General features: G+C 64.4%; 105 protein-coding genes, 1 tRNA gene and 1 pseudogene (1 of these 107 only partly in view). 60 read left to right on the forward strand and 47 right to left on the reverse strand.

Annotated features, from left to right (window positions below):
- Positions 1-47 precede the first annotated feature (47 nt).
- From BRSPCE3_RS18105 to BRSPCE3_RS18120, 4 genes are all read left to right on the forward strand, one after another.
- Positions 48-1,610: a 2-isopropylmalate synthase gene (locus BRSPCE3_RS18105; RefSeq protein ID WP_229195760.1), complete on the forward strand. Its 1,563-nt coding sequence runs from the start codon at positions 48-50 to the stop codon at positions 1,608-1,610.
- A gap of 393 nt (positions 1,611-2,003) precedes the next feature.
- Positions 2,004-2,981, forward strand: coding sequence for a LysR family transcriptional regulator (locus BRSPCE3_RS18110; RefSeq protein WP_244067345.1), 978 nt, complete (start codon positions 2,004-2,006; stop codon positions 2,979-2,981).
- Positions 2,982-3,104: 123 nt separating this feature from the next.
- The gene (locus tag BRSPCE3_RS18115) at positions 3,105-4,730 is read left to right on the forward strand and encodes a hypothetical protein (RefSeq protein ID WP_244067346.1); all 1,626 of its coding nucleotides are present in this window, start codon (positions 3,105-3,107) and stop codon (positions 4,728-4,730) included.
- On the forward strand, positions 4,727-5,038 hold the full coding sequence (locus BRSPCE3_RS18120) for a hypothetical protein (RefSeq protein WP_244067347.1): 312 nt from the start codon (positions 4,727-4,729) through the stop codon (positions 5,036-5,038). The genes BRSPCE3_RS18115 and BRSPCE3_RS18120 overlap by 4 nt, the downstream gene beginning before the upstream one ends.
- A gap of 65 nt (positions 5,039-5,103) precedes the next feature.
- On the opposite strand, the gene BRSPCE3_RS18125 is transcribed toward BRSPCE3_RS18120, so the two are convergent.
- The gene (locus BRSPCE3_RS18125; RefSeq protein ID WP_244067348.1) at positions 5,104-6,096 is read right to left on the reverse strand and encodes a hypothetical protein; all 993 of its coding nucleotides are present in this window, start codon (positions 6,094-6,096) and stop codon (positions 5,104-5,106) included.
- Positions 6,097-6,312: 216 nt separating this feature from the next.
- On the opposite strand from BRSPCE3_RS18125, the gene BRSPCE3_RS18130 reads away from it, so the two are divergent.
- Together BRSPCE3_RS18130 and BRSPCE3_RS18135 are read left to right on the forward strand one after the other, a co-directional pair.
- The gene (locus tag BRSPCE3_RS18130) at positions 6,313-6,609 is read left to right on the forward strand and encodes a hypothetical protein (protein ID WP_244067349.1); all 297 of its coding nucleotides are present in this window, start codon (positions 6,313-6,315) and stop codon (positions 6,607-6,609) included.
- Positions 6,610-6,839: 230 nt separating this feature from the next.
- Entirely contained in the window at positions 6,840-7,478 is a 639-nt protein-coding gene (locus BRSPCE3_RS18135) for an HD domain-containing protein (RefSeq protein WP_244067350.1), read from the forward strand.
- A 118-nt stretch (positions 7,479-7,596) separates the two neighbouring features.
- On the opposite strand, the gene mobA is transcribed toward BRSPCE3_RS18135, so the two are convergent.
- Entirely contained in the window at positions 7,597-8,214 is a 618-nt protein-coding gene (gene mobA / locus BRSPCE3_RS18140) for a molybdenum cofactor guanylyltransferase MobA (RefSeq protein WP_244067351.1), read from the reverse strand.
- Complete coding sequence (locus BRSPCE3_RS18145) at positions 8,207-9,091, reverse strand: formate dehydrogenase accessory sulfurtransferase FdhD (RefSeq protein WP_244067352.1); 885 nt, start codon at positions 9,089-9,091, stop codon at positions 8,207-8,209. The genes mobA and BRSPCE3_RS18145 overlap by 8 nt, the downstream gene beginning before the upstream one ends.
- A gap of 183 nt (positions 9,092-9,274) precedes the next feature.
- Between BRSPCE3_RS18145 and glp the strand changes: the two genes are divergently transcribed.
- From glp to fdhF, 3 genes are all read left to right on the forward strand, one after another.
- The gene (gene glp / locus BRSPCE3_RS18150; RefSeq protein WP_244067353.1) at positions 9,275-10,528 is read left to right on the forward strand and encodes a gephyrin-like molybdotransferase Glp; all 1,254 of its coding nucleotides are present in this window, start codon (positions 9,275-9,277) and stop codon (positions 10,526-10,528) included.
- Between the two features lie 193 nt (positions 10,529-10,721).
- Positions 10,722-12,434: an NAD(P)H-dependent oxidoreductase subunit E gene (locus tag BRSPCE3_RS18155; RefSeq protein ID WP_244067357.1), complete on the forward strand. Its 1,713-nt coding sequence runs from the start codon at positions 10,722-10,724 to the stop codon at positions 12,432-12,434.
- A gap of 37 nt (positions 12,435-12,471) precedes the next feature.
- Positions 12,472-15,258 carry a formate dehydrogenase subunit alpha gene (gene fdhF, locus BRSPCE3_RS18160; protein ID WP_244067359.1) on the forward strand — a complete coding sequence of 929 codons (2,787 nt, stop codon included), beginning with the start codon at positions 12,472-12,474 and terminating at the stop codon, positions 15,256-15,258.
- Positions 15,259-15,370: 112 nt separating this feature from the next.
- On the opposite strand, the gene BRSPCE3_RS18165 is transcribed toward fdhF, so the two are convergent.
- Positions 15,371-15,766: a DUF1127 domain-containing protein gene (locus BRSPCE3_RS18165; protein ID WP_244067360.1), complete on the reverse strand. Its 396-nt coding sequence runs from the start codon at positions 15,764-15,766 to the stop codon at positions 15,371-15,373.
- A gap of 387 nt (positions 15,767-16,153) precedes the next feature.
- Between BRSPCE3_RS18165 and BRSPCE3_RS18170 the strand changes: the two genes are divergently transcribed.
- The gene (locus BRSPCE3_RS18170) at positions 16,154-16,918 is read left to right on the forward strand and encodes a substrate-binding domain-containing protein (RefSeq protein WP_244067361.1); all 765 of its coding nucleotides are present in this window, start codon (positions 16,154-16,156) and stop codon (positions 16,916-16,918) included.
- A gap of 36 nt (positions 16,919-16,954) precedes the next feature.
- Here the strand turns inward: BRSPCE3_RS18170 and BRSPCE3_RS18175 are convergent, their stop codons facing one another.
- Positions 16,955-17,476, reverse strand: coding sequence for a hypothetical protein (locus BRSPCE3_RS18175; protein WP_244067362.1), 522 nt, complete (start codon positions 17,474-17,476; stop codon positions 16,955-16,957).
- 89 nt (positions 17,477-17,565) lie between these two features.
- Between BRSPCE3_RS18175 and BRSPCE3_RS18180 the strand changes: the two genes are divergently transcribed.
- From BRSPCE3_RS18180 to BRSPCE3_RS18235, 12 genes and pseudogenes are all read left to right on the forward strand, one after another.
- Positions 17,566-18,153, forward strand: coding sequence for an exopolysaccharide biosynthesis protein (locus BRSPCE3_RS18180; RefSeq protein ID WP_244067363.1), 588 nt, complete (start codon positions 17,566-17,568; stop codon positions 18,151-18,153).
- A 92-nt stretch (positions 18,154-18,245) separates the two neighbouring features.
- Complete coding sequence (locus BRSPCE3_RS18185; protein ID WP_244067364.1) at positions 18,246-19,457, forward strand: ABC transporter substrate-binding protein; 1,212 nt, start codon at positions 18,246-18,248, stop codon at positions 19,455-19,457.
- Positions 19,458-20,888: 1,431 nt separating this feature from the next.
- Positions 20,889-21,893: a TRAP transporter substrate-binding protein gene (locus tag BRSPCE3_RS18190; protein ID WP_244067365.1), complete on the forward strand. Its 1,005-nt coding sequence runs from the start codon at positions 20,889-20,891 to the stop codon at positions 21,891-21,893.
- 151 nt (positions 21,894-22,044) lie between these two features.
- Positions 22,045-22,617, forward strand: coding sequence for a TRAP transporter small permease (locus BRSPCE3_RS18195; protein ID WP_244067366.1), 573 nt, complete (start codon positions 22,045-22,047; stop codon positions 22,615-22,617).
- Positions 22,617-23,900, forward strand: coding sequence for a TRAP transporter large permease (locus tag BRSPCE3_RS18200; protein ID WP_244067367.1), 1,284 nt, complete (start codon positions 22,617-22,619; stop codon positions 23,898-23,900). The genes BRSPCE3_RS18195 and BRSPCE3_RS18200 overlap by 1 nt, the downstream gene beginning before the upstream one ends.
- A gap of 159 nt (positions 23,901-24,059) precedes the next feature.
- Positions 24,060-24,641, forward strand: coding sequence for a Spy/CpxP family protein refolding chaperone (locus tag BRSPCE3_RS18205; RefSeq protein WP_244067369.1), 582 nt, complete (start codon positions 24,060-24,062; stop codon positions 24,639-24,641).
- Between the two features lie 164 nt (positions 24,642-24,805).
- Positions 24,806-24,881: transfer RNA gene (locus BRSPCE3_RS18210), tRNA-Lys, on the forward strand.
- A 649-nt stretch (positions 24,882-25,530) separates the two neighbouring features.
- Positions 25,531-25,794, forward strand: a pseudogene (locus BRSPCE3_RS18215) (helix-turn-helix domain-containing protein); the annotation flags it as partial.
- A 257-nt stretch (positions 25,795-26,051) separates the two neighbouring features.
- Positions 26,052-27,302, forward strand: a complete 1,251-nt coding sequence (locus BRSPCE3_RS18220; protein WP_244067371.1) for an acetyl-CoA C-acetyltransferase — start codon at positions 26,052-26,054, stop codon at positions 27,300-27,302.
- 18 nt (positions 27,303-27,320) lie between these two features.
- On the forward strand, positions 27,321-28,103 hold the full coding sequence (locus BRSPCE3_RS18225; RefSeq protein WP_028340063.1) for an SDR family NAD(P)-dependent oxidoreductase: 783 nt from the start codon (positions 27,321-27,323) through the stop codon (positions 28,101-28,103).
- A gap of 26 nt (positions 28,104-28,129) precedes the next feature.
- Positions 28,130-28,897: a crotonase/enoyl-CoA hydratase family protein gene (locus BRSPCE3_RS18230; RefSeq protein WP_244067372.1), complete on the forward strand. Its 768-nt coding sequence runs from the start codon at positions 28,130-28,132 to the stop codon at positions 28,895-28,897.
- 124 nt (positions 28,898-29,021) lie between these two features.
- Positions 29,022-30,182, forward strand: a complete 1,161-nt coding sequence (locus tag BRSPCE3_RS18235) for an acyl-CoA dehydrogenase family protein (RefSeq protein ID WP_244067373.1) — start codon at positions 29,022-29,024, stop codon at positions 30,180-30,182.
- Between the two features lie 17 nt (positions 30,183-30,199).
- Here the strand turns inward: BRSPCE3_RS18235 and BRSPCE3_RS18240 are convergent, their stop codons facing one another.
- Positions 30,200-30,877, reverse strand: coding sequence for a GntR family transcriptional regulator (locus BRSPCE3_RS18240; RefSeq protein ID WP_244067374.1), 678 nt, complete (start codon positions 30,875-30,877; stop codon positions 30,200-30,202).
- 143 nt (positions 30,878-31,020) lie between these two features.
- Here BRSPCE3_RS18240 and BRSPCE3_RS18245 point away from each other — a divergent pair, with 143 nt between their 5' ends.
- The 3 genes from BRSPCE3_RS18245 (at position 31,021) to BRSPCE3_RS18260 (ending at position 37,530) form a co-directional block, all read left to right on the forward strand.
- Positions 31,021-34,422 carry a molybdopterin-dependent oxidoreductase gene (locus BRSPCE3_RS18245; RefSeq protein WP_244067375.1) on the forward strand — a complete coding sequence of 1,134 codons (3,402 nt, stop codon included), beginning with the start codon at positions 31,021-31,023 and terminating at the stop codon, positions 34,420-34,422.
- A gap of 50 nt (positions 34,423-34,472) precedes the next feature.
- Entirely contained in the window at positions 34,473-35,927 is a 1,455-nt protein-coding gene (locus BRSPCE3_RS18250) for a short-chain fatty acid transporter (RefSeq protein WP_375709924.1), read from the forward strand.
- A 649-nt stretch (positions 35,928-36,576) separates the two neighbouring features.
- Complete coding sequence (locus BRSPCE3_RS18260; RefSeq protein WP_244067378.1) at positions 36,577-37,530, forward strand: aliphatic sulfonate ABC transporter substrate-binding protein; 954 nt, start codon at positions 36,577-36,579, stop codon at positions 37,528-37,530.
- A gap of 18 nt (positions 37,531-37,548) precedes the next feature.
- On the opposite strand, the gene BRSPCE3_RS18265 is transcribed toward BRSPCE3_RS18260, so the two are convergent.
- From BRSPCE3_RS18265 to BRSPCE3_RS18275, 3 genes are all read right to left on the reverse strand, one after another.
- Positions 37,549-38,274 (reverse strand): formyltransferase family protein, encoded by a 726-nt coding sequence (locus BRSPCE3_RS18265; protein WP_244067930.1) that lies wholly within the window; start codon positions 38,272-38,274, stop codon positions 37,549-37,551.
- A 38-nt stretch (positions 38,275-38,312) separates the two neighbouring features.
- Positions 38,313-39,638, reverse strand: coding sequence for a hypothetical protein (locus BRSPCE3_RS18270; protein WP_309296313.1), 1,326 nt, complete (start codon positions 39,636-39,638; stop codon positions 38,313-38,315).
- Positions 39,639-39,729: 91 nt separating this feature from the next.
- Positions 39,730-42,075 (reverse strand): hypothetical protein, encoded by a 2,346-nt coding sequence (locus tag BRSPCE3_RS18275; RefSeq protein ID WP_309296314.1) that lies wholly within the window; start codon positions 42,073-42,075, stop codon positions 39,730-39,732.
- A gap of 667 nt (positions 42,076-42,742) precedes the next feature.
- On the opposite strand from BRSPCE3_RS18275, the gene BRSPCE3_RS18280 reads away from it, so the two are divergent.
- From BRSPCE3_RS18280 to BRSPCE3_RS18330, 11 genes are all read left to right on the forward strand, one after another.
- Positions 42,743-43,444 (forward strand): RNA polymerase sigma factor, encoded by a 702-nt coding sequence (locus BRSPCE3_RS18280; protein WP_244067382.1) that lies wholly within the window; start codon positions 42,743-42,745, stop codon positions 43,442-43,444.
- A gap of 140 nt (positions 43,445-43,584) precedes the next feature.
- Positions 43,585-44,409, forward strand: coding sequence for a flagellin (locus tag BRSPCE3_RS18285; RefSeq protein ID WP_076859051.1), 825 nt, complete (start codon positions 43,585-43,587; stop codon positions 44,407-44,409).
- A gap of 63 nt (positions 44,410-44,472) precedes the next feature.
- Positions 44,473-46,179 carry a flagellar filament capping protein FliD gene (gene fliD, locus BRSPCE3_RS18290; RefSeq protein ID WP_244067386.1) on the forward strand — a complete coding sequence of 569 codons (1,707 nt, stop codon included), beginning with the start codon at positions 44,473-44,475 and terminating at the stop codon, positions 46,177-46,179.
- Complete coding sequence (gene fliS / locus BRSPCE3_RS18295; RefSeq protein ID WP_244067387.1) at positions 46,179-46,634, forward strand: flagellar export chaperone FliS; 456 nt, start codon at positions 46,179-46,181, stop codon at positions 46,632-46,634. The genes fliD and fliS overlap by 1 nt, the downstream gene beginning before the upstream one ends.
- Before the next feature lie 94 nt (positions 46,635-46,728).
- Positions 46,729-47,235, forward strand: a complete 507-nt coding sequence (locus BRSPCE3_RS36115) for a hypothetical protein (protein ID WP_309296315.1) — start codon at positions 46,729-46,731, stop codon at positions 47,233-47,235.
- Positions 47,236-47,473: 238 nt separating this feature from the next.
- Positions 47,474-48,145 (forward strand): flagellar hook assembly protein FlgD, encoded by a 672-nt coding sequence (locus BRSPCE3_RS18305; RefSeq protein ID WP_244067389.1) that lies wholly within the window; start codon positions 47,474-47,476, stop codon positions 48,143-48,145.
- 19 nt (positions 48,146-48,164) lie between these two features.
- The gene (gene flgE, locus BRSPCE3_RS18310; protein ID WP_244067391.1) at positions 48,165-49,454 is read left to right on the forward strand and encodes a flagellar hook protein FlgE; all 1,290 of its coding nucleotides are present in this window, start codon (positions 48,165-48,167) and stop codon (positions 49,452-49,454) included.
- Positions 49,454-49,705, forward strand: coding sequence for a hypothetical protein (locus BRSPCE3_RS18315; RefSeq protein WP_309296316.1), 252 nt, complete (start codon positions 49,454-49,456; stop codon positions 49,703-49,705). Before flgE ends, BRSPCE3_RS18315 begins: the two co-directional genes overlap by 1 nt.
- A gap of 19 nt (positions 49,706-49,724) precedes the next feature.
- Positions 49,725-50,180, forward strand: coding sequence for a flagellar protein FlgN (locus BRSPCE3_RS18320; RefSeq protein ID WP_244067394.1), 456 nt, complete (start codon positions 49,725-49,727; stop codon positions 50,178-50,180).
- Positions 50,181-50,207: 27 nt separating this feature from the next.
- Entirely contained in the window at positions 50,208-51,989 is a 1,782-nt protein-coding gene (gene flgK / locus BRSPCE3_RS18325) for a flagellar hook-associated protein FlgK (RefSeq protein WP_244067395.1), read from the forward strand.
- 16 nt (positions 51,990-52,005) lie between these two features.
- Entirely contained in the window at positions 52,006-52,914 is a 909-nt protein-coding gene (locus BRSPCE3_RS18330; RefSeq protein ID WP_244067397.1) for a flagellin, read from the forward strand.
- 16 nt (positions 52,915-52,930) lie between these two features.
- On the opposite strand, the gene BRSPCE3_RS18335 is transcribed toward BRSPCE3_RS18330, so the two are convergent.
- The 4 genes from BRSPCE3_RS18335 to BRSPCE3_RS18350 form a co-directional block, all read right to left on the reverse strand.
- On the reverse strand, positions 52,931-53,863 hold the full coding sequence (locus BRSPCE3_RS18335) for an ABC transporter substrate-binding protein (protein WP_244067398.1): 933 nt from the start codon (positions 53,861-53,863) through the stop codon (positions 52,931-52,933).
- Positions 53,860-54,189: a c-type cytochrome gene (locus tag BRSPCE3_RS18340; protein WP_375709925.1), complete on the reverse strand. Its 330-nt coding sequence runs from the start codon at positions 54,187-54,189 to the stop codon at positions 53,860-53,862. Before BRSPCE3_RS18340 ends, BRSPCE3_RS18335 begins: the two co-directional genes overlap by 4 nt.
- 34 nt (positions 54,190-54,223) lie before the next feature.
- The gene (locus tag BRSPCE3_RS18345) at positions 54,224-55,888 is read right to left on the reverse strand and encodes a methanol/ethanol family PQQ-dependent dehydrogenase (protein ID WP_244067400.1); all 1,665 of its coding nucleotides are present in this window, start codon (positions 55,886-55,888) and stop codon (positions 54,224-54,226) included.
- Between the two features lie 230 nt (positions 55,889-56,118).
- Complete coding sequence (locus BRSPCE3_RS18350) at positions 56,119-56,364, reverse strand: hypothetical protein (protein WP_244067401.1); 246 nt, start codon at positions 56,362-56,364, stop codon at positions 56,119-56,121.
- Between the two features lie 199 nt (positions 56,365-56,563).
- On the opposite strand from BRSPCE3_RS18350, the gene BRSPCE3_RS18355 reads away from it, so the two are divergent.
- Positions 56,564-56,962: an EF-hand domain-containing protein gene (locus BRSPCE3_RS18355; protein WP_244067402.1), complete on the forward strand. Its 399-nt coding sequence runs from the start codon at positions 56,564-56,566 to the stop codon at positions 56,960-56,962.
- A 341-nt stretch (positions 56,963-57,303) separates the two neighbouring features.
- Positions 57,304-57,384 (forward strand): pyrroloquinoline quinone precursor peptide PqqA, encoded by an 81-nt coding sequence (pqqA, locus tag BRSPCE3_RS18360; RefSeq protein ID WP_009031067.1) that lies wholly within the window; start codon positions 57,304-57,306, stop codon positions 57,382-57,384.
- Between the two features lie 256 nt (positions 57,385-57,640).
- Here the strand turns inward: pqqA and BRSPCE3_RS18365 are convergent, their stop codons facing one another.
- Entirely contained in the window at positions 57,641-60,769 is a 3,129-nt protein-coding gene (locus BRSPCE3_RS18365) for an efflux RND transporter permease subunit (RefSeq protein WP_244067403.1), read from the reverse strand.
- On the reverse strand, positions 60,762-61,781 hold the full coding sequence (locus BRSPCE3_RS18370; RefSeq protein ID WP_244067404.1) for an efflux RND transporter periplasmic adaptor subunit: 1,020 nt from the start codon (positions 61,779-61,781) through the stop codon (positions 60,762-60,764). The genes BRSPCE3_RS18365 and BRSPCE3_RS18370 overlap by 8 nt, the downstream gene beginning before the upstream one ends.
- A gap of 259 nt (positions 61,782-62,040) precedes the next feature.
- Between BRSPCE3_RS18370 and BRSPCE3_RS18375 the strand changes: the two genes are divergently transcribed.
- A complete protein-coding gene (locus BRSPCE3_RS18375; RefSeq protein ID WP_244067406.1) occupies positions 62,041-62,277 on the forward strand; it encodes a hypothetical protein in 237 nt (78 codons plus the stop codon).
- Positions 62,278-62,280: 3 nt separating this feature from the next.
- Here BRSPCE3_RS18375 and BRSPCE3_RS18380 read toward each other — a convergent pair whose 3' ends face one another.
- Genes BRSPCE3_RS18380 through BRSPCE3_RS18395 form a run of 4 tightly spaced genes read right to left on the reverse strand, consistent with a single transcriptional unit; the run spans position 62,281 to position 65,047 of the window.
- On the reverse strand, positions 62,281-62,634 hold the full coding sequence (locus BRSPCE3_RS18380; RefSeq protein WP_244067408.1) for a hypothetical protein: 354 nt from the start codon (positions 62,632-62,634) through the stop codon (positions 62,281-62,283).
- A 40-nt stretch (positions 62,635-62,674) separates the two neighbouring features.
- Positions 62,675-63,385: an ABC transporter ATP-binding protein gene (locus BRSPCE3_RS18385; protein WP_244067409.1), complete on the reverse strand. Its 711-nt coding sequence runs from the start codon at positions 63,383-63,385 to the stop codon at positions 62,675-62,677.
- Entirely contained in the window at positions 63,375-64,112 is a 738-nt protein-coding gene (locus tag BRSPCE3_RS18390) for an ABC transporter permease (protein ID WP_244067410.1), read from the reverse strand. The genes BRSPCE3_RS18385 and BRSPCE3_RS18390 overlap by 11 nt, the downstream gene beginning before the upstream one ends.
- Before the next feature lie 2 nt (positions 64,113-64,114).
- The gene (locus tag BRSPCE3_RS18395; RefSeq protein WP_244067932.1) at positions 64,115-65,047 is read right to left on the reverse strand and encodes an ABC transporter substrate-binding protein; all 933 of its coding nucleotides are present in this window, start codon (positions 65,045-65,047) and stop codon (positions 64,115-64,117) included.
- A 149-nt stretch (positions 65,048-65,196) separates the two neighbouring features.
- On the opposite strand from BRSPCE3_RS18395, the gene BRSPCE3_RS18400 reads away from it, so the two are divergent.
- Entirely contained in the window at positions 65,197-65,538 is a 342-nt protein-coding gene (locus tag BRSPCE3_RS18400; RefSeq protein ID WP_375709926.1) for a hypothetical protein, read from the forward strand.
- Positions 65,539-65,574: 36 nt separating this feature from the next.
- On the opposite strand, the gene BRSPCE3_RS18405 is transcribed toward BRSPCE3_RS18400, so the two are convergent.
- Both BRSPCE3_RS18405 and BRSPCE3_RS18410 read right to left on the reverse strand, forming a co-directional pair.
- Complete coding sequence (locus BRSPCE3_RS18405; RefSeq protein WP_244067413.1) at positions 65,575-66,399, reverse strand: quinoprotein dehydrogenase-associated SoxYZ-like carrier; 825 nt, start codon at positions 66,397-66,399, stop codon at positions 65,575-65,577.
- A 43-nt stretch (positions 66,400-66,442) separates the two neighbouring features.
- Positions 66,443-67,369, reverse strand: coding sequence for a quinoprotein relay system zinc metallohydrolase 2 (locus BRSPCE3_RS18410; RefSeq protein WP_244067414.1), 927 nt, complete (start codon positions 67,367-67,369; stop codon positions 66,443-66,445).
- Between the two features lie 167 nt (positions 67,370-67,536).
- On the opposite strand from BRSPCE3_RS18410, the gene BRSPCE3_RS18415 reads away from it, so the two are divergent.
- Complete coding sequence (locus BRSPCE3_RS18415) at positions 67,537-68,418, forward strand: substrate-binding domain-containing protein (RefSeq protein ID WP_244067415.1); 882 nt, start codon at positions 67,537-67,539, stop codon at positions 68,416-68,418.
- Positions 68,415-68,969: a PQQ-dependent catabolism-associated CXXCW motif protein gene (locus BRSPCE3_RS18420; protein ID WP_244067416.1), complete on the forward strand. Its 555-nt coding sequence runs from the start codon at positions 68,415-68,417 to the stop codon at positions 68,967-68,969. The genes BRSPCE3_RS18415 and BRSPCE3_RS18420 overlap by 4 nt, the downstream gene beginning before the upstream one ends.
- A gap of 24 nt (positions 68,970-68,993) precedes the next feature.
- Here the strand turns inward: BRSPCE3_RS18420 and BRSPCE3_RS18425 are convergent, their stop codons facing one another.
- The 6 genes from BRSPCE3_RS18425 to BRSPCE3_RS18450 all read right to left on the reverse strand — a co-directional run bounded on the left by BRSPCE3_RS18425 (position 68,994) and on the right by BRSPCE3_RS18450 (position 73,860).
- Positions 68,994-69,290 carry a copper-binding protein gene (locus tag BRSPCE3_RS18425; RefSeq protein WP_244067417.1) on the reverse strand — a complete coding sequence of 99 codons (297 nt, stop codon included), beginning with the start codon at positions 69,288-69,290 and terminating at the stop codon, positions 68,994-68,996.
- A gap of 128 nt (positions 69,291-69,418) precedes the next feature.
- On the reverse strand, positions 69,419-70,033 hold the full coding sequence (locus BRSPCE3_RS18430; protein WP_244067933.1) for a hypothetical protein: 615 nt from the start codon (positions 70,031-70,033) through the stop codon (positions 69,419-69,421).
- Positions 70,033-70,881: an ABC transporter permease gene (locus tag BRSPCE3_RS18435; protein WP_244067418.1), complete on the reverse strand. Its 849-nt coding sequence runs from the start codon at positions 70,879-70,881 to the stop codon at positions 70,033-70,035. Before BRSPCE3_RS18435 ends, BRSPCE3_RS18430 begins: the two co-directional genes overlap by 1 nt.
- Complete coding sequence (locus BRSPCE3_RS18440; protein WP_244067419.1) at positions 70,878-71,699, reverse strand: ABC transporter ATP-binding protein; 822 nt, start codon at positions 71,697-71,699, stop codon at positions 70,878-70,880. Before BRSPCE3_RS18440 ends, BRSPCE3_RS18435 begins: the two co-directional genes overlap by 4 nt.
- Positions 71,696-72,673 (reverse strand): YVTN family beta-propeller repeat protein, encoded by a 978-nt coding sequence (locus BRSPCE3_RS18445; RefSeq protein ID WP_244067422.1) that lies wholly within the window; start codon positions 72,671-72,673, stop codon positions 71,696-71,698. The genes BRSPCE3_RS18440 and BRSPCE3_RS18445 overlap by 4 nt, the downstream gene beginning before the upstream one ends.
- A 5-nt stretch (positions 72,674-72,678) precedes the next feature.
- Positions 72,679-73,860, reverse strand: coding sequence for an ABC transporter substrate-binding protein (locus BRSPCE3_RS18450; protein WP_244067423.1), 1,182 nt, complete (start codon positions 73,858-73,860; stop codon positions 72,679-72,681).
- Positions 73,861-74,053: 193 nt separating this feature from the next.
- On the opposite strand from BRSPCE3_RS18450, the gene BRSPCE3_RS18455 reads away from it, so the two are divergent.
- On the forward strand, positions 74,054-74,533 hold the full coding sequence (locus BRSPCE3_RS18455) for a DUF3280 domain-containing protein (protein ID WP_244067934.1): 480 nt from the start codon (positions 74,054-74,056) through the stop codon (positions 74,531-74,533).
- 150 nt (positions 74,534-74,683) lie between these two features.
- On the opposite strand, the gene fghA is transcribed toward BRSPCE3_RS18455, so the two are convergent.
- Together fghA and BRSPCE3_RS18465 are read right to left on the reverse strand one after the other, a co-directional pair.
- On the reverse strand, positions 74,684-75,529 hold the full coding sequence (gene fghA, locus BRSPCE3_RS18460; RefSeq protein ID WP_244067424.1) for an S-formylglutathione hydrolase: 846 nt from the start codon (positions 75,527-75,529) through the stop codon (positions 74,684-74,686).
- A 24-nt stretch (positions 75,530-75,553) separates the two neighbouring features.
- Positions 75,554-76,174, reverse strand: coding sequence for a response regulator transcription factor (locus BRSPCE3_RS18465; protein WP_244067425.1), 621 nt, complete (start codon positions 76,172-76,174; stop codon positions 75,554-75,556).
- 181 nt (positions 76,175-76,355) lie between these two features.
- Here BRSPCE3_RS18465 and BRSPCE3_RS18470 point away from each other — a divergent pair, with 181 nt between their 5' ends.
- Positions 76,356-77,720 (forward strand): histidine kinase, encoded by a 1,365-nt coding sequence (locus BRSPCE3_RS18470; protein WP_244067427.1) that lies wholly within the window; start codon positions 76,356-76,358, stop codon positions 77,718-77,720.
- Here BRSPCE3_RS18470 and BRSPCE3_RS18475 read toward each other — a convergent pair.
- Positions 77,717-78,121 carry a YkvA family protein gene (locus BRSPCE3_RS18475; protein ID WP_244067432.1) on the reverse strand — a complete coding sequence of 135 codons (405 nt, stop codon included), beginning with the start codon at positions 78,119-78,121 and terminating at the stop codon, positions 77,717-77,719. The two genes, BRSPCE3_RS18470 and BRSPCE3_RS18475, sit on opposite strands and share 4 nt — an antisense overlap.
- A 30-nt stretch (positions 78,122-78,151) precedes the next feature.
- Positions 78,152-79,126, reverse strand: a complete 975-nt coding sequence (locus tag BRSPCE3_RS18480; RefSeq protein ID WP_244067433.1) for a helix-turn-helix domain-containing protein — start codon at positions 79,124-79,126, stop codon at positions 78,152-78,154.
- Positions 79,127-79,548: 422 nt separating this feature from the next.
- On the opposite strand from BRSPCE3_RS18480, the gene xoxF5 reads away from it, so the two are divergent.
- From xoxF5 to BRSPCE3_RS18505, 5 genes are all read left to right on the forward strand, one after another.
- A complete protein-coding gene (xoxF5, locus tag BRSPCE3_RS18485) occupies positions 79,549-81,354 on the forward strand; it encodes a lanthanide-dependent methanol dehydrogenase XoxF5 (RefSeq protein ID WP_244067434.1) in 1,806 nt (601 codons plus the stop codon).
- Positions 81,355-81,477: 123 nt separating this feature from the next.
- Complete coding sequence (locus BRSPCE3_RS18490) at positions 81,478-81,954, forward strand: c-type cytochrome, methanol metabolism-related (protein ID WP_223969294.1); 477 nt, start codon at positions 81,478-81,480, stop codon at positions 81,952-81,954.
- 50 nt (positions 81,955-82,004) lie between these two features.
- The gene (locus BRSPCE3_RS18495) at positions 82,005-83,114 is read left to right on the forward strand and encodes an S-(hydroxymethyl)glutathione dehydrogenase/class III alcohol dehydrogenase (RefSeq protein WP_026193090.1); all 1,110 of its coding nucleotides are present in this window, start codon (positions 82,005-82,007) and stop codon (positions 83,112-83,114) included.
- Positions 83,115-83,147: 33 nt separating this feature from the next.
- Positions 83,148-83,711: an S-(hydroxymethyl)glutathione synthase gene (gfa, locus tag BRSPCE3_RS18500; protein ID WP_244067436.1), complete on the forward strand. Its 564-nt coding sequence runs from the start codon at positions 83,148-83,150 to the stop codon at positions 83,709-83,711.
- 176 nt (positions 83,712-83,887) lie between these two features.
- Positions 83,888-84,841 carry a hypothetical protein gene (locus tag BRSPCE3_RS18505; RefSeq protein ID WP_244067437.1) on the forward strand — a complete coding sequence of 318 codons (954 nt, stop codon included), beginning with the start codon at positions 83,888-83,890 and terminating at the stop codon, positions 84,839-84,841.
- A gap of 9 nt (positions 84,842-84,850) precedes the next feature.
- On the opposite strand, the gene BRSPCE3_RS18510 is transcribed toward BRSPCE3_RS18505, so the two are convergent.
- Entirely contained in the window at positions 84,851-85,519 is a 669-nt protein-coding gene (locus BRSPCE3_RS18510) for a hypothetical protein (RefSeq protein WP_244067438.1), read from the reverse strand.
- Here BRSPCE3_RS18510 and BRSPCE3_RS18515 point away from each other — a divergent pair.
- Both BRSPCE3_RS18515 and BRSPCE3_RS18520 read left to right on the forward strand, forming a co-directional pair.
- Positions 85,506-86,648: an epoxide hydrolase family protein gene (locus BRSPCE3_RS18515; RefSeq protein WP_244067439.1), complete on the forward strand. Its 1,143-nt coding sequence runs from the start codon at positions 85,506-85,508 to the stop codon at positions 86,646-86,648. The genes BRSPCE3_RS18510 and BRSPCE3_RS18515 overlap by 14 nt on opposite strands.
- A 49-nt stretch (positions 86,649-86,697) precedes the next feature.
- A complete protein-coding gene (locus BRSPCE3_RS18520) occupies positions 86,698-88,419 on the forward strand; it encodes a metallophosphoesterase (protein ID WP_244067441.1) in 1,722 nt (573 codons plus the stop codon).
- Here BRSPCE3_RS18520 and BRSPCE3_RS18525 read toward each other — a convergent pair.
- From BRSPCE3_RS18525 to BRSPCE3_RS36060, 3 genes are all read right to left on the reverse strand, one after another.
- On the reverse strand, positions 88,416-89,450 hold the full coding sequence (locus BRSPCE3_RS18525; RefSeq protein WP_244067442.1) for an AI-2E family transporter: 1,035 nt from the start codon (positions 89,448-89,450) through the stop codon (positions 88,416-88,418). The genes BRSPCE3_RS18520 and BRSPCE3_RS18525 overlap by 4 nt on opposite strands.
- A gap of 37 nt (positions 89,451-89,487) precedes the next feature.
- Positions 89,488-89,952, reverse strand: a complete 465-nt coding sequence (locus BRSPCE3_RS18530) for a GNAT family N-acetyltransferase (protein WP_244067443.1) — start codon at positions 89,950-89,952, stop codon at positions 89,488-89,490.
- Positions 89,953-90,118: 166 nt separating this feature from the next.
- Positions 90,119-90,241, reverse strand: a complete 123-nt coding sequence (locus BRSPCE3_RS36060) for a hypothetical protein (protein ID WP_283843139.1) — start codon at positions 90,239-90,241, stop codon at positions 90,119-90,121.
- Positions 90,242-90,339: 98 nt separating this feature from the next.
- Here BRSPCE3_RS36060 and BRSPCE3_RS18535 point away from each other — a divergent pair, with 98 nt between their 5' ends.
- Positions 90,340-91,014 (forward strand): invasion associated locus B family protein, encoded by a 675-nt coding sequence (locus BRSPCE3_RS18535; protein ID WP_244067444.1) that lies wholly within the window; start codon positions 90,340-90,342, stop codon positions 91,012-91,014.
- On the opposite strand, the gene BRSPCE3_RS18540 is transcribed toward BRSPCE3_RS18535, so the two are convergent.
- The 7 genes from BRSPCE3_RS18540 to BRSPCE3_RS18570 form a co-directional block, all read right to left on the reverse strand.
- On the reverse strand, positions 90,937-91,950 hold the full coding sequence (locus BRSPCE3_RS18540) for an ABC transporter ATP-binding protein (RefSeq protein WP_244067447.1): 1,014 nt from the start codon (positions 91,948-91,950) through the stop codon (positions 90,937-90,939). The two genes, BRSPCE3_RS18535 and BRSPCE3_RS18540, sit on opposite strands and share 78 nt — an antisense overlap.
- Positions 91,943-92,923 (reverse strand): ABC transporter ATP-binding protein, encoded by a 981-nt coding sequence (locus tag BRSPCE3_RS18545; protein WP_244067448.1) that lies wholly within the window; start codon positions 92,921-92,923, stop codon positions 91,943-91,945. The genes BRSPCE3_RS18540 and BRSPCE3_RS18545 overlap by 8 nt, the downstream gene beginning before the upstream one ends.
- Positions 92,920-93,741: an ABC transporter permease gene (locus tag BRSPCE3_RS18550; RefSeq protein ID WP_244067449.1), complete on the reverse strand. Its 822-nt coding sequence runs from the start codon at positions 93,739-93,741 to the stop codon at positions 92,920-92,922. Before BRSPCE3_RS18550 ends, BRSPCE3_RS18545 begins: the two co-directional genes overlap by 4 nt.
- Positions 93,742-93,808: 67 nt before the next feature.
- On the reverse strand, positions 93,809-94,744 hold the full coding sequence (locus BRSPCE3_RS18555) for an ABC transporter permease (RefSeq protein ID WP_244067451.1): 936 nt from the start codon (positions 94,742-94,744) through the stop codon (positions 93,809-93,811).
- Between the two features lie 60 nt (positions 94,745-94,804).
- A complete protein-coding gene (locus BRSPCE3_RS18560; protein WP_375709927.1) occupies positions 94,805-96,394 on the reverse strand; it encodes an ABC transporter substrate-binding protein in 1,590 nt (529 codons plus the stop codon).
- A 395-nt stretch (positions 96,395-96,789) separates the two neighbouring features.
- On the reverse strand, positions 96,790-97,728 hold the full coding sequence (locus tag BRSPCE3_RS18565) for a GAF domain-containing protein (RefSeq protein WP_244067454.1): 939 nt from the start codon (positions 97,726-97,728) through the stop codon (positions 96,790-96,792).
- Positions 97,729-97,840: 112 nt separating this feature from the next.
- Positions 97,841-98,635 carry a class II aldolase/adducin family protein gene (locus BRSPCE3_RS18570; protein WP_244067456.1) on the reverse strand — a complete coding sequence of 265 codons (795 nt, stop codon included), beginning with the start codon at positions 98,633-98,635 and terminating at the stop codon, positions 97,841-97,843.
- A 185-nt stretch (positions 98,636-98,820) separates the two neighbouring features.
- Here BRSPCE3_RS18570 and BRSPCE3_RS18575 point away from each other — a divergent pair, with 185 nt between their 5' ends.
- Together BRSPCE3_RS18575 and BRSPCE3_RS18580 are read left to right on the forward strand one after the other, a co-directional pair.
- Positions 98,821-100,317: a M81 family metallopeptidase gene (locus BRSPCE3_RS18575; protein ID WP_244067457.1), complete on the forward strand. Its 1,497-nt coding sequence runs from the start codon at positions 98,821-98,823 to the stop codon at positions 100,315-100,317.
- The gene (locus BRSPCE3_RS18580) at positions 100,314-101,324 is read left to right on the forward strand and encodes a glutathione S-transferase N-terminal domain-containing protein (RefSeq protein ID WP_244067459.1); all 1,011 of its coding nucleotides are present in this window, start codon (positions 100,314-100,316) and stop codon (positions 101,322-101,324) included. The genes BRSPCE3_RS18575 and BRSPCE3_RS18580 overlap by 4 nt, the downstream gene beginning before the upstream one ends.
- Positions 101,325-101,358: 34 nt before the next feature.
- Here BRSPCE3_RS18580 and BRSPCE3_RS18585 read toward each other — a convergent pair whose 3' ends face one another.
- From BRSPCE3_RS18585 to BRSPCE3_RS18605, 5 genes are all read right to left on the reverse strand, one after another.
- Entirely contained in the window at positions 101,359-101,991 is a 633-nt protein-coding gene (locus BRSPCE3_RS18585; protein WP_244067464.1) for a 2-hydroxychromene-2-carboxylate isomerase, read from the reverse strand.
- Positions 101,992-102,493: 502 nt separating this feature from the next.
- Complete coding sequence (locus BRSPCE3_RS18590; protein WP_244067465.1) at positions 102,494-104,416, reverse strand: NAD(P)/FAD-dependent oxidoreductase; 1,923 nt, start codon at positions 104,414-104,416, stop codon at positions 102,494-102,496.
- A gap of 9 nt (positions 104,417-104,425) precedes the next feature.
- Positions 104,426-105,199, reverse strand: coding sequence for an SDR family NAD(P)-dependent oxidoreductase (locus BRSPCE3_RS18595; protein ID WP_244067466.1), 774 nt, complete (start codon positions 105,197-105,199; stop codon positions 104,426-104,428).
- A complete protein-coding gene (locus tag BRSPCE3_RS18600; RefSeq protein ID WP_244067467.1) occupies positions 105,196-105,837 on the reverse strand; it encodes a TetR/AcrR family transcriptional regulator in 642 nt (213 codons plus the stop codon). The genes BRSPCE3_RS18595 and BRSPCE3_RS18600 overlap by 4 nt, the downstream gene beginning before the upstream one ends.
- Positions 105,834-107,330 carry an AMP-binding protein gene (locus BRSPCE3_RS18605; RefSeq protein ID WP_244067469.1) on the reverse strand — a complete coding sequence of 499 codons (1,497 nt, stop codon included), beginning with the start codon at positions 107,328-107,330 and terminating at the stop codon, positions 105,834-105,836. Before BRSPCE3_RS18605 ends, BRSPCE3_RS18600 begins: the two co-directional genes overlap by 4 nt.
- Positions 107,331-107,500: 170 nt before the next feature.
- On the opposite strand from BRSPCE3_RS18605, the gene BRSPCE3_RS18610 reads away from it, so the two are divergent.
- From BRSPCE3_RS18610 to BRSPCE3_RS18635, 6 genes are all read left to right on the forward strand, one after another.
- Positions 107,501-108,760: an ABC transporter substrate-binding protein gene (locus BRSPCE3_RS18610; RefSeq protein ID WP_244067471.1), complete on the forward strand. Its 1,260-nt coding sequence runs from the start codon at positions 107,501-107,503 to the stop codon at positions 108,758-108,760.
- A gap of 94 nt (positions 108,761-108,854) precedes the next feature.
- The gene (locus BRSPCE3_RS18615) at positions 108,855-109,757 is read left to right on the forward strand and encodes a branched-chain amino acid ABC transporter permease (RefSeq protein ID WP_309296317.1); all 903 of its coding nucleotides are present in this window, start codon (positions 108,855-108,857) and stop codon (positions 109,755-109,757) included.
- Positions 109,754-110,773: a branched-chain amino acid ABC transporter permease gene (locus BRSPCE3_RS18620; protein ID WP_244067474.1), complete on the forward strand. Its 1,020-nt coding sequence runs from the start codon at positions 109,754-109,756 to the stop codon at positions 110,771-110,773. The genes BRSPCE3_RS18615 and BRSPCE3_RS18620 overlap by 4 nt, the downstream gene beginning before the upstream one ends.
- Positions 110,774-110,775: 2 nt before the next feature.
- Complete coding sequence (locus tag BRSPCE3_RS18625; protein ID WP_244067475.1) at positions 110,776-111,534, forward strand: ABC transporter ATP-binding protein; 759 nt, start codon at positions 110,776-110,778, stop codon at positions 111,532-111,534.
- The gene (locus BRSPCE3_RS18630; RefSeq protein WP_244067476.1) at positions 111,531-112,247 is read left to right on the forward strand and encodes an ABC transporter ATP-binding protein; all 717 of its coding nucleotides are present in this window, start codon (positions 111,531-111,533) and stop codon (positions 112,245-112,247) included. The genes BRSPCE3_RS18625 and BRSPCE3_RS18630 overlap by 4 nt, the downstream gene beginning before the upstream one ends.
- Positions 112,248-112,332: 85 nt before the next feature.
- Positions 112,333-113,438 carry the 5' portion of a CaiB/BaiF CoA-transferase family protein gene (locus BRSPCE3_RS18635; protein WP_244067478.1) on the forward strand. Its footprint extends 115 nt past the window's final position, so only the first 1,106 of its 1,221 coding nucleotides appear in the window; it begins with the start codon at positions 112,333-112,335; its stop codon lies off the right edge, out of view.

Consider the following 113,438-nt stretch of genomic DNA (forward strand, 5'->3'; position numbering starts at 1 on the left):
ATCGCCCAGCAACATGACGGGCGCAAAAGCTCAAAGGAATTTCTGACATGGCCACCGCTGATAAGTCCGAGAAGGACCGCGTCATCATTTTCGACACCACCTTGCGCGACGGCGAGCAATGCCCCGGCGCCACCATGACCTTCGAGGAGAAGCTCGAGGTCGCCGAGCTGCTGGATGATATGGGCGTCGACGTCATCGAGGCCGGCTTCCCGATCACCTCGGAAGGCGACTTCCAGGCGGTCAGCGAGATCGCCCGCCGCTCCAAGAACTCGGTCATCGCCGGCCTGTCCCGCGCCCACCCGGCCGACATCGACCGCTGCGCCGAAGCCGTGAAGTTCGCCCGCCGCGGCCGCGTCCACACCGTGATCGCGACCTCGCCGCTGCATATGCGGGTGAAGTTGAACAAGACCCCCGAGGAGGTCATCGAGACCTCGGTCGCGATGGTCGCCCGCGCCCGCAACCAGATCGACGACGTCGAATGGTCGGCCGAGGACGGCACCCGCAGCGAGATGGACTATCTGTGCCGGATCGTGGAAGCCGTGATCAAGGCCGGCGCCACCACGGTGAACATCCCCGACACCGTCGGCTACACCGTGCCGGAGGAATACACCCACTTCATGCGGACCTTGATCGAGCGGGTGCCGAACTCCGACAAGGCGATCTTCTCGGTGCATTGCCACAACGACCTCGGCATGGCGGTCGCGAACTCGCTGGCCGGCATCGTCGGCGGCGCGCGGCAGGTCGAGTGCACCGTCAACGGCATCGGCGAGCGCGCCGGCAATGCCGCGCTGGAAGAGATCGTGATGGCGATCAATGTGCGGAACGACAAGTTTCCGTACTGGAACAAGATCGACACCACGCAGCTGACCCGCGCCTCGAAGGTGGTGTCTGCGGCGACCTCGTTCCCGGTGCAGTACAACAAGGCGATCGTCGGCCGTAACGCGTTCGCCCATGAGAGCGGCATCCATCAGGACGGCGTGCTGAAGGACGCCTCGACCTACGAGATCATGCGGCCCGAGATGGTCGGCCTGAAGCAGTCGTCGCTGGTGCTCGGCAAGCATTCCGGCCGCCACGCCTTCGTCCACAAGCTGGAGGAGATGGGCTACAAGCTCGGCGCCAACCAGCTGGAGGATGCCTTTACGCGAATGAAGGCGCTGGCCGATCGCAAGAAGGACATCTACGACGAGGACATCGAGGCGCTGGTCGACCAGGAGATGGCGGCCGCGCACGACCGCATCAAGCTGACCTCGCTGACCGTGATCGCCGGCACCCATGGCCCGCAGCGCGCGACCATGAAGCTCGACGTCGACGGCCAGATCAAGATCGAGGAGGCCGAGGGCAACGGCCCGGTCGACGCCGTCTTCAACTGCATCAAGCGCCTGGTGCCGCACGAGGCCAAGCTGGAGCTCTACCAGGTCCACGCGGTCACCGAAGGCACCGACGCGCAGGCCGAAGTCTCGGTGCGTCTGGCCCATGAGGGCCGCTCGATGACCGCGCGCGCGGCCGATCCGGACACGCTGGTCGCGTCGGCCAAGGCCTATCTCGGCGCGCTGAACAAGATCGTGATGAAGCGCCAGCGCGACGTCCCGGCCACCAAGGTCGCGGGCTGACGGTTCGCTCGATCAAGCATTTTGCAAACGCGGCGCCCCGGCGCCGCGTTTTTGTTTTGAACGCACGGATCCAAACCCGTCATCCTGAGGTGCGAGCTCTTGCGAGCCTCGAAGGATGAATCGGCCCCGCTGCTTCAGCACTTAACAATCGCCTCGCGGAAAGACCCGGGCCGTCGCCCTTCGAGGCTCGCTCCGCTCGCACCTCAGGGTGACGGGGAACAGACTTCGTCGCTGCGCTTCTCGCAATGCTGCGGGTGATCAGCTTGGGATGGAATATGCCCATTTCGATCGTTGTTGGAATCTTATTCCAATAATCCGTTCTATGTCGCGGTGCTTTGGAATCTTCCGCGTCCGTCCCAGCGTTACCCTGCGGCCTTTCCCGGGGACGCCGCCATGTCGCTTGCCTCCATCGTGTCAGATGTTCCGCGTGCCGCCACGCCGGCCGAGACCGCGCTGACGCGCCGCGTCGATCTCACCACGCTCCGCCTGTTCGTCGCCGTCTGCGACGAGCAGAATCTCACCCGCGCGGCGCAGCGCGAGGGGATCGCGGCCTCCGCCGTGTCGAAGCGCATGAACGATTTCGAGTTGGCGTTCGGCGTCACGTTGTTCAAGCGGCTCGCCAAGGGCATGGCACTGACGCCGGCGGGCGAGGCACTGCTGCATCACGCCCGGGTCACGCTGCTCAATGTGGAGAAGATCGCGGTCGAGCTGTCTGAGTACTCGCAAGGCGTGCGCGGCCATGTCCGCATGCTCGCCAACCTGTCGGCGATCGTCCAGCATCTGCCCGAGGATCTCTCGGCGTTTTTCGCAGCGCATGAGTTGCTCCGCGTCGATCTGCAGGAGCGGCCGAGCGGGCAGGTGGTGCGCGGCATTGAGGAGGGCGCGGCCGACATCGGCATCTGCTCGGCCGAGGCGGACAGCCGTGCGCTCGAGGTCTTTCATTACCGCTACGACAATCTGGTGGTGGTGATGCGGGGCGACCATCCGCTGGCGGACCGCGAGAAACTGCTGTTCACCGAGACGCTCGATTACGACCATGTCGGCCTGCACACCGCGAGCTCGATTTACCTGCGCTCGCAATATGCCGCCGCGCAAGCCGGCAAGACGATGCGGCTGCGCATCAACGTGCCCGGCTTCGACGCGGTCTGCCGCATGGTGCAGGCGAATATGGGGCTCGGCCTGATTCCCGATCGCGCCTTCGAGGTGGTCGGCGCCGGCATGGGCCTTCGCGCGATCCCGCTGCGCGACGGCTGGGGACGGCGCGAGCTCAAGATCGTGGTCCGCGATGCCGCGCATCTGTCCGCAACCAGCCGTCTGATGCTCGACTATCTGCGCGCGATCGAAGCGAACCGGGTCAGACAGGCCGGCTGACCTGCAACTGCAGACGCGCCGCGAGATGTCCACAATGTGACCCCGACTGCGGCGATCTGTCACATGGGTGTTGCGATCGCCCCCGTATGTGGAGCCCATTCCAATTTTTAAAAATGGGGGCTCATGTTCAATTCAATCGCCAATTCGCAGGCAACTCCGCAAACCATTCGCCGCGCCATCGTCAGCCGTCTGATCGCGGGCACAGCGCTGTCTTCGGCGCTGTTTGCAGTCCATCCGGCGCTCTCGCAGACCGTTGGCAATCCGCATGAATTGCTCGTCAGCACCGCGGTCTATGCCGGCAAGGCATCGACCGTCACGGTGGGCCAGACGCTGCCGACCGGCGCGAAGGCGGTGGCCGACGGCACCTATCCGGCTGTCTTCAACAACGTCACCGTTGATTCGAACTTCGGTGTGACCGCGCCGGTCGTGATCAAGAAGTATCATCTGGAAGGGCATCGCCTTCGCGAGATCGGCGCGCTGACCGTCCCGGCGGACGTGGCGGTAACGAGCTTCAGCTCGAAGTCGGAATTGTCGCTGCATCTGTCGCCCGACGGCAAGGCCGTGACGTTCATGGGCTACGATGCTGCGGTGAATGAACTGGACGTCTCCAACTCCAATTCTCCCAACCATGTCGATCCCACCAATCCGGATACCGGCGTGCATGCGCGCGTGGTGGCGGAGCTGGATTTCGACGGCTCGCTGCACCGGACCAAGGTCAATGTCTACAGCGGCGATAACGGCCGCGGCGCGATCCGCGCCAACAAGGTCAACGGCACCCAGGCCGACCAGTATTTCACGGTCGGCAATGCCGGCAACGGCAGCGGCATCCAGCCGGTGCTCGTCGTCAACGACACCGGCGTGCAACTCGCAACGCCGGGTGTCGATGGTTCCGACACCGTGGTTGGCGTGCAGCAGGGAACGCCCGGCAGCAAGAACGGCTTCCAGTTCGGTTTCTCGGTCGCCCAGCTCGGCTTTGCCGTCGACAAGTCCGGCAAGGACGACAATTTCCGCGGCATCGCGATCTCCGGCAACACGCTCTACGTGACCAAGGGCAGCGGCAGCAACGGCATCAACACGGTCTATCAGGTCGGCCAGTCCGGCGTTCTGCCGACCCGGACCGCCACCGCGTCGACGACGTTCAGCATCCTTCCGGGCTTCCCGAACAATCCCTCGGCGAATTCGGGCGCGAACGGCTTCTATCCCTTCGGCATCTGGTTCGCCAATGCAACGACGCTCTATGTCGCCCAGGAAGGCGACGGCAATCTGGCCGCCGCCGCCACGTCGCCGACATCAGGCCTGCAGAAATGGATCTATGCCAATGGCAGCTGGAGCCTTGCCTACACCTTGCAGAAGGGCCTGAACCTCGGCACGTCCTATCATGTGAACGGATATCCGACCGATCCGGCAACCGGCGGCCTGCGCAACATCACCGGCCGCGTCAATCGCGACGGCACCGTGACGATTTTCGCGGTGACGTCGACCGTGAGCACTTCGGTCGAGCCCGGCGCCGATCCGAATCGGATCGTTGCGATCACCGACAGGATCGCCGCGACGCAGCTGCCGGCATATGAAGCTTTTGAGGTCGTCGTGCCGCCCGCGTTCGGTTCGGTCTATCGCGGCGTGTCGTTCGCTCCGGTCAACTGCGATGGCGATCACGGCCGGATGAAGGACGATGGTCGCGGCCACGACAACGACCACGACGCGCAGGACGACGTCTGCGGTCCGACCCGGATCGCCGCGGGGCATTGATTGACGATAACGGGCGGAGCCGTGGCCGGTTGCTTGCGGCAAGACTTCGCCCGGATCAAAGCAGGAGCGCGCGCGATCGGCTGATCCCCGATCGCGCCTTCGAGGTGGTCGGCGCGGGCTTGGGCCTTCGCGCAATCCCGCTGCGCGACGGCTGGGGGCGGCGCGAGTTCACGATCGTGGTGCGCGATGCCGCGCATCTGTCCGCAACCAGCCGTCCGATGCTCGATTATCTGCGGGCGGCGGAAGCCGATGGCGCTAAGCCGCTATCAGCAATGCCAGTAAAATCACGAACAGCATGCCCGTCTTGACGACGGCCGTTGCCGCTCCAGCCGTAACGGGGCCGGCTTCGGGCGCGAACATCGACGTTGGCGATTCAGTAAAGCCGCATGGGGAGGGGGACGCCGGCCGGGCCGGCCAGCAGGCCCCAGGTCTCGTCGGCCGCGACCTCGAACTCCCGGCTCTCCGCCGCGCCGCTCGCGACCTTGAGGGTAACCTTGACCTTGCCCGGCAGCAGATCGATCTCCGGGCTATCAGGCGATCTGCCTCCGGTTTGGCCGGCGTGCTCCAAATCGCGTCCCGCGCGAGCCGCCAATTTGATGGTCTGCCCATTGATGCTGATGACGGCGTCTTCGTCCGCGGCGTTGCCAAGCTTCAATTTCACCTGGCCTGGTCGTGGCGGCAGGCCGGCATGAGTGACGAGATTTTCGGCGGCAGGCTTGCGCAGCGACAGGTCGGCGATGGTCCTGTCGTCCTGATGGATAAGCCGCAGCAGCGCCGGTCCATCTGATGTTGCAAACGTCATCACAGCCCGGTCCGGCTCGACAACTGCGTCGCCACTCTCGGTCCAGCCGCGTTTGCTCAGCGCGGCGCGATAGAAGCCGAGCGTATCAGCGAGACCGAGCGGCGTCTCGACGTGAACCGATTCGATGAACGGCGAATTCTTCGCGGTCCTGAGCACCCAGGGTTTGGGCAGCGGCAAGCCCGCGGCGAGATCGCCGCGCTCAGCCGGCGCCAGCGCCGCGGCCCGGGGGACGGCGCAGAGCAGGCGCCTGGCGATGGTATTCCGGGGACAGTGCGCAACGGCCCACATCGTCATGTCGGTGGAGATCGGCCGAGATGTGTCGTGCGAGCCGGGTGGGGGCGTGCTCGTCGTGCTCGACGGCGCGCCGAATATCGGGGTCCCTTGGCTGGTGGTTGTCGTCGACAAGTGGAGGGTACAATTGATCAAGGTTGAAAAACCGGTGTCACAATAGTGACCGCGATCCAGGCTCCGCGCGAGCGCCCCGGTCAGCGCGACGATCGTCGCGACGACAGTCGCGGCGGCCAGGCTGCCGGCAACCAAAACACCTTTCGTTCGACGCTGCATCGCCGGCTCCGATCTCGATGAGGAGCCCTGGCAGCAGATGCTCGTCATGAGCTTAGTGGCTTTGGCCGCCCAAATGTTCATGCCGGTTTGCTGTTTTCTGGAGACAGGGATTGATCCAGATCAAGCCTGAGACGGCCTGCTTGGAATTCTCGCTGGCATTACGCGACCACCTGGTTTGGCGTCATATTTTATCAATGGAGGGGAGAATGCCTGCAGTTGTGCAGTTCGTTTCGCATCCAAAACCCGGTAGTCATCTTGCGGCCGTCTTGCAGCTTGAAGGACGGTGCGGTGCTTTGGCGGAAGCACGGGGCCGACGTTAGCTACTGGTCGGTGATCGGTGGCGAAGTGGGCAACTACGCTTTCGTCGCGCGCTTCGATAGGATCGAGGCTTATGGGCGGAGCCTCGCCTCGCTTGGTGCCGACCCGGCTTTCGCAGAATTTCAAGCCAAGCGGCTGAAGGCCGGGCAATCGGAATGGGTACGATCCAACCTTTCCGTTCAGGTCGATGTCTGACGGAGCGCCTTCTCTCTAGCGTGCGAGACCGCCTTCGGGCGGTCTCTTGCTGTCCGTCGCGATGGACACGCGACACCAGGCGGCCGCGCCGGGTGGGCGCGGCCTGAGCGGCATACTGCATCAGGCTCACTATCCCAATGTCAAATCTTCATGCGGCGCGGGCCTTACGGTTCGCCATTTGCGCGCTAGGTAAGAACCGAGGAATCACCGCAGCGGGCAGGAGCGCGATCATGGCCGAGATCATTTCCGGTATTCGAATCCCCGACAGCAGGATCGCGCGCGAAGCCGCTGAGCTGGTGCGGCAATACGAGACCGAGATGCTGTTCAATCACTCGGTGCGGGTGTTTGTGTTCGGGGCCCTCAAGGGCGTCAGGCAGAATCTGACGTTCGACTCCGAGCTGCTCTATGTCGCCGCGCTGTTTCACGATCTCGGCCTTGTCGATCATTTCCATACCGAGACCAGACGGTTTGAAGTCGACGGTGCCGATGCGGCGCGCAAGTTTCTCAGCGGCCACGGCATCCCTGAGCCGAAGGCGGACCTGGTGTGGGAAGCGGTCGCCCTGCACACCACGCCCGGCATCCCGCAATTCATGCGGCCGGAAATCGCGCTCACCAATGCGGGTGTCCTGGTCGATGCCGTCGGTGTCGGATACGACGACTATACCGCCGAACAGCGCGACGGCGTCCTTGCCGCGTTTCCGCGCGGTGACTTCAAGAACGCGTTCATCGAGGTTCAGACCTGCTCGGCCCTGAAGAAGCCGCAGACCACGTTCGGCACCGTCAATTTCGATTTTGTCGCGGAGCGCGATCCGACATTTCAGCGGCCGAACGCCTGCACCAGGATCCGCAACACGCCGTGGCCGAGCTAAGCGGGGCGGCGGACGTTAGAGCGTTTTCGAGCGAAGTGGACACCGGTTCGCGTGAAGAAAACGCGTCAGAACAAGAATCTAGAGCTTCGGTTCTGATTCAATCAGAACCGAAAATGCTCTAGCCGCCGTCGAGCGCAGCAAGGCGATCGGCTTCCGCGATGTCTTCAACGGTGTTGGCATTGAAGAACGGATCGAGCGGTTCGATCGGCCATTCGACCGTTGCCAGCGGATAGCGCGCGGTCCAGCGGTCGATCCTGCGCACATCTTCCTTGACCAGTGCGTGGCGCAATTCGCTGCGCAAGCGCACGCTCCAGAGGCCGATCACCGGATGCACCTGCCCGCCGGATGACGCGACCGCGAGCTCGGCATTCTCCGCGGCGCGCGCGTGCTCGAGGCGGGCAGCGAGATCGCGCGGCAGAAACGGGCAGTCGCCTGCGGCGCTCAGCACCCATTTCACATCGGGTCGGTTGGCAGCGGTCCAGTCGAGCGCGGCCAGGATGCCGGCGAGGGGGCCGGGGTGGTCGGCGACGTCATCGGCGATGATCGGAAGGCCGAACGCGGCGAAGCGCGCGGGATCGCCATTGGCGTTGATGATCAGCCCGCTGCATTGCGGGGCGAGACGGTCGATCACCCGTTGCAGGATGGTGCGGCCGGCGATCTTGCGCATCGGCTTGTCGCCGCCGCCCATCCGCCGCGCGAGGCCGCCGGCCAGCAATACGCCGGGGATATCAGTCATTGTCGGCCTCGCCCTTGCGCTTGTGCCGCATCGATTCCTCTTCGACGTAATCGAGGTTCTGGTCGTAGACGATCCGCTCCTGACCCGACAGCGCGATGAAGCGCTTGCCGCGGGCGCGCCCGACCAAGGTCAGCCCGACCTGCCGCGCCAGGTCGACGCCCCATGCGGTGAATCCGGAACGCGAGACCAGGATCGGGATGCCCATCCGCACCGTCTTGATCACCATCTCGGAGGTGAGCCGCCCGGTGGTGTAGAGGATCTTGTCGGCGGGATCGACATTGTGGCGATAGATCCAGCCCGCGATCTTGTCGACGGCGTTGTGCCGGCCGACATCCTCGGTGTAGCAGACCGGCGTCGCCTCCTTGCACAGCACGCAGCCGTGGATGGCGCCGGCTTCCAGGTACAGCGATGGCATCGTGTTGATGGTGTGCGTCATCCGGTAGAGCCAGGAGGTCCGCAGCTCGGCCTTCGGCAGCGCGACCTTCTCGACCGCTTCGAGCAGGTCGCCGAACGCGGTGCCCTGGGCGCAGCCCGAGGTCTGCGTGCGCTTCTTCAGCTTGGCCTCGAAATTGGTGTGATGCGCCGTGCGCACCACGACGACTTCGAGATCGTCGTCATATTCGACCTCGGTGACGACGTCGTCGTATTTGAGCATGTTCTGGTTCAGGAGGTAGCCGAGCGCGAGGTATTCGGGATGGTCGTTGATCGTCATCATCGTGACGATCTCCTGTGCGTTGAGATACAGCGTCAGCGGACGCTCCACCGGTACCTTGATCTCGGTCTGCGCGCCGGTCTGATCGATGCCGACCACGCGTTCGGTCAGGCGCGGATCGTCCGGATCAGGAACAATGATGGGTGCGGTGGTTCTCTCGGGCACTGCTAGACGTCCGGATGGGTTCACATGGCAACGCAGCTGGGGATATAAGCACGGTCGGAGACCGACTGGCCACTCTCCGCCGTCTTGCCGGAACCGGTATGGCCGGTCCGGCTTTAGGATAACGCCGCAGTTCGCGATTTGGGTCGAACAAATCTTGTCGATGGCCGAGGACTGAGAGACATCATGGCGCAGCTTTCGGACGATTGCTTCGCATTCGGCGGACCGATGATGTCGGTCGATGAAGCCGTCGCGATCATCGCCGCGCGCGTCAAACCGGTCGGCGAGACGGAAGCCGTCGCGCTGGTCGACGCCGACGGCCGCATCCTGGCCGGCGATGTTGTTGCACCCCTGCCGCTGCCGCCGTTCATGAATTCCGCTGTCGACGGCTACGCGGTGGCAGGCGCGGACCTGCCGGCGAGCGGCGAGCGCGCGTTTCCCGTCGCCGGGCGGGTGCAGGCGGGGGCGCCGGCCGAGCCCGCGCGGCGCGGTCAGGCGGTGCGGATCTTCACCGGCGCGCCGATGCCCGCCGGGACCGACACCGTGTTCATGCAGGAGGATGTGCGGATCGACGATGCGGGCCACGTCATTCTGCCGACCGGTCTGAAGCCTGGCGCCAATGTCCGTCCGGCCGGCGAGGACATTGCGCGCGGGCATGTCGCGCTGGCGTCGGGCCGGCGCCTGCGCCCGCAGGACATCGCGCTCGCGGCGGCGTTCGGGCTCACCACGCTCGATGTGGTGCGGCGGCTGCGTGTCGGCGTGTTCTCCACCGGCGACGAACTGGCGGCGCCGGGGAGCGCGCGTGCCGAGGCGCAATTGTTCGATTCCAACCGCTTCATGCTGATGGCGATGCTGCGCCGGCTCGGTTGCGAGGTCGGCGATCTCGGTATCTTGCGCGACGAGCAGGCCGAGCTCACTGCCGCGCTCAAGCAGGTTGCGCGCGACCACGACCTGATCCTGACCACCGGCGGCGTCTCCACCGGCGAAGAGGATCACGTCAAGGCCGGGATCGAGCAGGCGGGCTCGCTGGTGCTGTGGCGGATGGCGATCAAGCCGGGCCGTCCGGTGGCGATGGGAATCATTGACGGTACGCCGTTGATCGGCTTGCCCGGCAATCCGGTGGCGAGCTTCGTCACTTTTGTCCATGTCGTGCGCCCGACCGTGCTGGCGCTCGCGGGCGCGGTGCCGTCGCCCTTGCTGCCGATGCCGGTTCGGGCCGCCTTTAGCTACAAGAAGAAGAGCGGCCGCCGCGAATATGTCCGCGCCTCGCTGCGCCGGGCGGCGGACGGTTCGCTGGAGGCGACCAAGTTTCCCCGCGAAGGCGCCGGGCTGCTGTCGTCGCTGGTCGAGACCGACGGGCTGATCGAACTCGGCGAATCCATCGTGAGGGTCGAACCGGGCGATGCCGTCGGCTTTCTCGGCTACGCCGATCTGCTGTGACAGCAGCACCGCGGCCGAGATCGGTCCGCACGATAGCAAAACCAGATCGCCCGATAGGCAAACGCTAACAACGGGCGCGGCAACCCGACGCTCCTAGAGGCGTTCTAAATCTGCTTGCCTGTGGCATGCCAGGGAATAGAGTTGTCTGAACAAGCGCAAATCGCGCCAAGAGGAATTTCCAAGGCGAGGTTTCATGAGCGGAGACGACGTTCACAAGGTCCGCGCGTTCGAGCATCCCGGACAAGGCAGGAAGCGGGCGAAAGCCACGCCAAAGGGACGGCAGGTCGACCCCGTGGCCGCGCATGAGATCGAGGCGCTGCTCGCCGATCGGCCGCGGCAGCGCGACCTCTTGATCGAGTACCTGCACCTGATCCAGGACAAGCACCATCAGATCTCGGCGGCGCATCTGGCCGCGCTGGCCGACGAGATGAAGCTGTCGTTCGCCGAAGTGTTCGAGACCGCGACCTTCTATGCGCATTTCGACATCGTGAAGGAGGGCGAGCCCGACATCGCGCCGCTCACCGTGCGGGTCTGCGATTCGCTGACCTGTGCGATGCTCGGCGGCGAGCAGCTGCTGGAGGATCTCCAGAGCCGCGCCGGCCCCGGCATCCGCGTGGTGCGGGCGCCATGCGTCGGCCGCTGCGACACCGCACCGGCTGCCGAGGTCGGCCACAACTTCGTCGACCATGCGACCGTCAGCAATGTGCTCGGCGCTGTGAAGAACGGCGACACCCATGTGCATCTGCCGCCTTACGTCGGCTACGACGCCTATGTCGCCGGCGGCGGATACCAGCTGCTGGCGCGGCTGCGCTCGGGCGCGCTGCCGCGCGAAGACCTGCTGAAGGCGCTCGACGACGCCTCGCTGCGCGGTCTCGGCGGCGCCGGTTTCCCCACGGGACGCAAGTGGCGCGCCGTGCTCGGCGAGCCCGGTCCGCGGCTGATGGCCGTCAACGGCGACGAAGGCGAGCCCGGCACGTTCAAGGATCGCTACTATCTCGAGACCGATCCGCATCGCTTCCTCGAGGGCATGCTGATCGGCGCCCACGTGGTCGAGGCGCCCGAGGTCTACATCTATATCCGCGACGAATATCCGGCCTGCCGCGAAATCCTCGCGCGCGAGATCGCGAAGCTCCCGCCGGGTGGTCCTGTGCTGCATCTGCGGCGCGGCGCCGGCGCCTATATCTGCGGCGAGGAATCCTCGCTGCTGGAATCGATCGAAGGCAAGCGCGGTCTGCCGCGGCACAAGCCGCCCTATCCGTTCCAGGTCGGGCTGTTCGGCCTGCCGACGCTGATCAACAACATCGAGACCTTGTGGTGGGTGCGCGACATCGTCGAGAAGGGCGCCGACTGGTGGAAGAGCCACGGCCGCAACGAACGTCACGGCCTGCGCAGCTTCTCGGTGTCTGGCCGCGTCAAGAGTCCTGGCGTCAAGCTCGCGCCGGCCGGCATCACGCTGCGCCAGCTGATCGACGAGTTCTGCGGCGGCATGGCCGACGGCCATACGCTCCAGGCTTATCTGCCGGGCGGCGCGTCCGGCGGAATCCTGCCGGCCGCGATGGACGACATCCCGCTCGATTTCGGCACGCTGGAGAAATACGGCTGCTTCATCGGCTCCGCCGCCGTCGTCGTGCTTTCGCAGGCCGATGACGTCAGGGATGCGGCGCTCAACCTGATGAAGTTCTTCGAGGACGAGAGCTGCGGGCAATGCACGCCCTGCCGCGCCGGAACCGAGAAGGCGGCGCTGTTGATGCAGCAGCCGGTCTGGAACAAGGACCTGCTCGACCAATTGAGCCAGGCGATGCGCGACGCGTCGATCTGCGGCCTCGGTCAGGCGGCGTCCAATCCGCTGACCTCAGTGATCAAATATTTTCCGGACGGGTTTCGTCCGCAGCAAGCCGCCGAATGAGCGGGCCGGGCAGGGCGAATTTCGACGAGGATTTTGAATGAGCAACACTCAGAACTCCGGCCAGACCATTCAGTTCGAGCTCGACGGCCAGCAGGTCGAGGCGCGGGCCGGCGAAACCATCTGGCAGGTCGCCAAGCGCCAGGGCACCGAGATCCCGCATCTCTGCTATTCGCCGGAGCCGGACTACCGGCCGGACGGCAATTGCCGCGCCTGCATGGTCGAGATCGAAGGCGAGCGCGTGCTGGCGGCGTCCTGCAAGCGGACGCCTTCGGTCGGCATGAAGGTGAAGTCGGCCAGCCAGCGCGCCGTCGCGGCGCAAAAGATGGTGATGGAGTTGCTGGTCGCCGACCAGCCGGCGCGCGAGACCTCGCACGATCCGGATTCGAAATTCTGGCACTGGGCCGAGAAGACCGGCGTCACCGAAAGCCGCTTCCCCGCGACTGAGCGCTGGCACGCCGACACCAGCCATCCGGCGATGCGCGTCAATCTCGACGCCTGCATCCAGTGCGGCCTGTGCGTGCGGGCGTGCCGCGAGGTGCAGGTCAACGACGTGATCGGCATGGCTTATCGCAACCATGACGCCAAGATCGTATTCGACTTCGACGATCCGATGGGCGAATCGACCTGCGTGGCGTGCGGCGAATGCGTGCAGGCGTGCCCGACCGGCGCGCTGATGCCGGCCGTGATGCTCGACGACAAGCAGACCCGCGTCACCTATCCCGACAAGAAGGTGGACTCGCTCTGCCCGTATTGCGGCGTCGGCTGTCAGGTCACCTACCAGGTCAAGGACGAGAAGGTGATCTACGCGGAAGGCCGTGATGGTCCCGCCAATCACAACCGGCTCTGCGTCAAGGGCCGCTTCGGCTTCGACTACATCCATCACCCGAACCGGCTGACCAAGCCGCTGGTGCGGCTGCCGGGTGTCAAGAAGGATGCCAACGACCAGGTCGATCCGGCCAATCCCTACACTCATTTCCGCGAAGCATCGTGGGAAGAGGCGCTCGATCTTGCCGCCGCGGGCCTGAAGAAAATCCGCGACGAGAAGGGCGCCAAGGCACTCGCAGGCTTCGGCTCGGCCAAGGGCTCGAACGAGGAAGCCTATCTGTTCCAGAAGCTGGTCCGCACCGGCTTCGGCTCCAACAATGTCGACCACTGCACGCGGCTGTGTCACGCCTCGTCGGTTGCGGCGCTGTTCGAGGGATTGAGCTCCGGCGCGGTGTCGGCGCCGTTCGCGGCCGCGGCTGACGCCGAGGTGATCTGGGTGATCGGCGCCAATCCGACCGTGAATCATCCGGTCGCGGCGACCTATATCAAGAACGCCGCCAAGCGCGGTGCCAAGCTCTACGTGATGGACCCGCGCCGGCAGACGCTGTCGCGCCATGCCACCCAGCACCTCGCCTTCAAGCCGGGCAGCGACGTCGCGATGCTGAACGCGATGATCCACACCATCATCACCGAAGGCCTGACCGACGAGCAGTATATCGCCGGCTATACCGAAGGCTATGACGACCTCAAGGCGAAGATCCAGGAGTTCACGCCGGAGCGGATGTCGCAGATCTGCGGCATTCCCGCCGAGACACTGCGCGAGGTGGCGCGCGCCTATGCCCGTGCCGAGTCGTCGATCATCTTCTGGGGCATGGGCATCAGCCAGCATGTCCACGGCACCGACAATGCGCGCTGCCTGATCGCGCTCGCGCTGATCACCGGCCAAGTCGGCCGTCCCGGCACCGGGCTGCATCCGCTGCGCGGGCAGAACAACGTGCAGGGCGCGTCCGACGCCGGCCTGATCCCGATGTTCCTGCCGGACTATCAGCCGGTCGGCCGCGACGACATGCGCGGCGCGTTCGAGAAGCTGTGGGGGCAGGAGCTCGACCCGGTGCGCGGACTGACCGTGGTCGAGATCATGAACGCGATCCATGCCGGCGAAATCCACGGCATGTATGTCGAGGGCGAGAACCCCGCGATGTCCGATCCGGACCTGCAGCACGCCCGCCAGGCGCTGGCCAAGCTCGATCATCTCGTGGTGCAGGACCTGTTCGTCACCGAGACCGCGTTCCACGCCGACGTCATCCTGCCGGCCTCGGCGTTCGCCGAAAAATCCGGCTCCTTCACCAACACCGACCGCCGCGTGCAATTGGCGCGCGAGGTGATCAAGCCGCCGGGCGATGCGCGGCAGGATCTCTGGATCATTCAGGAGATCGGCAAGCGGATGGGATTGCCCTGGAATTATGGCGGACCGGGCGAGGTCTTCACCGAGATGGCCCAGCTGATGCCGTCGCTGAAGAACATCACCTGGGACCGCCTGGTCCGCGAGGGCGCGGTGACCTATCCGGTCGACGATCCCGACAAGCCGGGCAACGAGATCATCTTCACCACCGGTTTCCCGACCGAAAGCGGCCGCGGCAAGATCGTGCCGGCCAAGGTGATCCCGCCGGACGAATTGCCCGACGACGAGTACCCGATGGTGCTGTCCACGGGGCGCGTGCTCGAACATTGGCACACCGGTTCGATGACGCGGCGCGCGCAGGTGCTCGACCAGATCGAGCCCGAAGCGGTCGCGTTCATGACGCCGAAGGACATGCGCAAGAAGGGGCTCGCGCCCGGTGACTTCATCCGTCTCGAGACGCGCCGCGGTGCGGTCGAGGTCAAGGTGCGCGCCGACCGCGACGTGCCGGAGAATATGGTGTTCATGCCGTTCTGCTACGCGGAAGCGGCAGCGAACCTCTTGACCAATCCGGCGCTCGATCCGTTCGGCAAGATTCCGGAGTTCAAGTTCTGCGCGGTGCGCGCCGAGAAGATCGACATCCGGACGGCGGCGGAATAGCCGTCGAGATCCCGAGCGGACCATGACGATTGCAGAAGAGGGACGGATCACGCGTTGCTGATCCGCCCGACTTGCCATCAAACGCGCAGAATTGGCGGCGACCGACCATCAATCACATCAGCCCGCGAGACAGCCAGAGATACGCCGTATCATCTCTGAGCCTTTCAATGGCCCGGCCGGCGACGATGCGGTCGATGTCTCCCTGTGTCAGGCCGATATCCATCAGCTCTCGTTCGCTGAGGTCGCGCAAGCTGACGCGCAACCTCGCGCGTTGGCGCCGCTTCTGAAATGCACGCCAACATCGACCGAGCAAGCCCAGGACGCTCCGCGTCGACGCGAGCGGTGGTCCAGCCGCTTGCTTTTCCGAGAAAGCGTCTCTCCGCGCCGCGATCGAGGCATCGGGGCATGCTTCGGTCAAGGGATCGCCGGCGGCGTCCTTGACCAAGACGAGACGGAGCCGAGCGGCGTCGCGCCCGGTCTCGGGTGTGAGGTTCTGTTGAGGTGGCATCGGATGCTCCTGCTGTTGTGCCGGCAGGGAGCTTGGCCAAACAAAAGGCCCCGTCCGATGCCGGCGGGGCCTGGTGAAAGATCACGTCGTCGAACTCCTAGCGCGCGACTCCTTCCACGGCCCAGCGAGAGCGGGTCATGTTTTTGCGGTTCGCGATGCGCACGACGTTGATCATGGCGCGTGGTTACCACGGAGATCGCGCAAAATCAAGCGTGTGCCGGCGCCGTCCGCATCCTGGAGGCGAGCTCTCTGGAGCTGATGCGGCGTCCGCCTCGGCGATGAGATTGTCGACTGGTCCGATGCTTGTCGCATGCAGGACGTTGGTTACGCACTATATCGCGCGCGCTGGCGTGCTAGCTTCACCGCGGTTGAGCAAAGGAATGCGCAATGACCGAGCAAGCCAGCACTGCCGCGGCGTCGACGCCGGCCATCGCCGAGACCGGCACGACGGTGAAGGTCATCATCTCGGGCGGCTTCGCGGCGGTCTACCGCGAGGTGCTGCCGGCATTCGAGCGAAGCACCGGCATCAAGGTCGAAACCGGATCCGGAGCGTCGGAGGGCACCGGTCCGAAAACGATCAGGCACCAGCTTGCGCACGGCATCAAGGCGGATGTGGTGATCCTGTCGCGCGAGGGACTGCGCACGCTGAACGAAGACGGACGGATTCGTGCCGGATCCGACACCGGACTGGCGACGGCGCCGCTGGCCGCCGCGGTTCGGACAGGCGCTCCGAAGCCGGATATCGGCAGCGACGCCGCGCTGAGGCAAGCCTTGATCGACGCAGGCCAGGTGGTGGCGCCGAGCAGCACCAGCGGTCAATTCGTCCGCGACAAGGTCTTCCCGAAGCTGAACCTGCCGGACACGGTGACGCTCACCCTCGAGGCACGTGGAACCGAGGCGGCCGAAGCGCTGCGCGCGGGCGGGGCAAATCTCTCGATCGGGCCGACCAGCGAACTGGTGCAGGAGACCGGCATCGAGGTCGTTGGTCTGCTGCCTCCGGATCTCCAGCTCGTGCAAACCTTCACGGCGGCGGTCGTCAGCGACGCCAGCGCGCCTGAAGCAGCCAGCCGCCTGATCGATTTTCTTTCCTCGGATACCGATCTCATGCGCGCGGCGATCAAGCGGGCGGGCATGGAGCGGCCGCGCGGATGAGCTGCCGCCCGCCAATCGCGCGCGTCGCGGTGAGCCTTACCGCTGCGGGGCTACGTTGAGCGGCGCGCCACCGGTCGAAATCGGACCCGATGGTTTTGGCGTCCGTACCGGCGGCTTTCTGGGCCGCGGGGCGGCCTGCGCGACCGGTGCTTGCGGTTGATCGGCCGCGACCGGTGGCGGCACGGCGGCCGCAGCGGGGCGCTGCAGCGCGTCGACCTTCGACGTCAGGTTCGCCAATTGGTCGACGACGGCCTTCAGCTGCTCCTGCTGGTCTGCCATCGACTTGTTGAGCGCGCCGATGTCATCCTCGAGCTTCTGCTGGGTCGCGAGGAGATCCGGCAACGCCTCCTTGTCGTCTGTGGCCACCTTTTCGGCAGAATTCACGTTGCCGAGGGACGGCACCAGAGGCGCGATCTGGGGCCAGGCGTAGACACCCCCGGCGCCCGCAAGGGCAAGGATGACGAGGATCAACAGGAACCACGGCCAGCGGCGGCGCGCGGCAGGATGCGGGCTTGACGGTACATGGCGCTGCCATGCCTGGTCGGAATCGTGGGTCACCCATGCTTCCTAGTCTGCTTCGGCAACTGTTGCAATCGATGCCGAGTTTGCCCACTTTGACGGCTATGTCCCTTTCGTCCGGAGCCCCATTGGCGCCCACGCATACGTCCCAGCTTCTTGAGGAACTTGTCGCTCAAGCACCGGACGGTCCCGTCGATCTCGAATGGCTCCTCAGCAACCTGGATAAGCGGTCGTTCGGTCTGCTCCTGCTGCTGCTGGGACTGTTGGTGATCATTCCCGGCGTCGCGACGATCGCGACGCTGGCGCTGCTGTTTCCGGCGGTCGAGATGATGCTTGGCCGCAGCGCGCCGTCGTTTCCGCGTTTCGTGTCGAAGCGGCAGTTCGACTTCAAGCGCTTCAAGCGATTCACCGTGCTTGTCCGTCCGATGCTGCAGGCGATCGAGCGCCTCAGCCGGCCGCGCTGGGACGCGCGGCGCGACGTGATCGACCGCCTCGTCGGGTTGGTGGTCTTTCTCCTGGCGTTCTCGGCAGGCTGGCCGCTGCCCCTGGTGAACGTCATTCCGGGCATGGTGGTCGTGCTGATCGCGGTCGCCTACCTGCAGGAGGACGGTCTGCTGCTGGCTATCGCAATGGCGGCTGCGCTGATTTCCCTGCTCGGTCTCGCATGGACGCTCTGGGTCTCGTTCGCCGCCGTGATGAACTGGGCCGGGCTGTGACGTCCCGCCCCGGGGGTCGACATCTCGCGCGGGCATGATCATTATCTCACCCGGACGTCGCGGCAAACAGCGACGCGAATGGGGAGAACACGATGCGAAGCATCACGCTTGCGGCGACCGCCGCGCTCAGTCTGGTTTCTATCTCGGCGGTTGTCGCGGCCGACAAGAAGTACGATCCGGGCGCCAGCGATACCGAAATCAAGATCGGGCAGACCATGCCTTACAGCGGTCCGGCTTCGGCGTATGGCACGCAGGGCAGGGCCGAGGCCGCCTATTGGAAGATGATCAACAGCCAGGGCGGAATCAACGGCCGCAAGATCACGCTGCTGAGCATGGACGACGGCTACAGCCCGCCGAAGACGGTAGAGCAGACGCGCAAGCTTGTGGAGCAGGACGAGATCCTCGCCGATATCGGCTCACTGGGCACGCCGACCAACTCGTCAATTCAAAAATATCTCAACGGCAAGAAGATCCCGCATCTGTTGATCTCCACCGGTGCCTCGAAGTGGAATGACCCGAAGGAGTTTCCCTGGACCACGCCGTTCTATCCGCCCTATGCGCAGGAAGCGAAGATTTATGGAAAGTACATCCTCAAGGAGCTGCCCAACGCGAAGATCGGCGTGATCTATCAGAACGACGACTTCGGCAAGGACTATCTGAGGGGCTTCAAGGAGGCGCTGGGAGACAAGGCCGGTCTCGTCGTCAAGGAGCTCAGCTACGAGGTGACCGATCCGACGATCGATTCCCAGATCGTCAATCTGAAGGCTGCGGGCGCCGACGTGCTGATGACGATCACGACGCCGAAGTTCGGTGCGCAGGCGATCCGCAAGGTTGCCGATCTCGGCTGGAAGCCGACGCACTTCATCGTGTCGGTCGCCAGCTCGATCGGCGGCGTGCTGGAGCCCGCCGGCCTCGAGGCGTCGACCGGCCTGATGACGGCGCTGGCCACCAAGGTGGTGGGCGACCCCGCATGGGACACCGACAAGGGCGTGCAGGACTATCTCGCCTTCATGAAGCAGTGGTATCCCGAGGGCAATCCGATCGATGGCAGCAACCAGATCGGTTATTTGTCGGCGCAGTTCACCGCCATCATCCTGAAGAACTGCGGCGACGTGCTGACGCGCGAGAACCTGCTGAAGCAGGCCACCAACCTGAGCAAGGTCTCGCTGCCGCTGCTGCTGCCCGGCATAACAGTGTCGGTGTCGCCGACGGACTATTCGACCTTCGACACGTTCAAGCTGGCGAAGTTCGACGGCAAGACGTGGAAGTTCTTTGGCGAGAACATCAGCACCGCGTCGCGCTGAGGACGAGCGAGCGGCGGACACGAACATCGTAGAGCTCCATTCCGATTCAATCGGAACGGAGCTCCAGATCTAGCCGGCATCCACTTGGCTGCAAACCGCGCTAGTGCTGACGCTTTGACCGCTTGAGCTCGGCGACTTGAAACTTCCCGGCGGCCTGCAGGCTGCTGCAAAGCCAGTAAGCTCTGTTCCGGTACTCGCCCAGGAACCATTTGGTCTCGACGCAATCCACGTAGGATTTGTAGGTGAGGTTGTCTCGGCACGTCGACGAGAAAGGTCCATGGGTTTGTCCGCCCGCCGACTCGCTACACCCGACCCAAGGGTCCTTGCCGTGCGGGAGGCTGGATTCGCAACCGCCGTTGCAATTGCTGGCGACCTTCTCCAGCTTGGCGATCCTCCCCAACACTGAATCTGGCGTAGGCGACGGCGCTCGCGCGCTCGACGATGACGTTGCAGCGGATGGCGTCCGGCCGGTCGAGGCCCGGTGAGACGCCACTCTGCTTTCCACCTGCGCTGGCCGATTTGGCCTTGCCGCCTGCTTCGGCGCCTCGACCGTGATGGCGGGAAGCGGGGCGGAGGCGCCTGCTGCGGTTTGCGACGCTGCGGGGCCGCACAGCGAGAGCGTTGACACGAAAGCGACGGCGGTGGGCGCGACAAACCTTGACGACAATCTCATGACCTTGTCCTCCCGAGGACGGACATGCCGTCCCAATTGCATTGCCACGCACATTCAACTAGCGGAAATTCCAGAACTTGACCACCAAGGGTCAAGCGAATTTCTGCCGATGACTGCCCTTGACATGGATTGCGCTGGATCGTGCGGACGCGCAAAGCCGCGGCCATGTGGCAAAACATGTCGCGAGAACGTGAAGCTACATCCCCACCACAACTGTCATCGCCCGGCCTGTGCGCAATTGCGCACATGGACCGGGCGATCCAGTGCGCCGCGGCTTCTCGATCATTCACTACTGCCTCTGGAATACTGGATCGCCCGGTCGAGCCGGGCGATGACACCGAGATGAATTATGCAATGACGATGCGTCGTATCGCGCGAGAGCCATCCCCATCGTCGTCCTGGCGAAAGCCAGGACCCATTACCCCAAATGCCGATTGTTGCGCGACGCACCGCGTACTTGGTGCTCGTCGTTGCTGTCCTCGCCACGCTGCCTGTCAGGCACCAGCGTTCGCGCCCGGCGAACTCGCCATTGCCAAACCTCGCATTGACCGCGCCGCCATGGCCGGGCACAGCGTGGAGTGCTGTCATGAGCGGTCGCAAGAGCCGCAGGGAATACCGCCGCATCGGATTTTGCAGTGCAGCAATGGTGCAATTAGCCCCTGCTAAAGGGGCAATGGCAATCGTCGTTGCTTGTCTGTAATGGTGCGACCGGATGTCTCGGGGCCGGTCTTCGTGCTCCGCAATACGCGGGAGGAAACATGCGTAAACTCATTTTGGCTGCGGCGTCGATCGCGGCCTTGACCTTTGTCGGGCAGGCCTCGGCGCAGTCGCCGATCGTCATCAAGTTCAGCCACGTGGTGGCCGCGGATACGCCGAAGGGCAAGGCGGCCGACAAGTTCAAGGAACTCGCCGAGAAGTACAGCGGCGGCAAGGTGAAGGTCGAGGTCTACCCGAACTCGACGCTCTACAAGGACAAGGAAGAGCTCGAGGCGTTGCAACTCGGCGCGGTGCAGATGCTGGCGCCGTCGAACTCGAAGTTCGGCCCGATCGGCATCAAGGAATTCGAAGTCTTCGATCTGCCCTACATCCTCCCCGACCTGAAATCGCTGCGCAAGGTGACCGACGGTCCACTCGGCGCCCAGCTGCTCAAGAAGCTGGATTCCAAGGGCATGACCGGTCTCGCCTACTGGGACAACGGCTTCAAGCAGATGAGCGCGAACAAGAAGCTGGTCGCGCCGGCCGACTACAAGGGACTGAAATTCCGCATCCAGTCGTCGAAGGTGCTGGAGGCCCAGTTCCGCGCGCTCGGTTCGATCCCGCAGGTGATGGCGTTCTCCGACGTCTACCAGGCGCTGCAGACCGGCGTGGTCGACGGCCAGGAGAACACCTGGTCGAACATCTACACCCAGAAAATGCATGAGGTGCAGAAGTACGCCACCGTCACCAATCACGGCTACATCGGCTACGTCGTGGTCGTGAACAAGAAGTTCTGGGACGGCCTGCCGGCCGACATCCGCGACGAGCTCAACAAGGCGATGAAGGAAGCCACCGAGTTCGGCAACAACCAGTCGGCCAAGGAGAACGAGGACGCGCTCGCCGAGATCAAGAAGGCCGGCAAGACCGAGATCATCTCGCTGACGCCGGAGCAGGACGAGGCGATGCGCAAGGCGATGATGCCGGTCTACAAGGACGTGGCGTCGCGGGTCGGCCAGCCGCTGATCGACGAATTCCTGAAGGAAACGGGCCGCAGCCCGATGAATTGAGGCGCGATCCGGAAAAGCGGACTCCGGTTTTCCGATCATGCTCGACAAATCGCGGATCTGAACCGCAAACATAACGAACGCCGCGGCCGCGTGAGGCCGCGGCCTGGGTGCCGTGGCCGGTTGCCGCATCAGGCCATGACAGGGGAGATCAATGCTGCTGAAAATTCTGGACCGGCTCGAGGAAATCATCATCGCGAGCCTGATGGGCGCTGCGACGCTTTTGACCTTCATCACGGTCGTGCACCGCTTCCTGGTCGACGTTCCGGTGCTGTATCCATACCTGTTCGGCATCAACCTCGCCTGGTCGCAGGAACTGTGCATCTACATGTTCATCTGGATGGCGAAGTTCGGCGCCGCCTATGGCGTGCGCACCGGCATCCATGTCGGCGTCGACGTGCTGATCAACCGCCTCAATGACGCCTGGCGCAAGCGCACCATCACCTTCGGCTTGCTCGGCGGCGCGCTGTTCACCGCGATCGTCGGCACCATGGGCGCCAAGTTCGTGTTCGAACTGATGCACACCGACCAGGTCTCGCCGGATCTCGAGATTCCGAGCTGGATCGTCTACGCCTGCATCCCGCTCGGCTCCTATCTGATGTGCTTCCGCTTCCTGCAGGTGTGCTGGAACTACTGGTGGACCGACGAGCTGCCGCACCATGACGCCTCGCATGTCGACGGCGTCGAGACCAGCAAGACCGCGCCCGTCGCGCTCGGAGAAGCGTGATGAGCGCCGCACTTATTTTCGGATTGCTGTTTGCCCTGATGCTGACGGGCATGCCGATCTCGATCTCGCTCGGCCTGACCGTGCTGACCTTCCTGTTCACCATGACCGAGGTGCCGATCGAGAGCGTCGGCCTGAAGCTGTTTTCGGGTCTCGACAATTTCGGCATCATGGCGATCCCGTTCTTCATCCTGGCCGGCACCTTCCTGACCCGCGGCGGCGTCGCGCGGCGGATGATCGCGTTCACGACTTCGCTGGTCGGGCATCTGCCCGGCGGCCTTGGCCTCGCCGGTGTCGCGGCCTGCGCGATGTTCGCGGCGATCTCAGGCTCGAGCGTCGCCACCGTGGTTGCGATCGGCTCGATCATGATGCCGGCGATGGTCGATCACGGCTATCCGAAGCGTTTCGGCGTCGGCGTGATCTCGACCTCGGGCGCGCTCGGCATCCTGGTGCCGCCCTCGATCATCCTGGTGCTGTACGGCGTCTCCACCAACACCTCGATCGGCGCGCTGTTCATGGCCGGCATCGTGCCGGGCATCCTGCTCGCGCTGATGCTGGCCGCGGTGACCTTCTTCGTGGCGCAGCGCAACGGCTATCCGAAGATGCCGCGCGCGACCATCGGCGAACAGTTCAAGGCGTTTCGCGAAAGCATCTGGGGCCTCTCGCTGATCGCGATCGTGCTCGGCGGCATCTATGGCGGCATCTTCACGCCGACCGAAGCCGCCGCGGTCGCCGCGACCTACGCCTTCTTCATCACCGTGTTCGTCTACAAGGAGCTGAAACTCTCCGAGGTGCCGAAGGTGCTGCTGCAGGCGGCGAGCATGAGCTCGATGCTGCTCTACATCATCACCAACGCGGTGCTGTTCTCGTTCCTGATGACGCATGAGCAGATCCCGCAGGAGATGGCGGCCTGGATCATCGACAAGAACTTCTCGGTCTGGATGTTCCTGCTCGTCGTCAACGTCATCCTGCTGCTCGCCGGCAACGTGATGGATCCGTCGTCGATCCTCCTGATCATGGCACCGATCCTGTTTCCGCTGGCGACCAAGCTCGGCGTGCATCCGGTGCATCTCGGCATCCTGATGATCGTCAACACCGAGGTCGGGCTGTGCCATCCGCCTGTCGGCCTCAACCTCTACATCGCGAGCAGTATCGCCAAGATGGGCATCAGCGAGATCACGATCTCGGTCTTGCCCTGGCTGTGCGCGATGCTGGTGTTCCTCGGGTTGATCACCTACGTGCCGGAGATCTCGCTGTGGCTGCCGCGGCTGTTGGGAATGATTTAGCGCATGCAAGAAACGAAAGCGCAGAGCAACGGATCAGAATATTTCTGATCGGCAAAAGAGGGGATTACATCTTGGCAAGAATGGCCTCTCTGTCCAATCCGTAAGTTGAAGGCGTGGGCGGGCGGCATCATCTTCGAGCAACCTTCAAAGGAGGTTTGGATGAAGAAAGTTCTGCTCGCCGGTATCGCGGCGCTCACGATAGCCGGTTCGACCGCGGTCTATGCCCAGCATCGCCCCTGGTTCCATGGCCATATGCGGATGAGCCCCGAGGATCGGGCCGCCTTCCTCGACGCGCGGATTGCGGCGGTGCACGCCGGGCTGAAGCTGACCGCCGACCAGGAAAAGCTGTGGCCGCCGGTCGAAGCCGCAGTGCGCGACTTCGCCAAGATACGCCTCGACCGCGCCAACGCGCGGATGGCCGCGGAGAAGACCGATGCGGACAAGGCCGAGAGGCCGGATGATCCGGTCGCGCGCCTGCGCGAGCGCGCCGACAACATGGCGGCGACCGCGACCTCGCTGAAGAAGATCGCCGATGCCGCCGACCCGCTTTACAAGACGCTCGACGACAACCAGAAGCGTCGGTTGACCATGCTCACCCATATGGAAGGCCGCGGCTTCGGTGCCGAGGGCTGGCGCCGCCACCGCCTCGAGCGCGGCATGGATCGCTGGGAGCGCGGCGGCCGCGACCATCATTTCGACCGCGACGACGGTCCGGATCAGGAGCGCTCCGGCCGGCTCTGAGCGCCGGCCGCCGACGCCCTCGCCAAGCCCATGAAAGGCCGCTGGAATCCGGCGGCCTTTCGGCTGTCAGAAAGTCGGGAAAACTTGCGCCTGCTTGCTGGACATCGGGGAATCGCTTTGCTAAACGACCGCTCTCTTGCGAGGGTCACTTCCGGACAAGTTCCGGGCGCATAGCTCAGTTGGTAGAGCAGCTGACTCTTAATCAGCGGGTCCCAGGTTCGAGCCCTGGTGCGCCCACCAAGCTTTCAAAGCTTAGGTTTAGCCCTCGTAACGGCCATCCGGCCAGCGGTCGCGTCTGTTCGACAACCGCATCGTTTGCTCCGCGCGGCCTTTCCCGATTTCGCTCACATCCTTCCTGCGTGTTCGTCTCGCGCGTGGCGCACTGTCCGCGCGTCCGGTGCCTGGCTCCTGGCGCGCAATTCCGCGACCGCTTTTCTGTCATGCGTCGGAGCCTGCGTGCTCTCATGTCGGATATTTCGTTCGATCGTGGTCCAGCCCGGCTGAAGTTCGTCGCGACAGGTCGATAGCCGCGTTGGCTCGGAGCGGTCTGAGCGGCGCGCGAGGTGCCGCCGGGGCGCGGGGCGCCCTGCGGCAACGGCGGTTGACAGGGGGAGGCGCCCACTTTAATCACCTGACTAATTAATCAATTAATTAAGGTCTGAAACCCTAGGGAAAGAATCCGCCTGATGCTGGCCGGCCATCGATATCCGACGCTGCTTGCCCCGCGGGCGCGGCTTCACCGGGCTGGAAGGCCAGGCGCCTGTCGTCAGATCCTGCATGCAGTCCGCTCGCGCGCGCCGCACTTTGCGCGTCGCGGATCGGCGCGTCCTGCCCGAACCGGGGCGGGCTTCATTCACCCGTACGAAAAATGAGGAGCGAGGCGTAAACGATGGGACGTCGATCTGAGGTACTGATGGCGCAAGCCACCGCCGGCACCGACAACCGGCGCGTGATACAGGTGGTATCGCGCGCATTCGACATCGTGCGTTGCTTCGAAGGTCGAAGCATACGCCTCGGCAATCGCGAAATCGCCGATCGCTGCGGTCTTCCGCGATCGACGGTCTCCCGTCTTACCCTGACCCTCACCCAGATCGGCCAATTGATCTACCTGCCGCAAGAGCAGAAGTATGCGCTCGGCCCTCACGCCGCCGCGCCGGGCGCCCCGTTGTTCGCGCAGAATTCTGACAAGCCGGACTGCGCCGACGAGCGGGAGCGCGAGACGACGCAATCGCCCATGCTGATCAACTCGCGGTACTTCGAAGATCAGCGCGGCCCAATTGCCGTGCCGCTCGCGGTGACGCCACACCGCTGACGCCTCGCCCTGTTCCGGGGTAGAACACGCAGCGGAAGTGCTCGGGACCAATCGGCACGAGCCCACAGTCAAGAAACATCCAAAGCAGAGGGAAACGCATGTCTGAAGCATACATCATCGACGCGGTGCGCACGCCGCGCGGCATCGGCAAGCCGGGCAAGGGCGCGCTGTCGCACCTGCACCCGCAGCAACTGGCAGCAACCGTGCTCGGCGCGCTCAAGGAGCGCAACAAGCTCGATACGTCGACCGTCGACGACATCATCTGGTCGACCTCGACCCAGGAAGGCAAGCAGGGCGGCGATCTCGGACGCATGTCGGCGCTCGCCGCCGGCTATGACATCAACGCCAGCGGCACCACGCTGGATCGCTTCTGCGGCGGCGGCATCACCTCGGTGAACCTCGCGGCAGCTTCGGTGATGTCGGGAATGGAAGACTGCGTCATCGCCGGCGGCACCGAGATGATGAGCTATCAGCAGACCCTCGCAGCCGAGCGCTCCAGGGCAGGACAGCCGGCGCGGATGATGGGTTCGGGCAATCCGGCGCTCGACGAGATTCACCCGCAGTCGCACCAGGGCGTGTGCGGCGACGCCATCGCCACGCGCGAGGGCATCAGCCGCGAAGCCTGCGACGCGCTGGCGCTGACGAGCCAGCAGCGCGCCAAGCGGGCGATCGATGAAGGTCGCTTCGCCAAGTCGGTGATCCCCGTGCTCAACGACGACGGCAGCGTCGCTCTCGGTCGTGAGGAATTCCCGCGCCCCGAGACCACGGCCGAAGGGCTGGCTTCGCTGAAGCCGAGCTTCGAGCAGCTTGCCGATTTCGATTTCGGCAACGGCACGACGTTCAAGAAGCAGATCCAGCGCCGCTATCCGGACCTCGAGTGGAAGGGCGTGCATCATGCCGGCAACAGCTCGGGCGTGGTGGACGGCGCCGCCGCGGTGCTGATCACGTCGAAGGAATATGCCGAGAAGCACGGCCTCAAGCCGCGCGGCCGCATCGTCGCCTATGCCAACCAGGGTGACGATCCGACCCTGATGCTCAACGCGCCGGTTCCGGCGGCCAAGAAGGTTCTCGCCAAGGCAGGCCTGACCAAGGACGATATCGACGTCTGGGAGATCAACGAGGCCTTCGCCGTGGTTGCCGAGAAATTCATCCGCGACCTCGACCTGAACCGCGAGAAGGTCAACATCAATGGCGGCTCGATCGCGCTCGGCCACCCGATCGGCGCGACCGGATCGATCCTGATCGGCACCGCGCTCGACGAGCTCGAGCGCAGCGGCGGACGTTATGGCCTGGTCACCATGTGCGCCGCCGGCGGCATGGCGCCGGCCATCATCATCGAACGCATCTGATCGCGAAAGGAATTTGCCATGAAACTCGATTCATCGGTCGCCGCGGTCGTCACCGGCGGCGCATCCGGCCTCGGCGCGGCCACCTCGCGGGCGCTCGCCGCACAAGGCGTGAAGGTCGCGATCTTCGACTTCAACGAAGAGAAGGGCGAAGCCATCGCCAAGGAAATCGGCGGTGTGTTCTGCAAGGTCGACGTCACCTCCGACGAGCAGGTCGATGCGGGCTTCGCCAAGGCGCGCGCGGCGCACGGCCAGGAGCGCATCCTGGTGAACTGCGCCGGCACCGGCAACGCGGTGAAGACCGCCGGCCGGGACAAGAAGACCGGCGAGCCCACGCATTTCCCGATCGATGCCTTCAACCGCATCATCCAGATCAACCTCGTCGGCACCTTCCGCTGCATCGCCAAGTCGGCGCAGGGCATGCTGTCGCTGTCCCCGCTGGAGCACGGCGAGCGCGGCGCCGTCGTCAACACGGCGTCGGTCGCGGCCGAGGACGGCCAGATGGGCCAGGCGGCTTACTCGGCTTCGAAGGCCGGCGTCGTCGGCATGACCCTGCCGATCGCGCGCGACCTGATGGCCGAGGGCATCCGCGTCAACACCATCCTGCCGGGCATCTTCAACACGCCGCTGCTGCAGGGGGCGCCGGAGAACGTCAAGGCCGCGCTGAGCGCCTCGGTGCCGTTCCCGAAGCGTCTCGGCATGCCGGAGGAATACGCGCAGCTGGCGCTGACCATGATCACCAACGGCTACTTCAACGGTGAAGACGTCCGTCTCGACGGCGCCATCCGCATGGCGCCCCGATAAGCGCCCGGCAACTGGAGACGAAAGCGATGTCCGAAGAAACTCCGGTCCTCACTGAAGTCCGCGGACCGATCCTGATCATCACCCTGAACCGGCCGGAAGCCAAGAACGCGGCCAACCTTGCACTCTCCAAGGGCGTGGCCGCGGCGATCGACCGGCTCGACGCCGATGATGCGCTGAGCGTCGGCATCATCACCGGCGCCGGCGGCACGTTCTGCTCGGGCATGGACCTCAAGGGGTTTTTGAAGGGCGAGCGGCCGTCGATCCCCGGCCGCGGCTTCGCCGGCCTCACCGAGGCGCCGCCGAAGAAGCCGCTGATCGCGGCCGTTGACGGCTATGCGCTGGCCGGCGGGATGGAGATCGCGCTGTCGTGCGACATGATCGTCGCCAACCGCAACGCCAAGTTCGGCATCCCCGAGGTGAAGCGCGGGCTGGCGGCTGCGGCCGGCGGCCTGATCCGCATGCCGCGGCAAATGCCGATCCGTGTGGCGATGGAGTTCGCCCTGACGGGCGAGTTCTTCGGCGCCGAGCGTGCGCACCAGCTCGGTATCATCAACCGCGTGACCGACGGCCCGGCGCTCGACGCCGCGCTCGAACTGGCGGCCGCGATCGGCGCCAACGGCCCGCTCGCGGTCAGGGCATCCAAGCAGGTGGTCGTCGAGTCCCGGCTCTGGTCGGAAGACCAGATGTGGAAGAAGCAGCAGGAGATCGTCGGCCCTGTCTTCGTCTCCGAGGATGCCCGCGAGGGTGCGGCTGCCTTTGCAGAAAAGCGCGCGCCGAACTGGAAGGGCAAGTAGCGCATCGCCTGTTTCGATGACGGAGCGCCGGTTTTGATTGCAGCAGAACCGGCGCTCCATTTTTTTGTACCGGTGCCGCGCCGCACGCCGGCGGGGTTTCCATCAGAGCGCTATTGGGTGATTGATGCGCAGCTTTACCGAAGACCAGGTCATCTTCCGCGACTCCTACCGCAAGTTCCTCGCCAGCGAGATCACGCCGCATATGGAGGAGTGGCGAGAGGCCGGCATCGTCGATCGCAGCGCGTTCAAGAAGGCCGGCGACCTCGGCTTCCTGATGATCTGGCCCGAGGAAAAGTATGGCGGCATGGGCGACGAGGACTTCCGCTATGAGCAGATCATCATCGAGGAGACCGCGCGCTCCGGCTGCAAGGGCTGGTTCAACACGCTGCACAGCCGCCTGGTCGGCTCCTATTTCAAGCGCTTCGGCACCGAGGAGCAGCGCGACCGCTTCCTGCCCAAATGCGTCAGCGGCGAGACCATCCTGGCGATCGCGATGACCGAGCCCGGGGCGGGCTCAGACCTCGCGGGCATGCGGACCACGGCTGAAGACAAGGGCGATCACTTCCTGCTCAACGGCTCGAAGACCTACATCTCCAACGGCATCAACTCCGACGTGGTGATCGTGGCCGCCAAACTCGCCGGTGCCGAGAAGAAGCACGCCATGGTGCTCCTGATCGTCGAGCGCGGCATGGAAGGTTTCGAGCGCGGCCGCAATCTGAAGAAGATGGGCATGCCGGCGCAGGACACCGCCGAGCTGTTCTTCCAGAATGTGAAGGTGCCCAAGGCCAACGTACTGGGAGAACCGGGCAGGGGCTTCTACTATCTGATGGAGGGACTTGCCGAGGAGCGGCTGATCTCCGCGGTCGGATCGATCGCCAACGGCCGCAGGGCGTTCGACATCACGCGCACTTACGTGATGGATCGCAAGCTGTTCGGCAGGCCGCTTGCCGAACAGCAGAACACCCAGTTCCGCATGGCGGAGATGGATGCCGAAATCGACCTGGTGCAGGTCTATGTCGATCACTGCGTGACCGAGCACAATGCCGGACGCCTGACCAGCAACATGGGCGCCAAGGCCAAGATGATGTCGTCGGAAGTCGAGTGGAAGATGCTCGACCTCGGCGTCCAGCTGCATGGCGGCGCAGGCTATATGGATGAATATCCGATCAGCCGGATGTTCACCGACGCGCGCGTCAATCGGATCCTGGCCGGAAGCTCCGAGGTGATGCGGCTGATCATCGGCCGCGATGTCTTCTCGGAAAACTACAAGAGCATTCTGGACTAGAGCGGGATCAACGTGCGTCAGCCGCGCGCCTGCCGCAGCGGCTCGCGCGCATGCTCCTTCGAGCGCATCAGCGCGTCGACGAAGATCGGCTCCCAGGAGCGGATGTGGCTGCGCAGCAGGGTCGGCAGCGCCTCGGTCTCGCCGGCGAGCGCGAGCTCGATCAGCCGGTAATGCTCGGGCACCGAGGCCTGCTGCCGCTCGTGGCCGGCGCGCGAGCTGATGCCGTAGAGCCGCATCTTGTCGCGCAGGCCCATCACCGTTTCGGTCAGGAGCTCGTTGCCGGCGGCGGCGATGAACGCGCGATGATAGTTGCGATCGGCCTCGAGATAGAGCTGGACGTCGTCGGTCTCGACGGCCCTGGCGATCTCATCGGCCCAGCCGCGCACGGCGGGTAGATCCTTCGGCGGATTGGCGGCGACCAGCACGGCGGCGTGCAGCTCCAGCACCTCGCGCATGTCGAACAGATTGCGCAGCTCGGTCAGCGACGGCTCGACCACCTTGAAGCCGCGGTTGCGCATCGGCTCGACCAGGCCGCCGCGGGCGAGCTCGAGCAGCGCTTCACGCACCGGCGTCGAGGAGACGCCGAGGCTCGCCGCCAGGCTCGGCACCGAGTACATCGTGCCCGGAAGGCTCTGGCCGGAAATGATCTCGGCGCGCACCCGCTGCAGCACCTGTTCGCGCAAATTCTGGTCCATGGGTGGTCGCAGCCGCCTCTCGTCGGGAACCCCGATTCGTCCCTGATTATTACTTAGCCTTGACTGCAACGGTAGCGTATGACGTAAATGTGTAACGCATTACATAGATGCGTCACAAGGACTGACGTGATGAAGGGACGGCGGTGAAACAGCGGCTACCCGGCTATTGCACGCTTTGTCGCTCGCGCTGCGGTTCTGTCACCGTGGTCGAAGACGGATGCGTTGTCGGTGTGGAGGTATTAAATAACCACCCGACCGGTGGTGCGCTCTGCGCCAAGGGCCGGGCCGCCCCGGAAATCGTCGCCAGCCCGCGCCGACTGACCGTGCCGCTGAAGCGGACCCGGCCGCGTGATGCCGCCGACCCCGGCTGGGTCGAGGTGTCCTGGGACGAGGCGCTGACCGAGATCGCGGACAAGCTCGGCAGGATCCGCGCCGAGAGCGGCGCCGAGGCGGTGGCATTCGGCGTCACCACCCCGAGCGGCACGCCGATGGTCGACAGCTTCGAGTGGGTCGAGCGCTTCATCCGCGGCTTTGGCAGTCCCAATTTGATCTACGCTGTCGAGATCTGCGGCTGGCACAAGGACTATGCGCATGCGCTGACCTTCGGTCGCGGTATCGGCTTTCCCGATTACGACAATGCCGATGCGATCATCCTGTGGGGCCACAATCCTGCGCGCACCTGGCTCGCCCAGGCGACGCGGATCGCCGATGCGCGGCGGCGCGGCGCCAAGGTTGTCGTCGTCGATCCCAAGCCGAACGGCTCGGGCCAGCAGGCCGATCTGTGGCTGCGCATCCGCCCCGGTGCCGACGGCGCGCTTGCGATGGGGGCGATCCGTCATCTCATCGCGACCGGCAACTTCGATGCGGATTTCGTCGACCAATGGACCAATGCATCGCTGCTGGTCGATCGTGCCACCGGGCGCTTCCTGCGCGCCGATGCGTTGTGGCCGGATGGCGCGTCGGATGCTTTCGTTCGTCTCGATGCGTCGGGCTCGCCGGTGCCTTGCGACACGCGCTACGCGCCGGAGAGCTGTGGCCGGATGCGCGGCGCGCTATCGATCCGTGCACGCGACGGCCGGATGATCGCGGCGGCAACCGCGTTCGAACTGCTCGCCGAGCGCGCCGCGCCTTACACGCCGGCGCGCGTGGCGGAGCTGACCTGGCTGCCTGTCGAGGACATCGACGCATTCAACGCGCTGCTCGCCGCCCGGCCGCGGCTGGCCTATCATTCCTGGACCGGCGTCGGCCAGCACACCAATGCTACGGCGATCGAGCGCGCGATCGCGTCGCTGTATGCGCTGACCGGTGCCTGCGATCGGCCCGGCGGCAATCGCTGGCCGGTGCCGCCGCCGACGCGTCCGCTCAACGACTACAACATCCTGCCGCCGGAGCAGCAGGCCAAGGCGCTAGGCATTGCCGAACTGCCGCTCGGTCCGCCGGCGAAGGGCTGGATCACCGCGCGCGATTTCAGCCGGGCCGTGCTCGAGGGCGAGCCTTATAAAGTACGTGCGCTGGTCGCCTTCGGCACCAACTTCGTCGTTTCGCAGGGTCATTCCGAGCGCAACCGCGCGGCGCTGAACGCGCTGGAATTCCAGGTTCATATCGACATGTTCATGAACCCGACGGCGGAGAGCGCCGATTTCGTCTTGCCGGCCAGCACGCCGTGGGAACGCGACGCGCTCAAGATCGGGTTCGAGATCACGCAGCAAGCCGTCGAGACCGTGCAGTTTCGCCCGCGCATGGTCGAGCCGATCGGTGAAGTGAAGGCCGATTACGAGATCGCCGCCGCGCTGGCGCTCAAGCTCGGCATGGGCAATCTGTTCTTCGGCGGCGACATCAAGGCCGGGTGGGATTATCAGCTGGCGCCGCTCGGAATCGGCATTGAGGATTTACGCGACCATCCTGAGGGCCGGCGCTTCCCGCAGACCTTCCGCGACGAAAAATATGCCGTCACCCGCGAGGATGGCACCGTGGCGGGCTTCGCAACGCCGACCCGCCGGGTCGAGATCTACTCAGAGCTGATGCTGGGACATGGGCATGACCCGTTGCCCGATCACGTCGAACCGGCCGGCAGCCCGCTGACGACCGCGGCGGACCAACGCTTTCCGCTGGTGCTTTCGACCGCCAAGAGCGGCTGGTTCGTTCACTCCTCGCATCGGCATATCGCCTCGTTGCGGCGCAAGTCGCCGGATCCGGCGGTCGAAATCAGTCCGCAACTCGCGGCGCGGCGCGGGCTTGTGGAGGGCGACTGGGCTGTGGTGGAGACACAAGGCGGTGCCGTGCGTCTCAAGGTGCGTCTCAACGCGGCGCTTGACGATCGCGTCGTCGTCGCCGAATTCGGCTGGTGGGAGGATTGTCCGCCGCTCGGCCGCGATCGGTCCGCGACGTCAGGCATCTGCACGCGCAACATCAACGCCGTGCTGCACGACGATGCGCGCGATCCCGTCAGCGGCTCGGTCCCGCTGCGCGCGATCGTCTGTGAGATCAGGCGCGACGCCGTGGCAAGCCGCGGCGTCTGGAGCGGCCAGCGCCGCTTCACGGTCGCTGCGCGCCGGGCCGAGGCCGGCAACGTCATCGCCCTCAGTCTGCAGCCGATTGACGGCGGCCCGCTGCCCGACTTCCTGCCGGGCCAGCACGTGATGATCTCGCTGCCGGGCGCTGCGGAGGCGCGCGCGTACTCGCTGACCGGATCGGGCGATCTGCCGGACGCGCTGTCGATCGCGGTGAAGGGACGTTTCTCCAACGAAGCACGGCGCGACGACGCACCGTTCTTCATGCCGGATCGTCTGCATGGTCTTGCCATCGGCGACGAGGTTCTCCTGGAGCCGCCGGGTGGCATCTTCACGCCGCCATTGAAGGGACCGCGGCCGCTGGTCTTCCTCGCGGCCGGCATCGGCATCACGCCGTTCATCAGCCATCTCGAGACGCTGCAACAGGTGGCACAACAGGATCGGGTTGGTGACGTGCTGCTGCTCCACGGCTGCCGCAGCGGCCGCGAGCATCCGTTCGCGCGGCGGCTTGCGGAACTGGAAGCCACGACGCCGGGGTTGACGCGGGTGACGTTCTATTCGGCCCGGCTCGCGCAGGACCCGGTCTACTCTCCGTCACTGCGTGAGGGACGCCTCGATCTCGAACAGGTCAAGCCGCTGCTGGCGCGCCGACCGCTGGTCTACATCTGCGGCTCGCCGGATTTCGTCACAGCGCAGATCGAGGCTGTGAGCGCGCTCGGCGTGCCGCGCTTCGATATCTTCGCCGAAAGCTTCGTGTCGCCGCCCGCGGTGCCGGGCGATCTTGCGCCGCGCACCATCCGGCTTGCGGGCAGCAAGCAGAGCTTTTCGTGGGCACCGGAGCAGGGGACGCTGCTCGACGCGGCGAGCGCTGCCGGCATCGCGCTGCCGAGCGGCTGCCGTGTCGGGCAATGCGAAAGCTGCGCGGTCGAGGTCGTGGATGGGGAGTTTACCCATCTCGGCCCCGTCGATGGCAGCGAGGGACAGTGCCTCGCCTGCCAGGCCGTGCCGCTCACCGATCTGACGCTCGCGCTTTGATGACCAATCGAGATTGAAGACGAACCGCATCACCGGAAGGGGACAGATTAATGACGAACGCCACGCACGATCAAACCATAGACTTGCGAAAACCTGTCGCGGACAACATCATCGCGCGCTTTTCGCAAGCCCTGGTGGCGTTCGCGGAACGTTGGTTTCCGGATGCGTATGTCTTCGTCCTGATCGCCGTGATCGCGGTGGCGGCAGGCGCGATCCTGCATGGCGGCTCGCCGCTTGCCGTCAGCCGCGCGTTTGGCGACGGGTTCTGGAATTTGATTCCGTTCACGATGCAGATGGCGCTGGTCGCGATCGGCGGCTATGTCGTGGCGATGTCGCCGCCGGTTGCGGCCGTGCTGGCGCGGCTCGCGAGCGTGCCGAAGACCGGGCGCGGCGCCGTGGTCTTTGTCGGCGTGCTCAGCATCTTTCTCTCGCTGCTGAACTGGGGCCTGAGCCTGATCTTCTCCGGCCTGCTGGTGCGGGAGATCGCGCGGCGCACGGACATCCGGCTCGACTATCGGGCGGCCGGCGCGGCCGGCTATCTCGGGCTCGGCTGCGGCTTCACCCTCGGCATCACGTCATCAGCCGCGCAGCTCCAGGCCAATGCCGGCAGCATTCCGGCATCGCTGCTGCCGATCACCGGTGTGATCGGCTTCTCGGAGACCATCCTGACCTGGCAGAACATGGTCACCGTCGTGATGGTGACCGTGGTGTCGGCGGCGATCTGCTACTTCACCACGCCGGCGCCCGAGCAGGCGAAGACCGCGGAGGACCTCGGCGTTGCGCTCGGCGATGACCGTATCGAGGCCAGGAAGCCGGCCCGTCCCGGCGACTGGCTCGAGTTCAGCCCGCTGCTGACGATCCTGATCGCGCTGCTTGCCGCCGGCTGGCTGTGGCAGACGTTCCAGTCCGGTAATCCGCTGATTACGCTGTCGGGGCTCAACACCTACAACTTCGTCTTCCTCATTCTCGGCATCGTGCTGCACTGGCGGCCGCGCAGCCTGGTCGAGTCCTTCTCCAAGGCGATGCCGAGCGTCTCCGGCGTGCTGCTGCAGTTTCCGTTCTATGCCGGCGTCGCGCAGATCCTGACCAAGGTGCCGAACAGCAGCGGCACCACGCTGTCGGACACGATCGCGCACTGGTTCGTCGGCGCCTCCAGCAATTCCACCGTGTTCTCGTTCCTGGTCGGAATCTATTCGGCGCTGCTCGGCTTCTTCGTGCCGTCGGCCGGCGGCAAGTGGATCATCGAGGCGCCCTACATCATGAAGGCGGCCAACGACATCGGCGCGCATCTCGGCTGGACCGTGATGGTCTACAACATCGCCGAGACGCTGCCGAACTTCATCAACCCGTTCTGGATGCTGCCGCTGCTTGGCATTCTCGGCCTGAAGTCGAAGGATCTGATCGGCTATACATCGGTGCAGTTCTTCATCCACTTCCCGATCGTGATGCTGCTCGCTGCGATCCTGATGGCGACCTTCACCTATCACCCGCCGATCCTGCCCTGAGCGCGCGCGGTCGGGCACCGGGACGCAGGGTGCCCGGCCAAGGTACGCCAATTCGATCGTCGACACCCGGCATTACCAAAACTGTGCTGTTTTCTCGCCCGTCGCGAATGAGGTATCGCGCCGGGCGGTTATCTTTGGTCAGCCATTTCATTGACCGTGACGCGGTTCGGCCGGATATTGCTGCGCGATATCCCGCGTTGTTCAAGGCCACCGCAATGAGACACGACCACCGCAGCTTGATGTGCGACATGCGAAACTGCATGCAGCATCGCTGTGTCTCGGCGGCGACCGGCGTCTGTTGTTGATCGCTTAGACGATCCGAAGCACCGACAATTCAGACAGGAGCGCCGTCATTCGGCGATCGAACACGCATGTCCCAAGTTCAAACGTCCCAAGCCCAGACAGACATTCCGAGCTTATGTCATCGAAGTATCGGACCGTACCGCAGGCATCGTTGTCAGTGATGCCAGAGGGTTCTGCTTCTTCTCCTCGGATCGCGCCTTTGACGGTCTCGACGGCGGCTATTTCGGCTCGGCGCGGGCGGCAGAGCGCGCGGTGAGGGCGCATTTGCAGCAGCGCCACGAGGCGCGCCGCCAGCCATCATCGACCTCAGGCGATATTTGAAAGGCAACCTTTGAAGGGGAATGTCATGAAGACCAGACGTACCATTCTTGCAGCCGCGCTGGCGCTGTCGGCGCTTGCGGTCGCGCCGGTTCGCGCCGAAGACAAGCCGGCCGAGATCCGCATCGGCACACAGAAGGGCGGCCTGTTTCCCGCCGTCCGCCAGCGTCACACCGTCGAGGACGCGTTCAAGCCGCTCGGCATCGAGGTGAAGTGGATCGACTTCCAGTTCGGGCCGCCGCTGCTCGAGGCGATCAATGTCGGCAGCGTCGATTTCGGTTTCGTCGGCGATACGCCGCCAATCTTCGCCCAGGCCGGCGCGGCCAAGATCGAATACGTGGCAGCGGTGACGTCCGACGGCACCAACCAGGCGATCATCGTGCCGGCGGACTCGCCGATCAGGACGCTGGCCGACCTCAAGGGCAAGCGTGTTGCGTTCGGCAAGGGATCGAGCGCGCACAATCTGCTGGTGGCAGCGCTCGACAAGGCCGGCCTCTCCTGGAGCGACATCACGCCGACGCCGCTGGCGCCGGCGGACGCGACTGTCGCCTTCTCGCGCGGCATCGTCGACGCATGGTCGATCTGGGATCCCTATCTGGCGCTGGCCGAGATCAAGGACAAGGTGCGCGTCATCGCCTTCGACAAGGACGTGCACAAGCCGAACGCGTTCTACATCGCGGGATCGGACTTCGTCGCGAAGTATCCGTCGGTCGTCGCGAAGCTCAACGCCATCTTCGCCGCCGAAGGCAAATGGGCCGCGGACCACCGCGAAGAGGTGGCCCGTGCGCAGGCAGAAGCGACCGGTGTCGACATCGAGGCGGTCAGGCGCTTCGTCGCGCGCTCGAACTATCAGGTGCTGCCGGTCGACGCCGGGATCGTCAGGAGCCAGCAGGCGATTGCTGATCGGTTTAAGGCGATCGGGCTGATTCCAAGGCCGATCAACGTCGCCGATATCGTCTGGAAATGGACGCCCGGCTCGTGAGCCGCTTCGGCGGCCCGGTCAGGAGGCCGCGGCGAGCGGCGGCGAGATCACCTGCGGTGCCTCGGGAGCCTGCGTGGCCGTCGTCGCCAGCTGGAAGCGAATGCCATGCAATGAGTAGGTCAGCGGGATGGCACGAAAATCGTCGTGGAAGGCGCGGATCCGGCGCACCAGCTCACTGGGGCTGATGCCGGCGGGCAGTTCGCACATCTCGCGATACATCTGCCTGGTGCTCTTGATGCCGCACCAGGCGATCTCCAACTCCTGCAGCGGAGAGGGCTCGCAGGCGAGCTCGCGTGACATCCGCCAGAACAGATGGGCAAGTCGCACATAGGCGATCTGCTCGAGTCCGCGCACGCCGATCTTGTCGGGAATGATGAAGGATTCGACCCCGATGATCGGGCCGGAATCGACACGTGCCGCCATCGCATGGGCGGTCGCGCCGAAGGTGCGGGCACCGTCATAGAGCGCGAAATGCGCCGGCGCCCAGCCGGGATATTGCGGCGGGCCGGGGTGGAAATTGTAGGCGCCGTGGCCGAGCGCCGTCAGAATGTTTTCGGGCACGATGACGCTGGTGGTGAAGGCCAGTAGCCGGGCGTCGCGCAACACCTCGGGCTCGATCGCGGCGAGCTCCTCGGCCGTCACCGCGCAGCGGAACGACAGCGCCGGATTGTGTGCCTTCAACAGTTCGGTGAGCGCGAATTGCTGGTCGGCAACGCCGGTGAGAAGGATGATGGTCTTCATGATGTCGATGTCCTTCTCTTGCTTGGTCATTATGCCGTTGATCAACCGCGCTGCCCGGCCATGACGACGACGCTGCCGGCATCGCAGGATTGGCTCACGGTGCGGAACAGGTCGGTCGGCAGTGCCTGCCAGGGCGCGATCTCGATGATCCGGTTGTTCGCGCTCTTGGCCGCCGACTTCGCCGCGCGGATATCGTCCTGCCAGGGGCAGAGCGCAAGCTCGAGCCGGCCGAATCCGCCGCAGTCGGCGGCGAAGGCGCCGGTGACAGCTTCGATGCTGGCGGCCATCTCGCGCGCGTCGCTGGTCGCGATATCGCGCAGGATCACGGTGATGGCGTCATTCGAGGCCGCCTGTGACTTGATCACGATCATGGTGTCGCGGCCGCCGCTGCGGCTGGCACGCCGCGCGGCCCGCATCGCGACGCCGAATTCGGCGTCGGGTCCGAGATCGCTGTTATCGGTGGGCAGGTTGTGAACGATTGTGGTGTGGCGGGGCGTGCCGGCGTCCTCGGCCGGGGCATGGTACGAGCGCGGCAGCCAGGCGGTGTCGAGCGCCATCTGCGACGAGGTCAGGCTCCAGGCCTGGTCGAGCAAATAGCCGTCCCAGACGCCGGGATAGGCCGTGGCGATGTGATGCCAGTTGCGCAGCAGCGCTTCGGCGGCAGGCGTGCGTCCGAGATGGAGCGTGCGCGCCGACATCTCCCACCGGTTCCATTTGTGGAGCGCGATGTCGCATGCGAGGTGGGATGGCAGCAGCGGCGGTTCGCTGAGCGTGGCGTCGGCCTCGATGAACAACAATGGCTCGCGATGCTCTTCCCACATCCGCAGCATGAAGGCGGATTTCTCGGGCGCGCGCATGGTCTCGCCATCCGCGGTGTCGATCGGCGCGATGTCGCAGGCGATGTCGAATTCGGCGAGCTTCTCCCGGAGCGCGCGGGCGTGATCGTCGCCCAGAGCGTGGGGATAGCAGGAGACCACGCGCAGCTCGGCCCCGGACCTCGCGCCTGCTTCCGGGGCGATCGGCCGCCAGTTGAGGCCTCCCCACCACATCTCGTGCGGGCCATCGAAACTCGGCCCGATCGTCCCGAAGTCGGTCAGCTTGGACTTCAGGAAATCGAAGGCGGGATTCTCGCCGAACGGGACGACGACCGCGCAGTCGGTGCGCAGCGACCGGTAAAGCAGCTCGGCGGCGGGGCCGGTCGGCGGTTCGACGAGGATGATGACGCCGTGGTCGCGGGCCGGCACCGAACCGGCCTGATGGACGGCCACGCGCCCGAGCCGCGCGGACAGCCATGCCAGCCGCTGGCGCTGCGCAACGCCCATCCGGATGCCGTTTACCGCCAGCAATTGGTCGAAATTCGTCTGCAAGCCGTGCGCTTGCGCAATGTCCGCCGAAATCATGCCCGCACTACCCCTCGTTAACCTTCTACGAGCGGGGCGGTCAGATCAGGCGGACAATTCAGTTGCCGTTGGTTGCGGTCGCGGTGCCGGCGCTGCGCCAGGTCAGCGTGGCGGAGGGGACACGATTACCGTCGCTGTGCTCGAGGGCAAGGATGCGGTCATGGTCGAGGGCGGTCAGCGCGACCGTGTAGATTGCGACATCATCTTCAAAGCCATCGACCGGGATCAGCAGCATGCCGTCCTCAGTGCCGGCGCGGAACTGACGCCCGCGCCGCTCGAGGCCGGCATCGATCAGCCGTCCCTCGGCGACCGCGGTCAGGTTCGTACTCTCGGCGGCCTTGGCGGCGCTCTCGCCGTACTGGATCGTGATGCCGTGGAGCAGCCCATCGCGGGTGAGCTTGGCCAGCGGCAGCGCGATGGTTGCGACCGCCATGCGGTGCGACAGCGGGATCCGCAGACGGAGATCGCCGAGCCCGGTGTGATAGACAGTCACGGTCTCCAGCGACGCCTGGCTGTCGCGGCGGAACAGGCCGACCCGCAGCGTCCCGCATGGCGTTTCGCCGAACACGTTCGCGGGCAGGCGATTGGCGCCGAACAGCGTGTAGAGATAGGCGTGCGACGGCGACAACGCGGCAAGGCTGCCCGCCAGCCACATCGGAGGGGCCGGCGCCGTGCAGGCGGCGGCGAGACCGCGCGCGACGATGCAGTCATTGACGAAGCTGGCGTCGAGCAGCGGCGCCAGCGCCTGGGTGCCGAGATTGACGTCATGCTTGATGCTGCCGAGCAGCACGAGCTCGTCATCTTCGGGCAGCAGCAGGAGACGCCCGAGGACCGCCGCGGCCCAGCGCGCCGCAACCGCGGGGTCCGCGTCGGGCTGCAACGCGTAGCGCGGCGCCAGCTCGCGGGCACGCGACACATAGGCCAGCGTTCCGGATTGGATTTCGGCCGCCAGTGCCAGCTGCGCGGCCGGACGTTGATCGCCTTCGCGCAGCACCTCGCCGCCGCGATAATCGCGCGCCGATCCTTCCGCGGAACAGCAAAGCTGCTCCAGCAGCGCGACGTTGCGGATCAGCATGCGCTTGACGTGCGGCGTGACGATGCGATCCGAGATCAGGCCCTCGGCGGTGTCGTCGTCGGCGATGTCGTCAAAGGCATCGTCAAGCGTCAGCAGATAGGCGCCGTGCAGGCGAATGCGAATGCCCTCGTGATCGAAGATGCGCCGCAGCGATTTCTGCACGCTTGCGGAATAACCGAGGTCGACCAGGATCAGATCGGTGCAATCGTCGAAATCCCGGATCTGCGCGCGAAGGTAGGTGAGCAGACGGGCTCGGACGCCGGCAGCGATATCGGTGATTTCGCGCCGGTCCATCAGATCGGGCAGGGCGTCGGCGAGCTCGCGGCCGCTCGCAATGCCGTCGGGATACTGCGCAAAGAACTTCATCACGGCCGGTGGCTGCACCTTGACGATATCGACAAAGGTCGCCGCGTCGATCTTGACGACGCGGCTCAGCAGTTCGGAGAGCGGCTCAAGCGTATCGGCGGATCCGACCAGACTGACCCGACGATTGATCTCGACATAGGCGCCGCTCTCGCCGTGATTGGCCTGCCAGACGCGATGCGGCAGCAGCCCGTCGCGGCCGAGGAATCCGATCGCGACGCGCGCGCCATCGCGCGCCAGCGCGGCGCGTCGCGCTTCGATGAAGGCGTCGAACGCCGCCATCACCGGGCCGAGCACGGTCACGCCGAGGTTGAACGCAGGCGAGTGTTCGGCGCTGCGCGCCGTCACCGCACGCCGCAACGTGCGGGCGCCGCAGTCGAGCCGCGACGGCTGATCGGGACATAGCAATTCGAAGATCGATGTTTCGCGCTGAAACCTGGAGGCCAGTGCGGCGCTGGCCTGCGGATAGTAGCGCGGGCGGATGCCGTGGCGCTGGGCGCCCTTGATATCGGCGTTGTGGTTGTCGCCGACATGGAACGAGCTCGCCGCATCGATACCCTGCCCGGCGAGATAGGCCTCAAACAGCGCTTCGCTCTTGCCGGAGCCGTGATCGCACGACGCGTAGAGGAAATCCCAGGTCAGTCCCGGGCTGCAGGAGCGCAGCAGCTGCGCGAGCTGGTCGCTGCTCCAGTAGGTGTCGGAAATGAAGCCGGTGCGAAAGCCGCCGCGCTTCATGTCCAGATATTGCTCGAGCATTTCCGGATTGACGCGGCAAAGCTCGAGCTCGGCTTCGAACTCGAGTTGCGCGAGATCGCTCAACGCAGCGCGGCTCAGGCCGAACAGCCTGAATGGAAAGTACTTATAGATATCGGCGATGCGCACTTCAGTGGAGCCGCTGCGCTCCTGCGCGAGCTTGCGCGCGCGCGCCTCAGCCTGGATTCGATGCTGAACGAAACTGAGAGACATATTCGGAAATTTTTCAGCAACGCGGGAAAGCTGAAAAACCCTTTCAAATACGCCGTCCGGCGTCGTGCAGGCGCGCAACAGAAATGTATCGAAAACATCGAATGAACATGCAGAAACATTCTGCGCTCGACGCGTCGCGTCGACCGTCATGATCGTCATGCGCAAAATTCCCGCCAGTCCTCATGCATTGAACGCGTGCGTGAGACAAATCAGGCGCGTCAGTTCAAAAAAGTTGATGCGGGATTCGAAAACGCGCGCTTCGCGACTGACAGATTCAAAAAATCCGATAACGTCGAAATGGTGATTCGGAAAAAATTGCCTAGTCGCAATCGTCGAATGCAAGATGGCGACCAACGGTGATGGATCACTCGCATGCTCCGCGCATGCATGTGTTCGCGTGGCGTTAGTTGATGTGACAACAGCGTTTTCCGACGCGACGAACTCTCCCGCGGGAATGCGAGGCGATGCTGAACGACTGCTCCAGACTCCGTAGAAATCCTGCCCGCGCCTCGGAGCAGCGGCAGCTTTTGCCGGGCGGTCGGCAAAAAAATCCAGCTAAGCGTTTGAAAAATAACGAAAAAACTTCGCCTGGTTTACTCAGCCCCTCCGTTCAACGCTCAGAAGCCGCATGGGATGTGTGCCTGCGGCGTTGGTTGGAGAGCGGCGGATGAGTTACGCGCTTGATGTGATGGCAGCGGTCGAGGTGGAGGCTACGGCGGCCGCGGCTGCGCCGGTCGAAGCGACTGCTCCGTGGAGCAACGTCCCCATGATCGCCGATGCGGGCCCGCTCGACACTGTCGAGATCCAGGACGAAGACAAGGACCTGCTCGACCGCCTCGCCGCCGGCGACGAGGTGGCGTTTCGTGCTCTCGTCGAACGTCACGTCGATCGCGCCTACGCGATCGCGCTGCGCATCGTCGGCAACGCCGCCGATGCCGAAGACGTGGTGCAGGACACGATGCTCAAGGTGTGGACGCATCGCGGCCGCTGGCAGCATGGCCGCGCCAAGTTCTCGACCTGGCTCTATCGTGTCGTCAGCAATCGCTGCATCGATCTGCGCCGCAAGCCGCGCACCGAAAATGTCGATGTCGTGCCGGAGGTCGCCGACACCCAGCTCGACGCCTCGACCGTCATCGAGCGCAATGAAATCGGCAATCTTCTGGAGGTCGCGATGCAGCGGCTGCCCGAGCAGCAGCGTGTCGCGGTGATCCTCTCCTACCACGAGAACATGAGCAACGGCGAGATCGCCGAGGTGATGGACTCGACCGTGGCCGCGGTGGAGTCGCTCTTGAAGCGCGGCCGCCAACAGCTGCGCGAAATGCTCAAGCGGCACGAGCGCGACCTGCGCGGCGCGTTTACCGACTGCTAACCATAAATTCCGGCTTCTGAAGATTTCGCGCCTGACCACCGGCGGCCGACCCGTTTGATCGGGCGGACGGGGGCTGGATCCGCGTCACCTCTCTTTTTCACGATGCGGCATGCCATGCCCCATCAGCACAGGAGCTACTCATGCCCGCAATTTCCACCAACACTGCCGCCAACTCAGCGGTCCGTTACCTCAACATCAACTCGATGCAGGAAACCAGCGCGCTGTCGAAGCTGTCGAGCGGTTCGCGCATCACCTCCGCTTCCGACGACGCCGCCGGCCTCGCGATCTCGACCCGCATCTCTTCCGACATCACGACGCTGCAGCAGGCCGCGACCAACGCGGCGCAGGCGACCTCGATCCTGCAGACCGCCGACGGCGGCGCCTCCAACATCTCGGACATCCTGGCCCGCATGAAGTCGCTGGCTTCCGAGTCCGCCTCCGGCACCGTGGCCGACTCCAGCCGCGCCTACATCAACTCGGAATTCACGCAGCTCAAGGGCGAAATCGACTCCATCGCCTCCGGCACCCGCTACAGCAGCCAGAGCCTGCTTGATGGTTCGAGCGTGTTCTCCTCCGGCGTTTCGGTGCTGGTCGGTTCGACCTCGGCCGACACCATCACGATCACGCTGACCAGCCTGACGGCGTCCTCGCTCGGCGTGACCTCGCTCGACGTCTCCAGCCTGTCGAGCGCCACCAGTGCGATGTCGGCGCTCGACAGCGCGATCGACACGGTGTCGTCCGCCCGTGCCGAGATCGGTGCCCAGGAATCGCGCTTCAACTTCAGCGCCGACTCGATCTCGACCCAGACCCAGAACCTGCAGTCGGCCAATTCGGCGATCAAGGACGTCGATATCGCGGCTGAGCAGGCGACGCTGTCCTCGGCCGAAGTGAAGACCCAGGCCGCGGTGTCGGCGGAAACGGCGGCCAACCAGATGCCGCAATACCTGCTGAAGCTGCTCGGCTAATTCGAAAGACAAATCGGGCCGGCATGATGCCGGCCCGATTCCTTTTGCGGCGGAAGTGTCGACATGACGGTTAGCAGCGCCACCTCGGGCACCTCGAGCACATCGAGCACGACGTCGTCGAGTTCCGCCAGCACGGTGACAACGACCGGCACGACGAATTCGACCAGCATCGATTGGGATGCCCTGATCGAGGCGGAGGTTAATGCCAAACTCGCCGCAGCGACCTCGATCACCACGACGATCACGGCGAACCAGGCCAAGGTCACCGCCTACCAATCCCTGCAGACCGAGCTGTCGACGCTGGCAAGCGGGCTGTCGTCGCTCAGCACGTCGATCATCAATTCGATTGCCACCAACGCGTTCGCCACGCGCTCCGCGACCATTTCGTCGACCGGTGACGTCAGCGCCTCGTCGGCGCTCAACATGAGCGTCAACAGCGGCTCGGCGACCGGCGACCACACGCTGCAGATCACCCAGCTCGCGACCGCGCAGAAGGTGATCGGCTCCTCGCAGTCGAGCGCGTCGACGGCACTGGGGCTCTCCGGAACGTTCTCGCTGGGGCTGGCGGGCGGCGCCAGCACGGCGATCTCGATCACCAGCGGCATGACGATGCAGGATATCGTCGACACCATCAACGCCCAGACCTCGAGCACCAATGTCCAGGCCTCCGTCGTCCAGGTGTCGAGCGGGTCGTACGAGATGGTGCTGACCGGAACCCAGGACGCCGCCGACATCACCTATTCGTCGACGTCAGGCGACGACATCCTGAACAAGCTCGGCGTCACCGACACATCCGGGGCCTTCGCCGACGTGCTGCAGAAGTCGCAGGCCGCGGAATTCACCCTCGATGGCATCGCGCTGACCCGCAACACCAACGACATTTCCGACGTTCTCTCCGGCGTGACCTTCGACCTGCTGCAGCCGACCCCGAGCGGCACCAGCCTGAACGTCAGCATATCGACCGACACCAGCCAGATCACCACGGCGCTGCAGACCTTCGTCACCAACTACAATGCGTTTCGCGACCAGGTCATCGCGCAATCCGCGCAGAACTCCGACGGCACGGCGGCTTCGAGTGCGGTGCTGTTCGGCGACAGCACGATGCGCGATCTCATGACCCAGCTTCAGCAGGTGCTCAGCGGGACCGTCGGCGGCATGACGATGGCCGATCTCGGCCTGTCATTCAACGAGAACAACGAGCTGCAGCTCGACACCGGCACCCTCTCGACCGTGCTGACGCAGAATCTCGCGGGCGTCACCAGGCTGCTGTCGGCGCAGACGACCACGTCGTCCAGTCAGCTCAACGTCGTCAACACCGGCACCTCGCCGCAATCCTTCACGCTCGACGTGACGGTGGATTCGAGCGGCACGCTGACCGGTGCTTCGGTCGGCGGCGACAGTTCCGGCTTCTCGGTGGTCGGCAACTCCATCATCGGCAATTCGGGCACGATCTACGCCGGCATGGCATTCACCTATACCGGCTCGACATCGCAGTCGGTCACCGTGACGTCGACCTCCGGCCTTGCGACGCAGCTCTATCAGCTCGCGCACACCAGCTCCGGGACCAGCGGTCAGCTGCAGACCATGATCACCAATCTGCAGTCGCGCGATACCGACCTGCAGTCCCAGGTCAGCGACATCCAGAGCAACGCGGCGACCTTCAAGGCGCAGCTGCAGGTTCAATACGCCAATTATCAGGCCGCCATCGAAAGCGCGAACAACACGCTCGGCTACCTGAAAGCACTCCTAGATTCAGCATCGAGTAACTGATGACCCAGAACGCAACTGCCTACCTCGCCAACAATGCCTATCGATCCGCCGCGGTTGCGGTGCCGCCGTTGAAGGCGGTGGTGATGCTCTGCGACGGCGCCATCACGCTGCTGCAGAAGGCGCTGGACGCGCACGAAGCGAAGCGCTTCGAGGAGGGCCACACCTATCTGACGCGGGCGACCGCGATCCTGCGCGGATTGAGCCACCATCTCGACGTCACCCGCGGCGGCGCGATGGCTGATCGCCTGTTCCGGACCTACAACACGCTGATCATGGCGTGCCTGCGCTCCTACGGCCGGCCGCACGCCCGGGAGAATTTCCGGCGCATCATCGCCAGCCTGACGGAACTCCGCGACGCCTGGAAGTTCGTCGAGGCAACCGCCGGCAAGGCCGCCAAGGCCAAGACGCTCGACAAGACACTCGACAAGACGCTCGAATCGGCCGCCGGCCGCTGAGCGGGCGAATCGGCCGGCGAACCCCGGTTCGCCGGGAGGGGCAGGGCGCTCGGGCGGGCGTCCTGTTGGGGAAAAAGGCCGCTCGGTGAGCATCATGCTGGACCTGACGCTACGGCGGCGGAAATTGATTTCCGCCGTCCCGCGAATGCTTTATGACAGCCTTGGCGACGAGGCGGGATCTGCACGCGGGATGGACGTTGCGACATTCGAAGACCTGATCGACCGGCTGGGGGAGGATCTGTCCCGTTGGCCCGACGACCAACGTCTTGCCGCCGTCCAGCTGCTTGCATCCTCGGCCGAGGCGCGGACGCTTTATGAGGCGGCGAGCGCTGTCCGCCGGGCGATCGCGGCGCCGCCGGTTCGCGCACCCAAGGGCCTCGTCGACCGTATCGTGATCGCGGCGGCAAAACTGCCCCAACAGCCGGCCTCGGAGCCGGCCCCGCCCGAGGATCAGGCGATCGAGCCGCAAGCTGCGGACGAATCGACCCAGCCGGGCAAGGTGCTGCCGGCGCTGTTGCTGGCGCTCTGCCTGTTGCCCGCGCTGATGCCGCCGGCGTTGCTGCTCGGCGAGCCGGAGCTGCCGATCAGCCTCTCGCTGTAAGCTCTCCGCATCATTCCTACTGCACTTCGCGCTGCGCCGCGGCCGCTCGGCCTGCGCACATCTGCACGCCTCGCATGCCTGCGGCCGATCGGCAAAATCTGCCGATTAATCAAATGATTTCAGGTGGATGAATCCGCGCCTGAATTCGGCGCGTCATCCGTTTTATCTGCGAACGACTTCACGATCCCAATGTTCCAACGCGTTCCGTCGCCTTACCCGCGGCGAAGAGAGCCTTGTCATGACCGTTTCCTCGGCAACCTCTGCTGCAGCCTCCGCCGCCTCGAGCTCGTCGTCGAGTTCGTCGACCAGTGCGTCGATGGGGATGAGCTCGACCGATTTCCTCAACCTGCTGGTCAGCGAGCTGCAGAACCAGGACCCGCTGAACGCCACCAGCACGACCGACTTCATCAACCAGCTCACCTCCTACGCCAACTTCACCGAGCAGCAATCGACCAACGCCAGCATGACGTCGCTGGCGAGCTCGTTCTCGAGCCTCGTGACGCTCAACTCGGTCAACTATATCGGCCACACCGTCGAGGCGAAGACCAACACCGCGGAGCTGACCAACGGCTCGGCGACCTTCGGTTACTCGCTCACCTCGGCCGCGTCCAATGTCGCGATCACGATCCAGGACTCTTCGGGCAACACGGTGTGGAGCGGCAAGGGGACCGGGACCGCCGGCTCCAACACCTTCACCTGGAACGGCCAGACCTCCGACGGCACCCAGCTCAAGGACGGTGGCCAGTACACGATCCAGGTGACCGCGACCGACTCCGCCGGAAACTCGCTGCTTAGCTACACCACGATGACGGGAACGGTGACCGGGATCGATGCCTCAGGCTCGACGCCCTCGCTGCTGGTGAACGGTGTCCCCGTCAGCGCCGCCAACATCATCGGCGTCACGTCCTGATTGCTTCCGGAGTATTATCATGAGTCTCACTGGTGCTCTTTCCTCGGCGATCTCGGCGCTCAATGCGCAGAGCCAATCGCTGGCAATGATTTCCGACAACATTTCCAACGCCGACACCACGGGTTACAAGACCACGTCGGCGATGTTCGAAGATCTGGTGACGGCGTCGAACAGCGCCACCTCGTACACGTCCGGCGGCGTCAACGTGTCCGGCCGCGCCAATATCAGCCAGCAAGGCCTGCTGGCCGCGACCACCAACGCCACTGACGTTGCGATCCAGGGCAGCGGTTTCTTCGTCACCACCAACGCGACGACCGGCGGCACCACCTCGTATACGCGCAACGGCGCGTTCACCACCGACAACGCGGGCTACCTCGTCAACAACGGCAACTACCTCGAGGGCTGGCGCACCGACGCGCAAGGCAACATCATCGGCAATGCCTCTGCCGCAAGTCTCGGGCCGATCAACACGCAGGTCGCCTCGACCAGCGGCAGTGCCACCACCAAGACCACCGTCGCGGCGAACCTGCCGGCCGATGCAGCGATAGGCGCGACCTACAACAGTTCGATGACGGTCTACGACTCGCTCGGTACGGCGAGCACGATCCAGATCGACTGGAAAAAGACCGCCGACAATACTTGGCAGGCCAGCTTCGAGCAGCCCAAGCTCGCGTCGGACTCCACCACGGCCAGCGCCAACGCGATCACCGATACGGTGGATATCACCTTCAACAGCGATGGTTCGCTTGCTTCGACAAGCCCGAGCCCGCCGACCATCTCGATCACCGGTTGGAAGGATGGCGCGGCCGACAGCTCGACCGCCAATGGTACCGCCATCACGCTCAATCTCGGTACGGCGGGCAAGACCGACGGCCTGACGCAATATTCGTCGGGCCAGACCACGCCGGCCGTCGACCTCACGAGCATCACGTCGGACGGCCTGCCTTACGGCAAGTTGAGCAGCATCGCGATCGGCAAGGGCGGCGTGGTCGACGCCACCTATTCCAACGGTCAGACCATCGCAATCTACAAGATCGCGGTCGCGACCTTCAGCGACCCCAACGGATTGAACGCGGCCAGCGACGGCATGTACTCGGCGACGGCCGCATCCGGCAACGCCACGCTGCAGACTTCGGGCAGCAACGGCGCCGGCACGATCTACGGCAGCGAGCTGGAATCGAGCACCACCGACACCAGCGGCCAGTTCTCCAACATGATCTCGGCGCAGCAAGCCTATTCGGCGGCATCGCAGGTGATCACCACCGTCGACAAGATGTTCGATACGCTGATCTCGGCGGTGTCGCGATGATGACGGAGAAGAAGAATGACCGTTTTCTGGTCAGGCTTCAGCGGCTGAAGATGAGGGCCGCTGCGGTCCAGCCGAACGATCGGGCACAGATCACCGCGCTGCTCGACGACGTCGGAACGTTGCGAGATCAGCTGATGCGCGAATGCGTACGGCTCGACCAGGAATTCAACCGGGCCACGGCCCAGGTAACCGCCATCACCGCGTATGGGCGCAGCGCGCAATCGGTTCGCGCCCTGCGTCGCGGACACTAGCTTGAACGGGAGCGATGACATGACACCGGAACGCAACATCAAGATCAATCCCGCGGGCAATGACGAGCGCGCAAGGTCGTTGATCACGCTGATCGACAATCTGATCGCGATCGTGAACGAGGAGAATGTCGAGCTCGCCAAGGGCCTGCCGGCCTCGCGGCTGAAGCAGGTCGACGAAAAGAACCGGCTTGCCACACTGTTCGAGCAGTGCGTGGCGGAGGCGGTCGGCCAGACCGCAAACCTCAACGTCCACGACCGTGTGCTGCGTGAGCAGCTGATGGATCGGATCCTGAAGCTGCGGGTTGCGATGGACGAGAACGTGATGCGGCTGCGTGCGGCGATCGACGCCAGCAACCGCAGGATCGAGGCGATCATGCAGGCGATCCGCGAGCAGATCGCCAACGTTTCGCCTTATGGGGCCGGCGGCCGTCGCGTCACGCCCGCGATGTCCTATGGCACCAACGTGCGGGCCTGATCGGGCCGGCGCCGGAGGGATCAGGCCGTGTCGTCGCTCGATATCGCACGAAGCATCGCATTCAGCGGGCTGTCGGCCACGCAGGTGCAGATCAGCGTAACCTCGGCCAATATCTCCAACGCCGACACCAAGGGCTATACCGAGAAGACCGCCAACCAGAGCAGCAGCGTCACCAGCGGTGTCGGCACCGGCGTCACGATCTCGGGGATCACCAGCACGGTCGACAAATTGCTGCTGAAGTCGCTGGTCGGCGCCGATTCCGATCTCGGCGCCGCCGACACCAACAACAGCTACCTGACCGAGCTTCAGCAGCTCTATGGCAGCACGTCGAGCAGCGGCAGCTCCACGACGGGGACCTCGCTGGCCAACACGATTGCGGCATTCGAATCGGCGCTGTCCTCGCTGGCGAGCACGCCGAGCAGTGCCTCGTTGCAGGCGAACGCCGTCAGTGCGCTCGCTGCGGTCACCGATCAGCTGCAGCAGACCTCCAGCGGCATCCAGAAACTGCGCTCCAATGCCGACCAGGACATCGCCTCGTCGGTCACCGACATCAATTCCGACCTGCAGCAAATCTCCGACCTCAACAAGCAGATCAAGCAGGAAGCGGCCGCGGGCCAGTCGACCGCCGATCTCGAGGACCAGCGCAACAGCGCGCTGCAGGACCTCGCGTCGCAAATGAATGTGAGCTACTTCACCAACTCCAGCGGCGACGTGCAGGTCTATACCGGCTCGGGACAGGCTCTGGTCGACAGCACGGCGCATCCGCTGGGCTACACGCCGGCGTCCAGCGTCACGGCGTCAACGACGTACACCGCGGGATCGGCGACGAGCGGCTTCAGCGCCATCACCGTCAACGGGGTCGACATCACCTCGCAGATCACCTCCGGCAAGGTCAGCGCATTGATCACGTTGCGCGACCAGACGCTGCCGGCCGCGCAGTCGCAGCTCGACGAGCTTGCCCAGCAGCTGACCGCGACCGTCAACGCCGTGTCGAACCAGGGCACGTCGCTGCCGCCGCCGGCGACCTTGACCGGCACCGCCACCGTCAGCAACGCAACGCCGTTGTCGGCGAGCGGCACGGTGCGGATTGCGGTTACGGACAAGAGCGGCAATCTGGTCTCCTACAAGGATCTGGATATCTCGTCTGATACGACGGTTGGCGCGCTGGTCAGCGATATCAACAGCAACGTGCCCGGCCTAACGGCTTCGATCGATTCCAACGGACATCTGACGATCTCGGCGACCGGATCCGGCAACGGCGTCGCCATCAACGAGATGACGAGCTCGATTGGCAGTCCCGGCGAGGGATTTTCGGACTATTTCGGGCTCAACGACCTGATCACCGGGACCAGCGCCTCCAACATCGCGGTGCGCAGCGATATCCTGAGCGGAACGGCGGCGCTGCCGACCGCGACGCTCGATGCGTCATCGACGCTGACGGTCCCAAGCTCGGTGCTGTCATCGGGTTCGGCAACGGTGGTGAACGCGCTCTCGAGCGCGCTGACGGGCTCGACCAATTTCGCGATGGCGGGTGGGCTCGGCGCCACCACCGGCTCCTTCACCGACTATGCGGCTGCAATCGTCGCCAACGTCGCCGGCAAGGCGAGCCAGGCGTCGGCGACCTACACCGCAAAGCAGACCGCGCAGTCGACCTACGCGAATTCGCTGTCGTCGCAGTCCGGCGTCAACATTGACCAGGAAAGCGCGAATCTGAGTTCGTTGCAGAACAAATACGCTGCCGCGTCCCAGATCATCACGGCGATCAACGCCATGTTCTCGGCGCTGATGACCGCGATGAGCGCAAGCTGAGTGTGAGGTCGTCGTCATGATGATGCGTGTTGCCACCTTCGCGCAGTCGGATCAGATGATATCCAGCGCGCTGCGGGTGCAGGCGGTGATGGCCAACGAGCAGGTGCAGGAGTCCTCCGGGCTGCAATCCGAGGATTTCGGCGGTTACGGTTCAGGCGCCGGCCGCGTGATCAATCTGCAGGTCTCGGTGACGCGCGCCCAGTCCTACATCGATGCCAGCAGCCTTGCCGACAACAAGGTGCAGGCGATGTATTCGGCGGTCGGCTCGGTGAACGACATCATCACGCAGCTTCGCACCCAGCTCAGCGCGGCCACCACCGGCAGCAGCACGGCGACGGCATCGGTGATCAACTATGCCCAGCAGGCGATGGCGCAGATGCAGGGACTGCTCAACACCCAGTATGACGGTGAATATGTCTTCAGCGGCGCCCGCACCGACACGGCCCCGGCCGATCTGTCGAGCTTCGACACCGGCACCGGCTCGCTGACGACATCGGACACCAGCTACTACAAGGGCGACAGCGAGATCGCGTCGGTGCGCGTTTCGGACAGCCAGTCGATTTCCTACGGCGTCACCGCCGACAATCCGGCCTTCGAGCAGGTCATGCGGCTGTTGAAATATGTCGGCAACAGCACGACCCTGTCGTCGAGCGATATCTCGCAGGCGCTCGACCTCGCCAGTAATGCGCTGGACGCAACGTCCACGGTGCAGGCAAAACTGTCGACCGCGGCGTCGCAGATCGAGACCGCCAGCACCGACCAGAGCGACTACCAGAACTTTGCCAAGACCCTGTCGACCAACCTGACCAGTGTCGACGTTGCCGCGGTGACGGCGCAGCTTTCGACCTATCAGGCGCAGCTGACGGCGTCTTATTCGGCGATCGCCAAGATCCAGAGCATGAATCTGGCGAGCTATCTGCGATAGCGGGCGGCCGCCGGCGTCATCGGTTCAGGATCTTCAGCCAGACATCGCCGAGGATGATCGGCTCGCGCGGGGGCAGCCAGGTGAGGCCTGCTGCCTTGCCGAGCTCGGCGATGGCGCCTTTGGACTGCAGGTCGGACAGCACCTTATTGACGGCGTCGAGCAGCGCCTTGTCGGTCTCGAGGGCGACGTAGCCGCGGTTGGCCCCGATCGGGTAGTAGTAGCCGGAAGCCGTGATCTTCGTATCGGGATGATCGGCGCGGTAGGCGTCGAACCGGCGCAGATCGAGCAGCGTCGCGTCGAATTCGCCGCGCTCGAGCTCTCCGAGCAGGTCGCTGCGGCCGGGAACGAGGTGGGTGATGTCGTCGATCAGCCTGCCCTTGTCGAAGGTCATCAGAATGGCGTCGCCCAGGGTGCCGCTTTCGATCGTCAGGCGCAGGCCGGCGAGATCGCCGATATCGGTGATCTTGCGGTCCTTGAGCTTGTCCTTGGCCTTGGCACCGAGCACGACGGTCATCGGCGAATAGATGTAGGGCTGGCTTGGCACCAGCACCCCGATCGGGATCCGCCGACGGCGATCATCGCGGGTGGCACCGTCGAAGTCCGGCAGCTTGGCCGTCGTGACGCCAGGTACCTTGAGCGAATCGGTGGTGAAGGCGTAGCCGCCGACCAGCGAGCAGAGCCCGTCGGACAGCAGCGCATTGGCCTCGAGCGCCGGGCTGGAATCCTCGTCGAGCTTGCTCTCGAACCACTGGATCTTGAGCGGCCGTCCAAGCCGCTCGGCAATGGTCTGCGCGAGCGCGACGTCGAATCCGGCATCCGGCTTGCCGCGATGATGCGCCGACAGCGGCGGGAGGTCCTCGTCGAGACAAACCTTGAGCGGATCGTTGGCAGCTTGCGCCGCCGCCATGGCGAGGAGCAGGGCGGTCGCTGCCGCAACGAGGGCCCTCATGGGGTCCTCCGGCTCGACACGAAGGCCCAGACGTCGGCGATCTCCTGCTCGCTCAGAATGTCGAGCCAGGGCGGCATCTTGCCGTTCTTGCCTTGCTTCACGGTGGTCACGAAACGCGTCTTGTCGTCGGGAAAGGCACGCAGGTCCGGCGTGATGGTGCCGGAGTTGACCATGTTGGGCCCATGGCAATGCGAGCAGTTCTTGGCATAGGTGACCTTGCCCAGGTCTGTCTGACCCTGAAGATCGATTGCACTGGTTTGCTGTGCGGCCGCCGGGATCAATGTGATCAAGGCCGCCGCGACGGCGGCGAAGATCGCCGCCGTCAACAGGGTTACTCTTTCAGTCACGTGGGCTCCGCGCTCAGTTCTTCACCGCGAAAACCCACAGCGAGCCGCCGGGTGGCACCTTGGCAAGCCGCTCGTCGCCGGAGAACAGCGAATAGACGCCGCCATAGCCCGAGGTAACGGCGACATACTGCACGCCGTCCTGCTGCCAGGTGACGGGCTGTCCTTCGATGCCCGAGCCGGTCTGGAACTGCCAGAGCTTCTTGCCGGTGTCGGCGTCGAACGCCTCGAATTCGCCGGTCAGCTGACCGGAGAACACCACGCCGCCGGCGGTGGAGAGCACGCCGGAGAAGCGCGGAATGTCGCTCGGCGCTTCCCACTTCGCCTTGCCGGTCATCGGATCGATCGCCTTGAGATGGCCGCGCGGTCCGGTGCCCCATTCCCAGGGATCGGTGAGGTCCATGCCGAGATACCATTCGCCCTGCTTGAACGTCACCGGCTCGGACTTGTAGTGGCCGCCGAAGGCGAGCGTGTTGGCATAGGCGAGGCCGGTCTGCGGATTGAACGACATCGGCTCCCAGTTCTTGCCGCCGAGGATCGACGGATAGACCGTGACCTTCTTGCCGTCACGCGCATCCTTGGCGACGTCGGTCTCGATCGGGCGGCCGGTCTTCATGTCGACGCCGGTGGCCCAGTTGACGTTCACATAGGGATTGGCCGCCAGCAGCTTCCCGTTGGTGCGGTCGAGCACGTAGAAGAAGCCGTTGCGGTTGGCGTCCATCAGCACCTTGGTCGGCTTGCCCTCGACGTTCATGTCGGCAAGCACCATCTCGGCCACCGAGTCATAGTCGAACGGATTGTTCGGCGAGAACTGGTAATGCCACTTGATCTTGCCGGTCTTCGGATCGAGCGCGAGCACCGAGCAGGTATAGAGGTTGTCGCCCGGACGCACTGCCGAGTTGAACGGGCCGGGATTGCCGATGCCCCAATATACCGTGTTCAATTCGGCGTCGTAGGAGCCGGTGATCCAGGTCGATCCGCCACCGAGCTTCCAGGTGTCGCCCTTCCAGGTATCGCCACCGGGCTCGTCCGGGGTCGGGATCGAGTAGGTCCGCCACAGCTTCTTGCCGGTTGCGGGATCCCAGCCGTCGATGAAGCCGCGGGTGCCGAACTCGGCGCCTGAGATGCCGGTGATCACGACGCCGTCGGCGACCAAGGGCGCTACCGTCATCGAGTAGCCTTCCTTGATGTCGGCCGCCTTCTCGCGCCACAGCTCCTTGCCGGTCTTGGCATCGAGCGCGATCACATTGGCGTCGAGCGTGGTGCGGAACAGCTTGCCGTCATACAGCGCTGCGCCGCGGTTGATGATGCCGCAGCAGACGATACGCGGCGTCTCGGCGGGATATTCGACCTTGGTCTTCCAGATCTGCTTGCCGGTCTTGGCGTCGACCGCGATCGTGGCGTTGTGCGTCGTGACGTAGAGGACGCCCTGATAGACGAGCGGCTGCGATTCCTCGCTGCGGTCGTCGTTCAAACTGTAATTCCAGACCGGCACCAGATTCTTGACGGTGTCCTTGTTGATCTGGTTCAGCGTTGAAAAGCGCTGAAGATTGTAACCCATGCCATAATTGAGAACGTTCGATGTATCGGTCGCCCCTTTGACCAACTGCTCGTTGGTCTGGGCGCTTGCACCATACGATGCAAGAATCACGAGGCTTGCGGCCAGCGCAATGCGTCTCATCCTATCCTCCCAATGAACCTTTTTCTGCACGCCTATTCCTGACGTTGCGGGCGGAACCATCCGCCTGAAAGCAAAACGGGTCAATACGAAAACGTGAACGAACCCCCAAGACAACGCGGGAGACTTGTTGAGCTCGTCAGGTTTTCGCAAATGCATCCGTGGCTTACCGCTGCGTGGAATACTCAACACCAGGCGCGGACCGCCGTTATGTCGCAGCGCGAACGGTTCAATCAGCTTGACGGCGCGTGGGGACAGGCACTGGGCCGCGGCTTGGTGCCCCGCTTGTCCGGCGGCACGTTGCAATTGTCGATGCGTTGCTCGTCGGTCCATTTGCGGCCGAGCCGCTCCTTGCCGGTGAGCGAGCGCTGCTGGACCGTCTCCGCCGATCGGGCAGGGGCGGCGTTCTGCGCGAACGCGGGCACGATCAGGCCGAGTGCAACGAGGCAGCCCAATGTAGTCCTGCAAATATCGCTCATGGGTCACCCCGCTGGTCCTGGTGCGATGCAGTCAACAGACCACCACTGATGATCGAGCCGGCCGTCACTTGCCACCCGAAACCCGACAGGGCCTCGCGGAGTACGAACTGTGGGAAGCTTGGTTGAAGCTGCTATGCTAGGGTTCGATCGCAGAGCACGCTCCGCATCTTCGGACGAGCGCACTTGAGGGAGACGAATGATGATTTCGCGCCGATCGCTTGCCTTGACTTTGGCTGCTGCCGTTCTGTCAGGTCCCGCTCTGGCCGGATCAGGTGGTCGCAGCGCGCTCAAGATGCTCGATCCGGACAATGACGGCACGGTCGATCTTGCCGAAGCCAAGAAGGCGGCGGCCGATCTGTTCGCAAAGCTTGATCCCGATCACGACGGCACGCTCGATGTGCGCGAACTGCGCGGACGGCTGACCGCGAAAGAGCTCAAAATGGCGGATCCGGATCACGACGGCACCCTGACGCTCGACGAATACCTCGCGGTGGTCGAGCAGCGTTTCAAGGCCGCCGATCCCGACAATGACGGAACGCTGGACGCGAAAGAGCTGAAGTCGCGCGCCGGCCGCGCTCTGCTGCGCCTGCTCAAATAGGGGCTTGCCGGCGAGCCTCGCCGGGCGGATTCCAGATATTGACGCTGGATTCCGCGCATAACAAAAAAAGTTGCGATTTCGCTCTTGGGCAAGACCTGGCTGGCGCAATCGGGTCTGCTTATCGGCGCGTCGCTGCCCGGCAGCAGGAAAATCCCTGACGGATCAATGTCGGAATTTCCCAGCCGTTTCAGAGCCGGGCAGGCGTCAGCGAGCCGTCGTCCGTTTCGGCATGTCCAGCAGCGAAGTCGGGTGCCTACCAGCCCGGCTTGCGCCCTGGAAAGGCCAGTCCTAGCTTGCCGCGCGGCGCGAGGCTTGCGCCAACTTTTACTTGGGAGAACGAAATGGCCTGGAAAACACCGAAGATCGTCGAAGTGCCGGTGGGCATGGAAATCAACATGTACGCCTGCGCAGCGCGCAAGTAACGCCATCTGACGACCTGCCGCGGCTTCGATGGCAAACTCCGTCGAAGCCGCGGCAGTGTCGATGTGTCTTTTCATCTCTGGGCGCCCGCCGAATAGATCGCGCTCGCGTCGTCGCGGCAAGCTCAATCTGATCTTCGACGATCCCGCCCAAACCTCCGCCATCCATCGCTCGATCGTGCTGCGCCGACGCCTGGTCAGCGCCGCTTGCTGCTTGTGAAGCGAGCCTGCTTCAGATCGTCACCTGCCCTGCACGTGTTCACGGGCGGCTCTTGAAGCACGCATATCGGAGCGCAAGGGTCGGCAGCACCAGCAGACTCAGCGCCATCGACGTCATCAGACCTCCCAGGATGACGATCGCCATCGGGCCCTCGATTTCACGTCCCGGTTCGCCTGCGCCGATCGCGAGCGGCAGCAATCCGAGCCCGGTCACGAGCGACGTCATCAGGATCGGGACGAGGCGGTCGGCCGCGCCCTCGATCACGGTATCCAGTCCCCACGCGCGCCCATCGACGAGGACGAGGTGCTCGTAGTGCGAGATCATCAGGATGGAGTTGCGCAGCGTGATTCCGAACAGCGTGACGAAGCCGACCATCGACCCCAGCGAAAGCAGGCCGCCGGTCAACGCCAACGCGAACACGCCGCCGACAAAAGCGAACGGCAGATTGATCATGACCAGCAACAGGTTTCGCCAATGGCCGGTCACCATGGCAAGCAGAACGACGATACCGGTCCCGGCCAGTAGCGAGTTGACGATGAGATCGTGCCGCGAGCGGGCCTGGGCCTCGGCCGCTCCGGCGAATTCCACCCGGGCACCGGGTGGCAGCGTGACCTCGCGGGCAAGCTTGCGTTTGGCGGCGGCCACGAAGGATTCGAGATCGCGTCCGCTGACGTTCGCCGTGACGGTCTGAACGCGCTGCGCATTGAGGTGCTGGATCTGATAACGGCCCGAGGTCTCGTAGACGTCGGCGATCTGCTTCAGCTGAATGTAGGCGCCGCTCGGCGTGCGCACCGGCAGGTCGCCGATCTGAGTAATCCGGGCGCGGTCATGCGCGTCGAGGATCACGATCACATCGAAGACGGCGTTGCCTTCATATCCCTGGCCGACGACGTCGCCCTGATAGGCCGTGCGTATCAGTTCGAGCACCTCGACCGCATCGAGCCCCCAGCGTTGCAGATCGGTTGGGCGCAGCGTGACGTTGACCTGCGGCATCCCCGACGGGGTTCGTTGCTGCACGTCGGCGGCACCCGCGACTTCATCCAATTCTCGCGCGGCATCGTGTGCAGCGCGCTCGAGTGCATCGAGATCGGGTCCGTAGATGTTGATGACCACCGCCGCGCTGAAGCCGGAGACGGTCTCCTCGACGCGTTCCGTCAGGTAGGTCTTGCTCGAGAAGGAAACCCCGGGAAAGTCGGCAAGCGCGGCCCGGATGCGGGCTTCTGCTGTGGATTGTGCCTTACCCGAGAGTCCCGGCTCCAGGTCGACCTCGAACTCGCTGGAATGCGGACCGACCGTGTCGATGCCGGCTTCGGCCCGGCCGGCATGCTGCGCCACCCGGCGTACACCCGGGATTTTCAGGAGTGTATCCGTCATCAGCTTGCCGATGCGAAGCGATTCGTCGAGCGAGGTGCCGGGGATTGCGGAGACGTGCAGGATCAGATGGCCTTCCCGTAGATCCGGCAGGAAGGTGCCGCCGAAGAACGGCAGCATCGCAGCGCCGGCGATCGTGAGAGCCGCGGCCGCCGTCATCACCAGCTTCGGGTAACGGCCGATCCGACGCAGCAGCGCCTGGTAGTAGCGGCGAGACCACCGCACCGCAGGCGGTTCATGCAGACGCTGTCCGCCGGTCCTGCCGACGAGGAGCAGCATGGAGAGCGCCGGCGTCACCGTGAGCGCGACCGCGAGTGAGGCGAGCACGGCGAAGATGTAGGCGATGCCCAGCGGGCCGAACAGACGGCCGGCAATGCCTGACAGCGCCAGGATCGGGAGGAAGACCAGCAGCACCGCAAACGTCGCATAGGCAACGGCGGTGCGCACTTCGAGGAAGGCGTCAAGCACAACGCGCGCCTCCGGTCTCGGCGCCGCCGCCCGGCGGTTCTCGCGCAACCGACGGACGACATTCTCGACGCCGATCACGGCGTCGTCGACGACTTCGCCGATCGCGATGGCGAGGCCGCCCAGCGTCATCGTGTTGAGCGTTTCACCCATCCATTGCAGCGCGAGCACGGCCGCGATCAACGACAACGGGATGGCGGTGCAGCTGATGATCGAGGTGCGCCAGTCGAACAGAAATAGAAAGAGCACGACGACCACGAGCACGCCACCGATCAACAGGGCGTTGAGCACGTTCTCGGTCGCCGCGTCGATGAAATTGGCGGGCCGGAAGATGTCCGCATGGAGCCGAACGCCGTCGGCTTCGAGGCCAGGTCGCAGTTCCTGCAGGGCGGCTTCCGCCCGCGTGGTGACCTCTCGGGTATTCGCGCCGTATTGCTGGCTCACCATGAGCATGATGCCAGGCTGGCCGTCGATCAGGGCGGCCCCGATCGGCGGCTCGGGTGCAGTCACGACGGTGGCGACGTCGCCGAGAACCACGCTTGCACCGCCTTCGTGCAGAAGAACGGTGCGGGCCAGCTGGTCGGGCGTCAAGGACTGCCCCTGGGTTTGCAGCGTGATGCGCTGATTGGCCGTATCGATGAAGCCGGCGCCCCGTACGCCGGTGGCCTTGCGCGCAGCGGTCAATACATCATTCAGGCCGACCTTGAACCGGATCAGGTCGTCGGGGCGGACCTGCACCTGCAGTGATCTGACATCCTTGCCGTAGGTGGCTACTTGCGCGACGCCCGGTACGGCCAGGAGCCGTCTTGACACGGTCCAGTCCGCAATGGTGCGCAGATCCATCAGCGAGCGCTTGTCGGACGTCAGGCCGATGACCAGCACCGTGCCGGCCAGCGGGGTCAATGGCGTCATCGATGGCGGCTGCACGCCTTGCGGCAGCCGCGCGGCCACCACCGCGAGACGCTCCGTCACCATTTGGCGCGCCCGGTAGATATCGCTGCCCGGCTGGAACACGACCGTCACCACGGAGAGGCCCTGGATCGACGACGAGCGCAGACTTTCGACGCCGGCCAGACCGTTGATCGACGTTTCGATCGGTTGCGTGACCAGAAGCTCGACATGCTCCGGGCTGAGGCCGGGAGCTTCGGTCTGGATCGTGACCTGTGGTGGAGCGAATTCGGGGAAGACGCCGTATTTGGCCTCGCCGAGCGTGAACAGGCCATAGCCCAGCAGCGCCAACGACAGCGCGAGCACGATGCCGCGGAAGCGGATGGCGAACGCGACGAGAGCGGCTTGCGGGCCCGACCTGCTGGCGCCGATGCCGTCAGTCATTGTCGTCGCCGCCCCGAAGCTGGCTCTTGGCCTCCTCGGACAGCAAGACCTGCGCGCCCCGGATGACGATTTCGGATCCCGACGGGATGTCCCGGACGACGTAGTCGTCATCCGAGACCGGCTGATCCGTGCTGATCGGAAGCCGCCGGAAGCTGTCGGGGCTCACGCGCAGGTAAACCCAGGATCGGCCCTGCCATCGCACGATCGCGGTATCTTCGATGAACACGCCCTCGTAGGTGTTGCCGGACGGCACATAGACCGTCGTGTTCATGCCGGGCAGCAGGCCGCTGTCGCCGGGCGCGGAGAAGAAATAGCTCAGTCCCTGAATGCGGGGGTCGGTGCGCGTTGCCGGGGAGACGTACTGGAGATCGATATTCGCATTTCGCGTCGGCGCCTGCGCCAGAGCCGTTCCCGGAGTCCCGGTGACACTGACGCCGGGCGGCAGCGTTACCTGAACCAGAAACTGATCGCGCTCGATCAGCCTGACAACGGCGGGCGAGCGCTCGACGATTCCGCGGCCGATCACCGGCCCCCATTCCTGCTGCGCTGTCGCAGCGAGCGTCCGGAGCTGCGATTCCGCCGCGGCAAGCGCCGCCTTGTCGGTTCGCAACGTTCCCTCGGCGGTTTCGGCTTCCTTTCTCGGCAGCGCGGCGGAGTCGACGAGATTCTTGGTCCGGTCGAATGCGCTCTTCGCGACTTCGAGCTTGGCCTGCGCGGTCTGAAGTTGCGCCTGCGCATTGGCGTAGCTGTTGGTGAGCTCCGTGATGCGGGAGATGTCGAGCACTGCACCGTAGGCGCGGAATTGCTCAGGATGCGGGGCGGCTTGCACAACCGCGGTTTCGAGCCCGACCTGTCCCTGCTGGCCGGGCGTCAGCTTGACCGGCGCCTGGTCGCTGTTTGCGGTGCGGGAAGGCTCGGTGCGGCTCGAATCCGATTTGTCTGACTGCGGCTCCGCGGAGGCACGGCGAACCTGACCCGTGAGAGGCCAAGCGCCTGCTGCGAGCGCCAGCAAGCACACAGCGACCGCGACGCCGCGCCGGGAGGTTTCCGTAAGAGCCATCAGCCTGTTAGCAGTTGTAGGGAACCAGCTTATTGGCGAAATGAACTGGCGGCAAGGCGCCGGTTTCACGGCTGCCGGCTCGGACAATTTCGGCGTTCTTGCGGGGCCGTGACCGCCGGGTTCCGCTTGATCTCGCACGGAGTTGAAACTTCCGGCTGCTGCGGGCGTAGCGCTTATGTTATCTTTTGACGACGCCCGCGAGGTTTCAGGCATGAACCCGATTGATCTGATTGTCACTGTATGTGCCGTGCTGTCGCCCGCCACCTGCGAGGAGCAGCATCTGGTGTTCAACTGGAGCGGCTCCCTGCAGCAATGCGCCATGGCCGCGCCGCCTTACATCGCGCAGTGGGTCGGCGACCATCCGAAATGGACTGCGGTGCGATGGCGCTGCGAATATCCGCACACCAACGATCGCGCGAGCACGGGCGGCGAACCGCCGGCCGGCTAGCCCTTATTTGTTGCAGTCCTTGAGGTCCTTGTCGGAGACCGAAAACACCGCGTCTGCCTTGATCTCGATGTCGCGGGCGACGCACTGCTTGCCGCCGCTGTAGCCGACCTTGGCATCGTAGCGGCCAGGCTCGACGCCGGTGATGCGCAGGCGCTCGTCGTGGTCGACTTCCTTGTCCTTGTCGTTCAGCGTCTGGTTCGGACCCCACTCGTTCTTGCCCGCTGGCGACAGCTCGAAGCTCGAGATCGTCGCGCTGGTCAGATTCCACAGCCTGACGCCCTTGCCCTTGCTTTGGGCGAGCACGCTCGCCGGCAACACCAGCAACACAACACCAACAGCAATCGACGCACGCGACATCCGACCTCTCCCTACCGCTTCGTCCAAGGATGACGGCGTCTCACATATTTGCAAGGTCCAACTGTGAGAGCTGCCGCTTGATTTCGCCGATCTCTGGCTCGCGGCGCGCGGAGCGCGGTGCAGCGATGGTTTCGACGTGAAGGATTCGGGCTGGCCGTGGCGACAGGAAGAACAGGCGGTCGCCGAGGCGGACGGCGTCGTCGAGATCGTGGGTGACGAGCAACGTCATCATCTTCCGGCTGGCCACCAGCGTCGCGATCTGGTCGCGCAGCCGCCCCGCGAGCGCATTGTCGAGCGATGCCAGTGGCTCGTCGAGGATCAGGAAATCGGGCGAGATGGCGAAGGCGCGGGCGAGCGCGACGCGGCGGGCGAGGCCGAGCGACAGCTCGCCGGGAAAGTGGTTGCTGTGTGCGCTCAGTTCGAGCACCTCGAACAACGCGGACAGCGTGCCGGCGTCGACATCGGGTGCGGCCAGCCGCACGTTCTCCTCGACGGTGCGCCAGGGCAACAGCCGCGGCTCCTGGAATACCATGCCGAGGCGCATGCCGGGCGAGCGCGTGACGTGGCCCTGGTAGTTGGCGTCGAGCCCGGCGAGAATCCGCAGCAGGGTGCTCTTGCCGCAGCCCGACGGCCCGAACAGCACGCCGACCTCGCCGGCGTTCAAGGTGAAGGTGATGTTGTCGAGCACGTCATGCCGCTTGCCGGCCGCGCTCGCAAAACTCTTGCCTGAAATATTGACCTCAAGCTGCACGGAGCCGCCACCGCGTTAGCCTGGTTTCAAACGGCTGCACCAGCGCCGTCTCGATGACGAGCACGACGCCGGCAAAGCTCAGCGAGTAGGCGAGCAGCAAGGGGATGTCGAACAGCTGGAAGGCGACGCCGATCTCGAAGCCGACGCCGTTCGGCCGTCCCAGATATTCGGCGACCAGCACGATCTTCCAGACCAGCGAGAGCCCGGAGCGCGCCGCGGCCGCAATGTAGGGCGCAAGCTGCGGCAGGATGACATGCCGGAAGGCGCGGCCGCGCGGAATGGCGAACGCGGTGGCCATCTCGTCGAGCGCGGGGTCGAGCGCGCGGGCGCCCTCGCGCAGGGTGACGACGGCGGTCGGCAGCTTGTTGATGGCGATCGCCGCGATCGCGGCGACCTCGGTCAGCCCGGCCCAGATATAGGCCAGCACGATGACGACGAGCGCGGGCAGGTTGAGCAGCAGGATCAGCCAGGGATCGCCAAGGCGATTGGCGAGCGAGACGCGGCCCATCAGATAGCCGATCGCCGAGCCCAGCGCCATGGCAAGCGTGAAGGCCAGCGCGACGCGGGCCAGCGTCGCGCCGAGATTGACGAACAATGCCCCCGATCGCGCCTCGGCGGTGAGCACCGACAGCACCGCCGGCGGTGCCGGCAGCTTCGCATCGCCGATCACGAGCGAGGCGATCCACCAGGTCGCGATGAACAGTGCGAAGGACAGGAGGCGCAGCAACGCTAGTCTCCCGGGATCGCTTGATAGAACGTGCCGGGATCGAGCTCGGTCGCGGTGCCGACCAGATCGCGTCCGCCGAGCTGCGCCAGCACCCGGTAGAGCACGCGCGCATCCGCTTCTTCGTCGGCGATCGGACGGCGCGGAATGCCTTCGCGATAGCGATCGCGATAGGCCTGCAGCGTCGCCGGATCCTGCGCACCGGTCAGCGGCGCGATCGTGTCCCATTCAGCATCCGAGGTTGCCAGAATCTCCTTCGCAGCGCGTGTCACGGCGATGAAGCGGGCTACCAGGTCCTTGTTGGCATTGGCCCAGGCTTCGTCGAACACGTAGCCGATCATCGCGATGCGGCCCTTGCTGCCGAGCTTTTGCAGGACGTCCTCCATGCCGGCGAGACGGCGGAAGCCCTTGGCTTCAAGCGCGGCGCAGAAATTCCAGTAGTTGAGCGTCGCATCCATCTCGCCGCCGAGCGTCTTGGCGGCGAGCAGCGGCGGCGCGCCATAGACGATGGTCGCCTGCGACTTCAGATCGACGCCGTCCTGCTTCAATGCGGCCTGCAGCAGCAGCCAGTTCTTGTCGATCGCGCCGCCGGCAACCGCAAGCTTGCGGCCCTTGAGGTCGGCGAGCGTCTTGAGCGGCGAGGCGGCCGGCACCATCACGGCGCCCAGCGCGCTCGAATAGGGATAGAATTGCAGCTTGGCGCCGAGCGAGCGCTCGCGCGACACCCAGGGCCAGTCGGACACCATCACGTCGGCGCTGCCGGATCGCAGCGCGATCTTGCCGGCCTCGGGGCTGGCAAGCTCGACGACGTCGATCGACAGATTGGCCTTCTTGTCGAGACCATGGGAGCGAATGACGGCCAGTTCCCAGGCCAGCGTTCCGGTCTTCTGCGCTGCAACGCGGACGGTCTCCGCATTGCACGAGGTGCCGAACTGCATGACCGCCAGAACTGCCGCAGCCAACACCGTGCGTACAGAGATGATCATCGTTTCTTGAGCCACTTCCCCGAATGTTTTCTTTTCTGATCAACATCCATAGCATAGCTTGCGGGAAGAGAAGAGGAAGCAGGACCATGGCAGGAGCTGGCATGCTACGACCGATTGTCGCCGTCCTGGTGCTCGCCGGGACCGCCATCGGCGTGCGGGCCCAGGAGATCAACGATTATCCGACCTCGGCGCGGGCCGAATACGTATTCGGCTGCATGAAAGCCAATGGCGAATCCCGGCAGTCGATCGAACAATGTTCCTGCTCGATCGACGTGGTTGCCTCGATCATCCCCTATGACCGCTACGTTACCGCCGAGACCGTGCTGAGCATGGCGCAGGTCCGCGGCAATCTGGGCGGCCAGTTCCGCTCGTCGGAGCAGGCCGCCAACGCGCTGAACGACCTCAGGCGGGCGCAGGCCGAGGCCGAAGTCAGGTGCTTCTGAAGTCAGATGCTTCTTGCGTTTCCTGGTGAGAACGCGTCAGGTCCCGGGATTCTCGACCTTCCATTCGTGCTCGAAGATATGCCCTTCGGTGTCCTTGGCTTCGGCACGGAAGAGCTTGGCGCCATTCGAGACGTAGGTGAAGCGGATATTGGGGTCCTCGGAAATCGAGATTCCGCCCTCCATCGCCAGCACCGGGCTGTCGTCTTGCCAGATGTGCAGCTCGTTGACGAAGAAGGCCGGGATGTAGAGCTGCGTGACCTGATCCATCTGCAGGCCTGAATTGTTCGGATGCCCGATCATGATCTGGGCCTCTCGCGTGCTGGTCGCGGGGCCCTGTTCGGACTTTGTGAATTGCCGGTAGCGCATCTGGCCGAGGTGGTTTTTCGCTTCCTCGAGGTTCTTGCCGGCCGGTGCCGAGCAGCCGCCGGATGCCTTGACATAGACCTTGCTGACATAGAGCTTGCCGTCGCTGAGCTCCGCGACGGCATGCACATTGGTGTAGTTGTTGACGCGGACGCGGGTCGAAATCTCGGTGACGTTGGCGTTCGGCCCCAACGTGAATTTCGCGGCCATCGGCGCCGGATTCTCGTCGATCACAAGCGTGATCGCGACGACGCGGCGGCTGTCGCTCGGCTGCAGCCTGGTGCGTAGCGTCACCGGAACGATCGCGGCGTCTTCCGCGCGCACCGGCATCTCGATGCCGATGACGTCGTTGCCGTCATTCATCGGACGGTTGCTGAAGATGTCCTGGACCAGGCCCGGCCAGGGATCATAGCTCTCCGCCGCGGGCGCAGCTGGTGTGCCCAGCGCGATCGCGAGGACGCTGGCGATGCAGAGCAGGCGGGCGCGATGTCCGGTCATGTTCGCGAAATCCTATGCAGCCCCGTCATTATAGGACCAACTGCTACTCCCATTCAATTTCCGAGAATGCTGCAGTTGCGTTGCGGGCGTTGTAGTCGTCGAACAATTGCCAGTGCGGCCGCTCGCCGACCGCGGCGCGCTCCGCCGCAGCCGTGATCGGCTCGCCGCTTGCGACCAGCGCGCGCACATCCGCGGCCAGCGTCTCAAGGTAACGCCGCTCGTCGGCGAGCGCCGCAGGCCACGCACTCACGGGTCCGTGACCGGGAACCACGCGCGCGGCGGGAATAGCCGCGAGGCCGTCGAGCGCGCGCAGCCAACCCTTGAGGCTGCCGTCGACCACGGGGATATGCTCGAGGAACACCAGATCGCCTGCGAACAGGGTCCCGGTGTGTTCATCGAAGACGGTGAGATCGTTGTCGCTGTGGGCGGGCGGCCACGCCTTCAGCGTAAGGGTCCGTCCGCCGAGGTCGAGCTTCAGCGTGTCATCGACCAGCACGGTCGGCGGGATGATCTTGACCTCGTCGATCAACGCGTCGCCCATGGTCCGGCGAAATCCGTCGAGGTAGAATTGTCCGCGTGCCGCCAGCGCACGGGGCAGCATCCTGTGACCGACGAAACCGGTCCCGTCGCCGACGAACGCCGCGTTGCCGAAGCTGTGGTCCGGGTGCGCGTGGGTGTTGATCACGTAGCGGATCGGCTTGTCGCTATGGCTGCGCACCGCCGCGAGCAATTGCCGCCCTTCGCTGACGCTGCCGCCGGTATCGACGACGGCGACGGCGCTGTCGCCGACCACGAATCCGACATTGGCGATGGCGCCTTCGTTGTCGCGCGTCATCAAGGAAGTGACCCCGCTGTGAACGAAGATTCCGGGAGCGACTTCGCTCACAGGCAATTCCGCCTCTTGCCCCCGCGCTATGGTCGGCGCCCAAAGCACCAGGAGCAGCGCAAGCACCGATCCGCCATGAACCATCTTTCCGCCTCAGTTTCCCAGGGACGCGCGATCGATGTCGTCGTGCTCCAGTGTGCGCTGCAACAAGCAACGCGGCACAATCACGATGATTATTCCTGTTGCACGTCATGGTGCGCCGGGCAATTGGTGGATCGCGGCGATCGATCCGATCACGAGGAGACGACGTAATGAGAATTGTCGGATGCCGTCCTGTTCTGCTCGCGCTTTTGGGCCTGGTTGGCAGTCTCGCCGGCGGCGGCATCGCGCGCGCCCAGGTCAGTGATCAGGGCGAACTCTCGATCGAGCTCGTCGACGCCAAGGTGCTGCGCATCTGCGCAGATCCGCGCAACCTGCCGTTCTCGAACGAGAAGGGCGAGGGCTTCGAGAACAAGATCGGCGAGCTGTTCGCCGAGAAGCTGCAGAAGAAGCTCGACTACATGTTCTTCCCGCAGGCGACGGGCTTCGTGCGGATGACGCTTGCCGCGCATCGCTGCGACGTGATCATGGGCTTTCCGCAAGGCGATGACCTCGCGCAGGGCACCAATCCCTATTACCGCACGGCCTATGCGTTGGTGACCAAAGCGGGCGGCGAGCTCGATCAGGTCACGACGCTCGAGGACGAGCGGCTGAAGGGGAAGCATATCGGCATCGTCGCAGGAACGCCGCCCGCCACCAACATGGCCGCCGCCGGCCTGATGGGCAACGCGAAGCCTTATCCGCTGATGATCGACACCCGCTACGATTCGTCGGCCGGGGCGATGATGGACGACCTTGCCAAGGGCGAGATCGACGCCGGCGTCCTGTGGGGGCCGATGGCAGGCTTCTATGCCAAGAAGGCGAACCCGCCGCTGCACGTCACGCCGCTGGTCAAGGAGACCACGGGACCGAAGCTGGTCTATCGCATCGGCATGGGCGTGCGCGGGTCCGACCAGAACTGGAAACGGCAGCTCAATCGCCTGATCCAGGAGAACCAGCCGGCGATCAACAAGATCCTGCTCGACTACGGTGTTCCGCTGCTCGACGAGAACGACCGCCCGATCGGCCCGGAGACCGCGACCAAGTCGCCATGATCAGGCTCGCGGCCGTGCTGGCGGTGATGTTGGTCGCCGATTCGGCGGTCCGCGCACAGGATCCGCCCGCAGAGCCGGAAGGCTATCGCACCGAGGATTACCGCGCACCGGTGCCGGTGACGCTCGCCGGCGCGCGCGTGCTTACGACCACGGAGGCGGAAGCGATCTGGCGCGACAAATCAGCCGCTTTCGTCGACGTGCTGCCGCGCGCGCCGAAGCCGAACCTTCCCGCGGGCACGGTTTGGCGCGAGCGGCCGCATCTCAACATTCCCGGCAGCATCTGGCTGCCCGACACCGGCTACGGCAAGCTCGCCGCTTCGACCGAGGATTACCTGCGACGCGGCCTGGTCCGCGCATCCGGCGACGACAGGGCAAAACTGCTCGTGATCTACTGCCAGGAGAGCTGCTGGATGTCATGGAACGCGGCCAAGCGCGTGCTGTCCTACGGCTACCGCAACGTGGCGTGGTATCCGGAGGGTACCGACGGCTGGGGGCGCGCCAAATTGCCGCTGGCGGAGGCGGAGCCGGAGCCGCGTCAGGGCGAGCAGTGAGCCCGTCCTCACGCGTCGCACCAGTTATTTCTGCTTGTCGAGCTTGCCGATGGTCTTGCCGCCATCGCTGTCTGAGGTGGTGAACGTCACCTTGTCGCCGGCGTGGAAATCCTCCAGCGACTGTCCCTTGGGCACCTTGTATTCCTGCATCGCGCCGCCCGCAGCGCCCACCGTTCCGCTTTGCGTCTGCTGGAGCGAGATGGTTCCACTCAACCGGTCAATCTTGGTGACTATTCCGGTCATGGGTTGCTGGGCCAAAGCCGCTGTGGTGATCAGGCTCGCGGCGGCGAGGCTGGTCATGACGATCTTGGCTGCTCTCATCGAGGTCTCCCAACTTCAGATACAGTTGAAGACAACGAGCGGGGAGCGCAGTTTGTTCCGGACCCGCGCGGCCCGGGGAACGCTTTACGAGGCGCGTTAATGATCGCCGGGGCGATCGGTCGCAGGCCTCAATCCAGCTCCTGCTGGATGGTGCGGCCCAGCGCGAACAGGCGCTGATCGATCGCGGTCGGCACCTCGCAGACGAACTTCACCACGCGCCCGCGGTCCTCGAAGATCCGCGTCTCCCAGACCAGCTGATTGCCGAGCTCATCGACCTTGGCCTGGTCCGGCGGCGTGGCGTCCTGCAGCGCCTGCAGCTTGATCGTATCGTCACGGATCTTCTCCGCGGCTTCACGCTGCTTGCGCATCACGCGCTCCAGCCCGTTCATGACCGAGGCCCGCTGCCCGTTGAGCGTATCGAACAGGCCCGCAAACAGCAGCTTTCCCGCATTGGCCTTGTCGGCCGCCGAGGCCTGCAGGAACTCGGTGATCTGCTTCTGCGCATCCTCGAGCGGAACGCGGCGCGCCGCGAGCCGGGTGGCGAGTGCGCTGATCTTCGGATCGTCCCTCCATTTGGTCTCGGCGTCGCCAAGCGGCGGCCCGGCCCAGACCGCGGCAAGCGAGATATCCGGCACCTTGGCCTGCTGGCAGGGCCAGTCCGGATAGCGCGGGTCCGCAGCCGATGCGATCTGGCTCGACAGAACCATTGCAAGCAGCGCACCCAGTCCTGTTCGCCAGCCCATCATGCCTCGCCTCCGCCCGGTCCACGGCGCACCAGGCCGCGCGATGGATCGTAAGCCAGGATCGCGCCGATCATGAACACCACCGTGCAGCCGCCGACCACCGCGAGCGAAACCCAGTTCATCTTGCCGTAGAGCGCAAACCGGATCAGCTCCACCGCATGGGTGAACGGATTGCACTGGCAGACATAATACAGCATCGGGCTGCCTTCCTGCACGCGCCACAGCGGGTAGAGCGCCGACGATGCAAAGAACATCGGGAAGATGACAAAGTTCATCACGCCGGCGAAGTTTTCGAGCTGCTTGATGCTGGCCGAGATCAGCATGCCCAGTGCGCCGAGCATCAGACCCGACAGCACCAGCGCCGGAAGCACCGTGAGGTAGCCGATGGTCGGCGGCGTGATGTCCCAGAACCACGCGATCAGCAGGAAGGCGTAGACCTGCAGCAGCGACACCGCCGTGCCGGCGAGCAGTTTGCAGAACAGCAGATAGCCGCGCGGCAGCGGGCTGACCAGCAGCGTGCGCATGTTGCCCATCTCGCGGTCATAGACCATCGACAGCGAGGATTGCATGCCGTTGAACAGCTGGATCATCGCCATAAGTCCGGGCGCGATATAGACCTCGTAGAGGATGTAGGTCTCGTAGGGCGGGATGATCGAGATGCCGAGCACCTGACGGAAGCCGGCCGCGAAGATGAACAGCCAGACCAGCGGCCTGACCAGCGCCGAGACGAAGCGCTCGCGCTGATGCAGGAAGCGCAGCGCTTCGCGCCACACGATACCGTTCAGACAGACGATGTATTCCGACACCGAGAAGCCGCTTCGTTCAGGCGTGGCCGTCGTGCTGCTCATGTTGGCGGTTTTCCGGTGAGGGTTGCCGTTCCGGTCAGGCGCATGAACGCAGTGTTGACGTCCTGGGCACCGGCGTCGGCGATGACGCGCGACATCGGCCCGTGCGCCAGCATTCGGCCCTGATGCAGCACGACGAGGTCGTCGCCCGGCATGATCTCGTCGAACAGATGCGTCGCCCAGAGCACGCCGATGCCCTGTTCGGTGACGAGTTGGCGGACATGGTCGAGAATGTCGGCGCGCGCCTTGACGTCGAGCCCGACGGTGGCCTCGTCGAGCAGCAACAGCCTGGGACGGTGCAGCAGCGCACGGGCGATCTCGAGCCGCCGCATCTGGCCGCCCGAGAGATCGCGCACCTTGCTGGCGGCGCGATCGGCAAGCCCGATGCGGCCGAGTACCTCGGCGCTGCGCAGCCGCGCCTCGCGCCTGGAGATGCCGTGCAGCGCAGCGTGATACAGCAGGTTCTGCGTCAGCGAGAGATCGAGATCGAGCGTGCGCGGCTGGAACACGACGCCCATCAGCCGCAGCGCTTCACCGGGCGTCCGGCTGATGTCATGGCCGAAGATCTTGATCTGGCCGTTCTGGATGCCGAACAGCCGCGTCACCAGCGAGAACAGCGTGCTCTTGCCGGCGCCATTGAGGCCTAGCAATGCGGTGAAGCTCGCCGGCTGAACCGTAAAGTTGACGTCGATCAGGGCGCGGCGCGGACCGTAGCTATGGCTGACATTGCCGATCGACAGCGCCGGCTGCACGGCCGCGGCCGCTCCGGGGCCTGTGCTCGGCGAGGGCGGGCTTGCGATATGGGCGTCGGTTGCGGTCATGGCTGCGCGATCGTGATCCCCCAGGGCAGTTCGCCGACCTGAATGGTCTTGATCACCTTCTGGGATGCGACGTCGATCACCGAGACGTCGTTCGACACGCCGTTGGTGACCATCAGGTATTTCTCGTCCGGCGTGAAATCCATGTGCCAGACCCGTTGTCCGACCAAGAGATATTTGAGGACCTTGTGGGTCGCGCCGTCGACGACGGCGACGCGGTTGGCGGGGCCGAGCGCGATGAAGGCGGTCTTGCTGTCCTTGGTCATGCCAATGCCGACCGGCTGGATCGCCTCGCTGCGCAGGCCGGGAATCTCGAAAGTGATCTTGCCGGTCACCTCGCGCTTGACCGGGTCGATGATCGACACCGTGCCGCCGATCTCGGATGAGACCCACAATTCGGAGCCGTCACGCTTGAACTGGGCGAAGCGCGGCCGCGAATCGACCAGCACATTGGCGACGATCTGGCGCGTCGTGGTGTCGATGAAGTGCGCCATGTTGGTGGTTTCGGAGGTGTTGATCAGGATCTTGCCGTCCGGGCTGATCGTCATGCCCTCGGGTTCGACACCGACCTGGATGTCGCCGATCCGGGCGCGCTTCTCGAGATCGATCACGGTGACCGTGTTGTCGTTCTCGTTCGCGACATACATGGTCTTGCCGGCGGCGTCCTGGGTGAACAATTCGGGATCGGGACCGGAGGGCAGGGTGTCGACGATCTCCTGGGTCTTGGTGTCGATCACCTGGATCGTGTCGTCGTCGCCGACCGCGACCATCACGAATTTGCCGTCGCGCGAGAACTCGATGCCGCGCGGCCGCTGGCCGACCTTGATGGTTTTGGTCACCGTCCAGCTGTCGGTGTCGATCACGGTGACGGTATTGCCTTTCTCGTTGGAGACGTAGGCAACGAAGGCGGACGCCGGTGTCGCGGCAAGCCAAACGAGCATCCCGGTCAACAGACAGCGGCGCCACATGCGTTTCATCTCCCTCACTGCAGCTTGCACTTCGTTTCAGGCCGGTCAACACCGAGCGTGTCGAGTTCGGAGACCTGATGCAGGAAACCTTCCTGCGGCGAGACCGAAACGACCATACGACCATCGGCCAGCAGGATCGGCTGGCGCAGCTGCAGATTCCAGTCGCGCAGGGTCAACCGCGTGCCCTTGAAGGCGGCGATCGAGAAATCCTTGCTCTTGAGGAAGGCGATGACCTTCTTGGGATCCCCCGAATTGGTCCGCGACGTGGCTTCCCCGATCATGCGCGCCGCCGTCCAGGCCTGCATGTCGAGCGCCGTCATGCGGCGCATGTTCAGCTTGACGAAGCGGTTCTGGATCTGCACGGCACCCCATTGGTCATGCGCCGCGTCCCAGCTGGTCGGCACCAGGCCGGCCGAGCCCGCGACGGGCCGCGGGTCCCAGGTCCGGTACGGCAGGTAGTTCGCGAACACCTCGCTCTCGTCAGCGGCAACCAGCACGTCGTAAGCCGGCGCCTGCTGCGTGAAAACCGGCATCTGGCGCTGAATCAATGTCACGCCAGAGTCGGTGCGGCGCGCGCCGCCGGTGTCCTCGAAGGTTCTTTCCTGGACGATCTTGGCGCCGAAGCGCGTCGCGGCGCGTCGCAGCGCATCGGCGTAGAGCTTGTCCTGATCGTGCGAACCTGCCACCAGCAGCCAGCGCTTCCACTGCTTCCACACCAGATACTGACCGAGCGCATCGGCCAGCATCGAGCGGGTCGGCGCGATGTGGATGACGTTGGCACGGCAGTCCTGCTCGCGCAGCCGATCGTCGATCGCGCCGGCATTCAGCAGCACGGTGCCGCGGTCGCGCAGCGCGTCGGCGACCTTGAGCAGGGCGTCGGCAGGCAGGTCGGTGATGATGTAGTCGTTATGGCCAGCGAGATCGGTTGCGATCTTGACGACATCGTCGCTGTCCTTGACCTTGACCTCGTCGAGCACGAAGCGCTGGTTGAGGAATTTCCCCGTCGTGTTGTTGTCCTCGATCGCAAGCCGGGCGCCGGCGATGCCGTCATTGTCGGCCGGCTGCTCGACCAGAGAAAGCGTCGATTTGATCCCGGCATGGCCGAGATAGCCGATGTGGATCTCGACGGGATCAGCCGCCAGCGCTCCGGTCGCCATCATGCTGAGCGCGATCGTGCCGATCAGCCATCGGAACATAACTCCTCCCGCAGTCTTTCTTCACTCGGCACGGCATTGTCGCACCATGCGTTGACGTGCAAGATGACCGAATTGGCCTGGCTTGCAACCCCGCTTTTTGTCGTTGCGAGGTTACAAATTTCGATTGGTTCACAATCATGAGAACAGGATCTGCATGAGAACAGCGTTTGCGTTCGTCCTATCTTTGCTGGCGATGTCTGCGGGGGCCGTGCGTGCCGAACCGCCCAAGCTCGCGGTGTTCGACCTCGAGATGATCGACACCAGCCTGCAAGGGGAGGTGAACGGGCCGCGGACCGACGAGCAGGCGCGGCTGCTCCGGGCCGGTGATCAGGTACGCAAGGAGCTTGCGGACTCCGGCAAGTTCCGCGTGCTCGATATCGCGCCCGTCAATGCTGCGGCGCACGGCAGCAATCTTCAGGCCTGCGGCGGATGCGACGTGAAACTGGCCGGCGAACTCGGCGCCGATCTCGCGATGACCGGCGTGGTGCAGAAGGTCTCCAACCTGATCCTCAACATCAATCTCTATCTGCGCGACGTGCATAGCGGGCAGTTGGTGGCGGCAGCGAGCGCCGACATGCGCGGCAATACCGACGAATCCTGGTCGCGTGCCACCGACTATCTCGTGCGCAACCGCCTGCTCGCGCCGAACTACGGCGCGCCGCAGGCACGATGAGCGACGGGGATTTGGGAGATTTCTGAATATTAGAAGAGTGCGCCTGAGTTGCCCGACGTGTCAAGTCGTCTGGTCGAACGCCACCGCCGGCTACTTTGCATGGGGTTGTTTTCGACATTTTGGTTTCACGCCGCTTCGGCGCGGGAAGTATCACGCCTTCAGCCGCGCGGCGTGCCAGCGCAGATGATCGGCCATGAAGGTCGAGATGAAGTAGTAGCTGTGGTCGTAGCCCGGCTGACGCCGCAAGGTGAGGGGGATGTTGGCCTTCTCGCAGGCAGCCTTCAGGAGGTCGGGCCGCAGCTGTTCGGCGAGAAACCCGTCAGCGTCGCCGTAATCGACCAGCAGGTCGGAGAAGCGGGCGCCATCCTCGATCAGCGCGACCGCGTCGTGCTTGCGCCACGCCTGCTTGTTGCCGCCGAGATAGCCGCCGAGCGCCTTGTTGCCCCACGGCACCTGCGACGGCGCCACGATCGGTGCAAACGCACTCGCCGCGCGATACCGATCGGGATAACGCAGCGCCACCGTCAGCGCGCCATGGCCGCCCATGGAGTGACCGAGGATCGATTGCCGTGCCGTGTCGACCGGGAATTGCTCGGCGATCAGTTTCGGCAGTTCCTCGGTGACGTAGCTCCACATCCGGTAATTGGTCGCGAACGGTGGCTCGGTCGCATCGACATAGAAGCCGGCGCCAAGGCCGAAATCGTAGGAATTGGCGGGATCGCCGGGGACGCCTTCGCCGCGCGGGCTGGTGTCGGGCGCGACGAAGATCAGGCCGAGCTCGGCGCAGGCCTGCCGGAATTCACCCTTCTCGGTGACGTTGGCGTGGGTGCAGGTCAGGCCCGACAAATAGGTCACGACCGGCAATTTGGCGCCGGCCGCGTGCTCCGGGACGAACACCGAGAACGTCATGTCGGTCTTGGTCTCGCGGCTCGGATGCCGGTAGACGCCTTGCGTGCCGCCATGCGACTTGTTCTGGGAAACCGTCTGCATTGCCATGTTCCTCTGTGTTGGAGTGCTGCGTCAGGCGACGCCACTCTCGATCGCCAGGCGCACCAGCTCGGCCGAGGTGCGCACGCCAAGCTTCTGGCGCATGATCGATGACGTGTTCGCGACCGTCTTGTATGACGAATGCACCAGCCAGGCGATCTCCGACAGGCTCTTGCCGGAACTGAGCAGGCGCAGGATCTCCATCTCGCGCGAGGTGAGCCTGGAGAGCGGATTTTGCGCAAAGCCCGGCCGTGCGAAGGCGACATTACGCGCGATCGCGGGCGGCAGATAGACGCCGCCATTGCCGACCTCGCGCACCGCCTCCACCAGATCATTGGGATCGCCGGTCTTGGAGACGTAGCCTTTGGCGCCGATGTCGATGGCGCGCGCGGCGAACACCGGGTCGTCGTTCATGCTGAACATGATGAGGCGCGCGGATGCATCGCGCGTCAGGATACGGCGCGCCAGCTCGAAGCCCGATACGGTCGGCAGATTGATGTCGATCACGCAGAGATCGGGCTTTTCCGCGACGAACGCGCGCTCGCCGCTTTCGGCATCGGCGGCTTCGAGCAGGGTGATCTCGGGATCGTCGGCGAACACGGTGCGGCAGCCCGAGGCAACGATGGGATGATCATCAACGATCAGAATGCGCATGGCGTTGTTCCGGCGACCTGCTTCGATTCACTCGTCATCACATCGGCTTGCACGAAGAACACCTCGGTTCCGACCGGTTGTGCACCACGCACGGGATTGCGATAGGGTGCGATTAGATAGCCGGGCAAATTTGGCTGTCAACGATCCTCTCGGAGGAGGGATCGCGGTCGGGGGCAACGTCATGTGGCAAAAGCTATCCTTGCGCGCACGGATCAACCTGCTGCTGGCGCTGATATTGGCACTTGGGCTCGGCATCAATATTGCGCGGCTCGTGCTCGAGGCGGGGCCGCGCGTCCAGGCCGAGGACCAGAGCGTCATCCGGCTGGCGCGCGAGTTCGTCGCGACGATCGTGGCCGATCTCGACGAAGCGCCCGATCCCGATGCGCGGCTCGATCAGATCGTCCAGGACCTGAGCCGGCTGCGCCATGTCAGCATCACGCGGCAGGATGGCGCGAGCGCAAAATCGGCCGAGCGCCCCGAGGGGGACGGCGATACGCGTGCCCCGCCCGAATGGTTCGTCGCGCTCGTACATCCCGAGCAGACCTCGGTGCGGGTGCCGATCTCGGTGCACGGCAAGCCGCAATCGCTTCTCATCACCTCGCATCCCGACGATGAAATCGCCGAAATCTGGGACGGCATCGTCACCCAGCTCGAGGTCGGCTCCGCGATCGCGGTGGCGCTGCTCCTGGTCACGATGCTGGTGGTAGGCCGCGCGCTGGCGCCGCTGGAGGCGCTGTCGCAGGCCATGACCGGCATCGAGGCCGGGAATTACGATGCTCGCGTCGAGCCCGGCGGATCGCCGGAACTGGCGGCAATCTGTGCCAAACTGAACCACCTGGCGGCGACGCTCGGCGAGGCGGTGGACAGCAAGCGGCAACTCGCCGAGCGTGCGGTCTCGCTGCAGGATTCCGAGCGCAAGGAGATCGCACGCGAGTTGCACGATGAGTTCGGGCCCTATCTGTTCGCGCTGCGCGCGCATGCCGGCGCGCTGACCCGGCTGTCGGAGGTCGAGACGCCCGACCGGTCTGCGCTGCGCAAGCACGGCAACGCCATCCTGGAGCAGGTCAACGCGCTGCAGCAGTTCACCCGCCGCATCCTGGAGCGATTGCGGCCGGTGGGATTGGCCGAACTCGGGCTGGCCGAGGCGCTCGGCGCGCTGGTACGGCTGTGGAGCGAAACGCACCCGGAAGTCGAGATCGAGAGCCGCATATCGCCCGATCTCGGCGTCACCGGCGAAATGGCCGACCTGACGATCTATCGCATCGTCCAGGAAGCGCTCACCAATGTGTTTCGACACGCCGGTGCAACGGCGGTCGATATCACGATCGAACCTGCGGAGCGGCAGGCCGGCATGCGCGGCAGCCGCGGCTGCGCGCTGGTGCGGGTCCGCGACAACGGCCGCGGCCTGCTCGCCGAACACCGGCTTGGCCGCGGTTTGACCGGCATGCAGGAACGCATCCTCGCGCTTGGCGGCACGCTCAGGATCAATTCCGGCGACGATGGCGTGACGGTCGAGGCGCTGGTGCCGAAGGCCACGCGGGCCTAAAGAACCGGCCGCGGCCAATATTTGAAGGCGGCCCATGCCAGCGCCATTGCGCCGGCGATCCAGAGCACGATGATCGCGATCATTCCGCCCCGGCTGATCGGACGCTGCAAGACCGCGCTGGCCTTGGTGCGGCATTCCGCCATGACCTCATCTGGAATGAGGGCGATCGCAAGCCAGATGCCGAGCGGAAGCAGAATCAGATCGTCGAGATAGCCGATGACCGGGATGAAATCCGGAATCAGGTCGATCGGGGAAAGTGCATAGGCCGCAATGGCGATCGCAAGGGCCTTCGCGTACCACGGTACGCGCGGATCGCGCGATGCGAGATAGAGCGCAACGCTGTCGCGTTTGACGCTGCGCGCCCAGGTTCGGATTGACGAAAGCTTGCTGGCGGACGTCATGGCATGCCGCCTGCACGCCAGACCGAAACGCTATTCCAGTACCACGTCCACCGGCATGCCGCCGTGCTGGCCCTTGTGGACGGAGGAGGGCGCGATGCCGAAATACTTCCGGAATACGCGGCTGAAATGCGACGAACTCGAGAAGCCCCACGAGAACGCGACATCGGTGATGGTCTTGCCGTTCTGCGACTCCAGCTCCTGCCGGCAATTCTGCAGCCGCGCCTTCCAGATGTAGTCGCTGACCGTCATGCCGCGGTCGCTGAACAGCATGTGCAGATAGCGCTTCGAGCAGCCGAGCGCCGCCGAAATGCGGTCGATGCAGAGATCGGGATCGCGCAGGTGCTCGCGGATGAAGCCCTGGGCCCGCACATAGGTCGCCTCGGCGCTGCCGCGGTCGAACATGGCGCCGGTTTCGCGCAGCGGCAGCAGCAGCAGGTCGATCAGCGCATCGGCGACGCCGACTGCGTTGACGGGGGTCAGCGTCGGTGCCTCGCCGAACGCCGCATGGACGAAATCATAGGCGATGCGGCCGGTGCCGTTGCGCGCCGACAGCTTGCACGGCGCCATCTTGGAGAGCTGGAAGCCGCGTTCCTTGAGCAGGTCCTTTGGAACGATGACGACCTCGTGACGCGTCAGGGACGGGCTGATGATCGTGTGCGGACACGACACGTCGTAGGCGAAGCAGTCGCCCGGCATGATGTCGAAGTGCAGACCGTCCTGCTCGAAATGAGAGACGCCGTGGGTCTGGAACACGATCTTGATGTAGGGGTGCTCGCTCAGCTTGATGCGCGAGATGGTATGCGCGATCCGGTGCTGGCTTGCCTCGATCTGGCACAGTTTCAACCGCGAGACCGTCGTGAAATTGATCCGGCCCTCAAGCGAGGATCCCTCGAGCGCATCGACGTCGAACTGACCGCAGAGATCAGTGAGCGCATCCGACCAGCGCTGGATCTGACGCTTGGGCGTCAATCCGTTCGTGCTGAGTGAATGGACTGTATCGGACATCTTTCCAGCCACCGATTCGATCCCCAACGTGACTGCCCACAGAGCTTAGGTCTGGTCCGGGATGATGCGCCTTCTCCCTGATTCTGAACAGCTTAGGGAGGCGACGGGATTTCTTCCCGGTTAATGTCGGGTGATCCTCCGACTTAGTTCTGGGCTCGTCAAGCGCAACCTTGGGCCGGTTCTATCTGCCGCAGGAACAGCACTGAAGGCGTTTGATGCCCTGCAACATGAAGCAGCCTTTTCCTGCCGGTCCGGAGCCCGGCCACAAAAATCTGACAATGCTTCGCTTCTGAGCAAACGGCGCTTCGCTGCTGGGCAAGTCAGCGTGGTTCGAGAGGACTACGACTGAGGCACCAAAATGGAAGAAGTGGGGCCGTTTCGGCGGAAACCCTTGAGCTCTTGAACCTGGGAGGAAAACCACGATGCGCAAGTTGCTTTACGCGACCGGTCTTGGGGCAATGGCGGTATTTGCCGTCGGAGCGGCCAATGCCAACGACGAACTCCACAAGATGGCGCAGAACCCGAAAGACTGGGTGATGCCGACCGGAGACTACGCGAACACGCGTTACTCCAAGCTGAATCAGATCAACGCCTCGAACGTCGGAAAGATGCAGGTCGCCTGGACGTTTTCGACCGGCGTGCTGCGTGGCCACGAAGGCGGCCCGCTGATCATCGGCAACATGATGTACGTGCACACCCCGTTCCCGAACAAGGTCTACGCTATTGACCTTTCCAAGGATAATCAGATCGTCTGGAAATACGAGCCGAAGCAGGATCCGAACGTCATTCCGGTGATGTGCTGCGACACGGTCAACCGTGGCGTCGCCTATGGTGACGGCAAGATCTTCCTGCACCAGGCCGACACGACGCTGGTGGCGCTCGATGCCAAGACCGGCAAGGTGGAATGGACGGTGAAGAACGGCGACCCGAGCAAGGGTTCGACCGGCACCTCCGCACCGATGGTGATCAAGGACAAGGTCCTGATCGGCATCTCCGGCGGCGAGTTCGGTGTTCAGGCGCATATGAGCGCCTACGACATCAAGACCGGCAAGCTGGTCTGGCGCGGCTACTCGGAAGGTCCGGATGACCAGATCCTGGTCGACGACAAGACCACCGAGCTCGGCAAGCCGGTCGGCAAGGACTCGAGCCTGAAGACGTGGCAAGGCGATCAGTGGAAGATCGGCGGCGGCGCGACCTGGGGCTGGATCTCCTACGATCCCGAACTGAACCTCGTGTATTACGGGTCGGGCAACCCCTCGACCTGGAATCCGAAGCAGCGTCCCGGCGACAACAAGTGGTCGATGACGATCTGGGCGCGCAACCCGGATACCGGTGTCGCCAAGTGGGTCTACCAGATGACGCCCCATGACGAATGGGACTATGACGGCATCAACGAGATGATCCTTTCGGATCAGTCGATCGATGGCAAGGCACGCAAGCTGCTGACCCACTTCGATCGTAACGGCCTCGGCTACACCCTCGATCGCGCCACCGGCGAACTGTTGGTCGCCGAGAAGTACGATCCGAAGGTGAACTGGACCTCCGGCGTCGACATGAAGAAGGACTCGCCGACCTATGGTCGTCCGAAGGTTCTTGACGCAGCGTCGACCGACAAGGCCGGCGAAGACCATAACGTCAAGGGCATCTGCCCGGCGGCGCTTGGTTCGAAGGACGAGCAGCCGGCGGCCTACTCGCCGGACACCCAGCTGTTCTACGTGCCGACCAACCACGTCTGCATGGACTACGAGCCGTTCAAGGTGAGCTACACCGCAGGTCAGCCCTATGTCGGCGCGACGCTGTCGATGTATCCGCCTCCTGGTGAGACCAACATGGGCAACTTCATCGCCTGGGACGGCAAGACCGGCAAGATCGTCTGGTCGAACAAGGAGCAGTTCTCGGTCTGGTCGGGTGCACTCGCGACCGCCGGCGGCGTGGTGTTCTACGGCACGCTGGAAGGCTACCTGAAGGCTGTCGACGCCAAGACGGGCAAGGAGCTCTACAAGTTCAAGACTCCGTCCGGCATCATCGGCAACGTCACCACCTATGAAAACAACGGCAAGCAGTACGTTGCGGTTCTGTCGGGTGTTGGCGGTTGGGCAGGCATTGGCCTCGCGGCTGGTCTGACCGATCCGACGGCCGGCCTTGGTGCAGTCGGCGGCTACGCGGCGCTGAGCAACTACACCGCGCTCGGCGGAACGCTCACCGTGTTCTCGCTGCCGCAGCAGTGAGCTGAGCAAGCTCGTTCCGGCGCATGGAGCGATCTCCATGCGCCGGTCCGTCTTCAATCCGCACGCGAGGATATGCTTTTGCGTAAGATCTGGTTTGTGACTGCTGCGATTGTCGTCGTGGCAATGGGCGGAGTTGCCTCCGCCGAGGACGTGGGTGATCCAACCGCCGTCAAATCCGAGGACGGCAAGTGGCTCGACAAGGATGGAAACCCGACGTTCAAGGTGACGTCCGACGGCACGGTGGACTGGTACACCTACTCCGGCTACCGCCGCTATCATTCGGAGTGTCACGTTTGCCACGGACCCGACGGCATGGGCTCGACTTACGCGCCGGCGTTGAAGGACTCGCTGAAGACCATGAGCTACGCGGATTTCATGGGCGTGGTCGCGAGCGGGCGCAAGAACGTGTCGACGGCGCAGGAAAATGTGATGCCGGCGTTCGGCGATAACCCCAACGTTGCCTGCTACATGGACGACCTCTATGTGTACCTGCGCGCCCGCGCCAATGATGCGGTTGGGCGTGTTCGGCCGGCCAAGCATGAAGACAAGTCGGAAGCCTATGGAAAGGCGGAAGACGCCTGCATGGGTAACAAGAACTGAGCGTGTCCGGCGCGAATGACAAACCTGTTTGATGTTTTGTGGAGACCAAGATGAAGACCCGCGCCGCAGTCGCATTCGAAGCAAAGAAGCCGCTTGAAATCGTCGAGCTCGATCTGGAAGGCCCCAAGGCCGGCGAGGTCCTCGTCGAGATCAAGGCGACGGGCATCTGCCACACCGATGCCTATACGCTCGACGGCTTCGACAGCGAAGGCATCTTCCCTTCAATCCTCGGCCACGAAGGCGCGGGCATCGTCCGCGAGGTCGGCGCCGGCGTGACGTCGGTGAAGCCGGGCGATCATGTAATCCCGCTCTACACGCCCGAATGCCGCCAGTGCAAAAGCTGCCTGAGCCAGAAGACCAATCTCTGCACCGCGATCCGCGCCACTCAGGGCAAGGGCGTGATGCCCGACGGCACCTCGCGCTTCAGCTACAAGGGCAAGACGGTCTTCCATTATATGGGCTGCTCGACCTTCTCGAACTTCACCGTGCTGCCCGAGATCGCGGTCGCCAAGATTCGCGAGGACGCGCCGTTCGACAAGAGCTGCTACATCGGCTGCGGCGTCACCACCGGCGTCGGTGCGGTCGTCAACACCGCCAAGGTGACGCCGGGTTCCAACGTCGTCGTGTTCGGCCTCGGCGGCATCGGGCTCAACGTGATCCAGGGCGCCAAGATGGTCGGCGCCGACAAGATCATCGGCGTCGACATCAATGACTCCAAGGAGGCGTGGGGCAAGCAGTTCGGCATGACGCATTTCGTCAACCCGACCAAGGTGTCTGGCGACATCGTCCAGCACCTGGTTGGTCTGACCGACGGCGGCGCCGACTACACCTTCGACTGCACCGGCAACACCAACGTGATGCGCCAGGCGCTGGAAGCCTGCCATCGCGGCTGGGGCGTCTCGGTCGTGATCGGCGTCGCGGAATCCGGCAAGGAGATCGCAACGCGGCCGTTCCAGCTCGTTACCGGACGGGTCTGGAAGGGCACCGCGTTCGGCGGCGCGCGCGGCCGCACCGACGTGCCGAAGATCGTCGACTGGTACATGGGCGGAAAGATCCAGATCGATCCGATGATCACCCACGTGCTGAAGCTCGACGAGATCAACAAGGGCTTCGACCTGATGCACGAGGGAAAATCGATCCGTTCGGTCGTCGTATTCTGAAATCAAAACACCAAGCACTAGGAGGATAGGTCAATGACTGTTCATATCCACCCGTCAGTCGACAATGGCGTCAAGCAAGGCTCCGGCAGTTTCGCCGGCGGCACGCTCGTCTGCAAATGCGCGGACAAGAAGGTCAAGGTCGGGGTCAAGGGCGATGTTGCCCACAACCATGCCTGCGGCTGCACCAAGTGCTGGAAGCCGGCGGGCGCCAACTTCTCGGTGGTCGCGGTCGTTCCGCGCGAGAACGTCACCGTGCTGGAGAACGGCGACAAGCTGAAGATCGTCGATGCGGCCGCGGTGATCCAGCGCCATGCCTGCACCGGATGCGGGACCCACATGTACGGCCGGATCGAGAACAAGGGCCACCCGTTCTATGGCCTCGACTTCATCCACCCCGAGCTGTTCCAGGAGTCCGGCTCGGCCGCTCCGGGATTCGCCGCCTTCGTGTCGTCGGTGATCGAATCCGGCGTCAAGCCGGCCGATATGGCCGGGATCAGGTCGCGGCTGAAGGAGCTTGGGCTCGAGCCCTATGACTGCCTGTCGCCGCCGCTGATGGACGCGATCGCCACCCACGTGGCGAAGTCCAAGGCCGCTTAAGAAGGGCGGCTTGACGAGGCAGCCTGCAGAAGCCGCCTGACAGGGGCGGCAGACGAGGGCGGCCTGATCGGCTGAGCCTGACGAGATTCGGCGCCGGCGGAGGGCCTGCCGGCGACGGATATGCTGGTAGTACCCGTGACCTTGAACCTTGCATGCCCTGCGGGCGACCACAGGGCATGCATTTTATTTTCCGCCTTGCTCTCGTTCTTTCCCCGATCCTGGTCCTGTCGTCGGCCCGCGCCGCGTCGCCGGAAGACCGCTACGTCGCCACGCGTGACGCTGCGATCGCCAAATTCGCCAAGCTATCGAACGACAACAAGATCAATGAGGCCGTCGACAAGGCAGAGGCGGCCGCGCGCGACGAGCTGAAGGGGCAGTTGACCGCCATCCTGTCCCAGCCCGCCCGGCCGGGCTTTACGCTCGCCCAGATCAACCTCGATACTCTATATAAAGGCGACATGGGGTTCGGCATGCTGGACGGTCTGCGCTTCGATGCCGACACCGGCAGGAATGGTGGCAAGATCGGCGAGAAACGTGCCGACGGCAGCTTTGTCGAGCCGAAGGCCCATATCGTCGTCACCACCGAAGCCTTGTTCATCCGCTGGCTGCACGAGCACAAGACCTGGTGGGACAAGGGCAGCAAGAACGTTCCGCAGCAGGTCGAAGCGGCGCTGAAGTTCGAAGGTCTCTACACCCAGGCGATCTCGACCGATGCCGCCGTGATCAACTTCAACGAGCTGCCGGTCGTCAGGCCGGCATCGGCCACCCTGACGTACGGATTCCTGGCCGGCCGCACCCAGGATTCGACTCCCGATGCCGCCGACGAGGTGTTCGTCGCGGCGATTGCCAACGGCAAGGTCTACATCGCCTATGGCGAGATCGAACCCGCGGTGGGAGTGCCGGCCTGCGCCACGATCCGCGCCGATTACAACAAGCGGGCGGATGAAGCGGACGAGAAGCTGCGCCAGAAGCGGATCGACAGGAAGGCGTATGACAAGCTCGGCGACCTGCGTCAGCAGGGCGACGACGCGTTCAAGCACTGCTTCGTCCAGCACGCTCCTGAGCAACCGGCATTCGCCACGGCCACCAAGCAGGCCCAGGCGCTGCTTGAGACGGCGATCGGCAAGTAGTGCAGCGAGCTATTCCCATTCTCCAAACAGCCACAACGCCCACGTCACCTGCATGATCGGCCAGGCCGCAAATGCGGTGCACCACAGCCAATTGGGGAGCGCCTTCCGTCGGCGGCGCAGCTTCACCAGGGAGGCTACCCCAAATGGAACCAGGACAAGAAATGTCGGCGCAAAAAGTGCGCCATAGCCGATCACGAGAGCCGCGTGGTCGGCAATGCGTTCCTGCATGATGGAGTGCAGCACGAAGAAGTATGAAATGAGCAGAACGGGGGCAAACAGAGCAGACGCGGCTGCCGGCGAAAACCCCGTTGAATCGAAGCCGGACCTGCTCACCCATGTCCTGATGATGATCCACCCGGACAAGAACAGGATGATCAGCGGCAATCCCAATTTCAGCAGAACGTCGTGCGCGTTCTCGATGCTCGTCAGATAGCCTGCCACCACGCGCTCCATCCTCTGCGACATCAGCGCTTCGATCGCCTGCGCTCGATGTCGATGTGGCCGCTGTCTTAGCAAGGCGGCGCCGCCGATAATGGATTCTCTCGTGCAGATTACGCGGTTTGTCGTGCAGGCCTCGTGCAGACGAGGTCTGCGGCGCGGGGTTTGATCGACGACCCGCGCCAGCCTATCTTTCCCCGAAAGTTCGGTATCCCGGGGAGACGTCATGAATACCGCCATCAGCCCGTTTCGTATCGCCGTCAGCGACGATGTCCTCGATGATCTCCGCACCCGGCTGCGCCGGACCCGCTGGCCGGAAGCCGAGCTGGTCGACGACTGGAGCCAGGGCGCGCCGCTGCAATGGATCAAGGACATCTGCCACCATTGGGCCGAGACTTATGACTGGCGGCAGCGCGAGGCGCGGCTCAACCGCTTCAGCCAGTTCACCACCGAAATCGACGGGCTCGACATCCATTTCATCCATGTCCGCTCGAAGCATCCGGAAGCGCGGCCGCTGATCATCACCCATGGCTGGCCGGGATCGGTGGTCGAGTTCCACAAGGTGATCGAACCGCTGACCGATCCGACCGCGCATGGCGGCCGCGCGACTGACGCCTTCCACGTGGTGTGCCCGTCACTGCCGGGCTTCGGCTTCTCGGCCAAGCCGGCCGCGACAGGCTGGGGCGTCGACCGGATCGCCAAGGCCTGGGCCGTCCTGATGGCGCGGCTCGGTTACAGCAGCTATTTCGCGCAAGGCGGCGATTGGGGCTCCGCGGTCACCACCGCGATCGGCGGGCAGGACGCGCCGCACTGCGCCGGCATCCACATCACGCTTGCGATGTCGACGCGGCCCAATGTCGAGGGGCAGCCGACGCCGGAGGAGACGCGGGCGCTCAACGGCATCAAATACTATGCCGATTGGGACTCAGGTTATTCCAAGCAGCAATCCACCCGGCCGCAGACGCTTGGCTATGGCCTGACGGATTCCCCGAGCGGGCAGGCCGCCTGGATCCTGGAGAAGTTCTGGGCCTGGACCGACTGCGACGGGCATCCGGAAAACATCCTCGGCCGCGACGAGTTGCTCGACAACGTCATGCTGTACTGGGTCACCGCGACGGCCGCCTCGTCGGCGCGGCTGTACTGGGAAAGCTTCGGGCCGGGCAAGCGAACTCCGCACAAGGTCACCGTGCCGACCGGCGTCGCCGTGTTCCCGAAGGAGATCGTCACGCCGGTCCGCAAATGGATGGAGACCAACTTCACCAACATCCAGCACTGGCGCGAGATGCCGAAGGGCGGACACTTCTCGGCTTTCGAACAGCCCGAATTGTTCGTCCGCGAGGTGCGTGAATTCTTCGGGACGCTGCGTTAGCCGTGTAAAATGGGTGGAGCGAAGCGAAGCCCAACGGAGGGACGTCGGCGTGCTGCTGGATCCCCGCGACGGTGACTTTGAGGACGATGCCGCCAGCCCCGAGCAACGTTCGTTGTTCGCAATCGTGGGCAGCCTCCTGGTCGAGATAAGCCCGGCGAAGCTGCTGTTCGCCTGGACGGTTTCGCTTCTGCTTCCGGGCGTGCTGCTCGGCCTTGCGCCACTGGTCGCATCCGCCTGGATTTCGAGCCTGTCGCAACACGTTCTTGCCTTGTCCGAAGTAGGCGCCGTGCTGGCGCTGGTTGTGATCGCGGCGCTGGGATGGCTCGGCGGGCGACCGCTGCTTCAAATCGCGGAAACAAACTTCTGGTCACTGAACGCGCTCGCGGTCCAACCGAGCTACGCTTTCACGCGCGAGGCGCTGGGCCATCTGGCGGAACTGCTCTGGCGCACCAGCGCAAGCCCTGCCTCTCGCACGAGGCTGCGCCGCGTTTGCTCGGTCGGCGCCGGCGTACTGCTCTCTGCGGGCGCGGCATTGATCGCGGCGCTGGCTTGGCGTGCTTCGCAATGGACTGCGACCATCAATGACCTTGTTCTGATCCATCGTCTTGTGGTGCCGACGTTCGCGAACGCGGTGGTACTGGTGTCCAGCTATCTCGCGGTCGCATCACTGGCCTGGAGTGTGGCCGACGCCAGCATGGACCAACCAGCCGACCTCGCCGGATTCGACGCGATGCCCTCCGGAGGCCGCTGCTGGCGCCTTGCGCATCTGTCCGATCTTCACGTGGTCGGCGAACGATACGGCTTCCGCATCGAGAGCGGGACGGCCGGCCCGCGGGGAAACCAACGCTTCAATCGCGTGCTGGCTCGCCTTGCCGAAATTCACGCCGTCGATCCGCTCGACCACGTGCTGATCAGCGGCGATATGACGGACGCCGGCCGGCCCGGCGAATGGGCGGAGTTTCTCGATGCGTTGGCTGGTTATCCCGAGCTTGCTGCACGCATCATCATGCTTCCGGGCAATCATGACGTTAACGTCGTGGATCGTGCCAATCCGGCGCGCCTCGACCTGCCGTTCAGCCCAGGCAAGCGGCTACGGCAGATGCGTACCCTATCGGCAATCGCGGCCGTCCAGGGTGATCGCGTGCGCGTCATCGACGGTTTTGGCAAACCGTCGGCTACGCTGAACCAGGCGCTGGCTCCCCATCGTGATCGGATAACACAATTTGCGCAGCACGGGGGCGTGCGCCGCGCGGCGGCGCTCCGCGGCCTGTTCGATGATCAGTTCCCGATGATCCTGCCGCCGGACCAGGACGGTGGCCTCGGGATCGCCATTCTCAACTCCAACGCCGAAACCCACTTCTCCTTCACCAATGCACTCGGTTTGGTTTCGGAAGCGCAAACGCGGCGATTGGAGGCTGCGATCGGCCATTTCCCGACGGCATGCTGGGCCATCGCGCTCCATCATCACCTGATGGAGTATCCCATGCCGGTCAAGACGTTTGCCGAACGCATCGGGACGGCCCTGATCAACGGCAGTTGGTTTGTCCGCAGGTTGCAAAGGTTTTCCGATCGCTCGGTCGTCATGCACGGTCACCGGCATATCGATTGGATCGGGACATGCGGTGCGTCGAGGATCGTCTCGGCCCCATCGCCGGTGATGGGGGCGGACGATGATGCAGTCACCTATTTCTATGTCCATAGAATGGTCGTCGGTCCGGACCGGAAGCTCTGCCTCGCCGAGCCGGAGCGGGTGGAAATTTCCGGGAGCTAGGACGTTTCCGGCCTGTCTTCGGCCGTTCCGCCGAACAAATCAGCGACCCATGCGGCCGACGGACTCTCGGCACAGAAGGTCAGAATGGCGAGCGTGATCGGCACGCCGATGAAGGTCCCGAACAGGCCCCACAGCGAGCTCCAGAAGAAGATCGCAAACAGCACCAGAAACGGCGAGATCGACAACGTCGAGCCGGCGACCCGCGGCTCGATATAGCTGCCGACCACGAACTGGATGACGTTGAGGCAGGCGAACACACCGAACACCGCGGGCCAGCTCGCGAACTGCGTCATGGCCAGCAGCGTGGGGAACAGGGTTGCGATGAAAGGGCCGATGAAAGGAATGTAGTTGAGGACAAAGGCGATCACGCCCCATTCGAATGCGAATGGCAGTCCGGTCACGGCGGCGAACAGACCGACCAAGAGGCCGGTGACCGCGCTCATCTGTGTCCGTACCAGCATATATTTGCGGAACTTGGCGGCCGTCGCCTTGCTGCCCTTGAGCAGGACGCGCGCAGCTGTCCGATTCTCCAACCGCTGGATTCGTCGAGCGGCGTCTTCGACCTCGAGAAGTCCCAGCACGACATAGATCAGCGCGACGAGCCAGAAACTCAGCGTGGTATTGATGCGCCCCGTGACGTATTGCGTGGTGCGCAGCAGCCAGCCGACATTGAAATGTTCTGCCCAGACGCCAGCGAACGAGACGCCGTGGCCGTCGAGCCAGATCACCGCGGCGTCGTAGAAGGCCTGATAGCGCGCCGCGTCCGCAATCAAATAGCGCCCGACGCGGCCGAACCCCCATGCTGCCAGCGAGGCAAACGCGACGCAGGTGGCGACCGTAACAACTATGGTAACGGCGAGCGCGAGGAGTTTCGGCAGCCGTGATTGAAGCCGTTGCTGAACGGGCCAGACGATCGCGATGATGAACAGGGCTGCCGCAAGCGGGGCGAGCACACTGCGTGCCTGAGCCACTGCCGCAATGACCAGCACCGCCGCGATGATGCCGGTCGTGATCTTCAATCCGCCAGCCATCCTTGTGTTATCCGACCTTCGCGTACTTGCGGTGCAGCTACAGCAATCCCCGATAGATCCCCGGCGCGGAGCCTTCGATGGCCACCGCGCCGACGGCCTTCGCATAGAATTCTGCCGGCCCGACGCCGCCGATGATGGCGTAGCCGAAGCCCTGGTGCTTCATGTCCTCGAGGCAGGCGAACAGTAGCGCCTTGCCGATGCCGCCCTGCTGCGCCTTTGGCGCGACGCCGGTCGGACCGAAGAAGTTGCGACAGGCCGCATCGTGGCAGGCGAACCCCACGATCTTCTTCTGCTGGATCGCGATGAAGCAGGAGACCGGCTGGCGGCTGAACGCCACCTCGGTTTCGCTCGCCCAAGCCTCGCTGAATGTCTCCCGCACCCAGGCGGCGACCTTGTGCTTTTCGGGCGCGAGCGCACGGCGCATCACGATTCCGGCCTTTAGCAATCGATCGTAGGCCGGCTGGGAATCGGGCAGGGCGTAGAGCTTGACGAGCATGTCCATGCGGCAAGCTTAATTGAAAACGCCCCGCGCGCAAATCATAGGAGGGCTCGTCATTCCGGGGCGCGCGGAGCACGAGCCCGAAATCCATCGGGCCGCAGGCTTGATGGATGAATGGATTCCGGGTTCTCGCTTCGCGAGCCTCGGAATGACGGATCGGGACCGTCGGTCACTGCCGCCGTTTGCGCTGTTGCCTGTTCGCGGCTTTGGTTTCACGCACGATCGCCCAAAAGTACCCGCCGCAGAATGCAACGATCGCAACAATCACGCTGGCGGCGATAATCTCTTGCATGTCCGCGGATCTCCAAGTACACGTACCTCACATATGTGGGAAATATACCCACGTAAAGTGAAAATCGGTTTCGGGATGTGACGAGGCGGAGCGAAGGCATGGTGAGAGTCAGCGCAACAAGCAGGCGTGTTCGGGCGATCGTCGCGCTCGTCGTCATGGCCGGCATTGGCTCGGCGCAGGCCGCGCGAACGTCCGACAAATCCGATGCCAGCGGTGGCACCGTCTCGATTCCGGTCGACCCAGGGAACCAGACCTCCGCGGTAGATGGCGTGGTCCGCGCCGTTCAGCTTCCCAGGGGCGCTTCCGCGATCAGCGAGACCTACGGCGACTGGATCGTCAAATGCCAGCTCGACGGTGGTGCCAAGCTGTGCACCCTAGGGCAGACGCAGCTCTCCAAGGAGACCAATCAGCAGATCTTCGCCATCGAACTGATCCCCAGGGACGGCAAGGCCGAAGGCAACATCTTGATGCCGTTTGGGCTGAAGTTCGATGCTGGAGCCGTTCTCAAGCTCGACGGCAGGGATCTGGAGCAGACCCGGTTCTCCACCTGCACGGCGCAAGGCTGTTTGCTTCCGGTATCCTTCCCGACGGTCGTGACCGATACCCTCAGCAAGGCCAAAACGCTCACGGTCGCCGCGCAGAACATCAGCAACGGGCAGGCTCAACGGCTTCGCGGCGGCGCTGGAGCGCACCATTCAGCTTGCAGGTTGACCAGCGATCTCGTCGGCTCGCCAGCACCGCACCGCGTGCCCGTCCGGACGCGTCTGAAGTGAAGGTCCGGGCTCGCGCTGACACACCGCTTCGGCGTAGCGACAGCGTGGACTGAATGCACATCCGTCGGGCGGATTGAGCGGATTGGGCAGCTCGCCCCTCGTCGTCGCGAGCGGTGCGCGGCGCAGCGGATCGGGAATGGCGGCGATCAGGGTTTGCGTGTACGGGTGCGCCGGCCGTTCGAAGATCTCGCGCCAGCCGCCGGTCTCGACAATGCGGCCGAGATACATCACCGCGACCCTGTCGCTCATGTGCTCGACCACACCGAGGTCGTGGCTGATCATGATGTAGGAGAGGCCGAGACTCTCCTTCAATTCCAGCAGCAAATTGATGATCTGGGCACGGATAGAGACGTCGAGCGCCGATACCGGTTCGTCGCAGATGACGATCTTGGGATTGAGGATCAGCGCGCGGGCGATGCCGATGCGCTGGCGCTGGCCACCCGAGAATTCATGCGGGTAGCGGCCGGCCTGTTCGGGCCGCAGGCCGACGTGTTTGAGCATCGTGGCAACGCGTCCGTCGATCTCGCTTTGGGCCGTCACGCCATGCAAGCGCAGCGGATCTTCGAGCGTGCGGCGAACGGTCTGGCGTGGATTGAGCGAGGCGTAGGGATCCTGAAATACCATTTGCGCGGTACGAGCCATGAGCTTTCGATCGAGCGATCGCCGGCCCGTCACGACGTGCCCGTCGAGCACGATCCGGCCACGCGTCGGCGTCAGGAGGCCGAGCAGGGACAGTGCGACGGTCGACTTACCGCAACCGGATTCGCCGACCAGACCGAGGCACTCACCGCGCTTCAGCTCGAGGTCGATGCCGTCGACCGCGCGGAGCAGCCGATGGCCGCCGCCCAGCAAGCCGCCACCGAGCGGAAAATGCACCGCGAGATCCTCCACGCTGAGGATGATCGCGTCGCCGGGCGTCGCCGCGGGTTCACGCATGATGGTGGCACCTCACGAGTCCACCCGCACCGAGCCACGTCGTCTCCGGTGCGGTGGTCCGGCAGATCTCGGTCGCCTGCGCACAACGCGGATTGAAGCGGCAACCGCTCGGAAAGTCCGCGATCGCCGGCACGACGCCGGCGATTTCCCTGAGCCGCGACCGGCCGAGTGCTGCGCGGCTTCCCAGCCGCGGCAGCGAGTCGACCAGGCCCTGCGTGTAGGGATGCGCGCAGGCGCGGAAGATGTCGTCAGAGCCGCGTTCCTCGACGATGCGGCCGGCATACATGACGCCGACGCGCCGGCAGACGTTGGCGACCAGGCCCAGATCGTGGCTGATCATCAGGATCGCCGTGCCTCGCTCGGCGCACAGATTGCGCATCAGCTCGATGATCTCGGCCTGCACCGTGACGTCGAGCGCGGTGGTCGGCTCGTCGGCGATCAGAAGATCCGGATCGCAGGCCAGCGCGATGGCGATCATCACGCGCTGGCGCATGCCCCCCGAAAGCTGGTGCGGGTAGTCCTTCACCCGCCGCTCCGGAGCGGGCACGCGCACGTTCGCCAGTGCCTCGACGGCCAGCTGGTTGGCCTCGCGCCAGCTCTTGCCCTTGTGCAGCACGAACATCTCCGCGATCTGCCGGCCGACCGGCGAGACCGGATTGAGCGCCGTCATCGGCTCCTGGAAGATCATGGCGATGCGGTTGCCGCGCAGCGCCCGCTGCTCGGCGGCGGAAAGCCCCTGGATCTCGCGGCCCTCGAAGCGGATGGCGCCGGCGGCAACCGACAGCGGCCGGCGCAGCAGGCCGATCAGAGCGAGGGCTGTGATGCTCTTGCCGCAACCGGACTCGCCGACCAGGCCGAATGTCTCGCCACGATCGATGCGGAAAGAAACGCCCTCGACCGCGGCAACATGCCTGGCGCCGTCGTCGAGATCGATGCGCAGGTCCTCGACCTCGATCAGCGGAGCGGCCGTCATGCGCGCCGGCTCCGCGACTGGGGATCCAGCACGTCGCGCAAGCCGTCTCCCAGCAGATTGAGGCCGAGCACCGTCAGGAAGATCGCGAGGCCCGGGAATACCGACAGCCACGGCGCCGTGGTGATCTGGTCGCGCGCCTCCGACAACATGCTGCCCCAACTTGGATAGGGTGGACGGATGCCAAGGCCGAGGAATGAAAGCGAGGCTTCTGCCAGGACTGCGCCGCCCATGCCGAGCGTACCGATGACGATGATCGGGCCGACCATGTTCGGCAGCAGTTGCGTGATCATGATGCGCAAGTCTCCATAGCCGAGCACGCGCGCAGCCTGCACATAGCCCTGGCTCTTCAGCGACAGCGTCGAGGCGCGCGCGATCCGGCAGGTGAAGGACCAGTTGGTCAATCCGAGCGCGATCAAAAGGCTGGTCAGGCCGGGTCCAAGCACTGCCATGATGGCGAGTGCGAAGATCAGCGAGGGGATGGCGAGCATCAGATTGGTCAGCCCGTTGACGACATCGTCCCACCAGCCGCCCCAATACCCCGCCGTCAGGCCCAGCGTCACGCCGATGACGCTGTTGACGAGCTGCGAGACGATGCCGACCGTCAGCGAGATCCGCGCACCGTGCACGACGCGGGAATAGATATCCCGGCCCTGCGCATCGGTGCCGAACCACCAGGTCCAGCTCGGCGGTTCTTCCGCATTCATGAGGTTGGCGCCCATGACCGGATCGGTATGTGCCAGCCAGGGCGCGAACAGGCCGACGAAGATCGCCAGCGCGAACAACGTCCCGCCGATGATCGCGCTGGTCCCAAGCTTCATCGCTGCCGCTCCGCCGTGGCAGGCTGCACGGTCGATCGTGCGCAGGCGTAGTGAGATCGGCCGCCGCTCATGCGTATCGGATCCTGGGATCGATCACGCCGTAGAGCAGGTCGACCAGCGTGTTGACGGTGAGGAAGAACAGCACCACCACCAGAATGGTGCCCTGGACGGCCGGAATGTCGCGCTGCAGGACGCTGTCGACCAGCAGCGAGCCGATGCCCGGCCAGGAAAACAACTTCTCGACCACGACGGCTTGGCCCATCACGACGCCGAATTGCAGGCCGATCGCGGTCAGAATGATGACGAGAGCGTTGCGCATCACGTGCCACGTTACGACCCGGGTCTCGCTCATGCCCTTCGAGCGAGCCGTGCGGACAAAATCCGCGGTCATGATCTCGAGCACGGCTGCCCGCGTCGTCCGCGCCAGCAGTGCCATCGGCGAGACGCCGAGGGTCACGGCAGGCAGCAGCAGGTATTTGAGCCCGCCATCGCCATAGCCGAAGCTCGGCAGCCAGCCGAGCTTCAATGCAAACAGATACATCAGCAGCAGCCCGAGCCAGAATTTGGCCATCGACAGGCCCGACACGGCCAGCACCATCGAGAGCGTGTCGACGATGCTGCCCGGCTTCAGTGCGGCGACGAAGCCGAGCGGTACGCCGACCGCAATCGCAAACGCCAGGGCCGCGAAGATCAGCTGCAGCGTCGGCCACATCCGTTTGGCGACCATGGTGGTGACTGGCTCGCGGGTCCGGAACGAGGTCCCGAAATCGCCCGTCGTGAGCTTGGCGATATAAGAGCCGAACCGAACGTAGACGGGATCATCGAGGCCGAGCTGCTTCTTCATGCGTTCCACGACCTGAGGATCCGTCGGACCTCGGCCGTCATCGCCCATGCTCGACACGATGCTGCCCGGAACGATGCTGAACAGCACGAAGATCACCAGCACGACGGCCAGCACGGTCGGAATGGTCTGCAGGACTCGACGGATCGCGAACGAGAGCATTGGACGTTTTCCTCATCCCCTCCATCGCTCGACAGGATGGAGGGTGAGCGATGGCACCTGTCACTTCGCGGGCGAGGTGTCGTCGACCCAGAGGTCTTCGACGTTTTGATGGGTCAGTTCGGTCGCGTCGAGCTGGATTCCCTTGAGCCAGGGCTGCACCGCCATGACCGCCTTGTTGTAGTTGAAGAACCAGATCGGCGCTTCCTCCTGGAGCAGCGCATTTGCCTTTTGCAGCAGCTGGACGCGCTTGGCGGCATCGTCGGTCTGTCCGGCTGCGTCGATCAGCCTGTCGAACTCCGCGCTCTTGAAGGTCGTGTAGTTGCAGGCCGATTGCGGCGTCGCCGAGTGGAAGCATTTGAGCGCCGCCTGCGGATCCGGGCCGGTCGCCTGGGAATAGATGAAGGCCTGGAACTCGCCTTTGCGAATGACCTCCGCCAGCACCGCGGTCTCGACCTGCTTGACCTTCACCTTGATGCCCACCTTGTCCAGCATCGGGATTGCGGCTTCGACGATCGGCAAGCCCCAGCTTTCGTTCTGGCTGGTGGTCCATTCGAACTCAAAGCCGTTGGGATAGCCCGCATCCGCGAGCAATTGCTTGGCCTTCGCCGGATCGTAAGGGTAGGGCTTCATGGTCTTGTCGTACGCCGGCGAGGTCAACGGCAGCCAGCTCGTGGCGCGATAGGCTTTGCCCTTGACCAGCTTGTTGATGATCAGATCGGCATCGATCGCGTAGTTGATAGCCTGTCGAACCCGCTTGTCGGAGAACGGCTTGAATGCGGGATTCATCCCCATATAGCGGGTAAATACCTCGGCGACCTCGACGATGGTGCCTTTGAGGTCGGGGTCGGCCTGATAGGCGAGATACTGCGCCGGCCCGAGCACCGAGGTGTCGATTTCCTTGTTGCGGAAGGCGACATCGCGCGCCGCTGCCTCACCCATCAGCGATATCACGAGCTTGTCGGCATATGGCTTGCCGGGCTTGTAGAACCGGTCCCACCGTTCCAGCACGATGCGCGAGCCCGGCACGTGCTCAACGAATTTGAATGGGCCAAGGCCAATCGGCTTCTGGATGAAGCTCTCCTTGGAACCCTCGTCGGCGGGATAGATCGAGGTCAGCGCGGTGAAGAAATAGAAGGCGGGATCGACTTTCTCGGTCAGCTTCATTTCAAGAGTGAAGTCGTCGATCTTCTTCAGGCCGGAGATTTCCTTGGCCTGGCCCTTCTCGACCTCGGCCGCACCCTCGATCACGCGGACGAAGCGCGCGCCGGGAAAGGCCTTGGTGCCGTCCATGATGCGATTGTAGGACCAGATGATGTCGTCGGCCGTCATCTTGCGGCCGTTGTGGAAATAGGCGTCGTCGCGCAGCTTGAAGGTATGAACGAGGCCGCCGCCCGAGACGGTCACCTCCTTGGCAAGTTCCAGCACCGGCTTGCCCTCGGTCGAGTCCCAGATGTAGAGCGAGCGGTGCAGGGCTTTCGCGTAGATCTCGTCCTGGGCGCGCGGCGTCGTGTGGATGTCCATGCTGGTGAAACTGGAGCCATAGGGCGCCGTCATGCGAATGGTCCCGCCCTTGCGCGGTGTCTGGGCCTCCGCCGTGGCGGCGAGTGCAAGCCCGAGGCCAGCCACGATCGCAATCATCCTGAACATCATGTTTTCCCCAACGATGCAGACGCGTTCCGATCAGCGAGTTGACCATCGGCAGCGTGTCAAACGCAAGGTCCTCATGTCGTGCCGACGGCGACCGGCACCAAATATTTGCATCGCCGCGATGCGAACACCTGCCGCACATCATTTGACGGCGCCGGACCGCGGCTGCAACTTGCGCGAGTAAGTAAGCAATTGCGATAGAACGGATTTCAGCTCAAGCTCTGAACATGCGAACCAATCCCCGGCGTCGTCCCGGGCAAGCAAAGCGCGACCAGGGACCCATAACCACAGGGTTGAGTTGTTGAAGGGAGCTGTAGTCCCGACGTCGCGCAACAATTACCTGCGGTGGCTATGGGTCCCTGCTTTCGCAGGGACGACGGATGCAGGTGAGCCAAAAATCACAAGTACCAGGCCAGCACCGCCTTGAGCCTAGCGTTCTCGATCACCGGCAGCGCGACCACCTGGTTCATGCCGGAGGTCCGCGCGAGGGCGGCCGCGACCGATTCATCCTGCTTCAGATGCTCGGTAAGGGCGGGCATGCCGGTGGCCCACGCGCCGCCGATAGCGCCTTCACCGCGCCCGATCGTCCCGGCCGCATAGAGCGCGGCGAGATCGGACTGCTCGCTGCAATCGCCGGAGTGGAACAGCAGCGCCGATCGCTCTTCGTTCGGCACCCAGATCTCGAACCGGCGTGCGATCGGCGTCGCCTGGGCCGACAGGAATGTTACCACCCAGGTCTGATCGCCGGTCGTGTAGGGGATGCCGACCCCGCAATTGATGCCGATCTCGGATGCGTCCTCCCAGCGCAGGAATCCCTTGGAATTGTGCAGATCCTTGATGATCAGCGGCATGCCGGCCTTCCAGGTCCGGCCGGGCAGGCCGAAGCCGCGCGGGAACTTGGTGTGGCGCGAATTGAACTCGAACATGTCGGCGGTGCCGTAGTAGCCGTCGACCAGCGCCATCTCGTGAGATCGGTCGGGGTCGTTGTGCCAAAGCTCGATCGCCCCGACATGCCTTCTGTCGTCACCGCAGAGCAGCACCATCACCGCCATCAGGAATTCGCCGGCGAACACCGGAAGCGCGACGCCGCAGGTCAGGCCGGCTTCGCGCGCCTCGTCGGTCCGCTTGAAATAGGAGTTGGCGAATTCGGTCAGGATGACCGGATGGCCGCTCGCCCAGGCCTTGCCGGGAAGGCCCTCGTCATAGGCGAACAGCGCGTGCTCGCTGACCGCCTGGAATTCGGCGAACTCGGAGCTGTGCAGGCTGCCGCCGAATTCGAGCCGCGTCCGCGTTGGATCGGGTACCCACAGTTCAACCACGCGAATGAAGGTTTTCATCGCACGCACCTGCCGTCTCGCCGACGAATAGCATCGGCGATGTCACGGCAAAACGTGCGCTCAAATAGCGTGCAAGCGCCGCCCAAAGTTGATGCGAAGGCGCGATTTCGCCTCAGTCCCGGTACGACGGATCGGCGCGGTCGAGCTTGCGCAGCAGCGCCGGCCAGGCGAGTTCGCCGTTGCGGGCGGCGCGGCCGGGCTTGGGCAGCATCCGCTCATAGGTGTCCTCGAGGATGTTTTGCGGGGGATAGATCAGCTTGGTGTTGCACGACAGCGCCATCACCTGGGTCTGGCAGGCGCGCTCGAGCCGGAACAGCACGTTGAACGCGGCGGGCACGGTGCGACCGACGACCAGCAGGCCGTGGTTGCGCAGGATCATCGCCTCGTTGTCGCCGAGGTCGCGCACCAGGCGCTCGCGCTCGTCGACATTGTCGGCGATGCCTTCGAAGTCGTGATAGGCGATGTGCAGGAAGCGCATCGAGGTCTGCGCCAGCGGCAGCAGGCCGCATTCCATCGCGGACACCGCCATGCCGGCCGGGGTGTGGGTATGCGCAACGCAATCCATGTCGTGCTTGGCCATGTGGATGGCGCTGTGAATCACGAAGCCCGCGACGTTGACGTCGTAGTCTGTCGCGTTGAGCAGCGTGTTGCCCTCGACGTCGACCTTGATCAGGCTGGAGGCGTCGATCTCCTCATACAGCATGCCATAGGCGTTGATCAGGAACTGGTCGGCGGTGCCGGGCACGCGGCAGGAGATGTGGTTCGCGATCATCTCGGTCATGCCGTACATCGCCGTGAGACGATAGCAGGCGGCGAGGTCGACACGGGCCTGCCACTCCTCGGCGCTCACCTGCTCGCGAACGGATTTCACAACCTTGATCGCGGGCGAGCTAACGGGGGGATTCATGGCGTTCTCTCCTTGAGATGTCTGCGGGGCCGGAGCCGATTGTTGCCGCGGACCATAGCAGAATCCGCGTGGCGGCAAGCGCCCGTGCGCCTGCGTATTTGCAGGTCTGGCGGGCAAAAACCGAATGTGGATTGGCGCGCCGCGCCTTCGATGTCAGGATGCGGAAAACAACCGAGGCGCATCGAATGAGCGAACGCAAGACACGCATCGCCGTCCTGCATTTTTCCCACGAAACCGTCTCGTTCCTGCCGAACGAAACCACGCTCGACGATTTCATCTATCCGGGCTCGCCGGCCAGCGGCGAGGCGTTGCTGCAGTTCGATCCCAAGAACTACATGGGCGGCTTCGTGCAGGTAGCGCGCGAGTTCTCCGAGGTCGAACTGGTCGGCATCGAATCGCCGCTCTGGCCGAAGACCTACACCGGGTCGGGCTGGATCACCGAGGAAGCGTATCGCACGTTCACCGGCAGGATGATCGCCGGGCTGAAGGAGGAGGGACCGTTCGACGGGGTCTATCTGTGCCTGCATGGTGCGATGGCGGTGCGCGGCGTGCCGCGGCCGGAGGCCGATCTGGCGCGGCAGGTTCGCGAGGTGGTCGGCCGCTCCGCCTTCATCGCCGCGACCTTCGACCCTCACGGCAATGAGGACGAAGCGTTCCTCGAACAGGCTGACATGGCGTTCACGGTCAAATATTTCCCGCATTATGACGCGCATCTGCAGGGCGAACGGGCGGCGCGCATGCTGGTGCGGGCGATCCGCGGCGACTACAAGCCGGCGCACAGGACGATCAAGGTCCCCGTGATCTCGCCGACCGTGCTGCAATGGACCGGCGCGCGACCATGGATGGATCTCGTGCAGCGTGCGCTGGTGTGGGAGGCCCGTGAGGTCGACGTCTACGTCAACATCTTCTTCGGCTTTCCGTTCGCCGACGTTCCCGATGTCGGCATGACCGTGCAGGTACTGACCAACGGCAACCCGAAACTCGCCGAGCAGATCGCCCGCGATCTAGCCGGCACGATCTGGCGGCTGCGAGAGACACTGCTGCAATCGACCAGACTGCACAGCATTGCCGAGGGCGTGACGCTGGCCAAGCAAGCCGTCGCCGACGGCAACACGCCGGTGGTACTGGCCGATCACAGTGATCGCTCGGGATCGGCGACCTGGCTGCTGCGTGAGATCATCGCGCGGGACCTCGCCAACACTGTCATCGCGACCATTGCGGATGCGAAGGCGACCGCAAGCCTGAAGGCTGCCGGCGCCAAGGCCGGCGATGCCTTCGACATGGAGATCGGCGGCCGCGCCGACGAGTCAGCGGGCGATCCGGTCCGCATTCAGGGCACGATCTCGGCCGCGGGAGAGGGATACGGGCAGTTCTGGGTCTGCGTGCGCTTCGGGCGCAACAATGTGCTGATCCTCTCCACCTATCTGGTGCAGGTCATGGAGCCGTTCTCGTTGAAGGCGTTGCTGCCTGAGATCGGCAGCTTCGAGGTGATGGCGATCAAGTCACGGGTGCATTTCCGGCGCGGCTTCGACGACAACGGCTTTGCCAAGACGATCCTGCTGGTCGAGCCGGACCAGCCGTTCCTCGGCACGACGCGCCTGGACAAGCTGCCTTACAGCAATGTCGACCTCGCGCAGTTCTATCCGTACGGCAATCCCGCGTTCCTGGAGTCGTCGTCATGACGGAAGGCCGCTATCGCCTGATCGGATCGACCGCGTCGCCCTATGCGATCAAGCTGCGCGCGCTGTTGCGCTACCGGCGAATCCCTCACGACTGGGTGATCATGACCAAGGCGCTGCGCGCCGCAACGGCGCATCTGAAGCCGATGCTGATCCCGGTGCTGCAATATCCCGACGGCAGCTATCGCGGCGAGACCACGACGCTGGCCTACGATCTGGAAGCGCGTCATCAGGGGCGATCGGTGATCCCTGAGGACAAGGCTGTCGCGTTCATCTGCGACCTGCTCGAGGACCTCGCGGACGAATGGGCGGTGAAGCCGCTGTTTCTGTATCGCTGGTGGGATCCCGAGGATCAGGCCTACGTGTCGCGCTGGGCCGGCGAGGAATGGTCGACGTCGGATGCCGAAGCCGGCAGCGGCGAGGAGATCGACGAATTCCGGCGGCGGCAGATCTCGCGCATGGTGATTCTCGGCGCCACCGACGAGAACCGGCCGCTGCTGGAGGAGAGCTATCGCCGGATACTTGCAGCGTTCGAGCCGCATGTCGGCATGACGAACTATCTGTTCGGCAGCCGGCCGTCGCTGGCGGATTTCGCCTGGTTCGGACAACTCGGTGAGATGGCGACCGACCCGACCCCGATGCGGATCATGCGCGAGCAGGCGCCGTTCACCGATCACTGGGTGCGGCGGCTCGATGATGCGTCGGGTGTCGAGGGTAGCTGGTATCCGCGCGAGCAGGCGCTCGGCGGATTCGCCGAAGCGTTGCTGCGGATTGCGGGCGAGCTCTATCTGCCGTTCCTGGCCGCCAATGCCAATGCGTTCGCGAAAGGCCTCGCGCGACTCGAGATCAACGTCTGGGGATTGCCCTACGCACTGGCGCCGTTCAAATATCAGGTCAAGTGCCTGCAGCAGTTGCGCGAAAAGTTCGCTGCCCTGGATGCCGGCGATCCCGCAGCGTTGCAGCCGGTGCTGGAACGCACCGGATGCTGGGCCATCCTGAATGGAAGCTGATCGATAGGGATGATGGCTTCAAAACGGCGTGAGCTCAGGTGCGGTGCCTGCTGCCGAGCGCCGTCGCAATCGTCTCGGGATGCCTGATGCGTTCGATCAGCATGTCGATGCGGTCGCCGCCCCAGAACAGTTCGCCGTTGAACACCATGCTGGGAACTCCGAACACGCCGAGCGCTTCGGCCTCATCGATGATGCGGTTGTGTTCCGCGCGGGCAGGGCCGCGAACATAGGCCTCGAACGCCCCAGTGGAGCCGCCGATCGCGGCGATTACGCCGGCGATCTCCGACAACTCGTCGATCTCCAGCTCGTGGTTCCAGAACCTCCGGAACACCGTGTCGTGATAGGGCCGGAACAGGCCGTGCCGTTGCGCGAACAACATCCCGGCGCTGGCGTAGAACGCGTCGTAGATCCGGCGCGGGCCCTTCATGGTCAGCCCCTGCGCATTGGCGAACCGCCGCGCATCCATGTAGGAATAGCGTACCTTGCGCCAGAAGTGCGCCGTGCGCTCCTCGACCGTGCCCATGAACTCGGGAATGCGCAGCGTGTAGGGCAACCACTCAAGCTCGACGCCGTAGGTCTCCTCGAGCTCGAACAGCCGCTTGTTGGCGACATAGGCGTAGGGAGACTTGTAGTCGGTGTAGATCCTGACCTTCGGCTTTTCGACCATCGTTCGTCCCCCTGTCAGGACATTGTTCCCGATCACGCGCGATGGCGCAATGCGGTGCGACGATGGAGAGGTGGCGCGCAAACGAATGGGCCCCGGTGCATTCAAGCATCGCGGGGCCCTGCTACTTCGTTTTAGCGAAGGATCTCTGGTGTAGACCAGTGGTGTTTCGGGACCTAAAAGCGCTTGGCCTTTGCGCTCTCGTCCTGCGGATATGTTCAGATTGTCGGCGGTACACGTGGCTAGCAGCTGCTATTCGCCTCAACGTGCACCGAGACCTTGCCGCTGAGCAAGGTCACTGGCTTTCGCCGGTGGCGTCATGCTCCTCTCCAAGAGTGGGCCGGCGGACCCCTGTCCGCTTCTGCTGCCTGGCGGCCGATCCTATAATCGTCCGTCAATTCCTGCGACGCGAGGAGCAGACGCTCCAGCACCCCAACAGGTGCAGTCGGCGAAATGCTGCGGCAGTTATGGCCGCCTGTCAAGTTAACGAGCGGGGTATTTCAGGTCAGGAGTCCTGTCGCGACTTGGTCTTTCGATACTGGCTGAAGTCCGGATCGCGCGTCATTTTCCAGTAATCGACGAACCGCCACGGCATCGCCGAGAACACCCGGCCGCTGCTGTTGCGGTAGTAGGTCGTCATGCCCGGATGGGTCCAGATCAGCTGCTCATGCTCGGCGTCGACGCTGCGGATGTATTCGTCGTGCGCGTCGGGATGCACGTCGATTGCTGCGATGTCGTTCTCGATCATCTCGACGAGGCAGGCGGAGATGTAGCGGCTCTGGCATTCCGACTGGAAGATCACGCTGCCACCATGCGCGGGCCCCGAGTTGGGGCCGAGCATCAGAAACAAATTGGGAAAATCAGGCACGGTCAGACCGAGATACGCGGTCGGATTGTCGTCGCCCCACGCCTGCTTGAGGGTCTTGCCGTCACGCCCGGTGATGTTGAGACGCGCCGCCATCTCCGAGACCTTGAAGCCGGTCGAGATCACGATGACGTCGTGCGGCCGCGATCTGCCGTCGGCGGTGACGATGCCGTCCACGGCGAAATGGTCGATCTTGTCGGTGACCAGCTCGACATTCGATTTGGTGAGCGTCTTGAACCAGTTGTTGTCGAGCAGGATGCGCTTGCCGTAGGGCGGATAGGTCGGCATGCACTTCTCGATCAGGTCAGGGCGGTCCTTCAGCTCGGTGAGGATGAAGTCGGCGAGCTCCTGGCGATGCCGGTCATTGCCCTTGTTGACGGCGCGCTCCGGATACGGCCAGGCCGGATCCTTGCGCAGGAACGGCAGCAGCCCGTCGCCGTAACGCCAGAACATGTTGAAGCGATACCACTGCACATAGAACGGCAGATGCGCGAGCAGCCACTGCGCGCCTTCGGTGATCGGGTCGGCATAGCCCTTCACCGGCCGCGCCCACTGCGCGGTGCGCTGGTACACGGTGACCGAGGCGACGTGGTCGGCGATCGATGGCACCAGCTGCATCGCGGTCGCGCCGGTGCCGATCACGGCGACATGCTTGCCGTCCAGCTTGATGTCGTCGGACCATAGCGCCGAGTGCACCTTGAGGCCCGCGAAGTCGTCGTCGCCGTCGAAGCGGGCGGGCAGGGGATCATTGAGCTGCCCGATCGCGCTGACCAGTGCGGTGGACTCGAAGGTCTCTTCGCCGCAGGCAGTCTTCAGCGTCGAGATCCAGCGTCGCCCGGCTTCGTCCCAGCGCGAGGCGACGAGTTCGGTGGAAAGGCGGACATGCTTGCGGATATCGTATTCGCGCACGACCTTGAGCAGGTAGTCGAGCAGTTCCCGGCGCTGTGCGAAATAGCGGGTCCACGGATTGCGGGTACCGAACGAGAACGAATAGGAGTGGTTCGGCGTATCGACGCCGCAGCCGGGATAGCGGTTGACGTACCAGGTGCCGCCGATCTCGTCCTGCTTCTCGACGATGGTGTAGGGAATGCCGAGCCGTCCGAGCGCGACGCCGAGCGCGATTGCACAAACCCCGGCGCCGACGATCAGCACGTGCTGCTGCGCCAGCCGCGCATCGGACGGGCGCCCGCGCCAGCGCGTTTCGCGCGGGATGAAGGCCATCTCCTCTCGCATCAGCGGGGCATATTCCGGCGCGACATTCTCGCCGAGCGTCGCGCGCATCATCCGCAGCATCAGCTCATTGCCGGGATCGGTGATGACGGGTGTCGGCGCGCCGCTGGCGAACAGGTCCAGCACGGCGGCGCGGATCTCGTCCTGGATCTCCTTCGGCACGCCCGCGTCCGGATCGGGGATCAGGCGCACGTCGCGCTTCGGCTTGTAGGGCGGCTCCAGCCATTTCTCGTCGCCGGTCATGTGCACCAGCACCATCAGCAGCACGCGGATATCGCCCTCCGCGATGGCGGAGGACAGATCGAGGTGTTTGCGCGGAAGCTCGATATTCATGAATTGTCCTCAGCTCGCCGGTGCGTCGGGCAGGCCGCCATAGGCAGCCCAGGTGGTGCCGACGATGTAGCCGGCATCGACCGGCAGATTGATGCCGGTGATGCCGCTGCTCCGCGGCGAGAGCAGCCAGGCGATCGCCTGCGCCACCTCCACTGGCTCAACCAAGCGGTTCATTGCAGTCGGGCGAGCCAGCAGGTCCTTGTTCAGGGCGCCCGACGCGATACCGGCCTCGAGCGCGGCCGTGCGGGTGAAGCCGGGCGACACCGCGTTGACGCGCACGCCGGCGCGGCCCCATTCGGCTGCGAGCGTCTGCGTGATCTGGATGACGGCGGCCTTCGCCGCGGTATAGGCATGGATCGGGCCCGACGTCATGCCGGCCACCGAGGCGACATTGACGATCGCGCCGTGCCGCCGCTTCGCCATGCCGATACCGACGCTGCGCGCGACCAGGAAGGTACCGCGCAGGTCGATATTGACCTCCCGATCCCACTGCTCCATCCGCACCCGATCGATGGTGTGCATCTTGCCGAACACGCCGGCCGCATTGACGAGGCCGGTGATCGGGCCGTGCGCCTTCTCGATGTCGGCGATCCCCGCGACGACGGCAGCTTCGCTCGCGACGTCGAACGGCGCTGGCCAGAGGATGACTTTCGTTCCGACCAGCGGCTCCGGCGCGATGTCGACGATGACGACGCGGTGTCCCTGATCGGCGAGCAGCGTTGCGGTCGCCGCGCCAATGCCGCGGCTGCCGCCGGTGACGAGGATGGTGCCGTCAGCGCTCATCGCTTCTTCCCTTCGCTGCTGTTGAACAGGCCGTGCGTGACCAGCTTCTGATAAGCCGTGATCACATAGTCGGGCACCGCGGTGACGCCGTGCTCGGAATAGGAATAGCGGCGGCTGAGGTAACCGCGCGCACCCATCAGGACCTGGACGATGGCCTCGAATTCCTCATCGCTGAAATTGTTGGTCGCACCGGCGGCCCGCGCACGCTGGAGGATCCGGACATAGGCGTTCGAGATGTTGTCAAAGTGCTTCTGGTAGCCGATCGGCGCGAAGAACTCGGCCTCGTTGAGGATGCGCAAAAACTCCGGCACCTCGCGGATGAAATCGAAGAACGCGCTGAAGCGCTCGACCTCTTGCCGGGCCTCGTCGGCGGTGCCGGTGCGGGCATGGATGAAGCGGACCATATCGAGGCCGATCTTCGGCAGCAGCTGGTCGAGCAACTCCTGGCGGTTCTCGAAGTGATTGTAGAACGTGCCCTGCGCGACGCCGGCGCCTTCGGTGATACGGGCCACCGAGGCTTCGGCATAGCCGTATTTGCCGACGACCTTGGTCGCAGCGTCGAAGATCTTCTGCTTGGTCCAGGCGTTGCGTTCGACCCGGTTGAGTTTTGTCACCTTGGCGGATGTCGCTTGCGTCATGCGTTGGCCTCGAGTTCGGCGCGGAGCACGCGTTTGAGCACCTTGCCGGATGGATTGCGGGGCAGGCTGTCGCGGATGATGAGTTGTCGCGGCACCTTGAAGCCGGCGAGCCGTGTCCGGCAGAATTCGGTGAGATCGGGCAGGTCGAGCCTTGCGCCATCGGCCAGCACCACGATGGCGACCGGCTTCTCGCCCCAGCGGTCGTCCGGCAGGCCGATCACCGCGACCTCGCGCACCCCGGGGATTTCGTAAATGACACGCTCGACCTCGGAGGAGGCGATGTTCTCGCCGCCGGAGATGATCATGTCCTTCTTGCGATCGGTCAGATAGAGGAAGCCGTCGTCGTCGAGATAGCCGACGTCACCGGTGCGGAACCAGTCGCCGAAGAAGGCGGACGCGGTCTTCTCCGGATCCTTCCAGTAGCCCCGCGTGACCTTCGGCCCGCGCAGGCAGATCTCGCCATTCTGCCCGGCGGGCAGGCGCCTGCCGGCATCATCGCGGATCTCGATCTCGACATGGGCGATGGCGCGGCCGGTCGAGCCGATCTTCTCGATCTCGCGGCCCGCCTCCATGAAGGTGTCGCCACCGCAGCTTTCGGTGAGGCCGTAGGCATCGATGTAGCGTGCATTCCTGAAATAGTCGGAGAAGGCGCGGATGCGAACTTCCGGCGTCTTCTCGCCGCCGCCGATCGCCCATTGCAGGCTGGAGACGTCGTAGCGCTCGCGGTTCGGGCAGGTGAGCAGCGCCGTGGTCATGACCGGTGCGAACCATGCGGCGTTCAGTTGCTCGCGCTCGATCGCAGCCAGCGCCGGCTCAGGTTCGAAGGTGCGGTGAATGCACAGCATGCCGCCATGCCAGAGCACGGCAATGCCGGGCAGGTCGAGCGCACCGACATGATAGAGCGGCCCGACGACGAGCAGTCGCGTGTCGGCGTTCAACCCGAGCACCAAGGTCTGGTCTGCGGATTTCCAGTAGATGTTCTCGTAGGTGAGCATCACCCCTTTGGGGCGATCCGTCGTACCCGAGGTGTACATCAGCCGCATCAGGTCGCGCGGTTGGCGCACATGGATCGGCGCCGGCGCGATGTCGGGCGCCAGGTTGGTGACGCTGGACTGCGCGACTTCACCCAGCAGCACCAGCGGTGCGCCACCGGTTGCGAGCGCGGCAAACTCCTCGTCGGCGACCAGCAGCCGCGCGCCGGAATTGCCGACGATATAGCCGACCTCGTCGGCCGACAGGCGATAATTGATCGGCAGGAACACCGCGCCGATATGGCTGGTCGCGAACACCAGCTCGAGAAAGGCCGTGCTGTTCTTCATCAGGACGGCGACGACATCGCCGGACGCGATCCCGCGCGCCGCGAGCCAGCTGCCGACCTGCCGGATCCGCAAATCAAAATCGGCGTAGGAGACGTCCTCGCCGCGATATTTCAGCGCACAGCGGTCCGGAGTGCGCCTGGCATGAAATGCGATGAAGCTGGAAAGATTGATCATTTGCCGTCCGTCGGGCCGATTTCCGGCGCCGTTTCCTCCTAAATGAATTATGAGTCGTAATTCATCTTTGGCTTGACGTCACCCCCCTTGCTCTGAAAACATCGTGGTCACGGAGACGGAACGATCTCCGACAGGGATTTTGGGAACGCGAACCCGACAGGGAGGGGAATATGACGAGGACCCGGAAACCGGGCATCAGCCGGCGCTCGACGCTTGCGCTGATGGGCGCCGGCGCGGCGACCTTAGCTGCGCCATGGGTAGCGCGCGCACAGGCAAAGACCATCAAGATCGGCATGCCGACCATTCTGTCGGGCCGCGTCGCGCAGCTCGGCACGTCCTCGCGCAACGCGGTGATGCTGGAAGTCGAGAAGGTCAATGCCGCCGGCGGCCTTGCCGGACGACAGATCGAGATGGTGATCCGCGATTCCAAGGGACAGCCGCAGGAAGCCGCGCGCATTGCGCGCGAGCTCGTCAACACCGATGGCTGCGAGATGCTGCTCGACGGCGAGGCGTCGTCAGGATCCTTCGCGGTTCACGAGGTGGCGCGCGATCTTGGCGTACTCTGCATCCACACCTGCTCGGAAGCGTCGTCGCTGACCGCCGATCCCAAGCAGCACATCCCCAATGCCTTCCGCTGCGTGCGGCAGGGTATTCACGACTCGATCGTGGGCGCCGGCTACGCCGCGGGGATCGCCAAGGCCAAGGGCCTGAAGAAATGGGCGACCTGTTCGCCGGACTATGCCTACGGCCGCGATACCACCGGCGAGTTCGTGCTGTACCTGAAGAAGTTCGCGCCTGATGTCGAGATCATCAGCGAGTCCTGGCCAAAGCTGTTCCAGCCTGATTACACCGAGGTGGTGACCAAGATCCTGCAGGCCAAGCCGCAGGCGATGTATTCCTGCCTGTGGGGCGGCGATCTCACCTCCTACATCGACCAGGCCAACATCTACGCGCTGTTCACCCAGATGGAGGTGTTTGCGGTCAACATGGCCGACTACACCGCACTCACGGTGGTGAAGAACCTGCCGAAGGGCATCCACTCCGGCGACCGCTACATCAAGACATTCCCAGCGACGCCGGAGAATGCAGCGTGGGGCGATGCCTACAAGGCGAAGTACAACGAGTATCCGACCAACTGGTCGTGGCAGAACGCAACCGCGGTCATGTTCCTCAACGAGGCCGTCAAGAAGGCGAACTCGACCGACGGCAAGAAGGTCGCCGAGGTGCTCACCGGGCTCACCATCAAGTGCCCGTTCGGCGCCGACGGCACCGTCACGATGCGTGCCGACGATCGCACGCTGGTGGGCTATGCGATCGGCTGGGGCACCACGATCCCGCAGGAACCCTACGTGCCTGACGTGAAGGCCGGGGACTGGAAGACCATCTTCGAGCTCGAAGCCGAGTGGAAGAAGAGCAAGGGCTATACCTGATCCGCACGCGAGGCGGCGACAGCCAGCTGTCTCCGCCTTTCATCTGATGCTTGTCGCGCGCCGGCGTTGCGGCCCGCCGTAATGGATGATTCTCGTGGACCTCGACGCGCTTGCCAGCTGCCTCGTCAGCCCTGCCTGCCTGGTGACGCAGACCACCAGCGGCCTGATCATCGGCATGCTGCTGTTCCTCGTCGCCGTCGGGCTGACCTTGATCTTCGGCGTGCTGAAGGTGGTCAATTTCAGCCACGGCGCCTTCTATATGTTCGGCGCCTATTTCGCGATGACGGCCTACCAGCTCACCGGCAGCTTTGCGCTGGCGATGCTGAGCGGCGCGGTTGGCACCGCGATCCTTGGCCTGATCTTTGAGCGCGTATTCATGAGCCGCGTCTACGGCCGCGACGTACTGATGCAGCTTTTGGTCTGCTACGCCTTCGTGCTGATCTTCGATGACGTCGTGCGCATGGTCTGGGGGCCTGAATTCAAGTCGATGGGCATGCCCGCCGCGTTCCAGGTGCCGCCGCTGTTCATCGCCGGCGGCGTGGTGCCGCCATACTATCTGCTGCTGATCGGGGTGGCGCTGGCCGCGGCCGTGGTTCTCGGACTGGGGCTCGCGCGTTCCCGGATCGGCAAGGTAATCCGTGCGGCCGCGCATAATCCCGGGATGGTGTCGGCGCTTGGCATCAACACCGGGCTGATCTATGGCGGCGTGTTCGCGCTCGGCGGCATGCTCGCGGGACTGGCGGGAGCGCTCGCCGCGCCGGTGCGCTCGCTGACCCCTGGCATGGGCTTCTCGGTGCTGATCGAGTCCTTCATCGTCACCGTGATCGGCGGTATGGGCTCGATCCTGGGCGCGCTGATCGGCGCGCTGTTGATCGGCCTGATCCGCTCGTTCGGGTCGCTCGGCTTCCCGCTGTTCACCGAGGGACTGATGTATCTCTTCATGGTGATCGTGCTGGTGTCGCGTCCGACCGGCCTGTTCGGCAAGGAGGTCGCATGACCGAGTTGCAGGCAGGCCAAGGCGCGCAGCCGCTCGAAGTGCCTCGGATCGACGCCAGACCGCAGCGCTATCGCGATGTGCTGATCGCGCTCGCGGCCTTTGCCCTGCTCGCGCTGCTGCCGTTCATCTTCGGCAGCAAGCAGTTGCTCGATTTCGTGATCCGCTGCGCGGCCTACGGTCTGTTCGCGACGTCGCTCAACCTTCTGGTCGGCTACACCGGGCTGATCTCGTTCGGGCACGGCATGTTCTTCGGTCTTGGCGCCTATGGTTTTGGCTTGATGATGCAGAAGACCGGCGTCGCAATCCCGGTCGCCTTCGTTGCCACGCTGGCGATGACCTTCGTCGTCGCCGTCGTGATCGGCGCGATCTGCGTGCGGCTGAAGGAGATCTACTTCGCCTTCGTCACGCTGGCGTTCCAGATGCTGATCCATTCGACCATCCTGTCGTGGCAGTCACTGACCGGCGGCGACCAGGGCCTGCGCGGTGGCATTCCGCGGCCCCCGTTCCTCGGCATCGACCTGTCGAACCATCTGCATCTCTACATCACGAGCTGTGCGCTGCTGGTGATCGGCCTGTTCCTGATGCGCCAGATCGCGCAGTCGCCGTTCGGCTACACACTGCGCATGATCCGCGACAACGCCACGCGGGCGAGCTTCATCGGCATCGACGTCTGGCGCGCGAAGCTGACGATTTTCGTGCTGGCGGCGCTGTTCGCTGCGACCGGCGGCATGATCATGGCGCTGTTCGTCTCCGGCGCCTATCCGGAGTTCGCCTATTGGACGATTTCGGGTGAGGGCATCTTCATCAACATGCTCGGCGGCGTGACCACCTTCCTCGGGCCAATGGTCGGCACCATGCTGTTCCTGATCCTGAATGACACCGTCACCCGCCTGACCGAATACCACGGCATCGTGCTCGGCATCGTGATCCTGTTCTTCGCCATCGGTCTGCGAAAGGGGCTGATGGACTTCGCCGTCGAATGGTTCGCTCAGCGTCGCGGCGAGGGGCGCGGTTAGCCATGCTCAAAATTCGCGACCTCTCGAAATCCTTTGGCGGCGTCAAGGCGACCGACAACGTCTCGCTCGACTTTGCCGACGGCTCGCTCACCGCCGTGATCGGTCCCAACGGCGCCGGCAAGAGCACGTTCTTCAATTTGATCACGGGCGCATTGCGGCCGGATGCCGGCCAGATCCTCCTCAATGGCGTCGACATGGCGGGCAAAACGCCGCCGGAGATCGTGCGCCACGGCATCGGCCGGGCCTTCCAGGTCGCGAGCATCTTCCCGTCGCTGACGGTCGAGGAGACGATGCTGGCGGCGGTCTGTGCCGATCAGCGCCGCGCCGGCGTGATGCATCGCCGCTTTCCGTTGGCCGAGACGCGCGACCGCGCCGAGCACGCGATGGAGCTGCTGGGTCTTGCCAATAAGCGCAACAGGACCGCGGCGACGTTGTCGCATGGTGACCAGAAGCTGCTCGATATCGCACTCGCGCTGGTGCTCGAGCCCAAGGTGCTGCTGCTCGACGAGCCGACCGCCGGCATGGGGACCGAGGAACGCTGGCGGATGATCGACAAGGTGCGCGAGCTCTGGGAGAAGCAGAAGATTACGGTCGTGTTCATCGAGCACGACATGGACATCGTATTCAAGATCGCGCCTGAGATCGTCGTGCTGTGCTACGGCCGGATCCTGGCGACCGGGACGCCGGAGGCGATCCGCAGGAACGAGGCCGTGATCGAGGCCTATCTCGGCAGCGACGACCACGCGGGAGCGGTGGCATGAGCGCGCAGCCGGTGGTGCAGGTCGAGGACCTCGACGTCTACTACGGCACCAGCCAGATCCTGTTCGGCGTTGGCCTCTCGGTGCGCAAGGGCGAGACCATGGCACTGCTCGGCCGTAACGGTGCCGGCAAGTCGACCACCATGAAGGCGATCATGGGGCTCGCGCCGGCGCGCCGCGGCAAGGTGAGCTTGCGCGGTCAGGTGGTCTCCGGAATGCGGCCGCATCACATCGCCCGGGCCGGCCTCGGCTTCGTGCCGGAAGACCGCCAGATCTTTCCCGAGCATACGGTCGAGGACAACCTCGTCATCGGCCAGAAGAAGGGGCCCGATGGCGAGGACGAGTGGTCGATCCGCCGCGTCTATGACGTGTTCCCGCTGCTTGAGCCGTTGCGGCACCGCATCGCCGGCCGGCTGTCCGGCGGCGAGCAGCAGATGTTGGCGATCGCCCGTACGCTGATGGGCAATCCGGTGCTGTTGCTGCTCGACGAACCCAGCGAGGGGCTGGCTCCGATCATCGTGCAGCGCATTGGCGAGCTGCTGCGGCAGCTCCGCGGCACTGGTGCCACAGTATTGATCGCCGAGCAGAACATGCATTTTTGCCTTGGCCTTGCGAGCCACGCGACGGTTATCGACAAGGGACAGATCGTCTACACATCCTCCATCGAAGAGCTGAAGGCCAACGACAACATCCGGCAGCGCTATCTGGCGCTGTAGGGCATGATCCGGAAAAGTGTGAAGCGGTTTTCCGAGACGATCATGCCCAAAGGGATAAGGCTCTTCGAAAACTGTGGGAGGACAGATGGCTGGCAAGCTGACGCCGACGCACGAGGCGCCGTATCGCGGGATGAAGGTGCTGGATTTCGGGCAGGGCATCGCATCGCCCTATTGCGCGATGCTGCTCGGGGTCTATGGCGCCGACGTCATCAAGGTCGAGCCGCCCGAAGGCGACTGGTCGCGCTATCTCGGGACGACCTACGGCAGTCACACGACGCTTTCAGCGGTCTACAACCGCGGCAAGCGCAGCCTGTGCCTCGACATGAAGCACAAGGACGGCATCGCCATCGCGCAGCAACTGGCGCGCGAAGCCGACGTCCTCATCGAGGGGTTTCGCCCCGGTGTCGCGGAGCGGCTCGGCCTCGGCTATGAGAGCTTGTCACGCGACAATCCGGGCCTCGTCTATCTGTCGGTCAGCGGCTTCGGGCAGAGCGGGCCGTATTCGAAGCGACCCGGCTCGGACTCGGTCGCGCAAGCGTTTTCGGGGCTGGTGTCAGTCAATGTCGGCAGCGATGGCGTGCCGCACCGGGTCGGCACCACGATCTCCGACGTCGTGACCGGCGTGTACGCATTCCAGGCCATTGCCACGACGCTGTTCGCGCGTGCGACGGTCGGCACCGGCCGCTGGATCGACGTCAATCTCTGCCAGTCCACGTCGGCGCTGCTCGGCCACAAGGTCGCGGAGTTCATCCTCGAGGGCGGTACCCCGCGCGCTCTCAATGTGCCGGCCGGCACCTACCAGACGAAGGACGGCTGGATGATGGTGACGCTGGTGAACGAGCCGCAATACAAGCGGCTATGTGCTGCGATCGGCCGCGAGGATCTCTCCACCGATCCGCGCTTTGCCGATTTCGCCCGGCGCGCAGACGCGGCCGACATGCTGGTCCCGCAATTGCGCGAGGTGTTCCTGGCACAGCCGACGGATGCCTGGCTGACACGGCTGCATGCCGCCGATATCATCGCGGAGCGGATCCTCAATCCCGGCGAATGGCTGCGCAACGCCCATGTCGAGGCTGTCAGGGCGTCGGTCCGCCAGGATACGCCCGGCGTCGGCGCGGTCTACTCGCCGCGGACACCGGGAATCGCGAGCCTGTCCGAAGATCATCTTTGCCCCGCGCCCGACGTCGGGCA

Origin of the sequence: Bradyrhizobium sp. Ce-3, from assembly GCF_022835695.1 — a bacterium.
Lineage (GTDB): Bacteria > Pseudomonadota > Alphaproteobacteria > Rhizobiales > Xanthobacteraceae > Bradyrhizobium.

Bases quoted from the DNA above. Each gene is read 5' to 3' on its own strand.
- BRSPCE3_RS18625 (WP_244067475.1), top strand. From the start codon at position 110,776: ATGCTCAAAATTCGCGACCTCTCGAAATCCTTTGGCGGCGTCAAGGCG.
- BRSPCE3_RS18465 (WP_244067425.1), bottom strand. From the start codon at position 76,174: ATGCGCATTCTGATCGTTGATGATCATCCCATCGTTGCCTCGGGCTGC.
- mobA (WP_244067351.1), bottom strand. From the start codon at position 8,214: ATGACTGATATCCCCGGCGTATTGCTGGCCGGCGGCCTCGCGCGGCGG.
- BRSPCE3_RS18565 (WP_244067454.1), bottom strand. From the start codon at position 97,728: ATGAAAACCTTCATTCGCGTGGTTGAACTGTGGGTACCCGATCCAACG.
- BRSPCE3_RS18200 (WP_244067367.1), top strand. From the start codon at position 22,617: ATGAGCGCCGCACTTATTTTCGGATTGCTGTTTGCCCTGATGCTGACG.
- BRSPCE3_RS18495 (WP_026193090.1), top strand. From the start codon at position 82,005: ATGAAGACCCGCGCCGCAGTCGCATTCGAAGCAAAGAAGCCGCTTGAA.
- pqqA (WP_009031067.1), top strand. From the start codon at position 57,304: ATGGCCTGGAAAACACCGAAGATCGTCGAAGTGCCGGTGGGCATGGAA.
- BRSPCE3_RS18435 (WP_244067418.1), bottom strand. From the start codon at position 70,881: ATGAGCAGCACGACGGCCACGCCTGAACGAAGCGGCTTCTCGGTGTCG.
- BRSPCE3_RS18610 (WP_244067471.1), top strand. From the start codon at position 107,501: ATGACGAGGACCCGGAAACCGGGCATCAGCCGGCGCTCGACGCTTGCG.
- BRSPCE3_RS18620 (WP_244067474.1), top strand. From the start codon at position 109,754: ATGACCGAGTTGCAGGCAGGCCAAGGCGCGCAGCCGCTCGAAGTGCCT.
- BRSPCE3_RS18375 (WP_244067406.1), top strand. From the start codon at position 62,041: ATGAACCCGATTGATCTGATTGTCACTGTATGTGCCGTGCTGTCGCCC.
- BRSPCE3_RS18590 (WP_244067465.1), bottom strand. From the start codon at position 104,416: ATGAATATCGAGCTTCCGCGCAAACACCTCGATCTGTCCTCCGCCATC.
- BRSPCE3_RS18555 (WP_244067451.1), bottom strand. From the start codon at position 94,744: ATGCTCTCGTTCGCGATCCGTCGAGTCCTGCAGACCATTCCGACCGTG.
- BRSPCE3_RS18535 (WP_244067444.1), top strand. From the start codon at position 90,340: ATGGTGAGAGTCAGCGCAACAAGCAGGCGTGTTCGGGCGATCGTCGCG.
- BRSPCE3_RS18225 (WP_028340063.1), top strand. From the start codon at position 27,321: ATGAAACTCGATTCATCGGTCGCCGCGGTCGTCACCGGCGGCGCATCC.
- BRSPCE3_RS36060 (WP_283843139.1), bottom strand. From the start codon at position 90,241: ATGCAAGAGATTATCGCCGCCAGCGTGATTGTTGCGATCGTTGCATTC.
- BRSPCE3_RS18580 (WP_244067459.1), top strand. From the start codon at position 100,314: ATGACGGAAGGCCGCTATCGCCTGATCGGATCGACCGCGTCGCCCTAT.
- BRSPCE3_RS18250 (WP_375709924.1), top strand. From the start codon at position 34,473: ATGACGAACGCCACGCACGATCAAACCATAGACTTGCGAAAACCTGTC.
- BRSPCE3_RS18155 (WP_244067357.1), top strand. From the start codon at position 10,722: ATGAGCGGAGACGACGTTCACAAGGTCCGCGCGTTCGAGCATCCCGGA.
- BRSPCE3_RS18410 (WP_244067414.1), bottom strand. From the start codon at position 67,369: ATGGTTCATGGCGGATCGGTGCTTGCGCTGCTCCTGGTGCTTTGGGCG.
- BRSPCE3_RS18260 (WP_244067378.1), top strand. From the start codon at position 36,577: ATGAAGACCAGACGTACCATTCTTGCAGCCGCGCTGGCGCTGTCGGCG.
- BRSPCE3_RS18570 (WP_244067456.1), bottom strand. From the start codon at position 98,635: ATGAATCCCCCCGTTAGCTCGCCCGCGATCAAGGTTGTGAAATCCGTT.
- BRSPCE3_RS18605 (WP_244067469.1), bottom strand. From the start codon at position 107,330: ATGATCAATCTTTCCAGCTTCATCGCATTTCATGCCAGGCGCACTCCG.
- BRSPCE3_RS18320 (WP_244067394.1), top strand. From the start codon at position 49,725: ATGACACCGGAACGCAACATCAAGATCAATCCCGCGGGCAATGACGAG.
- BRSPCE3_RS18165 (WP_244067360.1), bottom strand. From the start codon at position 15,766: ATGCCACCTCAACAGAACCTCACACCCGAGACCGGGCGCGACGCCGCT.
- BRSPCE3_RS18515 (WP_244067439.1), top strand. From the start codon at position 85,506: ATGAATACCGCCATCAGCCCGTTTCGTATCGCCGTCAGCGACGATGTC.
- BRSPCE3_RS18335 (WP_244067398.1), bottom strand. From the start codon at position 53,863: ATGAGGGCCCTCGTTGCGGCAGCGACCGCCCTGCTCCTCGCCATGGCG.
- BRSPCE3_RS18355 (WP_244067402.1), top strand. From the start codon at position 56,564: ATGATTTCGCGCCGATCGCTTGCCTTGACTTTGGCTGCTGCCGTTCTG.
- BRSPCE3_RS18475 (WP_244067432.1), bottom strand. From the start codon at position 78,121: ATGACGTCCGCCAGCAAGCTTTCGTCAATCCGAACCTGGGCGCGCAGC.
- BRSPCE3_RS18170 (WP_244067361.1), top strand. From the start codon at position 16,154: ATGACCGAGCAAGCCAGCACTGCCGCGGCGTCGACGCCGGCCATCGCC.
- BRSPCE3_RS18415 (WP_244067415.1), top strand. From the start codon at position 67,537: ATGAGAATTGTCGGATGCCGTCCTGTTCTGCTCGCGCTTTTGGGCCTG.
- BRSPCE3_RS18115 (WP_244067346.1), top strand. From the start codon at position 3,105: ATGTTCAATTCAATCGCCAATTCGCAGGCAACTCCGCAAACCATTCGC.
- BRSPCE3_RS18630 (WP_244067476.1), top strand. From the start codon at position 111,531: ATGAGCGCGCAGCCGGTGGTGCAGGTCGAGGACCTCGACGTCTACTAC.
- BRSPCE3_RS18490 (WP_223969294.1), top strand. From the start codon at position 81,478: ATGGGCGGAGTTGCCTCCGCCGAGGACGTGGGTGATCCAACCGCCGTC.
- fliD (WP_244067386.1), top strand. From the start codon at position 44,473: ATGACGGTTAGCAGCGCCACCTCGGGCACCTCGAGCACATCGAGCACG.
- fliS (WP_244067387.1), top strand. From the start codon at position 46,179: ATGACCCAGAACGCAACTGCCTACCTCGCCAACAATGCCTATCGATCC.
- BRSPCE3_RS18220 (WP_244067371.1), top strand. From the start codon at position 26,052: ATGTCTGAAGCATACATCATCGACGCGGTGCGCACGCCGCGCGGCATC.
- flgE (WP_244067391.1), top strand. From the start codon at position 48,165: ATGAGTCTCACTGGTGCTCTTTCCTCGGCGATCTCGGCGCTCAATGCG.
- BRSPCE3_RS18185 (WP_244067364.1), top strand. From the start codon at position 18,246: ATGCGAAGCATCACGCTTGCGGCGACCGCCGCGCTCAGTCTGGTTTCT.
- BRSPCE3_RS18135 (WP_244067350.1), top strand. From the start codon at position 6,840: ATGGCCGAGATCATTTCCGGTATTCGAATCCCCGACAGCAGGATCGCG.
- BRSPCE3_RS18240 (WP_244067374.1), bottom strand. From the start codon at position 30,877: ATGGACCAGAATTTGCGCGAACAGGTGCTGCAGCGGGTGCGCGCCGAG.
- BRSPCE3_RS18235 (WP_244067373.1), top strand. From the start codon at position 29,022: ATGCGCAGCTTTACCGAAGACCAGGTCATCTTCCGCGACTCCTACCGC.
- BRSPCE3_RS18575 (WP_244067457.1), top strand. From the start codon at position 98,821: ATGAGCGAACGCAAGACACGCATCGCCGTCCTGCATTTTTCCCACGAA.
- BRSPCE3_RS18125 (WP_244067348.1), bottom strand. From the start codon at position 6,096: ATGCAGCGTCGAACGAAAGGTGTTTTGGTTGCCGGCAGCCTGGCCGCC.
- BRSPCE3_RS18230 (WP_244067372.1), top strand. From the start codon at position 28,130: ATGTCCGAAGAAACTCCGGTCCTCACTGAAGTCCGCGGACCGATCCTG.
- BRSPCE3_RS18195 (WP_244067366.1), top strand. From the start codon at position 22,045: ATGCTGCTGAAAATTCTGGACCGGCTCGAGGAAATCATCATCGCGAGC.
- fdhF (WP_244067359.1), top strand. From the start codon at position 12,472: ATGAGCAACACTCAGAACTCCGGCCAGACCATTCAGTTCGAGCTCGAC.
- BRSPCE3_RS18600 (WP_244067467.1), bottom strand. From the start codon at position 105,837: ATGACGCAAGCGACATCCGCCAAGGTGACAAAACTCAACCGGGTCGAA.
- BRSPCE3_RS18595 (WP_244067466.1), bottom strand. From the start codon at position 105,199: ATGAGCGCTGACGGCACCATCCTCGTCACCGGCGGCAGCCGCGGCATT.
- BRSPCE3_RS36115 (WP_309296315.1), top strand. From the start codon at position 46,729: ATGCTGGACCTGACGCTACGGCGGCGGAAATTGATTTCCGCCGTCCCG.
- BRSPCE3_RS18190 (WP_244067365.1), top strand. From the start codon at position 20,889: ATGCGTAAACTCATTTTGGCTGCGGCGTCGATCGCGGCCTTGACCTTT.
- BRSPCE3_RS18445 (WP_244067422.1), bottom strand. From the start codon at position 72,673: ATGAAACGCATGTGGCGCCGCTGTCTGTTGACCGGGATGCTCGTTTGG.
- BRSPCE3_RS18395 (WP_244067932.1), bottom strand. From the start codon at position 65,047: ATGCAGTTCGGCACCTCGTGCAATGCGGAGACCGTCCGCGTTGCAGCG.
- BRSPCE3_RS18105 (WP_229195760.1), top strand. From the start codon at position 48: ATGGCCACCGCTGATAAGTCCGAGAAGGACCGCGTCATCATTTTCGAC.
- BRSPCE3_RS18550 (WP_244067449.1), bottom strand. From the start codon at position 93,741: ATGAAGCTTGGGACCAGCGCGATCATCGGCGGGACGTTGTTCGCGCTG.
- glp (WP_244067353.1), top strand. From the start codon at position 9,275: ATGGCGCAGCTTTCGGACGATTGCTTCGCATTCGGCGGACCGATGATG.
- BRSPCE3_RS18545 (WP_244067448.1), bottom strand. From the start codon at position 92,923: ATGACGGCCGCTCCGCTGATCGAGGTCGAGGACCTGCGCATCGATCTC.
- BRSPCE3_RS18510 (WP_244067438.1), bottom strand. From the start codon at position 85,519: ATGGCGGTATTCATGACGTCTCCCCGGGATACCGAACTTTCGGGGAAA.
- BRSPCE3_RS18430 (WP_244067933.1), bottom strand. From the start codon at position 70,033: ATGGGCTGGCGAACAGGACTGGGTGCGCTGCTTGCAATGGTTCTGTCG.
- BRSPCE3_RS18280 (WP_244067382.1), top strand. From the start codon at position 42,743: ATGAGTTACGCGCTTGATGTGATGGCAGCGGTCGAGGTGGAGGCTACG.
- BRSPCE3_RS18400 (WP_375709926.1), top strand. From the start codon at position 65,197: ATGCTACGACCGATTGTCGCCGTCCTGGTGCTCGCCGGGACCGCCATC.
- BRSPCE3_RS18350 (WP_244067401.1), bottom strand. From the start codon at position 56,364: ATGAGCGATATTTGCAGGACTACATTGGGCTGCCTCGTTGCACTCGGC.
- BRSPCE3_RS18585 (WP_244067464.1), bottom strand. From the start codon at position 101,991: ATGGTCGAAAAGCCGAAGGTCAGGATCTACACCGACTACAAGTCTCCC.
- BRSPCE3_RS18440 (WP_244067419.1), bottom strand. From the start codon at position 71,699: ATGACCGCAACCGACGCCCATATCGCAAGCCCGCCCTCGCCGAGCACA.
- BRSPCE3_RS18530 (WP_244067443.1), bottom strand. From the start codon at position 89,952: ATGGACATGCTCGTCAAGCTCTACGCCCTGCCCGATTCCCAGCCGGCC.
- BRSPCE3_RS18305 (WP_244067389.1), top strand. From the start codon at position 47,474: ATGACCGTTTCCTCGGCAACCTCTGCTGCAGCCTCCGCCGCCTCGAGC.
- BRSPCE3_RS18420 (WP_244067416.1), top strand. From the start codon at position 68,415: ATGATCAGGCTCGCGGCCGTGCTGGCGGTGATGTTGGTCGCCGATTCG.
- BRSPCE3_RS18505 (WP_244067437.1), top strand. From the start codon at position 83,888: ATGCATTTTATTTTCCGCCTTGCTCTCGTTCTTTCCCCGATCCTGGTC.
- BRSPCE3_RS18560 (WP_375709927.1), bottom strand. From the start codon at position 96,394: ATGATGTTCAGGATGATTGCGATCGTGGCTGGCCTCGGGCTTGCACTC.
- gfa (WP_244067436.1), top strand. From the start codon at position 83,148: ATGACTGTTCATATCCACCCGTCAGTCGACAATGGCGTCAAGCAAGGC.
- BRSPCE3_RS18205 (WP_244067369.1), top strand. From the start codon at position 24,060: ATGAAGAAAGTTCTGCTCGCCGGTATCGCGGCGCTCACGATAGCCGGT.
- BRSPCE3_RS18330 (WP_244067397.1), top strand. From the start codon at position 52,006: ATGATGATGCGTGTTGCCACCTTCGCGCAGTCGGATCAGATGATATCC.
- BRSPCE3_RS18380 (WP_244067408.1), bottom strand. From the start codon at position 62,634: ATGTCGCGTGCGTCGATTGCTGTTGGTGTTGTGTTGCTGGTGTTGCCG.
- fghA (WP_244067424.1), bottom strand. From the start codon at position 75,529: ATGGCAATGCAGACGGTTTCCCAGAACAAGTCGCATGGCGGCACGCAA.
- BRSPCE3_RS18285 (WP_076859051.1), top strand. From the start codon at position 43,585: ATGCCCGCAATTTCCACCAACACTGCCGCCAACTCAGCGGTCCGTTAC.
- BRSPCE3_RS18345 (WP_244067400.1), bottom strand. From the start codon at position 55,888: ATGAGACGCATTGCGCTGGCCGCAAGCCTCGTGATTCTTGCATCGTAT.
- BRSPCE3_RS18525 (WP_244067442.1), bottom strand. From the start codon at position 89,450: ATGGCTGGCGGATTGAAGATCACGACCGGCATCATCGCGGCGGTGCTG.
- BRSPCE3_RS18480 (WP_244067433.1), bottom strand. From the start codon at position 79,126: ATGTCCGATACAGTCCATTCACTCAGCACGAACGGATTGACGCCCAAG.
- BRSPCE3_RS18365 (WP_244067403.1), bottom strand. From the start codon at position 60,769: ATGACTGACGGCATCGGCGCCAGCAGGTCGGGCCCGCAAGCCGCTCTC.
- BRSPCE3_RS18540 (WP_244067447.1), bottom strand. From the start codon at position 91,950: ATGCGTGAACCCGCGGCGACGCCCGGCGACGCGATCATCCTCAGCGTG.
- BRSPCE3_RS18315 (WP_309296316.1), top strand. From the start codon at position 49,454: ATGACGGAGAAGAAGAATGACCGTTTTCTGGTCAGGCTTCAGCGGCTG.
- BRSPCE3_RS18470 (WP_244067427.1), top strand. From the start codon at position 76,356: ATGTGGCAAAAGCTATCCTTGCGCGCACGGATCAACCTGCTGCTGGCG.
- BRSPCE3_RS18110 (WP_244067345.1), top strand. From the start codon at position 2,004: ATGTCGCTTGCCTCCATCGTGTCAGATGTTCCGCGTGCCGCCACGCCG.
- xoxF5 (WP_244067434.1), top strand. From the start codon at position 79,549: ATGCGCAAGTTGCTTTACGCGACCGGTCTTGGGGCAATGGCGGTATTT.
- BRSPCE3_RS18275 (WP_309296314.1), bottom strand. From the start codon at position 42,075: ATGTCTCTCAGTTTCGTTCAGCATCGAATCCAGGCTGAGGCGCGCGCG.
- BRSPCE3_RS18425 (WP_244067417.1), bottom strand. From the start codon at position 69,290: ATGAGAGCAGCCAAGATCGTCATGACCAGCCTCGCCGCCGCGAGCCTG.
- BRSPCE3_RS18455 (WP_244067934.1), top strand. From the start codon at position 74,054: ATGTCTGCGGGGGCCGTGCGTGCCGAACCGCCCAAGCTCGCGGTGTTC.
- BRSPCE3_RS18450 (WP_244067423.1), bottom strand. From the start codon at position 73,860: ATGTTCCGATGGCTGATCGGCACGATCGCGCTCAGCATGATGGCGACC.
- BRSPCE3_RS18405 (WP_244067413.1), bottom strand. From the start codon at position 66,399: ATGACCGGACATCGCGCCCGCCTGCTCTGCATCGCCAGCGTCCTCGCG.